We start from the raw sequence: 115,343 nt of genomic DNA on the forward strand, positions 1-115,343 counted from the left end.
TAACAGAAACATCAATAACGTTAAAATACAAATTATTTAATTTCACCCAACGGGTTTATTATAGTAAATTAGTTTCCCTAAAATCTGTGGCTTGATATTCTTAAAGAAATCAATTTCCTGCTGTTCGCCCGCAAAGCTATCCTGCAATACTTTGGCTTTTATACTTCCCAGCATTTCATTTAGGAACAAAGTCATTTGGTATGCCTCTTCTCCCGTTTGCATCATTTGAGAAGATAGTTTATCTTCCTGATGCTGAATTTGCGATAATATTTTGCTCAACACGATTTCCATAGCATAGTCTTTTAAAAGTTATCACTATTTGTTTCGGCGTTACACCTATTGTTAGTATGTCAAAATTTGGGAATAATATTGAAACCAATATCACAGTTTCCCCCCAGTGGGGGAATTTTTACGAAGATTTTTCTAATAGAAGGAACAAAATAAAGGGTAAAGCCAATGTACTTCACCCTTTATTTTTTATATTTGCAGTATTGATTTACAAGGTAATTGAATGAAATCAAGTGCAGTAAGCACCATTACTAAATCGTTACCGATAGAGTTTCCCTCTCTTGTAAACTACTCTTTATGAACCGCTTTAGGTTAAAGTAATCTTTTTATGTAAAAAAACATAACGCTTTGCTTTGCGCTTCGTCGCCACAATTGTATCCATTTCCGCGGAAACCAGTGCTTCGTGACAAGCAAAATATGTTCGATACTAATTTCTCGCTTGTCGTCATGATCCAAAAGAAGCGTTAGCGGCAAGTATCGCTGCGTTTGGACCCATTCCACCTCCCCTATTTACATACGATTTTCAAGCAGTCTGCCTCCGCAGCGTTCATAGCTAACTTAATCGTTTGGTTATACAATCCTCACATTAACAAAACATAAGATGAGTAGATTTGCCAGATATTAGACGAACTAAACGGCATTTTTTCCTATCACTAGCAAAATCTCACCGATAATCATTGTCCGTAGAAATGACACACAAATAATGAAAGCATTTTTAACATTTTTATGCCTATTAGGCTTCCTCGCACCCTCATCGGTAGCGATTGCAAATACCACACTGGCGCGCTCCGATTCTTCCGCAGCGGAGCCTAAAAATAGATCCATTGAATTTCTTAAAGGCGAGCTCGCCAAGGCCCGCAGCAACTACATAATGGTGGTTGCCCACAGAGGGTACTGGCACCATGCTCCCGAAAATTCGATGGCCGCAATAAAAAATGCAGTCGAGATCGGCGTAGATATGGTTGAAGTGGACGCTAGGCGTACCAAAGACGGGGTAATGATCCTCATGCACGACAAAACCCTCGAGCGTACCACAAACGGCACGGGAACAGTGGCAGACCATACCTGGGAAGAGCTACAAAAGCTTAAACTAAAAACACATGAGGGAGTGCTAACCGAGCACACTATCCCGACTTTAGAGCAGGTAATGAACTACGCTAAGGGTAGAGTACTGGTGAACATCGATAAAGCGTGGGAAGCCTTTGAAGAAATAGGGCAAGTCCTACGCAAAACGGGCACCCTAGAGATCGCTGTGCCGAAAGCCGGAATAAACGCCCAGCAGATGCGTCCATGGATGCAGCATATCCAAGGGTCCCAGTTCATGGCCGTGATAGATTTAGATAAAGCGAAGGATCCACGTAAAAAGATCGACGACTATATTAGCGCCTACCAGCCGCCACTCATGGAGCTCTCCTTTCAGACCGAAAACTCTTCTATATTAGGGCAGTATGGTGATCTACAAGCCAAGGACGTCAAGATATGGATGACGCCCTGCGCGCCGCAGTGGGCAGCGGGACATGACGATAGCCGTGCCATCGGTGGCGACCTAGAAGGCGGGTGGGGATGGTTACTGGATCACGGAGCGACAATACTACTGACCAATGAACCTAAAGCACTCATTGCGTACCTAGAGACAAAAGGACGCCGCAATCCGTAGGGCATTTAATAATAGTTGATTTTTTCCGGTGACAGTTTATCTATTTCGTGCTGAAAATAAAGATCTTATAACACTGTATAAAATCTATATTATTTCAGGATTAGTCTTGTATTGCGATCGACAAAATCTACTTCATCAAGTATTAACCTCACGCCAATCCTTGCCGGTTCATACCAAAACGATCTCTGCCCCTAGGATAATGTAAAGCGTTTCAAAAGCTTTACCCTGGACTCTTTGCAGTACCAGTCGGTATATATCAGGTCTATATTAACACTGCTCGTTTTCCCGAAGTCAAAACTAAGGTATTCCTCAATCTTTTGGACGTAGCGCGCCGGTTTGCTGATTCGCTCGCGAAAACGTGCATTAGTTACATGCGCGGTTTTCGTAGGATATCGCTTATCAATGTCTTGCATCAACGATGAGCTCCTGAAATTCGTACGCAACGTTTCGCGTAATCGATTTAGATTCTCATTCAACATAAACCCCTGAACCATTACCGCCTCGCTTGTAACTGTCACACCCTTACTGTGTATGGCTAGATCGCTTATTCCAACGATGCTTTTGGAAATAATATCGATATATCTATCCAGTTGGACCTGCCTTAACTCAAAGTTATCATGACAAGAAATAAGTGCCAGAGCGGTGATATGCATATCCGAACGCGGTTGGTAATATTGCGCATCGTCGATGCTGCGAAGCTCGCTGGTGAACTTTTCTATTTTACACTTAACGGCTTCATCAGGCACGATGACTAAAGACAATCCCCGCCTATTATCGACAGGTTGATCGATATAGGTATCGATAGCATTATCCCCTATTTTTATGTCTTCTATCGAGTTTTCATAAAACCCGCGATATAGCCTCACTAATTCCTCGTTAGTATCTGTTTGTTCCATTCGGCTTTAAAATTAACGAATTAGATTGATCCACGTCTAAACGATGAACGCCTGGGTAAAAGTGTGTTCGTGTTTATTATAAATTTGTACGATTTATACCCTTACGGCGAAATCGAAATTTGTGCCACAGTAAAAATGTTTCCATGACCTACTCCCATGCGAGCGGGCGGTTCATTTAGTTTTGTGAATTTGCATATCAACAGAAAAAATGATACACCCGGATATCTTCACACACTGGTCCAATTATATCTTTTAGGCGATAGCGGAATAATTTCGCGAGACTCCATAGCGATTAATTCTTTCATCCCACCAGCCTCACTGGCACTTGGATTCAAGTTGTGGGCTGTCTCGTCATCCTTCTTTAACGTCCGAAATTTTGATGGACCTAAGGAAAAAGTTACTCAATACATAAAACCGAATAACCATAAAGGAATTTTTGCACCAAAGCCTGTTTCGATATCGTCAGCGGCTATGAGATACGACATTTCCTCACGAACCTGCTTCGCTGTTTTGTTTTTCCCGCCCACTTCTATTGTGACCCCTTCCACTAAAAAATCGCCCGTAGCGGGTTCCTGAACATCAAACCCCGTATTCAGCAGTTGCCCCAAAAGAAACGTTTCTCGTAAATTACCTTTATCGGGCACGGGATGGATAGCATAAGAAAGATTAGTGTTTTCCAAGAATATTTTATCAGGCTTTTGAAGTCTTGAAACTCCTTTGCCCGCAACAGACAATACATTCAACAATCTAGCGTCCCGTAGTTGATAAATATATTCTAATATGCGATCACGTGATATATCCAACTTGCTTGATAATGCAGAAATATTCGGTTTAAAGGGAACAGACTCCGCAACAACTGCTAAAAGTTTCTTCACCTTAGCGGCCGTACCCGCGTTATAGGAAGCGACATATGCAAGGTCTGTATCTACCACGGCATCAATAATTTGCTCCAATTTAGGCAGGTATTCATTTTCGCCCTCCGTAAAAATAGGTAAATAGCCTCTTTTCAAATACTTAGCAAATTCCGGTAATGGTCGAATCGTTGAGGCGATGTCTCCACTAATTTCACGGTGACGATCTTGAATGTCGTCGAAAGAGATAGACGAAAAACTCGCTATTCCCGCAAAAATCAGATATTCCCGAAACGATAACCCAGGTAATGAATAACTGATGACTCGTCTACTTAAATCGGCCTGACCTCGATAGATATCTAACGCAGATGAAGCTGAAAAAATTACTTTTAGCTGGGGTATTCCGTCATATATGTTCTTGAGTTCTCTTGACCAATTTGGATATTTATGTACTTCATCGATAAATATCACCTCCCCTCCTTGTTGATACCAATCCATCGCCGTATCCAACAAACTGTGGTTATAAAACCAGGTATGATCAGCCGTGACGTATAATGCTTTACCGAATTGATTCCCTAAGTCGTATTTTAGATGTTGCAATAACAACGTCGTTTTGCCTGCTCCTCGGGGTCCCTTTATACCGATCATTCGCTGATCCCAATTAATTTGATCATGCAAACTTCTCCGAAAATTATTGGCAATATTTCTTAAGAGAATATCTTGAAAATTTAATATTACTTCCATTTTGCAGTGTTAACACTACAAATATACTGATATTTTGCGGTTTTAAAACTGCAAAACAAACTGTAAAATGAAGTATTCAAACAACAATATTATTTCGGTCCCCAAAATCGATAAAAACTGGATTAACAACGATCAAAATGTTTATCCCTATTTCATCTTTAAGATTATATCATTTTAACTAACAAATGGGCTAGTACGCAAATAGATATTATATGATGCTATAAAGAATATTTGTTTGCCACTACTTTATTCCACATGTCTTGTATATATCCCCAACCGTAATCACTTTGTAATCATAGATACCTCACATTGTAGAATGCCGACTATTGTATATGGCAAGTTGTAAAGCGAACTTTATAAACCAGCGCGTAAAACCCTTTCATCGTTTTATTGGGGATGGTATTTAAGCGTGGTCTAGCTTAAACTTTGCAAAGGATACCAAAAATTACATGCGGCATTAAAGGATATTTTAGAGTGATTTTAGTTTTATCCTCAAAAGCAAATTGAGATGATCGACTATTCACAAAACACTAAAAATGATTTATATATCAATCGTTTTTAGTGTTTTAGTATGAAATATCAAACAATCCATAAAATGAAGAAGCAAATGGGTAACAGGCAATTCAAACCTTACCATAATCAGAATTAACGTCTTGCAGCTTGGTGAAGGGTAGTGGTTAAGTTTCTACAGTTCGATAGAGATTTTTACTTTTCCACCAAGTCCTTTCTCTACGATGTCAAACAATGTCTTTAGTGTCAGATTGCTTCCGTTGTTTTCTATCCTCGAAATGTACTCGCGTTTTCGGTCCACAAGTTCACCCAATTCGCTCTGGGTTAATTTCTTATCTTCTCTTGCTTTGCGCAACATTAGTCCGATTTTAAAACTTTCAAAATCCCTGTCAAGCTCATCACGTCTTTCAGTTCCTTTTTGTCCATAGACAGTATTTTTAACCTCTTTCCAGCTTTTAGTTTCCATTTTTCTTGTTTTTTTGTTCGTAGTATTCTGCCATTAGGCGCAATCCTTTTTCAATTTCGTTTTTTGGGGTTTTCTGTGTCTTTTTCTGAAATCCGTTCAGCAGTATCACAAGTTTATCGTTGTCGAAGAAACAGAATACACGCCAGATATTTGAGCCCAATTGGATCCGTGCTTCGTAAAGCCCATCAGTTCCCACGAGAAATTTCAGATAGTTGGATGGCACACGTTCAAGAGTTTCAATAGCCTCAATGATCTTGAAGATTTTGTCCTGAACCTTGTTGGGTTGTTCAAGCAGGAATTTCTCAAAGTAATCCTTAAAAGCTATAACCTCTCTTACTTTCATAAACAAAGGTAACTTATAAGTTACTATAATACAAATTATTTTTCCTGTTCGATGGAAAATGCATTATGCGTTTGGGTATTGGCAAATAACGAGGGAATAATGATAGAAAGTTAATTCCTCGCGACAAAACGTTTAGAAAAACAAGTCGTCTTTACACCATAGATACATAATAAGCCCAAATCTCTAGGCTAGATAATGAAATCAAAAAAAGGGTATGTATCAATGATTTATGATACAGACCCAGCCCAACTGGTAATGACAAAAGCCGATGTATTGAGCGGTTTAAACAAGATTTACGTTTGTACTCATTACAATTATCAGGGTAAAATAATTGATTATATCCCTTTTGGGATAGCTGTGCATCAGCCAGAACCAGTTTTTAAGGAAATTGAAGGCTGGGATGAAGATATCACCACTATTAGCGAGATTAAAGATATTCCAACCAAATTACAAGAATATATCCGTTTCTTGGAAGCTGAAGTAGGAGTGCCCATCAAATATTTGTCCTTTGGACCAGACAGAAAGCAAACGTTAGGCCTTGATCAGAGTGTGGAAGAGTTGTCACTTAGGTAATTCACCAATTTACATATTAGTCCCTAATTACCTAAAGGGAGTGTAAAACAAACTCAATGAAAGACACAGCTCACTACTTAAAGCAGTGGGCTGTGTTGTTATTTCGTTAGCAATAATTATTTTCCGTTTCTATGATTAAACTTCTTATTATATCGGCAGTCGATTTCCCGCTATATTCGTTAATAGATTGACCCGCCCAAATATTTAAAAACTCCGTATTTTGATTGATTTTTGCAATTTTTCTTAATTCAAAGGTCAATTTATTTTGATATGGAAATGGCAAAATAAACTCACTTGTTTCCATTATATCAATGAAAGTATTTTTTATCCCTCTCGCAAATCTTCCCGAAAAACTCTTTGTTAATACAATATCTGTTTCTTTAACTTTTCGCAATCGTTCTTTTTGAAACGCCTCCAAAGCACTTTCTGCTGAGCCTAACAATAAACTGCCAATTTGAAACCCACTTGCTCCCAAAGTTTTTGACGCAACCAATGTTTTTGCATTGAAAATCCCTCCTGCATAAATAAGCGGTACATTTACAGTTTCGCTCACTTGTGCCAACAGAGACAGACCACCAATTTTAGGAATATCTTCTGATCCGAAACTTCCTCGATGACCACCTGCTTCAAGTCCCTGCACACAAATAACATCAATTCCTGATTGCTCTAAAATAAGCGCCTCATTGACTGACGTACAAGTACCAATCAATAATGTTCCATTACTTTTAAGTCTGTCTATACTTTGTTTATCAAGATTGCCAAAAGTGAAACTTAGAATTTTGCAGTTTTCAGAAATGATAGCGTCTATCTGCTGGTGATAACTATTGATTTTCAGATCATCAATACTTGGGATTTCTATCTCCAAATTATTCTGTTTGGCCAAGCGTTCAACAAAAAATTTAGCTTTATCATATTTTCCTTTAAGAGCTTCTGTAATTTCGGGAATGCTGTGAGCAAAAAAATTTACAGCAAAAGGTTTATTTGTAAGATGTTTGGCAGCGCGGATTACTTCTATACATTTTTCAGTATTCAGGTCTGCCAAAGCCAAAGAGCCTAAGCAATTCGCATTTGAAGTTACTGCAACCATTTCGGGGGTTGTTACTCCAAACATTGGAGCTTGTATAATAGGATAATCAATTTTTAATATTCGGGTCAAATCATTCTGCCAATTCATAACTATTCTACTTTATATGATACAATAAAATTACAAAAAAAAGCCAGCGCAAAAACTGCATTGACTTTCATTAATTGCTTTATTGGTTTCAGAGGTGAGCTACAAAAGACTGTTCCAGTCCTTTAAATTTATGCGATACCTTTTGCATATCCTTACCAACTTTTTCGTTGAGTATCTTGGCGTAAATTTGCGTAGTGGCAATATTCTTATGTCCCAACATCTTGCTCAAATTTTCAAAGAGAATACCCTCCCTTAAAAACAGGCGAGCAAAGATATGACGTGCCAAATGGACGGATAAAACTAAACTTATGTGAGATAAGAAACAACATGAAAAATCACACAAAAAAAATATAAAACGGCCGTAAATTCTTTATTACAACCGTTTTACCTATTTTCAATCTTTGATGTTTAGTTACTAAAAATTTATTTTAAAAAAATGTGGCAAGCGCGCCGATCGCTATTTTAAGGAATATACCCTGTTCTTTCGCATCCCTTATCAGATCACTCATTTGTGGGTAACCCTGTGCGGTTGCGATTACTTTATGTCCTTTTTTTGCCAAATCAAATGCGGCGATTTTCCCAAAACCGCTGGCTGCTCCTGTAATTAATATCGTTTTACTCATTTCATTTTGTTTAAATAGTATAAAACAAATTTGGGCTATTTAACGATAAATTAGGTTGCTGTAAAGTCCAATTTTATATTGTTCAGAAGCTCATCTCTCAAAACACGTATTTCCAAAGGGCATACGCAATTTTGGTATTCACCTATTTTTTAGAGGTATCTCGTTCTTCCACGTAGGAATTCGGTCTCTTACATTGCTGGTATCCGCCTTATGAAGTACGTATTTTATTTGTGATCATATATTTATTAGTTCTGCGGGTACAGATCCTTAATCTTTTTATGGTTTATTGTCATGATGTTTTGGAGCGTATATTTAAGCCATTGGAATGGATTCACATCATGCTTCTTGCAGATAACAAAGAACGAAGAGATTATGGCCGCTCGCTGCGCCGCTTTATCCCGATCATTCGCTGATCCCATTTAATTTGGTCATGCAAATTTCTCTGAAAATTATTGGCAATATTTCTTAAGAGAATATCTTGGAAATTTAATATTACTTCCGTTTTCAGTTTTAACACTACAAAATAAACTATAAAATACAGTATTGAAACAACACTTTGTCCGTTTGAAGGTAAAATAAGGTCAAAGCCAAGTTGAATATCAAAAATACAGTACAACATTTTTAACGAACTTTCGGTCAAGACAATTAGCACCTGGTTATGAAAATACCTTAAATAAAAAGGACCGTATCACAGCGGGAACGATACGGTCCATTTATTTTAGAAATAATTCCAACCGATAATCCGGTCGTTCAAATGATTTGGATTCCAGTTTTCGGTTAAGGTGCAATTCGATACATCCGAGCGGGTATCAGCCGCTCGGTAATCTCACGACTGGAAATACCTACATCGAGGGCCTCACCCATATAATCTTCAAAATATAAAATGCGAATGGGATGAAACCCTTTCTTTAAAGCAATTATAGTGTTTTTCAATTTGTAGTTTCACTTTTCTAGAAGCGGTAATAAATTGGTTCTTTATAGTGTGAATGGACACCCCCATTCGCTCAGCGATCTCCTGATATGTATATTCAAATAGTTTATGCATCTGGTAGATTTCACGTTGCTTTTCGGGTAAAGAATCGATTGCTAAAGTTAAGGTTCGTTGTAAATCGTTCAGTTCAACTTGACGTTGCGTATCATCGGAATAGTCATACCATCCCTGTTTAAGGTGAACATCATAACGCATCCGCACCATATTGCGTCGGAAATTCTGAAGAATCAGCCTTTTAGAAAGCGTAAATAAAAAAGGATAAATTCCGTGGGCACCGTCTAATTTATCTTTATATTCAAAGAGCTTTATAAACGACTCCTGCACGATGTCTTCAGCTTCCTCTTCATTTTTTGTAATCCCAACCACATAACGATATAAAGAAACATGATAACGGTCGAAGAGAAGACGGAAAATGAAGGCGTCACCTGTTTTAAACGCCTCAAATTCTCTATCCGTAATATCCCTTTTTGAAAATTTCATTATCTCTTTTTCGCCGACACAAAAAACGATATTTAAGATAACTTAGGTATTAAACTTACTTTAAGTTACTGTGAATTTAACATCACATCGGGAAAACGTTAACTTCCGTTACACTCGCTTTTCCAATTCATTTAACCAGCAATAGAGCGATCGGAATACTTGACGACTCTATTCAGGAATTGCGCCGCGTGGCACATCATATGGTGCCCGCTTCGTTATTAAGAAACGGTATCAAAGATTCTTTGTCCGATTTCTGCGCAGCTATTTCCAGCGTTCAATTCCATTTTATTGACAATCTGACGCGCCTACACGGCAAACTGGAGATCATGGTTTACCGCTGTCTACATGAATAAGTGAACAACGCCCTTAAGCATTCGAAAATATATCTATATATTAGATAGAAATCATTTAATCAATAATTATGAAACGATTTTCTTGCATTGTTTAAGTTTCTTTTGTGTGATGGCTGCCGCACTTGTACTTTATATAATACCCTTTGACAACAGCGTTAAACTAAAAACATAAAAGATGGAACTAAATTATTTAAAGGACTTTTTTGATATTTTTTTCGCAGATTTGATAATAAGTTTTGTGACGATATTATTGTTTTTTATGCAAAAAAAACAAATCAACTCTATTGTCGGATACAGAACGTCAAATTCGATGAAAAATCAGAGAAACTGGGATTTTGCCCAAAAATTCTATTTCAGATATTGGCTGCTGGCAATTCCACTCGTAATTTTGTTCCAAATAACATTGCTTTTCATATTTCAGATAGACAATACAGGACTCATTGAAACATTGTCTATGGTTCTGTTCTTTACCTATTCAATAATTTTAATTTTTATCACGGAAAGAAAATTAAAAAAGCTTACGCCTTAAAATCGAACTATATCAGTAAAAATTCATTAAGTAAAAATCCTCTAAAAGTGCAAAGAAAACTAACGTGGAACTGCCCAAAACAGAACCATTCACGAATCACGGTCGTAAATTTACGAGCTGGAAAAAAACGTTACATTAGATACCATATTCAAACGCGGTCAGCATCTGGGGATTTTAGAAACGTTGAACAAACTTCTCATGGAAGAATTCAACAACACGCCGTACAAATCACTATAAATAAAAATCCTCTAGGCTAAAAAATTCCGCCTCGATCTACGCATAATCTAAAGAAGCTTCCAACGGAAACCGATTTGATATTGATTCAATTTTAAATCATGTGTATCACCGATTTCATCGAATTTCTTCAGGCTGCGATAACGGAAATAAAAATTACCGATATCTAGCCCTAGACCATAACCAAACCGCCCGCTATCTTTGAAAGCCTCGGCTCCATCATTAAGCCTGAAATCACCGTCGTTTAATATCTTGTTGTACTCAGGCCCGCCCACAATCGCAAAATTCGGTGTTATCTTCAATTTCGCATAGAGCGGTAAGTTGAAAAATTGCACCGACTTATTGCCTTTATTCAGCCCATTGGAAATTGATTTACCTTCATCATTGGCTCTAATACGAGTAACATTGAACGATGGCTCCCCCTGGAGCGCAAAATGATCGGTAAGATGATAGGTAAGAAACGCTCCGACCTGCAGGCCAACTTTACCCGCAGAACGGAAATACGTGCCATCAGGCTTTGAAAGATTAACACCCCCACTAATACCAATATCTATTTGAGCGAACGATGGCAGAACAGTGAAAAACAGCACGGCGCTCACCGCCAAAGACTTTAAGAACTTATTCAAATTATATTGTTTCACGTTAAATATATTATGTGAGCAATTTAGCAAATTACATCGTAAAAATTGACCTATTTACTCAAAATGCCAGTACGTCAATGCAAAATCATAAGTTTAAAGATGCACGATAATTCCCTATTCCCATGGGGAATTTATAAAATCTGAAAATTCAGCATGCACTATTCAAACTAATTCGTTAATTTCACGTATCGAATCAATTGGAATTAACGCTGTAGCGCACACCCGCTATTTAACGTTCAAACTATATCGTTAACGAATTTAAATCATGAACCGGCCCTATCTACATGCCCTTTCCCGAATTATTCTGGTGATAAGCGTAATTCTTACTGCTATTTCATGTGAGAAAGACGAAAAAGAATTCTATCCAGAACTCGTTTTTCCATTAGATACCTACTATGTCTCTCAGGGGACCGATTTGCGCGTATATATCCAACAGGGCAACGGCGCTTATGAGTTGAATGCAGCCGATGCAAACATCTTAGCCTTTGACAAGGACGAACAGTCCTGGCCGGCAGGCGCAATAACCATCAGCGGACTGAAAAAAGGGAGTACGACACTCACCGTAAATGACATACGAAACAAGAAAAACGTAACGCTCAATATTCATGTGGTCGATCCGTACCTTATCACGCAAATTGGAAGCCCTACCCCCCTATTTAAATGGAAAGAAGGGGTTATCCAAAACCAGGATAAAGCCAACGAGATACGAAACGATATAAATAAATATAAGGTTTTTGAGCCTCAAAATATCCTAGTTTTTAAAACCGGCACCTCTTCCGAATATATGCTATTCCAAGACACCGAACATATTGATCGCTCGCAAGTGATTAGCGAAGGATCATTTGAGTTTTCAGCTACCTTAGCCACAGAGCCCATGCTTATATTAACCGACAAGCATACCAAAAAGCAAGAAAAGCTACCGTTATATTTCTACCAGCAAAATACACCTAAGCTGCTTTTAAATTTTTTAAATCTCGCTAACCGAGCCAATAGCGAGCTCACGGCCGCTAGTGGTGAAGGCGTCCAATTGAACACCTCTCCCGTCGAATCTTTAGAAGGTAAATTCTTTTATTTTAAGGACATCTCCGCTCAGATAAAGGCTAAACACCCAGAGGCCGAAATAGCTCAAGTATATCAAGATGTTAAAATCATGGAGCACTTTCATGATTATGGCATCGAGATAGGTTCGGGAATCCTTGCGCCTTAATGTGGTAAACTAAACGGGGTAGGTAATGGAGTAAGAAGACATCATGCCTTTTCGAGGTGACCAAAGAAGACCCGGTAAATAAAAGGACAAGGCTTTAGAGCGGTCCGTAAAGCCTTGTCCCTATCATCAAATGCTGAACACCCGGATTTAACCCCAAAAAAACAATCTATCTTTGTGATTTTCACTACCTTTATGAATTATCCTCTCGTAAGCAAAATGATCTAATTTTACTCGGGATTATCTGCCGTTGATGTTCTGGCTAAGGTTACCTCATCCGGAGCGTCCCCTAAGAATTTATCCAAGGCGAACAAGGATTCATCGGTTGCCCTATCACCACCCGCAATCTTCAGTTTATCAATTAACTCGAGGGCGAGTTTTTCTTCCTCGATTTGTTCCTTCACAAACCATTGTGCAAAGTTCCAGGTTGCCCAATCCTTTTCATCCATAGATTGGTTCACCAAACCATAAATGGCATTGGTGTTATCAATTTCATGTTGTAAAACTAAGTTGAAACATTCAGTCATATTCTTGGGTAGTTGCTTCGGAGCTTCTACAGCCTCCACCATAGGGGTTCCTCCTCTTTCTAGGATGTACATCATAATTTTGATCATATGATTACGTTCTTCTTGTGCATGTCGGAACAAGAAATTAGAAACGCCCCCATACCCTTGTGAATCAGCCCATATTCCTAGCGCTAAATAAATCTGAGAAGCTTGATTCTCTTTTGTCATTTGCTTAATCAGCGATGCCTGCATCGTCTTTGAAAGTCTGTTCGTATTCATCGTTACCATTTTTTCTTAGAAAACAGTATAAATCAGGCTTTGTTTCGACAAAATAAACTCTTAGGACTGTAATCATGATTTTACGCGACACCACTGTCTGTTTTTATGCCTATTAGAAACCTAAAAAGTGTGCTCTTTGTAATCCTTTTAGATCCAATCGATTGAACTACATAAAAACAAAAATTATTCAAAAATACTTTTGCGTTATTTGAGAATTTGGTTCATATAATATTCCTTAATGGCATAGGGAAGGTTTACAACTTCCTCAAGCGTTGCTTCCAGTGGAATTTTCTTACCCGATTCGAGAATAATTTCCTTATCATCGGGCCTAAAAACAGCAGGCCTTACTTTACCATCTCCGTTGTAATCTCCCGGTACTGGAAGGTCGCCCTTTTTGCCTAGAGATACCGCAGTACTCCGTCCGTATATGAACCATTCTCCTGTAGACGGTCTCCATACTGCCATTTCCGCTTTACCGTCTCCGTTATAGTCTCCCGGAACTGGAACATCACCAAGCTTTCCGAACGGAATGTTACCGACCTCCGCTATATACCACGTTTGGTTCGACCATCGCCACACAGCCTTTTCGATAGCGCCATCGCCATCATAGTCCGCGAGAACGGGTGTGGATTCCGCCCAGCCATGTTTTAATGGTTTCTTTTCGCCTTTTATCCGCCACAGCGCAGTCTCTGGTGTCCATACAGCAAGTTCAGCTACGCCGTCCCCATCATAATCTCCAGGCACAGGGATATCCCCTGGCTCACCGAAGAATTCAGATCTACCATCAGCCATCACGAACATTCCCTTATTGATGTTATATGCCGCTGGAACGGTTATAGCTCCACCTTCGTAATATGAAGGTACAGCGACACCTCCGGCATTCCACTGGGAGAATTTGAGCTTCCCGTCTGCGCCGAACCAGTTGCCGCTTTTAAAAACCATGGCATCCGATTTTCCATCTAAATCAAAATCATATTGCCGGCTTGCGGCTGCTTCACGGAACAAACTGACTTCAAAATTCGAATCATCGTCGAGTTCTTCATAGTCATGATAGGGGGAAAAGCTACGTACCTCAATTTTATCCTTTTCTACATCAAGACTCATTAACCGCATCATACCGTTACCCCCCATTGGTCTACTTTGGTAATCCGCAAGGAAGCTTTTTACGGTACTTCCATTATAGGTATCCTGACGGAATCCTTCCCCATTATCTCCAACATGACCGCCGGCCATCATAAAAAAATTCTTATAGGTTTTCAGCTTGCTGTACAAACGATCAGCCTGCTTGGAAAAGGGCGCAGCTCCCCCGAGATTCGTACCTGCTACAGGATTTAGAAAAAGGGTATAATGGGTAACAACGATTGCTTTACGCGTGGGATACTGCTGCAGTAACCCTTCGGCCCACTCATTCATCTCTTCCTGCTGTTCATCGAAGGAATCGTACTCTATATAAATTACAATGAAATCTAACCCCGCTGCCGAGAACAGGTCATAATGCGAATCATTATCACTTCCAAAATGCCCTCCATAATAACTACGACTACGAAAACGGTCAATACCAAAATACTGATTAAAATATTTAGTGGTTCCGGATTTCGCAAACTGAGACGGTATCTGATCATGATTGCCCACCGCCAACCCGTACGGAATTCCTTCGGGAAGTCCCGCAAGAGGCTCTTCTAGCCTATGCATAACCTTTGCCGCATTACGCCACTGCTCGGGCGCCGCATCACCATTGTCGGTGATATCGCCTAAGTGGATCACGTAGGCTATGTTTTCTGCGCTTTGGTTCTTTATAATCCAGTCAACCTGCGCGGCAAAAAGTTCATTATTCCCTCCTTGGGATTCTTTCGTATTATACTGCGTATCGGGTATAATTGCAATCGAAAACTTCTTGGCAGACTGCCCTTGTTTTAATGAAACGAGGTCCGTAGTCGTACTATCCGGTTTCTGGAATCCTACTAGTGGACTTAGTTCATAGTTAGCTGTCATTTCTTCCTGCAGCAATAACCTTGTGTGCACTAAACTCGAGGAATGACGCATTAAATACGCTGACTCACTCCATTTTTGATTCGAGCAAATCACGAGAACAGGGGACAATAGCGCCGCTCCGAAAAACAGTACTGTCAGGCTCTTATGTTTTAAAAAATCCATATATCAGTTCGCTTAATACCCCGCATTTTGATCCAACAATGTGTTAACGCCAATCTCTGCAAACGGAATAGGAAAAAGTAATTTATCCTCGTTCACTTTATACGATTCGGCCGAGAGATAGTCATGGATCTCTCTTAAGCTTTCGCCATGCTTGTTAAGAACTTCGACTGCTTGCCCACTTCTTAGTAAATCAAACCAGCGATGATTTTCAAATGCAAGCTCTACCCGGCGCTCTTTTAGTATCAATTCCTTGGCAATCTGCTTTGAACTCGCTGTTAAATCCGCTGAATTTGGTAGCGCGCGGCGACGAACACGATTGAGATTCTCGAGTGCTTCTCCAGTTTTTCCTTGTTCATTTTGCACCTCCGCTAAAAGAAGAAGTGCCCCAGCGTAACGGTAGACCGGCCAGTTATCATCCGTATTATTGGGACTGGTATGTGGGTTAAGATATTTTTTAATAAATGGTACACCAACTTTACCCGCAGGTGCAGTATAACCCGTCACCTTCCGCTGTGCTTCCAGCGTAAAATAACTACTTACATCATACGTTCCCTCGGCTATACCGATCGATGCTTCAAGCCGAGTATCTCCCGGCTCATATGCTTCGATCATTCCCTGTGTTGGCGTATTCCATCCCCCACCGGTATTAGATGTGTTGTTTGCCTGCACACCGAAAGTAATCAGTGCAGTATTATAAATTCTCGGCAAGAAGACATAGATGAAATTACTCTGCATACCCGATTCCAGCCCTTCCATAAACTGTACTTCGAGAATAGATTCCTTGGAGTTTTTATTCTTCGTTGAGAACACATCACCATAATTAGCCAATAATTCGTACCCCATACCGCTTAAGCTTTTCAGTAACGCTTCGGCCTTGGCATATTCCTTACGCGTGGCATACACTTCCCCTAATAGCATGGTAGCAGATCCTTTTGTTGCATATCCATCTTGCGGAAACTCCGTGGGTTGCGCAAGAACCTCTACAGCCTTGCTCGCATCTTCAATTATCTGAGCATAAACGGCATCAACTTCAGCTCTTGGTTGGAATGCACCGCTTTCGTCACTCACCTCGTGAATATATAGCGGAACTTTACCGAAATATCGGACCAATTTAAAATAATAAAATGCCCGAAGGAATCTTGCTTGCCCTTCAATACGAGCCGTCACCTCAGTAGCAAGTCCTGCCGTTTCAAGCCTATCTAGGATAACATTAGATCTCGAGATACCTTGATAAGCATTATAGTAAATCTCCGCCGAATAGTCGTTTGACGAATTATTAGTAAAGTCAGCGATATCCTGACGCATATAGATCGCTGTCCCCTGATTTCCGGGGTTATATTCATAATGGGTATTGTCAGAGCGCATCTCTGAGGTATAAAAATCTACACCAACCTTTCGAAGCGGATTGTAAGCTGCGTGCAACGCCTGCATAAAATCCGCCTCCGTTTTAAAGAACGTCGTACCTGAGACCTGGTCTGCAGGAGATAGCTCCAAAAAGTTGTCACAGCTGCTGAAAGCTAACATGCTAGAAGCAATAACACAAACAGCCAGTTTATTATATTTCTTTATTTTTTTTATGAATGTCATACCTAGTTAAGAGTTAAATTGAAGCCTATTGAATAAATACGAGGGATTGGATATGCGTTCTCATCAATTCCGATACTTGCGCCCTCTAATCCGTTTAGACTGATTTCCGGGTTCATTCCGGAGTAGGACATAATATAAGCCACGTTTTGTACCGACGCATAGGCGCGAATATTTTTAATAAAAAGACTCGTGGTTTTAAAGCGGTAGCCAAGCGTTATATTTTTAAGTGCCAAATAAGATCCATCTTCCACCCACTGCGAGTTTACGTTACGCCCCCAAGAGGTAGTACCTGAAAGTGTCCGTGGGTATTTTCCCGAGCCAGGGTTTTCCGGAGAGCGCCAACGGTCTTCAGCCTCCGCTAGTATTGCTCTTGCTCCATCCATATTAGTCAGGTATGCCCATTTCGCTGGTAGAATAAGCTTCCCTCCATACGAACCTGTCGTGGAAAAGCTGAAATCTAAATTCTTAAACTTAAACTGGTTGTGGAACCCAAACATAAAATCGGGGTTCGGATCACCGATAAACGTACGATCATTTTCGTCAATGATACCATCATCATTCATATCACGCATCTTTATCGTTCCTACGTCGATCTTATTGTATTTAGCTGCCGACTCCAAGTCTGCCTGGTCCTTAATAAGTCCTTCGTTGATGAACCCAAAGAACATACCCATTGGATAACCCTCTTGATTTCGGTAGTAATCGGAGGAGATATTATTAAAACGTCTAAAGTACCCCGGACTCACTAAATGCTCAATACGATTACGGTCAAAAGACATATTAAATTGAGCATCCCAGTGGAGCTGGCCAAACTGCTGACGAGTGCCTAAGGAAAACTCATGCCCCCAGAATTTTACCTCCCCAACATTTGAGGTGATACTGGTAAATCCCGAAGCCCTATCAATCGGGCGAGCCTGAATAAGCCCGTCAGATATCTTATTATAATAATCGTAGGTAAAGGTTAATTTATCATCAAATAAACTTAAGTCTAACCCAAGGTCCAACTGCTTGGTTTTCTCCCAAGCAAGGTGGGTATTGCCGAGCGTAGATACCGTGCTGCCCTGAACAAGTCCACCACCAATCACGTAATTATACTCGCCTATCTGTGGGATATGCGTATAGTTACCAATATTATTGTTACCGGTATGTCCATAACTCGCACGAAGTTTAAACATACTTAGGTAGCTCGAAGCAGACTGCAGGAAAGGCTCCTCACTAACCACCCATCCTAGCGATGCGGCGGGAAATGTACCATAGCGTTCTTGCTCACCAAAGCGCGATGAACCGTCCCGCCTTACCGATGCACCAAATAGGTAACGCCCCTTGTAGCTGTAGTTCAACCTAGCCAAAACAGATTGCAGCGCGTAACTTGCGGCATTGCTCGACCCACCGGTGATGTTCGCAGCGACATTTAAATACGGGATATCATCGCTGGCGAAATTCTGCCCCGACACCGTGTTTGAAGTCTGACGAAAAGCTTGTGCTGAATAGCCAACTAACGCGTCAATATGGTGATCGCCAAAGTATTTATCGTAGTTCACATTTAACTCTCCCGTGTAGCTATAGTTCTCTACTGCGCGACTCGTTCCAGATGATATATTATTGGTATTTAAAAAAGAAGGCGCAAAGTACTGCCGAGATTCTTTTCCCATATCGATCCCCGCGAGTCCATTTAATGTTAACCCATCGACAAACTCATAATTTGCAGATGCGTTGCCTAAGATTCTCGTTGTTTTGTAATCATCAACGGTAAGGTCATAACGCGCTAGCGGGTTGATGTAGTTCACCATCCCAGGGGAGCTTACAAAACGCGTGTATTCGCCATTTTTATCAAATGGATCAAACATAGGGCTGGCTTCTGATGCCTTTTGTACGATTCCCTGAATTCCGTCATCGAGTCTATTATTATGATCAAGTCTATAGCTTGGTGCTAGATTCATTCCTATCTTTAGCTTATCGCCAACCAGGTTGAAAGTTTGGTTCATACGAAGCGAGAACAACTTCGTTCCGCTATTTACAACAACACCATCCTGCTGCTGGTATCCGCCCATAACCATCGTGGATGACTTCTCTCGCGCCGAACTAATCGATATATCGTAATTTTGCTGTGGAGCAGTGCGCGTTAAAACATTAAACCAATCTGTTCCAGCACCATATTGTTCCGGGTTTTGATACTCCTCGGGTATTTCTCCTTTGAAATTCTCATATTTGATCATATCTTCAAACCGCCCCTTCATAAACCTCGCATACTGACGCGCAGTCATCATTTTGGGTACGCCACGCGATGGAATACGCTGTATCCCATAATTCGCATTAAACTCAACCTGCGTTCCCTGGCCAGCTTTCGCTTTTTTAGTCGTGATAAGAATCACACCATTTGAAGCACGGGATCCATACAAAGCCGTCGCAGAAGCGTCTTTAAGAATAGAAAAAGACTCTATTTCATTGGGGTTGATATTATTAATGCTTCCCGTTACTGGCATACCATCAACAACAAATAGAGGGGAGTTTCCAGAACTCAGCGATGCCGCCCCGCGGATACGCCACGACATTCCTCGCCCGGGTTGCCCGGAGGTTTGGTTAATCTGCACACCGGGAGCTCTGCCTTGTAATTGCTGCGCGAATTGAGTAACGGGCAAATCTTCCAATAAACTGGCATCAATCTGATTGATAGCGCCAGTCACTTCTAATCTTTTCTGCTTACCATAAGATACGGTGATCTCCTCTAAAAGTCCCGAACTTGCTAGCGCTGCATCGGCGTTGGCTTGCCCCCCATCAGCAAGCTCTACATTTATATTTTTACTATGATAACCCACGTAACTGATTAGGAGTACTTTCGTTCCTGGAGTTGTTGTTAGCATATACGCGCCATCGACATCCGTCTGCGCGGAGGTTTGCGTGCCGACAACGTTAACACTAGCGCCAACAAGCGGTTCTCCATCTTGGCCATAGATTTTTCCTGAAATCGTCCCTGGTCGCTGCTGCCGCTCCAAATACAGCGCATTTCCATCAATCTTGTAGTCTAACTTTAGAGATCCTTGAAGCAAAGTAAGTAGCTGTTCTCCGCTCAGTTGTGCCTCAGCGAGTTGTACCATGCGACCCGTTAAGATGTCTTTTGGATTATACATAAAGTTAAGAGAAGACTGTTCTTGCACCTGCTGTAATAGCGATTCCAGTGTAAGAACTTTAGAAGATAACCTTACGTCCAGCTCATTCAAGTTTTGCGCTTTAGACTTATTAGCGTATAATGTGCCTACCATAACATAGACAAAGCAACTTATCGCAAATGAAATTTTCATAACGTGAAGTGTATGATGATACGGTTTCGAATTTTTTAACATATATTGTATTCGTTTTTTAAGTAAGTGTGAGAATTTATTGAGAAAACAATCTGCCGGGGCTTTACCACGAGCTCCGGTTTTGATTATCGTAATTAATAGTCGGTGTTATTCGATAAAGACCTCCTTCCCTTCCACTCGATAGTTAAACTCATTTATCTTTTGCAGACCGTTGAGCACACCCTTCAGCGTTGGCCTTTCGAATGTCGCCGTGAAATATTCCGGAGATGTTTTCATATCAACCATGTGAATATCAACCCCATACCAAATCTCTAGTTTAGATATTATCTGTTCCCAATTTTCGTCGGAAAACCGTAAAATATTGTCCTTCCATGCACTGATAGCGTCCGTCCTCGCATTACGAACATTCGATTCGTTGCTTTTCATGTTAAATACAAGCTCGTGTCCCTTGTCGATAATTTGTAGTCCTGTTGAATCTCCCGAAGGCGTGAAGCCTACGCTACCGGTGTTAACAGAAAGATGATAGAGGCTATCCTTACCAATAAGTTGAATATTAAATGAAGTCCCTAGTACCTTGTTGTCTCCCTGGGCTGTTTGAACAGTAAAGGGCTTATCCCGATTTGGTGTCACAACAAAAAAAGCCTCGCCTTTTTCCAGACGTACAAGCCGTTGTTTGCCATTACCATATGGTTCTTGGTAACGGAGCACGGTATTTCCATGCAAATATATTTCGGTGCTATCCGGCAGTATCGCCTTTTTTCGTTCACCGACTGCTGTCTCAATGGTTCGAAAATCACTCGCCTGCCTCTTTTGGTTTGCTAACTGCTGGGAATTTAAAGTTGGATCCTTAACATATTGCCACAACCCAAAACTTGCTATGAGCAAAACAGATGCAGCGGCGAGATACGCGCCCCAGCGGGGCAAGTGTACCTTAGCGACGGCCAAGTTTTGATCATCATTACCCATATCCTGCTGTAACTTATTGAGAATTTCTTTCTCAGCGGTGTCATAATCTTCCTCAGATAATTTCGAATTTTTATCCTTTTCTTCCAACCAGTGATCGATCATCTCATTTATACGATGATTACCAGTACCGGTTAGATAATCATCAAGTAACTTGCTCAACGGCTTTTTACGTTCGGGGTTCTCCTTGTCCATATAATAGTACGAGGAGAAAAACGACAAAGCGTACTAGATCAGATCGATTAACAAATTGTTACGTTATTGTTTAAAAAATATAACCGCTTAATTATCAGACAATTATTTCATAATATATTTTGTTAAAATACTGGTATTCAACATATTAAGGTGTTATTTCTCACGTAATATCCTTAAACACGAATACCAGTCAGTGCAATAGATATACGGAATTATTGTCCGTATTTACAGCTCATTTAAGCAATGATCTCAACCTTGCCAGGATCCGTCTCATCTGCCTTTTTATAACTGCCTTATGCAAAGTTAAGTCGGTAAACTATTCCAAATTATCTTCACGATTCGATTCTCCGTCCGCTGCCAGCAGTTGTTTCAGGCGTATCCAACGTTTTATGGCACAAGCCGATCTGCCGATGCGTCTTATCAGTACACTTATATTCAATATTTTACAAAACGACAGCCCTGTTGTGCTGGTCATGGACAGGACAAACTGGAAATTTGGACAGCAAAATATCAATATACGTATGTTGGGTATCAGTTATAAGTCTGCTGCTATTCCGATCATGTTTAAGATGCTGGACAAGCGAGGTAACTCGAATTCGCAGGAACGAATTACATTGGTTCAGAATTTCATCGATTGGTTTGGACAGGATTGCATCGACTGTATATTGGCTGACCGAGAATTTATCGGAGAGAAATGGTTAGGCTTTCTAAATGAACATAGCATCCGGAATCCTATCAGGATCCGGAATAACTTTAAGGTGTTCTTGCCCAGAAAACAAAAAGAAATAACGGTATGGCACTTATTTAACAACCTTAAGAGCAAGGAATTCAGACATTACCAGCACATTGTAGAAATGCACGGTCAATTATGTTACTTATCGGCTACTAAAACTGTGATCGATGGGAAAATTGAATTTTTAATACTGGTATCGTTCAATAAATCACAGCAGGCACTGGAATATTATAGGCGAGGCTGGAATATCGAAACTTTGTTTCGATTCATGAAGTCTAGTGTGGATTTAATATAGAAGACACCCATGTTACGAACTTGGACCGCCTTGAAAAGCTATTTATGCTTACGATGATAGCATGCCCGTGGTGCTACCAAGTTGGTGATTACATCCATACCCAGGTGCGACCCATTAAAATAAAGAAGCATGGAAGAAAAGCCGTCTCAATTATCAAATACGGGCTCGATTATATCGTAGAATGTTTATTCTATGGAATCAACAAGCTAAATATCAACTTAATACAATTTTTTGTCATGTATTTAGAAAAGTAACTAATAATTTTATAATACTTTTTCAAAACAGACGCTACTATCAACATCCGCGTACTGCCCGTAATTCGGTATAATTTCAAAGTTATTTTTCTTATAAAGGCTGATCGCCTCAACCATTTTGTCTCCCGTTTCCAATATACATTTCGTATATCCTAGTTCTTTCGCCCACTGTTGTAATTCTGTTAAAATACTGCCAGCAATTCCTTTTCCTCGTTTATTCACCGGCACAAACATTCTTTTTATTTCCATTATCGTATGCCCATATTCCTTCATCGCGGCACACCCCACAACTTCGTTACCTTCATAAGCTAGAACGACATTTCGGATACGGTCAATTTTATTGTATTGGACAAAAAAGTCATTAGCATCTCCATTTTTAATGGCGAGATCTTTGTCAAGCTCGACTACTAATTTTTGAAAGTCTGAATTGTCTGAATTTGTTCGTTCTATAAACTGCATTTTTTCTATTTCGCTACGTTTTCAGATTTTTTCGCACTTATGATATCAAGCTGGGCTATATTTAGCGCCATCGGGTAGCTAATCACAGCTCGTGCCACTCATGCATTGTAAGTTGGAACATAAAATCTTCTTATAAAGGTAAAAAACGGATAGATGAAACGCAATAATCTCGTTGGCTTTTGTCGCTATTTTGGTGTTGAAAACAACGTTGCTAATTCCTTTTTTTAAGAATCTCCCTTTAGATCTTTAGCGATGACAACACCCTCGGGGTCAGTTAAAAAGTCAGCAGGAATAGAAGTTATACCATATTTTAGATACACCTCACCTCATAAACGGCTAAATTTTTATCTTGCAGAATACTTTTCTACCAATAGCGACGGAATATAATCGAAAGGCAGCCGGAAAATTTAGGTATTGTGAAAGTGTCGTGCTCTGAAATAGCTTAACATGCTTTAATGTCAAACTATTTCAGAGTAAGACAAATTTATAATGGAGTTAGCTCGTCAAGAATCAGCCGGATTTCACATAATGGAGAGCTATAGATCCAGATTTAAATTTTATGGTATCGACCAGTTTGAGATTAAGTTTTTCATGCAGGCTTCCAGTATCCAGCAAATGCCTGCCATTGCCTACAATAACAGGATGGATAACAAGAAAAAACTCATCGATAAGGCCGACGGCAATCATTTCGGGGAGCAGGCTGATGCTGTCCATCAGAATGGTTTTGCCGGCTTGTTGCTTCAACTTCAGAAGTTCTCCCGTAGGATCGCTACGGACGATACGAACGTTTTCGTCGACAACGTCCAACGATCGGGAAATGACAACGCTATCAATAACGCTAAGCTTTTCAGCAAATCGATTTTCTGCAGAGCTGCCAGATTGATCCCTAGCAACTTCGCGCCAGTATGGAAATATAAGCTGGTACATGATGCGACCGAAGAAAAGCAGGTCAACATCGTCCATCATGGCGGTAAAGTAATCTAAAACCGCTTCATCAGGACTGAAAGCAGTGTGGTCACAGTAACCGTCAAGGCTCATGTTGATACAAAATCTTACTGTTCTCATCGTATACGCATAGCTGTTATCAGTGCAATAGTACGAGAATCGCTTTTAATCGCGCTTCGCCTAAGACAAGAAAAGTATTACATATTCCGGATACCTGCCTTTTGCGGCAGTCTTGAATATATCGACAACTGGAACTCGATCCATCAACAGCAGGCATTGCCATATTCTGTAAGCGCAATAACGTCAAGCACCATTATATTGTGCCCGCTTGAAAAGATGGTGAAGATATTCCGCAACGAGCCAGATCTACTTCAATTATGTGTGGACCTTTCTCAAGAAATGATCAGAAAAGAAACAGGAGCATTACGAGATACTCACCCTTCGGTCTCCAGAAGAACGATATCTCCACTTGTTGGACTCCAAAAAGAATTGGTTACAGGAAATTATAGACCAATCTTGCCAAATTTCTGCATGTGACTAGAGAGGCGTTAAGCCGGGCGAGAAATCAGGTCTCCTTAAAGTGATATTGTCTCCTGTATGCATACACCGGAACTGTGAGGTCAGCATGCCCGGAATATGCATTTCCAAAATAGCAATCGTTACTGAGGCTATCCCAGTATTCTTCCATAAAGTTCTGAGATATTTCTTCTAGATGGCTATTTAAACGAGTTAGGTTACTTGACTAATGGGGCAATGGATTAAATTCAGGTCTCTTGATAGTTTAATTATTTAGGTATAAATAATACGGATATTCATACATTTTTAAACATTGCAGATTTAGTAGTTTAAAAAAATCTGTTTTTTTGTATTATGAATACCGAAAATCAGACAAAAATAAACCTTTTGCTCCAATCCCAGCCACAGGGGGTGGTCTTTACCAGCTCATGGATGGTAAAGAACGGATACAGCCTGGATTTACAGAAACAATACAAAAAGAGCAATTGGTTTAAGTCTATCGGCACCGGAGCGATGGAGGACTGGTGATCGTTTGACGATAGAAGGCGCGGTTTATTCTCTGCAAAAACAGCTCGGACTGCGTGTACATATCGGAGGCAAATCTGCTCTTGGTATTCATGGGAAAGCTCATTACCTTGGTATGCATCAGCAAAAGATGGCTTTGTTCAGTCCACTAAGAGAAGCTTTACCAAAGTGGTTTGTAAATTACGACGGTTGGATTGACAAATTTACCTTCATTCAGACGGACTTTTTACCTGCGGATATAGGTATCGTAGAGGTCAACCAGAACGAGCTTATAACCAAAGCTTCCTCTCCCGCAAGATCAATAATGGAATGCCTTTATCTCACAACGAAGGGACAGTCTCTTATCGAATGTTATGAACTCATGGAAGGATTGAACAATCTACGCCCTCAAAATGTACAGGAATTACTAGGTAAATGTAATTCTGTGAGAGTGGAGCGTCTATTTCTATACATGGCTGATAAAGCTAATCACAGTTGGTTCAAGTACCTGCAACTAGACAAAATAGATATGGTCAAAGGAAAAAGAAGTATAGCGAAGAATGGAGTGTTCAATGCAAAATATCTAATAACAGTACCCAAGGAACTAGAGAAAGATGAACAAGGAATATAAGGAACAAGTTAGGCTACTATTGGATGTATTGCCATTTGTAGCCGAAGAACCGCAATTGGCACTACATGGTGGCACGGCTATCAACCTATTTGTCCGAAATATGCCGAGATTGAGATCATTGCTTAAATGAGCTGTAAATACGGTCAATGATTCCGTATATTTATCGCACTGACTGATATCCGTGTTTAAGGACATTTCGTGAGAAATAATACCGTAATACACTAAACATCAATCTTTTAACCAAATTTATTGTGAAATAATCACCTGATAATTAAGCGGTTATATTTTTTGTCATGTACTAAAAAACTAGTATTATGGGAGGGAAGTACCACGAGTATAATTGGCGGCCCACTAGCCTAACATGCTGATTATATACAAAGCTAGACTAGCTTCGATGACCGGACGAATTTTTTTCTTTGCCGTCACTAACTGATTTTTAACCGTTTGCTCGGCGATACCAAGTTCACGTGCTATCTCCGAAATAGAATGATCGAATTTGTGAAAGCGTATATATATATCGCGCTGTTTGACGGGGAGCTTCCTGATTTCAGCCTCCCACTGCTCCTTAAGTTCTTTGACTAAAAGATCATCTTCCAACGATGTTGAGAGTTCCTCGAGCGCGTATTTGTATAGGTCCTGCTTTTCAAGTACCAACATGGCCGAACGCATGCGATATATAACTTCATGCTTTGTCATTTTGTATAGATAAGCACCTATACTCGTATGAATTTCTAGAGACTCCCTTTTGTTCCACACTTTAGCATATACCTCTTGGACAATATCTTTCGCTTCCTGTTCGTCCTTTGTTTTGGAAATAGCGAGATCAAAAAGTGGGCGCCACGTATGATGATAAAGTAAATCAAACGATTTATGATCGCCGCTTTTAACATTTACAAAAAGTTGGAAAAGCTCTTTACTATCCATTGCACGATAAACATTATTTCCTCAAAGGTATCATTCGGATATCAAGATAAGATTATCAATGGGTTAAGTGGATGTTAAGTGGAATAACATTTCGTATTGGTGGGTCAGCTTAGATTCTACTGCTGAATCAAATAGTTATTTCCAATTCGAAGACAACATGGCACACCAACAAATACAGCAACCGATTCAGTGCCAAAACTATAACATCCCAAAGATCAATAAAAACCTCTAAGCACGAGCCTTACATTGAACAAAACATGCTAAACAAGGATCTTATTTATTCAACATGCTGTTGAAAATTTATTATCATATTTGATGTACCCCTTTTTAAAAAAGCACCTTACAGACCTTTATTATTAATGATTTTCTTTCCATCAACCCATCATCTTTATTTAAAAGAAACTCATCATTTTACCAATGAGTCAATTAGACGAAAACACGCCTACTATCCCTGCGGCAATGTATACATCCGCCGCTCGCTTGGTCATCATAGTTATACGCAGCCTACGGCAGTATCTTTAGCAATAATCGCTGATAAACAATTTGCGCTTTGGCTTGTTTAGTAGCTACAAAAGATCTAGAAATTTTAAAAATAACACTATGGCTACTACAAAGAAAACAGCGCCTAAAAAGGATGCTGCAAAGAATCTCGGCGAACTATTTGAAGACAGCTTAAAGGACGCTCTATGGGCAGAAAATGCACTCACAAAAGCGTTACCAAAAATGGCTAAAAATGCCACGTCGAAAAAACTAAAAAACGCACTCAACGACCACTTAGCGGAAACTAAAAATCACGCTAAAATATTAAACAAGGTATTCAAGGCTATAGGCAAAAAAGCAGATACCGAGAAATGTGATGCTATGGCTGGTATCGTACTAGAAGGAGAAGGCATCGTGAAAGAAACCAAGCCTGGCGCAGTACGTGATGCTGGTATTATAGCGGCCTGCCAAAAAGCGGAGCATTATGAAATTGCTTCCTACGGCACGATGATTTCATTCGCCAAACTACTTAAACACACGGAAGCGAAAGACCTACTCAAAAGCATACTCAAAGATGAAAAAAATGCCGACAAACTCCTCTCTAAGCTTGCCATGTCAGAAATAAACCTCAAGGCAAAGTAGGAGCGCCGAGTTGGCGAAAGGTTTCATTCACCGCAGCGCTCGGAGAAAAAGGGTCAAGTTCTTTCGTCATATCCTTTCATCTGAGTCGCGTACGCATAAACAACGGGCAACTGCAGTTGGGGAGTACCCGCCACTTTTAATTCTGCTACAAAGAGGATCAACTGCACTTTATCAAACACCATAAAGAATTTTAATGAACGTCTTTTTAAACAAGCCCCTGCCGCCAGCAGCGCGCCAATTACTTCAAGATCCCGCAGTAAATTTAACGCTCGCCCATACGACCGAACTCTCGCGAGCGGAATGGATAGCGTACTGCCAGAAGGCAGAGGTAGTAATGAGCGTCGGAAAAAACAAGTTCGATAAAGACTTCTTCGAGCAGTGTCCGAATGTGAAAGCAATTTGTCTTTTCTCTGTGGGATACGATCAAGTGGATATCAAAGAGGCAACCAAGCGAAAAGTAGTGGTATCCAACACGCCAGACGTGCTAACAAATGCGACATCAGACACCGCGTTTCTACTGATGATGATGGTTTCCAGGCTGACAGGCTACAACTTAGAGAAGGTAAAGTCTACAGCCCCCAAGCCGCCATATGATCCTATGGCGAATTTAGGACAGGAGCTCTACGGCAAAACGCTAGGCATATTCGGTCTTGGTCGGATCGGCATGGAGATGGCAAAAAAATGTATCGCGATGTTCGGTATGAACGTAATATACCACAACCGTCATAGCAATCCGCAGGCGGAACACGATTTAAATGCCACATATGTCCCTATGGATGATCTACTCAAAAAATCCGACGTTCTCAGCTTACACGCTAACTACACCCCAGAAAACCATCAACTGTTCGATAATTCTCTGTTTGCAAAAATGAAAACCAGCGCAATTTTTATCAATACCGCCAGAGGTGGATTTGTGAACGAAGCGGATCTATACCAAGCTATCCAAAGCGGTATCATTTGGGGTGCCGGTCTGGATGTAACTGACCCCGAACCGATGAGTCCGTCGTCCGAACTGCTTTCGCTTCCCACGGTGTGCGTCCTTCCACACATCGGTTCTACCACAGTAGAAGCGCGCACAGCGATGGCCGAACTTGTAGCTAACAACGTTTTAGATTTCACGCGTGGCAACAAACTCAGAACAGCTGTTAATCAGGAAGTTTATGAATGATAAATTTCATCAATCTAACTGCATCTTGACAAACTATATCAAATTATTTTCGTAACTTTAATCGTTAGGCCCACAGTATATTAAACCCCTTGAACAGGCCAATCTCAATTTAGGAAGTTCCTCGCCGTCGACAAAACTTTGCAGATCGCACATAGTAAACTTCCTTTCCTCCTACAAAAAAACTATGCTATCAAAATCGGCCGTTGAATGTGTCTGACACTTGTAGAACCCATCCGTCAACACCAGGCTCCCATCAGTACAAATAATTACATCATGAGCAAGAACGAAAAATCGAATAAGAACGAGAAAAAGGAAAAAAGTACGAAACCAAAAACACACTCTTCTTATCAGCAGTCTAAAGATACCGTTTCAAAAGACGCCGTTGAACATCTAATCAACAAGAAAAAGAAATAATCAGAGTAAATTCGTGTAAAAAATTAAAACGTTAAATAAGGGTGCTCAGATATAATATACTGTAGCACCCTTATCGTATTACCTCCCGCTGCTCGGCAAATCCGAATTTATGCATTCAACCCCGCTTTGGCACACCTGTGCACATGAGCCCTCGTGCCGCGTTTTTACAGTCCTACTTTAGAAAACTTTTCTACACGATACACATGAAACTAAAGGTTGATGATATCGACATAGGTAAGCCCAGCGTAACAGCAGAATACAAAGTGCTGAAGGACAAAGTCACCGTTTACCACATTATTTTCTTGGCGGCAAAAATTAGGACCCAGATTATTTTTCAATTTGAAAATTGACGCACATCAGCGCCACAAGGATACATCGCTTAAGAAAAAAACATGCCCCCAAAATCTATTTCACTTTATAAAGTAGCGGATTTTGGTCATCGTTATCGAGAAGGTCGCCCTCTTTCAATGTCTTTAAATACTCTTCGGGCAATATATTCGCTTGCCCGTTAAAGGAATTACCGTCCGGCATAAAAGCACAGGTCATGGCTCGACGGAAACCTGAAGTCATATTCGCATGAGCTCCATGAATCGTCAGCCCATTATGAAATGAGCAGCTGCCGGCCTTCATGACGGCGGGAACAGACTTCGCTTGTTTGAACTGTGGGTATTGATCGAATATCTCGCCCATGTTTTTTCCGATACTCGTCGTCTCGAACGTCGTCTGTTTATGTGAGCCCGGAATAAAGAACATACATCCGTTCTCTAAAGTTACGTCATCCAAGGCGATCCAGATTGATAATGCTCGGCGGTCGGAAAAGGACCAAAAAGGAGTATCTAGGTGCCACGACGTTGGGTTTGCCCAGGGCCTCTTAATTAACGCCTGGTCATGCCACACGCGAATTCCATCAGCGCCCGATAACTCCGTGGCCAACTTCCCGATTCGCGGATCTAACATCAGCTTCTTAACGCCTTCATTAGTTTGCCATAAATTCAACAGTTGATCAAATACGTTCTTAAAATAATCCGCGTCTGTATTGATTCCATCATCATCACCAATTTGGACTGCTTTGTCCGGCATCTTCTGCCCGTTTCGTTCTCTTAAGGCCTCTTCTACACGCTCGCGCCAATGGTTTAATTCCGTGCTGTCTAAAAAATCTTCAATAATAATATATCCATTTTCTCTATAAGACTCGATTTGAGATTTGCTTAATTCAGAATTCATACTTTTATATTTTGGTTACCCAAAGATATCCACCGACACCTTCACTTAAAATGGGTAAACTAATTTATGTTTGCACTTTTTGATATTTTTCGCTACTTTTAAGTAAAAAATGAACTACCATAAATATCTCCATGTAAGTGAATTGGATAAACAATGGGGATTATACATTAATACCATCGGCCACTGTAAAGTAAGCCCTCATCAGTCTTATCCTTTGACAAAAGAGCACCCAAAAACCCATTCTTTTAACTGGGACAACGGCCGCATCCTTGACGACTATTATATCGTTTTTATCTCCAAAGGCGGTGGCACATTCCAATCGGCAGCTACCCAGCCGGTGGAAGTAAATGAAGGGATATGTTTCTTCTTATACCCAGGTATATGGCACCGTTATCGGCCCAATGCAAATTCAGGATGGGAGGAATATTGGATTGGATTTAACGGCACTTACCCCGATCAATTGATGAACTCCGCCTTCTTTGAGGTGGAGCGGCCTTTTATTAACGTTGGACTAAATTTCGACATACTGGGCCTCTTCCATAACTTAATAGAGAAAGTACAACAATCATCGCCCGGCTACCGGCAGGTCATAACGGGGATTGCGCTTCAAATGTTAGGAATATTGCATGGTACCTCCATGAGCAAAGAACAAGAAGATGACCCTATCCTACAACGTATTAACAAAGCGAAGTTCCTCCTACAAGAGACCCTCGAGCACCCGATTGACATGGAAACATTAGCCGAAAAGCTGCCGATGGGCTATTCGTCTTTTAGAAAGTATTTTAAGCAAGCAACAGGTGTATCGCCCAATCAATACCATCTTGATCTTCGGTTAAAAAAAGCAGTAAACCTGCTCGCTTCCTCAACACTCAATGTATCAGAAGTAGCCGACCAAACGGGATTTGACTCGCTATATTACTTCTCGAGATTGTTTAAGAAAAAAACCGGTAAATCACCCAGCAAGTACCGCCAGGATTTGGCTAGCAGTACCGGGCATAGCGACTCTTCAGCAAATCTTTCATATAACAGTTGACCTCGAACTGGTCCACAGCAGGCTTTTGGCTAAACGGTTCGCGCTGCATATAAGGAGCCGGACCAAACTCCGTTGTGAAAGGTAAGATGGCAGTACCACGCCCGGCATTCACCTGCACAATCCTGTCCCACCAAGCAAGAAAACTATCTAGCGCATATTCCCATTCGGGAGCTCTGGGGTCTGGCACCTGTGGCCCTTGCTCATAACCAACACGCGCATGCACATGTCTGGTGCGCGTAATCGCTTCACTTAAAATATCCGAAAAATTCTCCAGTAAACTCTCTGTTACACATACCCAGTGCGAGAAATCGGCGGCGATTAGCGGCTTCGCACGAGCGGCGAAAACCATATCGATCATTTGCGGGCAGTACCCGATTCGTCCACGGTGCGTTTCATGGGTGATGGTGATACCGCTTTTTTCGGAGAACTCCTGCGCAATATCGATAAGCTGCAAGTTTTGCTCGAGTGAAAAATAATCTTTGCCCGTATGAGAGTTTATTAAAATTGGGTTCGCTTCTGCGCAAAGCCCTAAATTTTTGACAAACGAAGTTTTAAATTCGTCAAAAGTATGCCCATAAGCCTGGTGCTGATGCGCAACAAAGACCATCTCGTTCTTGTCAAGAAACTCCAGCATTTCCTTTTTCTCTTGGGCAACCTCGGGCAGCCACGTATCGATCCCGTCATAGCCGGCAAGACGCACCTTTTCTAAAAATATATCTTGCCGGACATGTTCGTGCCCCCAGCGTGGCAACAGAAACTTAATTTTCATTTTGTTAATTTATAACCGTGTTCGTGTGTGGTGATCACTTCTGCCTTTCGCATGGCAAAGCGACATCACTTTGTCTTGTATACCTGTAATACGACAGGCCCCATCAACCCAGTGTTGCGTAAAGGAGCCTCTTTATTTGGCCCGGCAACAGTCCATGTCTTTCGCTGATCTTCGGGAAGCCCAGCATCATAAACTAGACGATTGAACCACGTATTAGTAACCGCAATAGAAATGGTATTTTTACCCACTTTAACCATATCGGTAATATTTACGCTGTACGGAGCGGCCCACACTTTGAAAGGTTTTTGATCATTTACGCTCACTGCCGCCACCATATCAACTTCACCGAGCTCCAAAATATATTCCTGATCGGGATCAATTTTATCAATCTCCACCGTATGCATATAGGTCGCCGTACCCGAAAAAGCTTTGCCTTCCTCGGAAATATCGAGGTCCTTCCAGGCTCGCAGCTCGATTAATTCTAACTGCTCGGGAGCTCCCCATCCAGCAGGGAAACTAAGGGTCCAATTGCCAGAAAAAGGCACTGTTGAAACCAATTCTTTTTCTTTAAACTTCCCAGATGTTTCCGCGGATTGATCATTTCGAAATACGACAAAAACTGAACCTGCACGCGCTAAATCAATCTTCACTTGCGTACGATCACCGCTGCGCTCGCTCTGAGCGGGCATGGTTTGTCCAGTTACAGGATCCCAAAGCTCCACATGACCACTGTTTCTAAAATCTAGCGTTCCCGAGACCCCTTGTCCCCGGGGGGCGCTCACAAAATACCAATCAGCGCCTTCAATTTGCCGGTGTGACCAAAGCGCATCACCGCCAGTCACGTCTGGACTTATTTTTAACGCGGCCAGCGCCTCATCTAGCGGCATACCAGCAAGCACATATCCCTCACCAACCCGGTTGATACCTTTAGCGTCTCCTTCTTTCCAGATATTTTTTACTGCCTCTTCAAACCGCTTCTTGCTAGCTTTGCCACCACCAAGCGTGGCAAGCCCTTGTGGTGGATTACCGACCACAGTTGCGCCCTGCTGAATTAGCGATCGTATCTTTTCTAAAGTCTCCGGCAACATGCGTGGCGCATCGGGCAGCCACAGGACGCGATACTGGATTCCTTCTGGCGTGACCAAAAGCCCATCCTTTACGCTTAGGCGATTTAGGAGGACATCGGGGTTACAGTAATCGTATTTAAAACCGTGCGGAAATGGAGCCTTCTGATCAGGCTTATGATTGATCTCATCGCCAAGATACCATAGCACATCCGATACCGGTTTTCCACGCTCAAGCAGGTAGCTACACCGTGCCAGGTAATCTTGAAAATCAGGAACATATCCCCACCACGTTTGCCCGCGCAGAAAGGGCGTTCCAATGTTTGCTCCAAAGGACGACCCAGGAGGCAGAAAAGGGGTTTGCGGATTATGTGTATAGGTATGAAATACAAAATGCGAGACGCCCTCGATACTGTTTATATTAGCGGCCTCTTTGAGGTCCTCGAGGTGTTCATCCCAGCTCAAGCTCATATCGGTAAATGACTCCGCTGCAACGCGCGGTTTACCGTACATTCTTGCGGCAGACGCTGTGGGTTTTATCGGCTTGAAATTTAGCGAACCGACATACCCATCCGACATGGGTAGCCAAAACTCACACATTGGAATATCTGCAAACTTAAAATATTCTAAGATATCGGCAGGAAAGACATCGCCGGGGGCCGTTTCATAGGTGATATACAGATCGTTATCATGCGATAGCTCCGCCATGCGTCCATAAAAATTATTCGTCACCAGGTCGCTAATCGTCCGTCGCCAGTCATACAGAAATCCGGCGGTCGTTTTATGATCTTCCATCACATATCCAAACATTGCTGGAAGCCACTTGCGAAGTTTGTAGCTCGCCACCCGGTTAAACTCCGCTTCCATATCGGACGTCCAGGTCTGCGTGTGGCATTCCCAACTGTCGATCAGCATACCGTTTAGTAGTCCATCAGCCAACGGTCCATTTTGACCGACCAGCCTTCCTATATATCCGGCAAAGTGCGCATTGGCTCCTAACTTAGAAAGTTTGTTCGCCTCCCAGCCCGTTCCCTCAGGAGGAGCAGGACTGTTGCGTGCGCCGGTATTCACATGCCCAATACGCAGTATAGTCCAGTTTCCCTTAGGCGCCGTCCACTTTAAGTTTCCTTGATCATCCATACTGCTCGAAATATCGAGCACCTGCTCAGGCGAGACAAATGCCGCGTCAGATTGATCGGGAGACTGCCCCACGCGCTCAATACTCCGCAACGTCCATCCGGCCTCCGACTCCCAACTGTTTTTACGCGCCGCAGAGAAAAGGCGTAGCGAGGAAAGCTTCATATCGTATTTATTAACAATCGAAATCCGGTATTTATTCACGCCCTCCACTTCTGAACAAGCAAGCGTAATAGGTCGATCGTCTTGCCAATTAGATTGCGGCATATCCGTTTTAAGGATATCTTTTACCTGTCCATCGGGCAAAACGGCCTGTATGCTAACGCTTACTCCTGGCTCATAACACTGTCCATGATTGAAGCTATTGATACTTGGAAACTCCACAGAACGAAGCATGACTGGATCTTCGAAAGTAACTTCAACCCAATGGGGCTGCTCGGGCGTGGTAGGCGAGAACTGAATGGGTGTGCTTGCCTTACCGGCTAAATACGAGTCCCATCGAAAATCCGTATTACTTTCGATCTTCTTAGGAACTAGCGGCTCGCCCGTATCATCAAGTGGTGTAGGAAAAGCGAGAACGGCGATGTCTTTATAATCGCGGTCCACGCCCTTACTGCTTTCAGCAAGCGGTAAAACTTGATTGATAGCGCCGCCCTGCGTGAGGTCCGTTCTGCTCATCGTCAGGTGACGCATCGCATTAGCGGGTTCAATCCAGGGGCCACCTGAGGTTGCCCAACCCGCCGTATTATTCATCACAAACCGCAGCCCCAGACGCTCACACTCCTTTGCGGTATGGCGCACCGCCTCGTCCCAGTGCGGGCTAAGGCTTGTAATCTGAGGTTCCACGCCGGGCCACGGCCCACCAAACTGCCCATGGAAAAGATGGATACCTGAATATCCCGCCTTTGCGATCGCTTCCAAATCTCTAGTGATGCCGTCTTCGGAGACGTTACCACCAATATAATGAAACCAGGTCTCCGGACGATGAACTTTCGAGGGTTTTAAAAACGAATCCTCATCATGCGCCCCAAAGGGTTTATTAATCTCCTCAAGGGATGGTAAAAAAGGTGCTTTGGCAACCTGCGCCACCAACGAGTTCACCGATATAAAGCCTAATAGTACCGCAAAATAATGAGGTAATAATCGTTTTTTAAGTGCCATCTTTTATTGTTTAAACATTTTTTTTAATATCAATTTCCTCGCCTCGGTCTTGAATATAGTCCCTATTATCTAGTAATCTGGATTCTGCTCCAAGCTGTTTAAGCTTTTCTCAATCTCCGCACGCGGGATCGGAAGCCTGTAATGTTGAGTTCTGAAGTCCCGTTCGGCCGATAGTACACTCACCGTATAGGCTTTCTTGCCTCCGGTCTGTTTGACGATAGTCATTTTCAATAGATCAGCATTTTCTGTCTCCTGGGCAATCATCCAGCGCCGCACATCAAAGAACCGATGCTCCTCGAACGCCAGCTCGACCATCCGTTCATTGTGTATTCTTGCTCGAAGCTTTTCGCCTGAATCGGTTACTGGGGGCATCTTAACGCTTAATCGGCTCCTTACCAGATTTAGGTATTCGCGTGCGATATCTTCATTCCCTAATTCGAACTGGGCTTCTGCATAATTTAACAAAATCTCTGCGTATCGAAAATATATCCACGGATTAGTCGGCCGCTCGGTGTTGCCTGTCGGAGGGATATCTTCATTGAGAAACTTCTTCAGCGCGTACCCCGTGAGCGAGGCGTTCCAAGGCTGAATCTTACTTTCTGGAGAGTCTAGTCCACCTTTAAACGTTTCCGTCTGCCGGCCCATCCACATAGACTCATCGTGAAGAATCGTGGCATAAAAACGGGGATCGCGTCCCGAATACGGATCGCTTTGATCATATCCCGATTGCGGATTAACCACTAGCGTACCGCCGGGCTGCGCCGTATATGGACGAAGACCCGTAGCCTTCATCTCATAAGCGTTGACGAGGTTTTGAGTCGGCCCTTGATAGTTACCCCCATCATCGCCATTCCGCCCATTCTTCCAGTTATAGTCCGTAGCGGTAGATTGCGTAAAATAGCGTGCCCATATTATTTCATCGTTTGCCTCTAGAAATAGCTCCTGATAATCCGGGTGAAGGGCGTATGCGCCTAACAGCTCACCTGCAGCATCAGCCGCCCTTTGCCACTTCGCGCGGTCATTAGAAGGGTTATTCAGCTTGCTTGCTGCATATAGTAGAACGCGAGATTTAAGGGCCCGGCAAGCATCGGCCGATGCCCGTCCCAGTCCGGCTCCCGATTGCTTCGCGGGTAAAAGCGCAATCGCTTCATCTAATTCTTTCACAATAAATTCTACACAATCGGCATACGAATCACGAGACAACGTATAGTCTTCATTCAGCTCATATACTTTTGTGATAAGGGGAACACCTCCATAGCGCCATATTAAATTGGCAAAAACGAATGCCCGTAGAAACTTCATCTCCCCGACCATCGCACCTTTAGCATCGCCATCAACCGGGGTTTGCTCAATTTTCGAGAAAAACACATTCATATTTCGAATTTGGCGGAACCCGAGCGACCAATAATTAACCCGGCCCGAGAGCATCGATATATTGTCAGCGCTCACTTCACCTTTCTGCAAAACAAACATATTGCCATGGTTATGTAAATCATACGATTCATCGCTTGCCGCAGCAAAGACATCATCTTCATAACCATGCAGGATGGCATTATAGTTAGCATTGACATATAATTGCACTAACGCTGGATCTGTCCAGGTATCATCCTCCGAGAGCTTGTCCAATGGCTTTAAATCCAAAGTATCACAGGAGGCAAGCGTTGCGAGAATTAGTAAACTATAGATAATTTTTTTCATCTTGATTAAGATTAAACGTAAAGTTAAAAGGTCAAATTCACTCCAAAATTCAACACCCGTTGCGGCGGATAGTACCAAAAATCATGCGTCTCGGGATCAAACCCCATGTCTTTCATACTATCGTAAATCATAAACAGGTTGCTCCCACTGACATTCACGCGGAGCGCCTTGGCTCCAATTGATTCACAGATGTTCAGCGGCAGGTTATAACCGATTTCCAAATTCTTCACCCGTAAAAATCCGGCATCTTTTAGCCAATGCGTAGAAGCGTAAGAGGCGTTTGTACTGGTTGTCCATAACGCCGTACTACCACGCGGCATCTGGGCATCCACGTTCTGTGGCGACCAGCTGTCTTTAGCGCGCCAATCAAGGAAATTACCGAACGTATGGCTCATTACCGGGAACCAGCCACCAAAGTATTGTTTCGCATTCTCCTGCCCTTGTAATAGTATAGAAAGCTCAAATCCTTTATACCCCACGCTCGCATTCAAACCAAAGGAGATTTCTGGCATATTGGTTTGATTAACCCTTATCCTGTCTAGTGAGTTGAGCTCTCCGTCATTGTTTACGTCCTCATAAATCAAATCCCCTGGCCGTGTACCGGGCAAACTCGGTGTTGCATCAACCTGCGCTTGATCTCTAAACACACCAAGCGACTTGTATAGTAATGCCGCGCCGTACGGCCGGCCCGTAGCATACTGGTAGGGTTCGGCAGCAGGCTGCTCATCGGCAAACACCACTTTATTGCGGCTAAAAGAGACGTTACCCGACAGCCGGTATGTTAGTGCATTTATATTATTGGTATGAGAAAGTATCAGTTCAAAGCCCTTATTGTCGACAATTCCAATATTTTCATCGGGCAAAGTTAATCCGGTATATTCGGGTACCGTAGCATTCCGCTTGGTAAGAATATCAGAACGTCGCGATTTGAAATAGTCAAATTCAACACCCAATAAACCGTTCCAGAAATCCGCGTCAAGACCAACATTCCACGTTTTGGCTGTTTCCCAAGTGATGTATGGGTTTGGCACATTGGTTTGGACAAGTCCAGAAACATCATTGTTACCGATCACATAGTTGCTCCCATATCCATAGGTCATCATATACTGAAACGGATCGATAGCGTCGTTACCCATCTTCCCGTACGAGCCTCTTATCTTTAAATTGTCTAAAAAGGACCAATCGCTCATAAACGATTCCTCCGATATTCGCCATCCTAGGGAGACCCCCGGGAAAAATCCAAACCGCTCACCCTTCGGAAATTTTGAAGAACCATCTGCCCTAAAGGTAACTTCCGCCAGGTACTTCTCGGCATAATTGTAATTTATCCTCGAGAACACATTTTGGCGTGCGTCCTGACCTGAAAAGCCGCCATTGGACTGCTTTGTCTTATCGCTGCTCCCCATATTTATTTCGGGCAAGCTGATCGATAAAAAGTCACTTCTACCCGCTTGGAGCGTCGAGTTTTTAATTTGTGTTTGCTCGTACCCCACCATCACGCCTAAATTATGCTGGCCAAATTGCCGCAGATAATTAATTTTAGACGTTACATAGGTCTGGGTAACCGCATAACTAGTCTGATTCAATCTCGCTAATAATGGGCTCATACCAGAGAGTTCTTTGGAATATTCGTCCCCCTGGGTACCACTATGATAAACATAACTCGGGGTCTCGAACACCTTCGTATAAACACCTCCAAAATCATAGCTACCGCTACCATCGATTGATAACCCCTCTACTCCGGGTACATCCCATTTAAAAAACAGAGTACTTTGCGCTGTTCTCGTATCTTCTTGCTGATATCCCGCATTATCGTTCACCCAGTTATGTACGTTTTCACTTCCCCGGAGTGGCTGCATGTAATCCGTCCCAGGCCAAAACGGTTGCCAATTGGGCTGGTACAAATAGATGTGGCTGTTCAGCTCGTTGTTACTTCGGAAAGGATAATGCCGATCGTCGATACGTCCTGACACATTTAAACCAACACTAAGATTGTCGGTGACTTCCACGTCCACATTGGAACGTAAGTTATATGAACTGAATTTGGTCGTACCGTCATTATATTGCCCGGACTGCGAAAGCTGCCCGAAGGAAAAGTAATATTTGGAACGATCGCCCCCACCCGAAACCGATACATTTCCGCGATGCTGCGGCGCTCCCGATCGCACTAAATACGAATACCAGTCCGTATCGGGGTAATCCGGGTCACTACCATCTTTATATTTTTGCAATTCCTGCTCGGAGTGTAGCGGTTCGCGTCCTTCGTCAACCTCGATGTTATTTGATATTTGCGCAAAGGTATAGGCATCCGCCATTTTAGGATTCCTGGTCGGTTGACTGAAGCCTTGATTAAACGAAAAATCTATAGTCGGCTTTCCAGACTTACCTCGTTTGGTTGTGATGAGTATCACGCCGTTCGCAGCACGCGACCCGTAGATCGCCGCCGAGGCGTCTTTCAGCACAGATATCGTTTCAATATCATTCGGGTTTATTTGCCCTATCCCGCCGCGCTCTATCCCATCGACGATAACTAGCGGGCTTGTTGCGCCGGTTGTTCCTCGCCCTCTAATCATAATCGAAGGGTCATCCCTGCCTGGTTCTCCGCTGCGACTATTGATAGTCACCCCTGGCAAACGTCCTGCGAGCGACTGGGCAACGTTTGCCGCGGGGCTTTTAACCACCTCGTCCCCCTTTACCGAAACCACGGAACCCGTTAAAGTTGCCTTTTTCTGCGTTCCATAACCAACCACGACGACTTCATCGAGCCCTTGCAGATCCGCCATCAACGTTATCTCAAAAGTGTCCTTATCCCCCACTTCAATCTCTTGTGCAATGAAGCCCGTATAGGAAACCCGTATAACGGCGCTTTCCTCAACTTCTAGCGAAAAATGTCCATCGGCGCCCGTCATGATCGCGCTCTGCGTACCTTGTTCTAAAATAGTTGCCCCTACAATCGGAGCTCCCTGTTCGTCTATCACCACGCCAGTGATCACACGTTTGGTTTGAAAATTAATATCGTTTAGCTTGGAGGAGATACTATAATCAGTAGCCTTAGCAGAAAGTGTAATCCCTGCGTAGAAGACCAGCATGACACTTAGCATTGTCATATTTAACGTCTTGACTTTCCTGTACCTCCCGAGCACAGGGAAAATTCGACGGTTTCCTTTTTTCATAATTTGTGATTAGTTTAAATGGTCCAATAAGTTTCCTAATAATTGGCGGATCAAACCGATTAGTCGGAAAAAACATCAAGTGAAGAAATCAGTAAAAAAAAATACCCATATATTTAGTTAGCATTATTACTCGCGTTAAAAAGTAGGCGGTACCCTATTAGGCATTATCTTGGTATTAGACACCGCGATTCTTACGTTAATCAAAAGTACATCTGATCTGATCCACTTAAAATGCAGATAATGATATTTCATTTGAACTTTTTGATATCACGAGTGATCACCACTTTATAGTTCGAAGGGAGGCGTACACCCAAGCAAAGGTGACGCAGATGTTATTTGGCTACCCAGAAGTAGCAATAAAATCATTCCGCCAGCGCCAGCTCTCATCGTCTGTTTTGCTAAATAACCAACAGAAAAATCCTCCCACGAAACCACAATTTATCCAGCGTGAACTCCAATGGGTCTAGATCATAGATTTCCTTCACATTAAATCGGATCAGCTCTAGGAAATTAACATCTCATCTCTTACAATGACGAAGACGCTAGATTCGGAGAAGCGCGGTATCCTAACCACTCAAACGTACTTAAATCAGCCGCTGAAATTATTCCCAAGGGACAAAAAAGAAGTCTACTTGCCACATGAGCACATTTTCGTCGTTCCTCGATGAATACAAGCGTGTTTTTTAGTGTCTACTCTCGGGTAATAAGTTCCCAAAAAAACAATTACCTTTGTCTTACTGTTTGTTAAAGAACAGCATTAAAACAATACATGGCAGTACCAAAAATTTACGACACGGAGGTAAGACGCGAAACAGCAATCCTTGTTTCGGTAATCACTCCAGAAAATACAGAAACTAAAGCAAAAGAGTACCTCGAGGAACTCAAATTCTTGGTGGAAACCGCAGGAGGAGTCACTAAGGGAGTTTTTACGCAGAAACTCGCTTACCCAGACCGCACGACGTTCATCGGTAGTGGTAAACTGGAAGAGATAAAACAACACGTCATTGCTGAGGATATCGACATTGTGGTTTTTGACGACGAACTCTCCCCTTCCCAGCTACGGAATGTGGAGAACGAGTTACAGGTTAAGATACTCGACAGATCTAACCTGATCCTTGATATCTTCGCTAAGCACGCCAAGACAGCTCAGGCAAAAACACAGGTTGAGCTCGCTCAATTGCAATATTTGCTTCCTCGTTTAACACGCATGTGGACTCACCTTGAGCGTCAGCGCGGTGGTATCGGTATGCGCGGACCAGGGGAAAGTCAGATAGAGTCCGATAGGCGGATGATTTTAAACAAGATCTCTGTCCTAAAAGAACGCTTAAGAACAATTGATAGACAAAACGAAACGCAGCGTAAAAACCGCGGAGAACTCATCCGTACAGCGCTCGTTGGTTATACGAATGTGGGTAAGTCAACGATCATGAACCTGATTTCTAAATCAGATGTCCTAATCGAGAACAAGCTCTTCGCGACGCTCGATACAACCGTGCGCAAGGTCGTAATTGACAACCTACCGTTCCTCATGTCAGATACCGTTGGGTTCATCAGAAAGCTTCCTCACCACTTGGTGGAATGTTTCAAATCCACCCTTGATGAAGTTCGTGAAGCCGACATTCTGATCCATGTGGTTGATATTTCGCACCCCAATTTTGAAGATCATATTCACGCAGTAAACGAAACACTAAAGGAGCTTGGCGCCTTAGACAAACCTATAGTAACCGTGTTTAATAAGATTGATGCCTATAAGCCACCTGTCTCGGAAGATGAAAACGGGGAAGAGATCAAAGTCACGCTAGCGGATTTTAGAAGCTCTTGGATGGCAAAAAATGCGGATCCAGCAATATTTATCTCTGCCACCGACAAAGTGAATGTGGAAGAATTCCGCGAAAAGCTGTACGAGATCGTAAAAGAACGGCACATTCAGCGTTATCCCTACAATAATCTGTTGTATTAGCAACGTACGTATACTGTGCGCTCGAAAAAGCTCAACAAGAAAACCGCACAATTTTCCGCTGCGTCTTTCAGGAGTATAACGCACTAGCAATTTAGAGACGGATTCCCATTGGGTTAAATTAGAATAGATTAAGGTGAAGGAAATAGCCTACTGACGAATAGAGCCGTTGATAGGGTTGACTTGGCGGTCTCCGCGCAAGAACGCATGCGCACATTATCCGGACTATCTTCGATTAACGACGATTTCTATCTTTTACGGTGAGGGGTCAAAATAAACATCGCAAAAATTGCGGCGAATAATCCATTTATTTACCGCACAAAAGTTTAGTGAGTGGTCAAGTAAATCATTCCATTGCCATGGGACATTCCACACGCGCTATTCGAATGGACTTAAGAAATTTTATCCCATGAAATTCCGGGACTCTTTTGGTTAAGGTAGTCTGTTAGCATTTGATTCTTCGGTAGGCTGAGGTTCGGATCCTCCTGAAATATCGCAATAACACGGTTTCGCGCCTCATTCAAGACGGCCTGATCGGTCGCCAGATTGGCTATTTTCATCTCTAAAATCCCCGACTGCTGGGTGCCCGAAAGATCTCCCGGCCCACGCAGTTGCAGGTCCACTTCGGAGATCTCAAAACCGTCCGAGGTGCGCACCATAGTATCAAGGCGGGTTCTTCCTTCTTTTGACAACTTGTTTCCCGACATCAAAACGCAGTAGGACTGCTCTGCGCCACGGCCTACCCTGCCGCGCAACTGGTGAAGCTGCGAGAGACCGAAACGTTCCGAATTTTCTATCACCATCACCGAAGCATTAGGCACGTTCACCCCTACCTCAATAACGGTCGTTGCCACCATAATCTGCGTCTGTCCTTTCACAAAGCGCTGCATCTCGAAATCCTTTTCCTTGACGGTCATCTTCCCGTGAACAATGCTTATTTGGTAGGTAGGCATCGGGAATTCACGCTGCAAATTTTCAAGCCCCGCCTCCAGGTAGAGTAAATCGAGCTTCTCGCTCTCTTTGATCAGCGGAAAAACGACGTATATCTGCCGTCCCTTAGCAATCTCCTGCCGCATGAAACCAAAAACACGTAAACGCTGGTTTTCAAAAAAATGTACCGTCTTAATAGGCTTACGCCCGGCGGGAAGCTCATCGATAACCGAGATATCAAGATCACCATACATCGTCATCGCCAGCGTCCTGGGGATTGGAGTAGCCGTCATCACCAGCATATGCGGAGGAACGACATTCTTTCGCCACAGCTTTGCCCGCTGCTCCACACCGAAGCGGTGCTGCTCATCGATCACCACAAAGCCTATATTTTTGAACTTTACTTTGTCTTCGATCAGCGCATGGGTACCAATTAAAATGTCCAAGCTTCCTTCCTCGAGCTCCTGATGGATAACGCGCCGCTTCCTGGTGGGGGTTGACCCCGTAAGCAAGCTAACCCGCGCGATGCCCTCGCCCAGCAAAGCAGTAATTCCCGCATAATGCTGCTGAGCCAGAATTTCTGTTGGCGCCATCATGCATGCCTGATAACCGTTATCGATAGCGATCAACATGCTTAATAGAGCGACTACGGTTTTACCCGAGCCTACGTCCCCCTGCACAAGGCGGTTCATTTGCGCGCCGGTATTCGTATCACTTCTAATTTCTTTGACCACGCGCTTTTGGGCCCCTGTGAGCGGGAAAGGCAATCGTTCATTAAAAAAGGTATTGAACCGCTCGCCTACCGCGCGAAAACGGTGCCCCTTGTATTTTAGGGTGTTTAGCTGCTTATTGCGAAGAAGTCGCAATTGAATAAAGAACAGCTCTTCAAACTTTAGCCGCCGCACGGCTGCGTTTAACTCCTCGCTATTTTGCGGAAAATGGATAGCAAGCAGCGCTTTGGGGTAACTCAAAAGTTTATGCTCGGTAATTATCGCAGCCGGCAGCGCATCGCCAAGCGCGCGGTATACCGTCTCCAGAGCCGTCTGCTGCAACTTTTGGATCCCTTTGCTATCCAGATTAAATTTTTTAAGCTTCTCGGTCGAGGAGTACACAGGCTGCATCGTCTGGTTGCCGACTTTCTTTTCGCCCGAATTCAAAAGCTCCATCTCGGGATGGGTGACCGATAGCTGCCCATTAAACTCGTTAGGCTTTCCGTACATCACATACACCGCTCCGACCTGCAGGTTCTTTTTGAGCCAGGTTAAGCTCTGAAACCAGACCAGCTCAATGCTGCCGGTCTCATCACGAAACTGCCCTACAAGGCGCTTTGCTCGTTTCTCTCCTTTCTCCTGCAGACCGGTAAGGCGCCCCAAAACCTGAGCGCCGATCATGGCCGTGTGAATCGTATTTATTTTGTGGAACTCCGTGCGGTCGATATAACGAAACGGATAGTACTGCAATAGATCGCCAATAGTAAAAATCCGCAGCTCCTTTTTGAGCACATCGGCCTTCTGGGGGCCTACGCCCCGAAGATATTCTATTGGTGTTATTACAGATAATTCAGCCATTTTTCTCTTTCGCTGACTAAAATAACAAATTTATAAGAAGTAGTGTAAAACCAGTTCTTCGTTTGCGTGGATTGGATGTAAACTACGACTAGTCGTAAGTACCATACTTCTTTTGCACATTTGGCTTATCAGGATAAGACGTAAACACCCTCGTAAGGGGCTTTCAAGTAAACGAGTGGAGCGAAGTTAAGACGTCTACCAACTCGAAGGAAGGATTTGCTATGACGCTAGAAGCCCAACCCATCAGCTTGGCTGTGGGGGGGAGTCGTCCACTAGCGCCTCTGTGCCCTACTGTTCGTGTTTTTCTTCCCTGCGCTCATTAGCGGACTTATCTTCTGCCGATCCGGCCTTCCAGTAGGAAAATGCATAATATTGTTTTGGCCCCCAGCCTAGTGCTTGCTTGAAATAGCTGCGTATCGCTTTGACCGAACTATATTCGCACGCTATGTAAGCAAAGCTCTCCTTGTCCGCTGGAAGGGCAAGCTCTCGAACTGTCTGAGCCAGCTTGCTGCCTACCTGAGGGTTCGCGTTAATCAGCCACGTAATTTCAAAGCCCGGATGCACCAGCTCGGGGTGAATATCATCTTGGCTAGGCACTTCAACTATACATCGTCCTTTGGCATCCCGTGGCAAGCTCTCCAGGATACAGCAAATAACCGGAATACCTGTTGCATCGCCTACAAGCAAGAGCCAGCCCGTACCCTCTGGGTAATGTACTGTTGAACGTATCTTCATAGCGATCCCCAGTTCATCGCCCACCCTCGCGCTACGTGCCCAGGCCGAAGCCGGGCCGCCTTCACCATGGTCAACAAAATCGATGATCACCTCCCCCGACGCCGCGTCCATGCCACGGTGCGTATAGGTGCGCACGATAGGCTTTATATTTTCGCCGGGCATCACCCATTCCCCTTTTTCCCCGTCAAAAATGGCAAATTCCACCTTCTTTTGCCCGGCAGGGGGGACAAAAATCTTGTTATTCGCTCCGGGACTACACTGCTCAAAGCCACTAGGCTCATCACTAGTAAGTTTCACGCGGATATAATGCGGAGTAATGCGGCTCGTGCTGCTCACCCTAAATACATGTTTTGATATCGTTGGCTTTTCCATCTTGGGGTATTATATAAGTTCTAAAATATCGTCCACCATCAGCTCTACCGAGATCAGTCCACCGCCGGAAATAAACCACACGTTGGGATCAAGGTAAAAAACCTTTCCGTTTCTATAAGCGGCAGTCTGCATGACGAGCTTGTTCTCGACCTCCTGCTTGTTGGCCACGCGGCCCAGCACCGCGGCATTCCTGTCGACAATAAAAAGGTAATCAGGATTCGCCTCGGCGATAAACTCCCCGGAGATGCGCTGTCCGTGAACCGACTCGTCATCAAAATCCAGCACCGGCTTGATGCCCAGCACGTCGTGAATAAACCCAAACCGCGACCCTTTACCAAAGGCGCTGAACTTCCCATTGTTATAGATGACAAACATGGCCTTATTTTCATCGCTAGCGTAGCGCGAACGGGCCTGGCTAATTTTTGTTTGGAGTGCTGCAAGCTTTCCCAACGCCAGTTCCTTTTTCCCGTAGATCCGCCCGATGAGCTCCACATTGCGTTGAAACGAAGGCAGGTAGTCCTTCGTGTCTGCGCCGATATATACGGTCGGCGCGATCTCACGTAGCTCCTCATAGAAACGCTCCTGGCGCACAGAAATAAATATAAGCTGCGGCTTTAAAGCCGCTATCGCCTCAAAATCGGGCTCAATGACCGAGCCCACGTCACCAATAGCCGCATCATCGCGCATATCCCCCAAATAATCAGGAAGAAACTTCTTGGGGATACCTAATGGCTTGACGCCTAGCGCGATCATCGTTTCGATGGCACCAATATCAAGGGCCACGGTGCGCTCGGGGTTCAATGGTACGCTAAGCTCGCCAAACTTATGCTGCACGGTAATCAATTCGCTCTCGGCATGAGCGCTGCTATCGCCCTTCGAATTCGAGCTCCCGCTACAGCCCACAAGGCTCATACTAACTACCGCGAGAATCGCTAAGCGGATCGTGAAATAAGTGGATATATTTATTTTCATCTTTTTATTTTTCTTTTTCCAGCAAGTACCCGCTAAAGGCATTACAGATTAAAATAATTACAAATCTTCTTCCCGTTGCGCTCCAAGATATCAAAAGGAATACCGAATATTTCCTGGAGCACCTGCGCATCGATTACTTTGCCTGCGGTATCATCATAGCGAATAACACCATCTTTGAGCGCTATTATACGGTCAGAATACTGCGCCGCGAAATTTATTTCATGTATCACGATCACCACCGTTTTACCTAGCTCATCCACCAAACGCCGCAGCGTCTTCATCACATGCACCGCATGCTTCATGTCCAGGTTATTGAGCGGCTCATCAAGCAGAATATAATCTGTATCCTGGGCGATAATCATCGATATGAAAGCGCGCTGCCGCTGCCCGCCGCTAAGCTCATCAATATAAGCATGCTGCAAGTCCTCGAGCTCAGAAAAAGCGATCGCCTCGCCCACTTTTTCCCAGTCCGCAGCATTCATCCTACCCTTGCTGTAGGGAAAGCGGCCAAAAGATACCAAATCGCGCACCGTAAGCTTCAGCTCCAGGTGGTTGGACTGCTTTAAAATTGATAGCTTTCTTGCCAGCTCACTGCTTTTATAACGTGTGATATCCTTTTCGTAAAAGCTCACCCCACCGCCGTCCTGCTTGAGAAGGCGCGCCATAATCGACAGCAGTGTGCTCTTGCCTGCGCCATTAGGGCCAATCAGCGAAGTGATCTGACGCTCGGCAATGCTTCCGTGGATCCCATCAAGCACCACCTTCGCGCCATAACGCTTGCTTAAATCCGCAAACTTTAAGTGATCTTCTTTCTGCTTATCCATAATAAGTACATAAAATATACGCCGCCAATAAAATTAATAATAATACTCACCGTGGTGGAAAAATCAAGGACATGTTCCACCAGAAACTGTCCGAAAACTAAACACAGACAGGCTACCACGCTACAGATAACGAGCATATAGGCATGCCTTCTGGTGCGAAAAAGTTCGTACGTTAAGTTGCAGACTAAGATACCTAAAAAGATAATCGGCCCGACAAGTGCCGTGGAGACCGAGACCATCAGCGCAACGGCAAGCAGGAAATTGCGTACCATCTTATCATAGTTCACTCCTAAGTTTATCGCGTGTTCCCGCCCCAAAGCCATTACATCCAGGGCACGGCGATGTACGCTTATATAGGCCACCGAAACAGCCATCGTCGCTGCTGCGATCGCCAGCAGCTTGGTATTCATCTTGGCAAATGAAACGAACATGAAGTTCTGCACAACCGAAAACTCATTGGGGTCCAGTAGCACGTGTAAGAACTGGCTGGTGGTCATAAAAAGTGTACCCAACACCATTCCTACAAGCAGCAGGAAATACATGTTACGCTTCCTGCCGGTAAACATCAATAAATATATCGCCAGCGAGAAGCCGAGCATCAAGATTACCGCATACAGGAAGTTTTCCTGCTGTCCGATAACCTGGAACGCCCTATCGCCATATATAAATACGATCAGCGTCTGGAAAAGAACGAATACCGCCTCATAGCCCATCACCGATGGGGTGAGGATCCTGTTTCCGGTGATCGTCTGAAACACAATCGAGGAATAGGCGACACTCACGCCCACCACCAGCATGCTGGCCAGTCGGATGCTCCGCTTATCGATTGCATAGCTACTAGAAAGATCTACATCGTACAGCATAAACAACCCTGTAGCCACCGCCAGCAGCATCAAAAGCATTATAAATTTTGGTAATGGCTTCATCCGCGCGTTTGTTTTTTAAAGATCAACACTAAAAAGATGATGCCCCCAATTATCCCTACAGTCATACCGATAGGCACTTCGTAGGGGTATACCAGCACCCGTCCGATCAGGTCGCAAATGAGCAAAAAAACTGCACCCACATACGCGATAATCGGCAGATTCTTACGCAAGTTATCGCCAAACAGGATGACCACCATATTGGGAATAATTAACCCCAGAAACGGAATTGCGCCGACGGTAATCACCGAGGAGCTTACCACGATAGATACGGTAAAAAGGCCGATACACACCACACCATTGTACGATATACCCAAGTTGCGCGCGAAACTCTCACCCATTCCGGCAATCGTGATGCGCTGGGCAAAAATAGAGATCAACAGCACCGCGGGCAGAATGATATATATCCCCTCATATTGCCCCTGCATGACCGAGGAGAAATCCCCAAGGAGCCACTCCTGCGTATTTTGTACGATACCGTTTTTATACGCGAAGAAGGTTGAAATAGCGCTCAGGATACCGCTGAACATTAACCCCACGAGCGGAATAAAAATCGAGCTGCGAAGTTTGATCTTGCTGATAAACAAGATAAAAACAAAGGAAGTGACAAACGTGAATAGCACCGCGAGCACCATGCGCACCGAGAGCGAAGATTGCGGTAGTACCATTAGCGCCACCAGAATACCCATCTTGGCCGCTTCTAGTGCGCCAGAAGTTGTAGGCGAGACGAACCGGTTTTGAGAAAGCTGCTGCAACACGAACCCCGCAATACTCATACCCGCACCAATAAGTATCAAGGCGACCGTGCGCGGCACCCTGCTGATCACAAACACAAGCAGCTGCTCGCTATCTGTCAATAACTCCCCCGCGCGAATATCTTTAACGCCTGTAAACAGGGACATCCACGACAGCAATAATATACCGATTATGGCACTGCACCACAATAGGTATCTATTTTTTAAGAAGTTCAATATCGCTAATTCTATCTAATTACAACAAGCCCAGCCCACTATAGCAGCGGGCCGGAATTCGTTAAAATTACACATTTTCATTTACTAAGCTGTCCGGCACGCCAAATTTTGCACCTGCGGCAATCGCCTTCCCGGCACAGACTTAGTTTATTTTGGTGATCGTATCTCCGTTCTTATCGATCACAACCGGCTGCCCCTCTACGGGACGTCCACCGCCCGTTTTATTCACCACAAAAGCCTCACCCGTGGCAGGGTTTACCTTTACGTTGTTAGGTTTAGACCCTGTTGCCACGTCCGCCAGCACATGGTAGCCCGTGCCGTCAATAACGGTCGTCGTTCCGGTGCCCCTGTTTGCCGAGTAGATCCGGTTTTTTTGCGGGTCAAAGGCAATACCGATAGCACCATCACCCGTAGCGATACTTTTTATCAGCTTACCTTCTTTATCGAGCACTGTTACCGTACCGGATTTCTGGTTGGTAACAAAGAGGCGATCTTTGCCGTCACTAATAATATTCACGGGGGACTCCCCGCCGGAAGGAAACGATTTTTCTATCTTTTTATTCTTTAGGTCCACCACAGCAATCGAGTTATTACCCATCACCGTAACATATAGCTTGTCCGTACCGTTAAGAAAAGCCATGCCCGTAACCGTCTTACCTAAGTTTCCAATAGCCGCTACATACGTATTGGTTTTTCCGTCGATTACCCAAATATTACTCGGATCACCTACGTCCGTAATATACACCAAATTGTTCTGCTCATCGACAAGAACCTCTCTTGTATGCGACTTATCTGCTCCATTGGTAATTGTAGCAAGCAGCTTACCCGTATTTAAGTCCACAGCGCTAACTGAATTCGTACGTGTATTAGTGGTATAGGCAATACCCGTTTTATTGTTTATGCCTATTCCAAATGGTGGATTTTCCTTCAGGCTGATGCTGTCAACGCGGGACAGATCAGCGGGATCAATCTTATAGATCGCGCCTCCCGGAGCTTTCCGAGAGCCCGCTCCAGTGACATAGATATATCCATCTTTCGCGTTTATAGCGGCCTCATAGATTCCTGTACCCGCAGGGGCCGAGCGCGCTGCTTGTTGTCCCATCGCCGATATCGAAAGGCCTAAAAATGCAGATGCCATCAGCATCGATTTGCCCGAAAAGGCCTTATTTCGTGTTAACCTGTTTAATCTCATAGTTGTATTTTTGTGTTGTTTTAATTTTTCTTTGCCAATAGGTATAGAAGTTTCGGAAAGCTTGTTGCCAGTAAAGCGCGCCATGCTTGCCGTGAAAGTCGATATCCAGGTGCAACTTACCTTTAAAATGCCGCGAGAGCCAGCCGTGGTAATGAGTCAACTCAGCTGCCATATCGAGCCCGTCGAACCCTTGCTGCTTACGTCGTTCGAGCTGTCCGGTATACAGATAAATTTCTTGCTTGCCGCGCGTAGAAGTTTTGCTTGCGTGTACCCCGGATGTATATTGATAAAGCTGTTCGCTATCCATCCATATCGAAGGGGACAGAATGCCTGCCACGCCGAACACCTCGGGGTATTCGAGCGCGCCGTATAGGCTCAAAAGACCTCCCAGCGAGCTGCCAACGATCGCCGTCGTTTGCTCCCCGGCACGGGTGCGGTAGCAGGAATCCACGTGCGGCTTGAGTACTTCGACAATATCTTTTAAGTACTGCCAGCCTTTGGCATCTTGGCCGCTGACCATCATCTCCTTTTCGCGCTGCTGATAGCTCTGCGCGTGGTCAATGGCTACAATAATACTCGGGATCTGCGAAGCGTCAACCGTCTCATCCACCATCCACTCAATCGGTCCTGCCCGGCCCACAGAGGTCGCCTCATCAAAAAGATGCTGTCCATCATGCATATAAATAACCGGGTAATGGCCCCCGCTGGTCTGGTATTCTTTTGGCAGGTATATCCATACGCGGCGCGCAACAGCAAGACTAGGAAAATAAAATTCCTCATCCAGAATATGCACCTGTGCGCTGGCAGTCGAATCAGGAAACAACTCGCGCCAGCTTTCAATGCTCATCTGCACAGAAGTATCGACATCAACATGCACGCTATGCGGCGCGCCGAGGCGTCCACCAGCTTGGCAAGCTAGCCTTCCAAAATCGCCGCGACTCAGCTTCAGCTCAAGCTCCCCGGCCGGCACATCCGAAAGAACAAAGCTACAGCGCTCTCCTTTAGGCGGAATAACGCCGATACAGATATGCTCAGAACGCCAGTTGTTGAAGCTTCCTGCTAAATAAAGCGGCTCGCCCACGAAGTGCTCACTGCTATTTACAATATCAATATTTACCTGAAAAACTGCTTTGGACATATTTGCAACCTCACTAACGCTATTGTTCAACAGCGCTAATTTAGATAGATTCTAAATAAATAACAAGCTTTATTTAATCTAATTATAATTTAAGCTATCTTTGTAGCAAAATAAGACATGATTTAATGGTACGCAAACCGGCTTTTTTATCTTTCTACCTACTTTTACTGTGCACATCGCTAGCTACTGCTCAGCAAGGGACCTGGGTCACCGTGCATATTGAGAATAACAGCACAGGCGAACCAGTAGGTTCCGCCACAGTGCAACTTGGTGAAACTACACGCAGTACCGCGAGTGACGGATCAGCAACATTTGAATCGATCCCTGCCGGACTGCACACCATTAAAGTATCCGCCGTAGGCTTCGTGGAATATACCGACAGCCTAACTAAATATGCCCGCGAAAACCTCCTACTCTCGATCCCGCTTTCGGCACGTGCCGAGCAAATAGAAAGCGTTACGGTCACCGGCAGCTCAGCGAATCAGAAAATAAAACAAGCACCAATTCGTAGCGTCTTTATCGACACGCGCGCCGTATCCAACCAGGCGGTCTCGCTGACCGAACTGATGAACCGGAGCACCGGGATTCGCGTACGTCAGAACGGCGGGATAGGGAGCCGTCCGGAAATATCGGTCAACGGTTTTCAAGGTAAGGCCATAAAATATTTTAAGGACGGAATTCCGATCGATTATCTTGGTGACGGCTATAACTTATCGGCGCTTCCTGTGGAGATGTTCGATCATATGGAGATATACAAAGGGGTGCTTCCTGTTTCCTTAGGTGCCGACGCACTCGGTGGTGCACTAAATTTCGTGAGCGCAAATAAAAACATCAATGCTTTCCAAGGATACTACGAAATAGGCTCCTTCTCCACCCACCGCCTTGGTGTACGAGCAAGCCGGGTGAGCAAAGACCAGAGATGGGGATACGGAGGTGAATTGTACGTTAACTACGCAAAGAATGATTACCAGGCGCTGGTCAGCGTTACCGACCCCCAGACCCGAAACACCTACCCCGAGCGGGTAAACCTTTTTAACAATGCTTATAAACACCTGTTAGCAGAAGCCTACCTAAGCATTAAAAACAGAACCTGGACCGATGAGCTTAAATTCACGCTCACGGGGTTTGGTCTGCTTAAAGAACAGCAACACCCGGCACTAATGACAACGCCGTACGGCGCGCTGCATTCCAAGCAGCATACCATCGCTCCTTCAGTACGTTACAAGCTCAACCTTCTCGATGAAAAACTGCGTATCGACCACTTCAGCTCTTTTAACGTGCTGAAAAGCCAGCGCATTGACACACTAAAAGGCAGCTACGACTGGTTTGGAAACTTCACCCCGCGCGCTACGGTAGGCGAAAGCCGTCTGCCATCGGACTCTCGCGTGGACGAGCGCCAGTGGGTGAATCGCACGAATATAAGTTACCTGCTGAGCCCTTCGAGTAAACTTGAATTTAATCACGTAGCAACCCACGCGAAGCGCAAGGGAGAAGATCCGCTGGGACCGACTCTGCAAGGAACAGACATCGATGTGCTCTCGCTAGCATCCAGCTACAACAAGCAGGTATTCGGCCTATCCTGGGAACAGGCCCTTTTTGGGGATAAACTCGAAAATCAGCTGATGGGGAAATATTACGTATTTAGCTCCTCGGGCTACCAAAACACTTGGTTCTCGACCGATGTCACCGAAAATGACAAGCGATCGGTATCTGGAAACTACTGGGGCATCACCGAAGCCTTAAAATATAATCTCTCGCCCTCAACATTCATTCGTGGGTCGGTCGAATACGCCTACCGCCTGCCCGAGCGCGATGAACTATTTGGTAACAGCGTATTCGTCGTGCCTAATTTCGAGCTTACCCCAGAAAAAAGCTGGAACGTCAATCTCGGGCTCAGCACCAAGTCGGCGCCGAAACTAACAGCAGAAGTGAACGCTTTTTACCGAAACACCGAAGGGCTGATCTTATTGGTTCCCATACAGGCGCCAAATGCGCAGTATCAAAATCAAGAAAATGTGAGGGGCTATGGGCTAGACCTCGATCTTGTGTATCGACTCACGCCAAACTACACAGTAAATGCAAACGCTACCTGGCAAGACCTGCGCCTATTTGGTATTTCCAGCGCGATCGATGCGTGGAAGAACGATGCGCGCCTGAGAAACACGCCCTATTTCTTTGCTAATGCTGGAGCCTCCGGAAAGTATGGCAACGTATTTGCTCAAAACGATAAGCTAAATATATTCGCGAATTATAATTTCACGCGCGAATTCTACCTGGAAACGATCGATAAAGATCTAGAACCCGGAGGATTCCTCGGATTATCAGGAAGTGCGGACCTGAATTCAAGTTTAGTGATTCCCAACCAGCATCTGCTGAGCGCGGGCGCCACGTATAACTTCTCGGGCGAGCACCTCACGTTGGGGGCCGAATGTAAAAACTTATTAAACAAAGATATATACGATTATTACCGTGTGCCACGGCCAGGAAGAAGTTTTCACCTGAAGCTAAGCTACAAACTGTAAATAAATTAAAAACACAAACATAACGATATGAAAGTTAATAAATTAACTGCAACAATTATGGTCGCAGTCGGCCTATTTGCAAGCTGCGTGGAAAACGATAATCCGGTCAACCCGATCGACCCTGATCCGGCCGCTTCGGATAAGTACGTACTAATTACGATGAGTGAACGATCGCTCGAGAAACCAGGATATGCTAGTGCCTTTAATGAGCTTCCCTCGGGAGATGTTGTAAACAACGCTAGTGGTAGCCTCCAGGGGCTTGGTTTTGGCGGCTGGCGTCCCCAAAACAATAGATTATTCAAAATGTTTAATACCTCCGCTGCAGAACTGGGAATAGAGGAGTTGAAAGTAGATGCGGAAGGAACAGTAGCACCCGCAGCTTTTATCAAGACCGATCAAAACACCAACGGGTCAGGAAACTTTGTGATTGCTAGCGAAACGCAAGGATTCTACTTCGATGGCGCAAATCCATTAGACATCCAAACATTTGACCCCACCACCATGTCGCGCACCGGCGAAATAAAACTTGAAGATGCCGTAAACGAACGTGGTGTAGACAACCCGGAAATACTTTTCCGGTCCGTAGGACAGAAATTCCTTGTCGTAAAAGAAGGAAAGCTATATGCTAATATCAGCTACGCAAAGACAGACGGTTCGCAAAAAGGCTTTTGGGATGACTACTTCCCTGAGGTGTATCTCGCTGTAATCGACCTTGAATCGCTTGAATATGAAAGAACAATCAAAATTGAAGACACCGGTTCAATCGCATATATCAACGATAACAATATGTACGACTTTGATGATAACGGTGACCTTTACATTGTAACCCAAGGAATTAGCGCGGTAGGTGGTAAATCGAAGATCGTCCGGATTAAAGCCGGAGAAGATGATATCGATTCCTCTTGGAGTTTAAACATGGACGATATCACAGAGGGCGGAAAATTTGTTTCTGTATTCGCAAAAGAAGGCAAAATCATTACGGTCGTACCTAACACTGTTCTAACAGGCGGTCCTAGCGGAAACATCAACGATGCAGACGTATGGGACTTCTATCAGTTTGATATTGAAAGCAAAGAAAAAACCAAAATTGAAGGCGTGCCCTCGGTAACAAACCCGGGCGCCGCATTCTGCGCGATCGAAATTGACGGTAAAGTACTTTTACGTGTTACGACCAAAGATGGATCAACGAACGGTTACTACGAGCTGGAAGGAACAACTGCAAAACCATTATTTAACGTGACAGCAGGTGGATCCGTATCCGGGCTTTATAAAGTTAGCCAAGAATAAAATAGTCGGAGAAGACACCATTTATCCGTCTCTTTAAGAATCGTCTTCACAATACAATTAAACCGAGCGGCAATGAGTAAGGTAATACAACGCCGCTCGGTTTTACATATCTCACCAAAGCAAATGGCTACGACGATAGTTTAAAAAACTAACAGCGGAACTACGCGCTCGTCCCTAATCGCGCCGGAAATCATCTTATTCTGGTTGCAAACTCTTGCGTCGATATTCTCACCTTTTTTTGCGAAGCTAGGAGGTCCATCTCTTCATCGCGGTAGCCTACGGCAAGAAGCACAACACTTTTGAGGTTTTTCTCTCTCAATCCCAATAATTTGTCAAATTTTTCTGGGTCAAAACCTTCTAACGGCGCAGCATCGATTTTTAAATTTGCCGCCGCAATCAAGCCCGTACCCAATCCAATATAAGCTTGTTTGCTTGACCAGTTAAAATTCTCCTGGTCATTCCGAGCTAAAAGAAAGTCGCAAACCTTAGTTTTAAGATCCACTAAATCCGTTACTGGAATCCCCCTTTCATTGGCTAACAGCTGGATATAGTTTTCTATCGTTTCCTCGCGAATAACATCAAAGGCCGCAAATACAAAAAGGTGCGAAGAATCCGCGATCTGCGAATTAAAGGATCCTATCCCTAACTGCTTTTTTAATGCCTGATTTTCTATAACAAAAAGGCGGTAGGTTTGCATACCAATCGATGATGCGGAAAGATTGATGGCCTCAATCAATGTTTGCAAGTCCTCTTCCGATACACTTTTATTGCTGAACTTCTTAGTTGCATAGCGCCATTTTAGATCGTTTATCAACTCCATGGTGTTTTATATTTTAATAAGTTATGATGCAAAACTACATTAAGCATATTACTTTTTGTACCTTTGTGTCAAAAAGTAACAATAACATTCGAGTAACCAACTTACATAGCATGGAAAACATAAAAACACCATTAGAAGAGTGCGGTCATACCATACTGGCCATTCACGACGTGATGGATCTGCTGAATGGCAAATGGAAAGTCTCCATAATAGCGTGTTTGTGCTTCCGCACGATGCGCTACTCCGAATTATTAAAGGAAGTCCGTGGGGTTTCCGGTAAAATGCTAAGTAGAGATCTAAAGGAACTCGAATCTAACCACCTGATAAAAAGAACGGTACAGGATACGCAGCCTGTAACCGTGGAGTACGCGATAACCGAATACGGTTATACGCTAAAGAAATTGACCTCAACGATCGCAGAATGGGGGCTGGAGCACAGAAAAAAAATCATCAATAGTTAGCTTCATTACCAAGATCATACGGTACCCCGGCGTCGGCACGATTAATGATATGTATTTAACCTATGACTAACAGAAATTATGAAGTGGAACCTGTGTATTTATATATTTGTAACTAGTTTAATATTAATATCAAGTGTTTTTTTATCCTGTGGCGCACAAACGAAAGACTCATTAACGGATACATCTAAGCATATCAAAGAGAAGCAACGGATTCCTCCGCGGCTTACATTTGGAATGGCAAAATCTATCGATTATATCAAGAAAATTGTGGCGTGTGACAGTAACCGATATGAAAAAATAGAAGATTATAATGCGAAATACGGTTTTGAGAAAAGATCTTTCTTTCACCCAAGAGACTCCGTATTATTAACAATCCAGGTTGATTATCCTGCTATTCTTTTTCATAAACAGAACTTCAAGTCAAGTATCGCCTCGAACCAGATGAACGAACGATGGCTGGGGAATGGCGGTTATTTTGGGTATCTCTATCAAGACTCGACTTATCTTAAAGTTTTATCTGGAAACTATACTTATGTAAATGAATTTTACGATATCACATATGATAAGGAGGCGAGACAAATCCGAGAAAGAAACAATGTTGGAGAGGCAAATGAATATAAATTATTGAGTGAACGTGAATTGAAAAAACTCGGTACAGAGATGACCTTTAAGAAGGTGTATTTTCGGTATGAAGGTCTAACAAATGAAGCATATCCGACGAAAAATCTTAGGGCTCTCCAAAAAAAGGTAATCGAAAAATACTTATGGCCCATTACTGATTCAATGGATATGGAAAAAGATAACATTAACATGATTTATAAATACGTGGTGGATTCCAATGGTCAGGTACAAGGCATGTTTACAGAAATATATGACTCGACGACCAAAATCGATCTCGATGCTGTATCGTTTAAACGATTTATAGACGCTTTGCACAGTGAAATTATTGATGTAAAAAAACTCTTCATTCCTGCTGAAAAAAATGGAATTCCGGTTAAATCTCTTTATGTTCAAAATATTGCCCCCAGTAGCAACTTGTAAAATAAATTTCACAACAGGCAATTCAGAATTAGCGGTCAGCAAGTGTACAAGGTAATTAAGAGGGCTTAAACCAGTCTACGAAAGAGTCTAGATTGCTGGTATGTACTATTCAATTTCTATACCTCTGAGGAACATTGCTACAGACTTAAAATCTATAAATTTCTGCTTCCACGAAAATCAAAGAGCAAGCTTCGGAAAACATCGATTTTTATTCGAATTCATTTTCCAAAATTCAAGCATTAGAGATTTTAGAAAAAAATAATGCGGGACTTCCGCTAAAAGGCTTAAGGCCACATCCACCAAAAAATTGCAACGTTTGCAAGAAGTTGGCTTGTACTTTCAACCTAATAGGTAAAGATCAGACAGATATCATCTCATACGATCGACCTTTTTAAGGTTTTTCGAAATTAAACCTTTCACGAGAACTAATTTTAAGCCCATAAATGAGTTAGCAATCCTTCATTTTGCACTCAATTCGAATGGTTTGATATTTAATTTTCTTGTTTTCCTCACGTTCAGCCATCTTAATGCACGTCAGCTACGAAATAACACCTCTTGCAGGTATCATGCTATACTATTCCCTTTTTACTGTTTGAAAAACTAATACAATACGGTAAAAGTTGCTAACAGAAATCGCGCTTTTCTAAATTAACGCAATCGTTTGTGTTTTACTTATAGTTGAAACTGCCACACATAAGGTAAATAAAGTAGCGATTCACGAAAGACGCACGCGTCTCCCATTTGCGGTTGCAAAATCGTTTGCATATTTTCCCTTAAATTTTGCAATCACTCGTTTCACTAAACGATATCAACTAAACTACGACATGAACCGTTTCAATTATCAAAACCCTCCATAAAACAGGGGATGTTCACGCATTCAGCAAATCCTCACGCAAACGCCCATATTGGGACAAAGAATGCCAACAACAGCAAACCTAATCACTAACAACTAACAATCAGAATAGAATTTATCTTCGTATTTGCGTAGACCATTTTATTCCAACAGACTAAGTATGAAAAAGAACGCATTTATAATTGCGGCGAGGCCCCTAAACATGCTGGGACTTTGCCTACTGCTCAGCGCGCAACATGCGGCAGCCGACGTCCCCATGCCCTTAACGGATATTGTGCCAGTAACCGTGCAGCAAAACATCACGGGTACCATCACTGACCAAAATGGAGAGTCCATCACCGGTGCAACAATCGCTATTCAAGGCACCTCGACAGCCACGTCCTCGGACGTATCGGGAAATTTCAGTATCAAAGCATCGCCAGGAGACATTTTAGCCGTAAGCTTCCTCGGATTTATGCCTCAGCAGATCACCCTTGGCAATCAAAAAGTAATCGATATCACCTTGCAAAGTGATGAAAGCGCGATCGAAGAAGTCGTAGTTGTGGGATACGGAACACAGCGCAAAGGGAGCATCACTGGAGCCATCACCACCGTAAAAGCCGATGATTTAAAAGATATTCCTACATCGAACCTTTCGAACACTCTTGCCGGTAGAGCGCCGGGCGTAAATGTGACGAACACCTCGGGAATGTCGGGGGCCTCCTCGAGCGTACGTATGCGTGGTAGTTTTGCGGAGCCGCTCTACGTGATCGATGGAATCGTGCGCGACAAAGCAGCATTTGATGCCCTGGAAGCCAACGAAGTCGATCAAATGAGCTTCCTGAAAGATGCCGCCGCCGCGGCCGTATATGGAACGCGCGCGGGGAACGGTGTTGTGGTAGTAACAACCAGGAAAGGTATCGCACAAGCGCCCGTTTTTAATGTGCAGAGCAACTATACTTTCAACGCACCCACTCAAACGCTTCTTGCTGATCTCACGACAGCAACGGACGAACTGGTTTACCAAAACCGTGTCGCTGAATTTCAAGGCCTGCCCCTCCCCAATAGTGAAGACGAGTTTGCCTACTTTGAAAACAGAAACTATAATGCCAACGACGTCATCTGGAAGAACCCCTTTAGCCACCGCCAGTCGGTAAGCGTAAATGGAGGGGGCGATAATATCACTTATTATGCCTTGGTGAGCTACCGCGGGGAGAGCGGATCCTATGAGTCACTAGACCATGAAAAGTTTAATATCCGCTCGAACGTATCGGCGAAAATATCAGAAGCATTCAGCATCGATCTAAACATATCGGCCAACCAGCAGAACTCCAACCGTTTTTTCTGGCCTTTTAGTACTTCGGCAGATGATGATGATTTCGATGTTTCAGATTTCTACCGCGTGACTTTCAACTGGCCGAAAATGTATCCTTTCTATACCGACGCTTCAGGCAACCCGACAAGCGAGATCACACCCTATCCGGTCCAGACGCCGATGGGAACCTGGCAGGCATGGAACGTGATTGATCAGGTGAACGGTGACCGCTATATCGACCGTAAAGTTCGTCAGGTGAATCCTATCCTCTCGCTAAATCTCAAGCTTGATAAACTCATTCCGGGTCTATCTACAAAACTTGTCGGTAGCTACATTGCCCAAGATTACCTGCGTAAACGTTACATGAGCTTCCAGAAGAATTACACGTTCCAGTCGCTCGACCCCGAAGGAAACCGTTTCGTGCCTGCGCCTCCCGACGAGGATAAGGTCAACATCTTTACCTTCGGGCAGTCCCAGCCCTTCATGGACTACAACACCCAGCGAAATTGGGAGTACCAGCTGAACTGGTTTTTGAACTATTCGAAAACATTCGGCAAGCATAACATTGACGCCACCTTCGTACTTGAGCAGTGGAAAAATGGGCTGACCGATATTACTTCCCGCGGAGAAAATCCCATCACGGGACTCGATCAGTTTTTCGTTTACCCTACCGACCGTAACTTCCGTGAAACAAATGGTTTTGAAGAGGTCGACGCCCGGCAAGCGATCGTAGGCCGCGCGAACTACAACTACGCCGACAAATATATCGCGGAGTTTTCCTTTCGTTATGACGGAACTGTTTTGTTCCCCGAGGAGAAACGTTGGGGATTTTTCCCTTCGGTGTCTGCCGCATGGCGCATTTCCGAGGAAGATTTCTTTTCCGATCTAAAGAGTACGGTGAGCGACTTAAAAATCCGCGCTTCATACGGCACAACCGGTAACTTCCTCGACGAACTGGCCGATCCTATTGGCGCGTTCACCTACGCCGAAAAGTACGGTACCACCGATGGTTTTATCTTTGGTGACCGTTACTACAACGGATTAGAATACGGAGATACACCAAATCCTTTTGTTACTTGGACCACCTCGAAAAGTTACAATGCCGGTCTAGACTTTGCCTTTCTGAATGGGAAACTCTCCGGAGCACTCGACATTTTCAAGCGTGATGAAACAGATATCTTGGCTAGCCGTACCATTACCCTTCCAGACACCTACGGACGGACACTCGCCAAAGAAAACTATGCAGCACGTAGCTACCGCGGAGGCGAACTTAGCTTAAACTGGTCCGACCAGATTGGTCAGGTATCCTACGGCGTGGCAGCAAACATCGGTTACGCAGTCGACCGCTGGGACATTTACGACGAAGAGCCCGCATGGAGTCCGGAAGGTAATCAGCATTTCCGCTCCCGTGTGGGGCAGCCACACAACCGCCTAACCGGCTTGATAGCGAACGACCTCGTTCGTACCCAAGAACAACTCGACGAGCTGACCGCAGCAGGTTTTACCACCTACGGGCGTGATCCCTACCTAGGGATGATACTCTACAAAGATATCCGGGGCGCGGACTACGCCGATGGACCTGATGGCAAGATTGATGAAAATGATGAAGATTTGCTTTCGGTGGATAACTCACCGCGATACAATTATGGCCTTGCATTAAATGCAAGTTGGAAAGGCATTTCAGTGTCCGCGCTTTTGCAAGGTGTATTAAATTATGACCGGATGATAAGCAACCTCGAAGGAGGTGGAATGCGCCAGCATGGTAGCACCTTCCGTCCTTACTACCCTATTTGGGCCGACGATGTGTGGACAAAAGACAATCCCGATGCGAAATATCCCGCTGTGGTCGGTAAAAATTGGGCCGAATCAGGAAGCATGCCTTCATCCTTCTGGATCCGTAACGGTGGCTATATGCGCCTGCGCGATCTGAACATATCCTACGCCCTACCGAGTGCATGGACCGAGCAGATCAAACTCAAAAATGTTAACGTTTTCTTTAACGGATCGAATCTCTTCGTGCTCTCGCCAATGACCGAATTTCACGATCCCGAACAGCTAAACTATGACTCCTATCCAGTCATGAAAACATTCACTCTAGGCTTAGACGTTAAATTTTAAAAAAAGCAAGTCATGAAAAAATCAATATATATTCTATTAGCTTCGCTCCTTGCACTGCAAGCATGCAAGTCGGAGCTGGAAATCGACGACCTGCAGTCGCTCGACGAAGAGCAGGTATGGAACGATCCGAATCTGGTAAACGCATACCTAGCAAACCTTTATGCTATTTTCGAGAACTGGGATTCTGGGGCCGATGAGTTCAGCGAGCAATTAGTCAACCTAACTTTCACAAGCAACTTTGTCACAATCGCGAACCAAAACTTCAAATCCTGGGATTATATCCAGATTCGCAAAATTAACACAGCGATTGAGAAAGTAGCTACGAGCACCGCTCTGAGCGATCAGGAGAAAAACAACGTTACCGGACAAGCCTTATTTATGCGTGCATACGCCTACTTCGATATGGTTAAACACCACGGGGGCGTCCCTTATATCACCGCGACCCAAGACCTGGAGTCCGATGAGCTCTCCGTCCCACGGAATAGTACAAAAGAAAGCTTCGAGATGATCGTAAAAGATCTTGACCAAGCAATCTCTTTATTACCAAAGACCATCGATAAAAGCTCGGACGACTATGGACGTATTGACGGGAACTTCGCCACAGCGTTCAAAGCCAAAGTACTTTTATACAAAGCATCCCCGCAATTTAACCCGTCCAACCCTTATGGTAATGCCTACTGGACAGAGGCCAATATGGCAAACAAAGCAGCCTATGAGCAGCTCAAAGCAGAGGGATACGCGTTAACACCAGACTACGCAAACATTACACTCAATGAAAAAGGGCCTGAAGTAGTATTTGCGGTAATCAACTCCTACCCGAATAAAGTAGCCGATTGGGACAACGGAATACGTCCTGGATCAGAGAGTCGCGGTGCCGCAAATGCGGTTCCAAACTGGGATTTCCTTAAAGCTTTTCCGATGAAAGACGGGAGGCTTTATAACGATCCTAAAAGTGTCTACCATAAAAGTGAGGAAGCTTTTTTGCAAAACTACTGGAAAGATCGGGACCCGCGGTTTGAAAAATCCGTCGTCTGGAACGGTAAGCTATATGAGGTATCGGGGAAAGCAGGCAAACGTCAATACACCGCTTTAGGCCTTGCCGACGCATTAGACGATTTTGGTATTAATCCCAAAGCCAGTGTTAGCTCAACGAACCTATCACGTTATAGCGGGTTTTTTATCCTTAAAAACAGTAAACTATCTCTTAAACAAACCGAAGTACAAACGCAGTACGACGTCGACTTTGTGCTTATGCGATTTGCCGAGGTGATGCTAAATTATGCTGAAACAGCGAACGAAACCGGTGACGGGGCGACAGCGATCGACATGCTAAAACAAATCCGTGAACGGGCCGGAATAGAACCGGGAGCGGATGGCCTTTACGGTATCGACGCTTCCAGCCGGACGGCAATTCGCGAGGCGATCCTTGCCGAGCGGAATATCGAATTTTGCTTTGAGGGGCATCGTTTTTGGGATTTGCGCCGGCTGCGTAAATTAGAGCTTCTGGACGGCAGCACCAAACATGGAGTTGAATCTATCGCTATTAATGCTAATGGAACGGACATGAGCTTATCCTCGGCCAAATCATTAGCCGACGATTATAAGCTAGTCGAGGATCAGTTCCGTTATAGTATTCTTCAAGTACCAAACACGGGCGAGAAAATAAGCCGGGTACCGGAAACCTATTATTTCTTCCCTATTCAACAATCGGTACTCGATAAGAGTCCGTCTGTAAAACAAAACAATAATTGGGGAGGCGACTTTAATCCGGCAATGGACTAATTAGTCATTTTTTAACAAGCATATGGCCCACCTTTCGCAAAAAGTACAATGGCGAGGGGTGGGTTTATTGTATAAATGACGCTGAGTAGCGGTATAAAAGACGATCAGAAAGGGTTATTGCGAATAGTTAAAAACATTGTGCATACATAAACGTACAGTAGGTTACACAAACGAACTTCATTCATTGTTATTAATAAGCAGCGTATTTATTGGATTGACCTGCAGACCGGTTGCAATTTGTATCCCGGCAATGATACGCTGAACCTCAAAATCAGCATCAAATAGACTCTTCACAATCGCGTTAAGTTCTAGATTGACTATACCACTTGGTCATAAGCTTGCGCTCCAAATTCCTTCATTAACCAGGTTTTACCGACCTGCCTGGCCCCTCTGATAATAAGTGGTTTTCGGTTTCTTGCCTTCTTCCAAGACTGCAAATATGATTAGGCTAGTCGCTCCATGTTACAAATACACGTACATACTTCTGGAACACCCAACACTTTTACGTACGAACTTATGGTTAAATAAACACTTTTATGTACGATCTTTTTGCGAAACTCACAATTATCTGCACGAACTTACCTAGCAACATGTATTAACTCGCCATAAATTACTGCGACAATATCCACTTAACCATCTCTTCTACATCACTTTGCTCAAGCCCTGGGTGTGCAGCCATCGCGACCTCTCCCCAATTGCCGCTACCGCCACCCCTAATCTTTTTCACGAGTAGATCCGTTGCATCCTTATCATTCCTGTAGCGTTCAGCAACAGCTTGATAGGTTGGGCCAACAGATTTCGTATCTAATGAATGACATGACTTACAGTCCGAGGCAGCAATTAAGCTCTCGCCCTTTGGCATTGTTCCTTGTTGGTGGCCCATAGTAGTTCCCGCCGCGCCGTTTGCATCAGGAACCTTTGCGCCGCCATTTTGCCCTGCAGCTTCCGAATATTCAACCCAAGAAAGACCCGAGTCTTTATTCTTACTAAACCAGCCACTACCATACTCCAAAACATAGATCTTGCCATCTGGACCAACCTCCATGTCAATCGGAGAATTAAATTTTATATGGGGAATAAAAGGCTCCATCTTATTGAAATCTCCATTGGGGAACATAGATACGGCCTTTACCCAGCCCCGGATCCAGTCGTATATGATGAGTTTGCCATCGTAATACTCGGGATACCGTGTTTCACTCGGAAAAAGTTTGCTGTCATAGACCGGTCCGGTCATCGCGTTACGGCCACCAGAACCTACTTGCGGGAAATCAGGCGATGCGCCATAAGGATACCAGATAAAGGCCGGTGTTGCTGCCGGAAGCTCCGTTAGGCCTGTGTTATTTGGTGAATTGTTGACCGGTCTTGCTGCATCGTACGGCTCGCCACTTTTACCCGTTTGGTAATCATAGGGATAATAGGCGTAGTTGTTTGCAACAAAGAATGGCCAGCCAAAGAACCCCGCTTCACGCGCTTGATTTACCTCATCATACCCTTTAGGGCCACGGTTCTCACCGTCTTCGTTCGCATCAGGACCTACATCTCCCCAATACAAATACCCTGTCTTCTTGTCGATAGAAATACGGTATGGATTCCTGCTTCCCATCACGTAGATCTCCGGTCTTGTGTTTTCTTGCCCAGCAGCAAAAAGGTTCCCTTGAGGAATATCGTATGAACCGTCCTGGTTAATTTTTATACGTAGAACCTTTCCACGCAGGTCATTCGTGTTACCTGCGCTACGCGAAGCATCATACTGTTCGTGACCTTTACGTAAATCGCGCGGTGAATACCCTTTATTCACAAACGCCTCGCCCGGCTCATCAAACGGGGTGGAGTTATCTCCGGTAGAAAGGAACAGCGTGTTGTCCTTCCCGAAGGCAAGGGATCCACCCGTATGGCAGCAAATATCACGCTGCGAATAAAATTCAAGGATCACCTTCTCGGAAGACAGGTCTAACTTGTTATTCTCAAAAACAAAGCGCGAAAGTCTATTCACTGAAGTGTCTTTTGGGCTATAGAAGGTATATATGTAATTATTCTCTGCAAAATTCGGATCCACCGTCAGCCCCATGAAGCCCTCCTCGGCGTTTACATTTGGCTCCTGGGTTTCGTGGTAGACATCCAAGAAACCTACCTGCGTGACAGTGCGAGCCTGTTTATTAAACAGCATCAACTCACCACGCCGTTGAGCAACTAAAATATCCAAATTCGGAAGAATTGTCATTTCGGTAGGCTCATAAAATTCGCCTTCAGCAACAGTCACTTTCTGGAATCCTTCGGAGGCAGGAACCCGCAATGTGGTGGCTTTGCTGTAATCCAGTTCAAGATTATCCCCAATAGCGTACTCGATACCTGCTGCTAGATGCGCAAGGAACGTCTCATCGGAATAATTCGATCCCTGACCACCGATGCTCGTATAGAATGACCTCCCGCCATCGTAAGGGTGATACCACGAAATAGGCGTCTGATTCACCGAAGCCTTGAAAACCTCTTCCCCCACACTGAGTAGCACGTTGACTTGGTCGTTAAAATCCGTAAATGTATGCCAGTCGTCCGCAATAACCCACCCTTGTGGCACTACTTCGCTTGCAGAGTGCTTTGTATCATTAACGATGATTGTCCCCTCTTTTACTTCCGAAGAATCCGCCGCATAAGTTCCCCCCACAAGGCGACCATACCAGCGCCAGTCTATTTCCGTGCTAGCGGCTGAGTGTATACCGACGAAACCTCCCCCGGCATTAATGTACCGCTGAAAGTCCGCCTCCTGATAATTATCTAAGGCATCACCCACCGTATTTAAAAAGATGACCGCCGCATAATTTTGCAATGAATCCTCCATAAACAAATCGGCACTTGAGGTTGTATCTACCAAGAAATCATTCTGCCGCCCTAATTTTTGAAGCGACGCAAATGCTGCAGCTCTATCGCTAGCAAATGTGCTGTCATTGCTATATACTAAAACGCGCGGCGTGCCGGAACGTTTATTTTGACAAGAAATAACGACCGCAACAAGAAGAAGCAGCGCAAAAAAGGTGGACAGACTCGGTTTATTCATTTTAAATGTATTTTAAAAATAGGTTTAGAAGCTAAATTTGCGAATATATTTTCAATACTGCGGCATCTGGCGCAAAAATATTACATTCTACGTGCCAACCCGCATATCTTCCTACGGCAGCTTCGGCAAGAAATGCGGTCGCCAAACAAGGACATGTTGGTACCCTGTTCGCTTCGTTCGCCGCATTTCAAGAACAACGGTTTTTAAAACAACAAAACAAAATCGAGCGACAAGCCGTTCTACAACTAAATGAAAAGGCCTACAATATTGAAATGGATGACAAAGCGCCAGTACTGGTCATTTCGGTGGTTCTTTCTGTACCCCCTAGCGATCATCCTCTTGGGACGATTAATAATTTGGGGAGTTCTGCTTTTTGGATAGATCAAAAAAACTATCAATGAGCTGAATGGCGTATTCCATTTGGTATTGTAAACAATTTTCAACAAATTGTAACCGGAATTTACTATATGCTGATAATCCGATTTTAATTCCGAAAACGACACTTTTCCAAGTAAAAACACGCGAAACAGTTCCGAATTCGCACCCTTATTAGATAGTATAATGAGGAAATAAACCATCATATTGAATTATTTCAATATACCCGAATGTTATGAAAGAATTAATTACAGTGGGAATCATCGACAAAGATGAACAAGTACGGATCGCTATTAAACGCTTAATAGGTGAGTACAACTCCACGAATCAAAAGTTGACAATAGAAATTCTCTTTGACCGGCCATCATTGAGCACCTCAAAAATCCGGCAGTCACCAGCGCCTGATATCCTAATTCTGGATGTCGACGACCAGGACTTAAGAGCCCTCGAGCCAATAAAAAGAGTGTACCCTGAAATTGATCTGGTAATCCTCACCAATAACGATGAGATCAAAATGGTCCGTCGCTGTTTCCGTAACGGCGCAGTAAGTTACCTCTCCAAACAAAGCTGTCTGTCCGTCCTGGTAAATACGATTATAAATACTCCTCACGGCGCGTCCTATATCAGTCCAAAAATCTCTAGGGCACTAATAAATCAATTACGGGATTCTTATAAATACGAAACCATGCTCACCGCAAGGGAGTTACAGATCGCTAACGGCATCGTTGAGGGGATGAGCTACAAGATGATAGCGCACCGCCATGAGCTATCCTTAGACACGGTGCGCACTTACGTAAAGCGCGTATACCGCAAACTAAAAATTAACAGCAAAGGTGAGTTAATTGCTCAATTAGCAGTTTAACAGGACAATCGATTACATAAACATGTGACATGCAATATTTCATTATACCTATCCTTTAGAAGACCTTTGAAAAGATATGAACGATTTGGAAAGCCGTTACCTGCGGACATTCTTACTAATCTCCCAGTGCGTATGCTTTTTTATTTCGGAAGCGTTATGCCAGCAGCGCTATGACGTTTCATATTACTTCCAACGGGATACCATCGCCGTAACGGGGGGGCAAACATTTTCCAACAAAATAATCATCACCAACAACGCCGCCGAAAAAATCACCTTGCTTCCCTCCGCAGACAATACGGCATCGCTGAGCGGCATGATTCGTCTTCCCAAAGAAATTATACTTGAGACAGGCCAAACAAAATCCTTGCCTTTAAAGTATATGACAAATCCTCAAACCGTAACTTCGGATAACCAGCGCTTTACGATAGCCCTAAGTGCCACAGACTCCCTGTTGCGTGTGCAGCCCCCAGAATCCTTCTACATAAAGCTTCAAAATGAGCACTCAATAATTATAGAACCTACTCGAAAGGAGTATTATCTGGATCCTGCAACAGGGCAGCTGCAACTCTTATTGCGCGCGCAAAACACAGGGCTGGTGCCCCAAACAATTTTACCTAGCTTTTCGGGCTTCCCTACGGGTTTTAAAATAATAGGAGAGTCATTACCGATAACATTAAACGCGGGCGAACAGTCCCTGCTTACCTATACGGCAAGCATGCCGGGGGCACGCGTATCGGGCGATTTCGATCTACGCATCCAGGCGCTGGACCCAGCAGGCAAAGTACTGGCCGGGACCAGCGTTCGCATCATGAGCCCGGGAAGCGTCAAGCGCTTCGGCTCGCCGGTGGACTTTCAAAACCTACCGTACAGCAACGCTATCGCTTTGCGGTATATTGATATGGGCACATATTCCTCCATCTACCAGCTGCAAGGATACGGTGAGATCGATGTTCATGAAGGAGCGACACTCGACTACAGAATGACCTTAGATTACTACAAGGATCAGGACGGGTTGAATATGTACGATTCATATCTTGATTATCAAACTACAAAATGGGGCGTCAAGCTGGGCAACATATACGAAAATTTAGACCAATCGATAAACGGCCGCGGTATTAAAGCGAATTACAATTTTGGCTCCGAGAGCTCGCTGAGCATATACGCTGTCCAAAACAAGTACATGCTTTTTAGTCAGATGTTTGACTTCCTAGATGGCGGGGAAACCTTTGGCGCCAAATACGCCATTGGACCCCAATACAACGAGAAAGCAAGTATCACTTATTTGCACCGAAATGATGCGTTTCGTGCGGTAAATAGCGACTTGGCGAGCGCTAAAAAACGATTAACTTTCGGCCAAAAGCACGACCTCTTGCTCGAAGGGGGCTATAGTCAAGAAAGATCGCGCGATAACACCAATCACGCGGCCTCAGTCGGCATAAATTACAATCATACTTTTGGGCCATACACCCTCTCCAGCACGAACTACTATAGCTCGCCGTACTATTCCGGACTTAAGCGCGGACTTACCCAAAGCGACACGCGCATCAGTATGCTACTCCAGAACAATAACCGCCTGTCTGCTCGAGTGAGCTATATGGACAATAATCCGTCCTATCAGAACGGTTACGCAAACGTCTACTTTAACAACGCCAACCGCATCCAGATCTACGAATTAGGATATCTTGTAAATACGGATCAAATCCAATTGGAATTCAGACCCTATTACATGGCGCAACGCGCGAAGTATCAAAACTGGCTTACGCAAAGCCTACTGCCTGAACTTGCCCACTCCGCCTCGGCACGACTAGCCGCGAACATTAACTTCACTTCCGGCGAGCACCGCTTCTCGATGCTTACGGACTATGGCTACACTTTTCTAACGATATCGAGCGCGGAAAACACAAATTTTCACTCCTTAAAGTTCACCGGCAATTATAATTACCGCAAAATAGGCTTCAACAGCTACGTCCAACTAAAGCCCTATTTTCTGAGTGACTTGTTCGCTGTAGGTCGCGCCGCGAATTATCGTGTGTATACCCTAGGTCCCAACACCCGCTTTGAGGCATTTGGTGGTCGGTTACAAACGCAGGCCGCAGCGATGTACAGCTACTACGATTTTTCGGGATCCAACAACTTCTCGTTAAATGCGGACATGCAGTGGCAGCTAACAAAAGGATGGGAGCTGACTGCCCAGGTTTACTACACGTTTATCAAAGGACGAAACTTTTATGGCGCGTACCAGACGTCGCAGCCCTACGCGCCCGCCTCCCCCAATTACAGATTCGACAATCGGCAAATTCGCATAGGCATCGAAAAGAATTTTGGCCGACAAGGCCGCACGAAAGGACACAAGTTGCAACTCGAGCTCTTTGAAGATACGAACAACAACCTAGTAAAGGACCTTAACGAAGCGGAAACCGCGGGCGTACTGGTCAGGCTCGGCGATCAAGCCGCCACTACAGATAATAAGGGTAGGGTGAAATTCCTGGATGTGACGCCGGGATCGCATGTCGTTCAGATCGAAAATAATCGGGACTGGGTCGCCCAGGGGCCTATTAACGTTGTTGTCACGAAAAACAAAAAACTAGAAGTGCCATTGATAATCACAAATAAGGTGAAAGGCTCCTTCAAAGTGGCCGCCAAGAAATACATGAAATCCGCACCGCAGCTTGGCGGTATACGTATCAATGCTGTCGATACCCAAGGCCGTGCGTATCACACCCTCAGCGACGGACACGGAAACTTTACTTTCTACCTACCGCAGGGAAAATACAAATTCTCTGTTTCAAGTGACGGCATGCCCTTTTCGATTCAAAACCCGCAGTGCGAGGTGATAGTAGGCGAGGCAGAAGACACCCTCATACCGGAGTTTATCTACCTAGACGAGCGCCGTAAGGTGGGAATCAAACATTTTTAGGGCGCTACGATACCAAAAATAATATCCGCAGCATAAGTTCCCGGTGGCTTACCAAAAAGATGCTGTGTCTGGCTAGCCGGAATGCTAAAGCGTAGATTGATATCGCGGTCGATAACTGGATTGGCATTACCTATAAGCTGCTGGGCACTAGTGGACAGCGTAACTGTTGTCATTCCCACTTGATTGGCTGTCGGACCAATACGTAAAACACTCAGCGGAATACTATTTATGCCAGAAGTAAATGCACTCGAGTTCGCCCGCACCGTCAAACTATACGGCGTTGTTTTACTTATACGCAACTGTCCTGCAACATCGCGAATAACACCGTTTTTATAATCATTAACATCATCGAAATCTACACTCACCGTTTGCTGAACAGCAACAATTTCCGCGAGATCCTCGACTATCACTTCCAGCGTGCCACCCCCAATAGCCTGCACGGTACCGGAGGGGTATGCTGAGGACAATTTGTTCCAAGTATAAGTGAGCGGAACAGAATAGGTACCCGCCTGCAAAAAATGTGCATTCAACTGCGCAGCGTTAATACTGTACGTGTTAGTCAATGATTGTATATTGGTAGTGACGCCAATTCCTGTTGCGCCGGTCAGCGCTTGGTTACTTGCAGATAGCGACACCGGTGTTGCAGAAGGTACGTTGGCCAAACCTACCGTAACCGCTGAGACAGGCGATAGGGGTGCTTCATGGTAAGGAAGAGTTGTATTAAAATTAAACTGCGCAGTACCCACCCGTACGCTTGGTATATAGGGAACGGTGGTCGATAACGTAGTAACCCTATTCGCTGAAACACCGCCCACAGCGCGATAACTATTTAGATTGTTCACCGGAATTCTGATCGCACCGATGGCGGATTGCAAACTAATAAAGCCCGGAACATTAATATTAAAATCTTGACTTCCAGGTATTATCGCTCCCAAATTGATACCAGCTAACGAAAATGTTATATTCGAAGTGTATACACCTGCTACCCACGGGAAGCCGACAACCGGAATCCGGGCCCTGGCCGAGATGTCACCCGACAAAAGCGATGCAACTGCCGCATATAGTGTTGCAGGAGCTGTCGAGAGAGGCTGCTCTGTCCCTCCACCGAGAACCGAAACCGAACCAATGCGGAGAAGGCTAATGTTTGCCCGGTTTAGCGGAACGGTCAAACCAGTGGAAGCATTACTAAAATTCGCCGTATTCGCATTTACCCTAAAACTCGGTACCAGCCCTAGTACACTTACAAAGCGACCGGCCGAAAAATCTTGATTGTACGCCGTACCGCTTTGAATATTTGCCTGCGGTATCTGAATAGTAATTTGCGCCCTTAGCGGACCGCCCCATACACATAAACCAATTAAAAGGGCTACGAACTTAATATGTAATTTCTTTTTCGGCAACTTTTAGGTCATATTGGCTTCCTGCGTCCAAAATTGCCACAGCAAGGTATCTGCCACTCTGTAGATTCTCGGGTAGTGAAAAGCGCACCCACTGTTGCGCCTGAGGCATCATCGCTACCGCAATCGATTTAATAGAAATCTCCTCACCGGTCTGGATATTCGTAAGCTCGAAGCGTACATAAGCATCTTTATTGATCTGCCCGGCGTTCTTAATCTTCACGTCCATCTGTCGCACCTTTTTTTCATTAACCTTTAGAAGTCCTCGATCCTCAAATGCTATAAACTCGAGGTCCCCAGCCGATAAACCCTCGGGCGTATGATACACCTGCACGCCTATTTCCAACAGTACATTCACATTAAGCCCGGGTTTAGCACGTTCTTTCTGCGTTTTGGTCTGCGTAAAAAACACCATGCTATGGGTCTGTTCTTGTGGTGCTGGATCACTGGGTATTTTCATAGTAAGGTTCACGCGTTTACTCTCTCCGGGAGCGAGCTGAACAGCATTCTCCGAAAGTTTCAACCAGGATAAATTGGACGAACTTTTGTTATCCGGTTCATAATATACTTTTACACCTAAGGAATCCCGATCCCAGTCTTGCATACGCGCAACGAAACTAAATTCGCTACTCGAGGTATTACGAAACATAATGTCCTGGCTTACTGTTTGCCCTGGCGCGCCGTCAAAGAATATACGCGAAGGGGAAACAGCGATACCCTGGCCGAAAGTCAGCGTACCGCAGATGCTCAATAAAACAACTATAAAGTAACGAATCACTGTTCAAGATACGGATAATCGAAAGTCTTTTACAACTGTGTAGCCGTATAGGTAACGGTTGTAGAAAAATTACTCCCCTCGAGCCCTAAAAGCGTCGTTGCATCGGGAATCTCGTAGTTTATTTGATAAATTGCCTCCGCGGATGCCGCAGCCCCATTCAGCAAAGGAGCGGGCGTTGTGCTTAACGGCACATTATCCTCCGGCGTACCCCCATTATTTGTGACGGATTCTTCATCGACAGAAACGTTTACTATATCTAAAGCGGGACCAACAGGTGCAAAATCCTGAACGGCTTGGACCGTTAGATTGTACGCCTGGTTACTTACCACGGTAAAATGGTTCGGCTTTGTGACCGTTTGTACTTCGGTATAGTCTTCCGCGTCCAAATAGTTAAAATCAACTGTCGGATCTGCCCCTAAAGTAATAGAAATCGCATCGGTAAGATTAATGTTAACGGTAACAGGAGTTGTAGTGGCTGATACTTGTGCATATGCGTGCTGCCCAAAGCAAACCATCATGACCGCAAATAGAGCTATTAAAAGGTTTTTTTTCATGGCATAAATATTTTAGTGTACAGAAAAACAACACAAACGTACCCCAAATAGTTTGAAAATAAAAGAATTTAAGGTCACATAAAGATGTTATGAAATTTACGAAATTACAGACTATGCATTAATCTTCCATCGGTACAACGGTGGATTCGAAATAGCTTTTATAGACGGCCTTAATATTTTCAATTTCCGTCACATCGGGGCGTATTAAACCAGATGTTGGACTGTCCAAGTCAAAAATCACGCAAATAATGATGTAGCTCATCAACGCAAATATGATGGCGGAAATATGCACCCTTGTCTGCATCATTCCGCGCATGAAACCAAAAAGAAAACCGATGAAAAGCGAAAACAGCAGCAGAATAAATAAAACTAATCGCGGCGCGCTGTGGTGATAGGAATGAAGAAGCCGGTAGTACGAACTCTCGAGCTGTTCGAGGTCTCGCATCAGCTCTTTTGCCTGGACGATGTTGATACGCTTTTCGTCCACATGCTTCAATAGCTGCTGATCAAAATGAGCTCCTAAGCCCTCCATTTTTTTAATTTCAATGTAAACGCCCTTTTTAGTGTCTGGTATGTGGGTCATTTGCCTGGCTAGCAGCGTAGAGATATGATGATAAAGGTTGCTCTGCAGCTCCTTTTCGTATAGCTTGCTCTTACGCAAGGTAAACGACAATTTATCCGCCATGTCATGAATGTAGTCAGATCGTACACGCGCGTTATTACCCGCTTGAACCAGCATAAATGAAATTAGCAAGGCAAAAAATCCGACCAGCGCTCCTTCCAGCCCTAGCGGTTTCCATTCTGGCATTTTGGGCGCTAAATATACGCCCACTTTCCGCCCCGCAATTAAACTGGTCGCTAGCAGCAGGGGGTAGATAATGATAAAAAATATTTCTTCCATATGATTTCTTCAAAGGCGCAAGGGCCCGAACGCCATATAATGAGCCGCCGGAATTGGAAAAATTTCCCCAAAAACAAATCGACCCGATCGCCCCCGGGATAGACCGCTCTATGCAGGTTTAAAAGCCGTATGCCAAGCCTGCGTTGACTACCCCTTTGTAACCAAAGCCTAAGTTCACCGATAAACTGAATCTGTCGCCAAAAGTTGCACCAATTGCATCTACTTGATAAGCAAAGCTGTTGGTTTCATCTTCGTTTATATCGTGGTCTTCATTGTCGGCCGAAACACTGGAATGGGCCATACCCGCACCAATACCGGAGTGTAGGCGGAACCGAGAACGATTAATATAATTATACTTCAATTCAGCTAACAGTCCGTAGGAATCTGTCGAAACACTTCCATCGGCCTTTCCATTCACAAACACATCTCTACTAGCGTGCTCATAAATGACCGTACCACCAACTTCCAGCTTTGGGGTAACGTAGGTTCTATATCCCGCGAAAATAACTCCGGAATAACTGGCGTTAGCCGTAGTTACCGTCCCCCCAGATATAGCGGTAACAATGATATCGGCAAGTTCATTCCCGATATCGTCGGCAGAAGCTACACCATAGCCAACATAAATATGGCTCTTCTGTTGAGCAGCGCCCTGCTGGATAAAAGCAATGCAGCAAAGAGCCAGCGTCAAAACGATTTTTATCGTGTTTTTCATAGTTTATTATTTATAAGATTAAGTAAATGTCATTGTTCCCCCCCAAGCTGTTCCCGTGCAGAAAACGATGCACCTTAAATATTAACAGCCTGTTTGTCGTGTGATTGAGTATAACTTCATCGCTACTGAATTAATCAATCATGAGGAATTACTGCTTTTACAATTAAATGTTTAGTTAGTTATAAAAAACTCTACTGAAGGCTAAACAAGTTCATTATAAAATTGTTTGCACGTTATTATCACAAAAACCGCTGATCGTATAAAACAGATTTATTCATACATTAGTCAGCTAATAACAACTGCTATTCGTTTAAAAAAACAGCAAAGGAATTTCCATTATGTTACAATACAACTGTCCCATTAGATTCAAAAACATCGATCCAAAATACTGATTGGTCAGCTCGTTTCCGTGACTTAGCAAACGGACTTGAGAAAAATAGGTGGGTAGCGACCGAATCTAATGACCAATGTTCTGAAAACGGACCATCGAAATTTTTATGGCAAACAACATAGTTAGTTTATCAATTCCCAAAACAACGGTCATGAACACCGTTAATCTCGCATGCGGTAAACCCGGCCTGCTTTTTTTTAAAGCTAAACCGAATCACCGCAGCTGTACTATCTAATCAAAAAGGGCTAGCAAGTCCTGTTTGTCCAACGTCTTGAGCAGGTTGCTCTCTTCCAGAATAACATCTTCCACAATTTTTTTCTTCTTGTTTTGCAAGGCTAGAATTTTCTCTTCCACACTATCTCGACAAACGACTTTATAGGCATTCACGTGTTTCTGCTGCCCTATTCGGTAGCATCGATCGATCGCTTGAGCCTCAGCAGCCGGGTTCCACCATGGATCGAGGATATATACATAATTTGCAGCGGTAAGGTTTAACCCCGTACCACCAGCCTTTAAGCTTATCAAAAACACCCTGCAACCTTCGTCCTGTTGAAACTGATCTACCGCACGCGCTCGTGCGCTAGAATTCAGCTCACCATCCAGATACGAAAATGGCACATTCATGGATGTTAAGCGCTCTCGCACAAGCTTGAGCATCGAGGTGAAAAATGAAAAAATAAGCACCTTATGTTCGGGGACTACGTCGGTAATAATCTCATCGACAAAATCAAGCTTCACGGCGTCTTCAGGTAATCCCACATCCTTCAATAGAGCGGGAGAAGCGCACAGTTGTCGCAATTTGGTGAGCGCTTCGATAGCGATGAACTTCGTCCTCGAGGAATTCTCGCCCTCGAAATTTCCCTGTATTTCATTTTTGAAAATTTTCCTGTACTTATCGTATATTTTTCGCTGCTTGGGCAGCATATCCATATACAATACGGTCTCTGTCTTCTCGGGTAACTCAATAGCAACCTGTTTCTTTGTGCGTCGCAATATGAAAGGCTCCACAATTCGCTGCAAAGCGTGCAATGGTTGCCCCTGTAGGGCTGCTTTTTGATACAATCGATTGAATGTCGTATAATCCTTAAACAGGCCTGGATTGACTATACTCAATTGGGCGTATAGATCGCTCACACCATTTTCAATCGGTGTACCCGTCATTGCTATCTTATGGTCAGCAGTTATTTTGACAATCCCTTTATAGCGCTTGGATTTATGATTTTTAACGTTCTGAGACTCATCCAAAATTAGGTAAGCAAAAGGTGTCTTCTCCAGCAATGACATTTCTCCTAAAAACATGGCATACGTCGTTAAAACCACCGTTCCTGGTTCAAAATTCGTAATCACAGCCCGATCAGTACCGTGGTACACCACGACACGGCGGCTCGCAGCGAACTTGTTGTATTCATTTTGCCAGTTGAAAATAAGTGAAGTGGGAATAACTATAAGGCTCGGTTTTGCTGCGGGTTTATGCGTATAATAATGCTCCAGCAGGGTGATCACTTGCAGTGTCTTTCCAAGCCCCATATCGTCCGCTAGAATACCACCCCAACCCTGCGCTTGCATGCCTCGCATCCACCGCACCCCTTCAACTTGGTAGGAACGTAGTGTCGCGGTAACCGTGCTTGGAGTATTAACGGGATCGATCTGTTCCATTTGTTTAAAAGCAGGCCAATGTCCTATTAGATCATTTGAAACAAGACCGGGATCTATTTGCTTTAAAAGCTTCTGCGCCGCGAAATATTGCACAGGCGTTAAAACGACATATTTATGCTCTAAGGCTGCAGCCATAAATAAACTTCTAAATAAAAGTTTTTCTTCCGCCCGTAGATAAACACACTCACCCTCAGTAGACTCCAACACAGGCGCCCTATCCATCCCTTGATCAAAAAACTCAGACACGGCTATCGATTTATCTGCGAAATTAGTGGTCATCGAGAAACAAAACAGACTTTCAGTAACCTTAATATCGACAAGCTCCCAACGCAGCGCTTTAGGCAGAATACTGCTGCCGGCTGCAATATTTATGAGGTTTACGGCGATGCCCTGTTTTTCGAACGTTTCAACCAATACATTGAGCCAACTTGTTAGCATGATCTGCGTTAGTGGAATAATCCAAACACCCGTATGCTCCTGCTTATTCAGGCTTTCGTGATAATCCCGGATAAGCCCATCTACTTGTGCCTCGAGAATAGATGTGCGTTCCATATAGACAACCATATCGTCCAGGTAGCGAAACAAAGGACCGCTATCAGGCGCTAAATTACATTTGGGAAACCCTTCATAGTGAACTTCAGGCATAATTACAATGCTCTGCTCCTCTTGGCGAATCTCCACGGTGACACGTGGCAAGGTGGGTGCTAACTTTTGCACGCGGCTATTTTTAGCCAGCGCATGAACATGAACCCGATGCCGCCCCGATACTTGGGTGAGTACCTGAACTAGAAATTCCCGAAGATCTTGTGGCCGAATGGTAAGTAGGTAGTTGACCACTCGCATGTTATGGATCATCCGCTCCAGATCGACATCGTCTATAAATAACATATCTCCACCGGGCAACTGCATAAAAAACGATTGATTTTCGGTGTAGAATTGCGGCGCTTGAACCTCGGCACCTTTATACAGTAAAAGAAACTTCAACTGCCAGCAATCTTTTCCCTCGTGCAAATGGGCTTTGACCCGTAAATTTTCTCCAGCCAAATAAAGATCCCCCTCGACCTCCCAGCCCCCCCTTTTAAGTCTTGCGTCTGCAGGGCTATACGCCGGCCTGTAATCATATTTTAAGCGAACGCGCAGCACCTTATCGGGGCAGCGTAGCATCTTTCGCCAAAAGCGCAGCATGATTTGTTGCTTCTTAATTTGCGAAATATCATCATCTGCATGCAGATCAACAATTTCGTTGCCTAGCGGGTATTTATCATCGTACAGGGCAACCATTTGCCGGCACAGACCTTCCCAATAACGATCTGCCGGATCCAGAAACTTGTCCCCCGGGTTTTTGTCAAACAGGTAACTCGTCATGTTGGTTGTTACAGACCCCGGAATCGATGTGAAGGGCAAAACATACGGCACTCCCCCGATAAAAGAACCCAACGGCACGACATAGGAAACTTTCTCGACCTCACCGACACCTAGGCGCAAATCACTATACCATGAACACACATAGCTCCAGCGATCGGGAAATTCGTCTTCGCTACTCGCTAAATTAAAGACTAACCCATAATCCTTATGCGCCGTCAAGCGCAACGAGACCCGATCAGAATCGCGATCGATCCTCGCTGAAAGCATATCCTTAAACGCCTTAGGCAATCCATGTATATTTTTATCGTATAATCCTTTAAAGAAAAAGTTCCTTTCTCTGGGCAGGTTCCAATAAAGCACTTTTGCCGCATGCTCACAGATCCCCGGACCACCCCATCCGCAGTCGCAGCCAACCCCCAGACCGCCAGGTTTGGGCCGAATTAAAATTTGCGTGTGCTCACTGGGCGAAGAGCCCACTAAACGAAATTCGTCTAAACTATAAAATGAATCAAAATACCCATATAACATGGATTTCGTAACATCAATATCCCCTTTGTAGAGCGTCAAGATATAAGGTCGATTCATCTGAAACGGTGTATTGTCCATCCAGGGGACCATCACAAAATTTGTTGTGTTGACTTCCGACTGCTGTTCAATGTTTTTGTTTTTCATAAGTATGTAGGGTTATTTTTGCGACCTTATTTGCTTTTAAACGCTGTCATATCTTCCCATAACTGGTCAATTCTCGCCAACATTTCCTTTTCAAAAAATGCATATATCGCCCATGCACGTTCCCCTATATCGTGGGAGGAAATTTTGCACACATTAGCCTGCCACCAAATCCGAGAAGGATTCAACAGCAACTCGACCTGTTCGGGGTCTTTCCAAGAGGCTAAGAATTGATTCAATTTCTGATTAATGACACCAGACCAACCGATAACTGAAGCCAAGGGCACGTTCTTCGGCAAATACCCCGTTATGAAGCGTATATAGCTCCGAACCCCCATCTCCAGTAAATAGCTAAGAAGGCAAGTGGCTGTTTCCATATCTTTGTCTTGATGCCTTTGCACCACTTGGGCCATCTGCCGCATTCTGTGTTCCACTTCAACCCACATTGCGATGGTCTTTGTGTACTCCGCTTCCCCATCCAATTGCCCCGAAGCGGGTTCCATCCGAAAGCGAGATTTGCGGCGCAGCACCAATCCTTTCGTCCAAAACTCATTAAAAAAGCGATCAGCATTTGCTAGTCCCTGTTCTAGATCCGAGACGCTAAGAAAAACGATCGCGGCTTTTGCCGTACCGCTATAAAGCATTCGAAAATTAAAGGGACCGGGATTATTCACTACCGCTACCAAAAATAGTTGAACACGCCCCTTTGCTTCGGTCTTACCGTGCGAAGCAAACAGGCTAGGTCCCGAATGACTACTAACGTGATAATTCAGCATGGTGAGCTGCTCGGGATTATGATTCTTTCGAATACGTTCAACCAGCTCCCAAGCATCTTTTCTATTGTCTTGGGTCCATGGGAAATCTCCAAATTCCTCGGCTATATTCCAGGCGTCCTCTCCAACGAGCTGCGCTTTTGCATTTGCAACCGCCTGTTTATCGGTAACTGATTGGCTCTGGGTCTGCTCCAACCCTGCGCGTAAAATAGACGCATAAGAGTCTAAACCTTGAAGGAAGCCTTGCACCATCTCATCGATAATATCCGCCACCTTGCGACACACTCGGAAAGCCTCATCAAAGCAATCTACAGCCAGCTCGGTATGTTCGGATTTATGAGCAACTTTGTAAAGTTGATCTAAACGGCGAATCAATGCTAAATCAGGATTATCGGGCAAGACCAGTGCAGCGAGCTCGGGCAGGATGGCGGCCGCACTTTTCAACAGCCGCTCAATACGGTGGGTATTTCCGCCTTGTATTCCAGCGACGACCAGAAACCCTTTTAAACGCACTTCCAAGAATTGATGTAGCATAAATAATGCTTTTGAAAAATCCTGCGTGGCAGCGAAGTTATCAGCTGCAATCATAAAATCAGTTGAACAAGCTTTGCTGCGTGCGTAATGTTCGGTCCCCTTGTCCAACAAGTTTAAAATTATTTTGGGTTTAAAAACCGCATGTCTGGTTTCTGCACGTGTAAAAACTTGATGGCTATCTTGCGCGCAATACAGGTGATAGAGACTGCCCCTTTTAAGGTGATTAAACCATTCGCCGGTAAACTGGACATCAAAGGGAATCGCTGGAATATCCGACATACAACGCGTCACTATGGTAAATATCGAATTAGGTGTTACACCCTTAGCCGGATTGACAACCAGTAGTAGCCGCAATTGGGTACTTCCGGAATCCAGACTCGGAACCAAAAAAGCATATTCCAAGTCTACTCTCGTAGTAAGCCGTTCGATCAAAATATTTTGTTCCTGGATCATTATAATTGGATTTTAAATGTAAATGTATTCAAAAACGGTACAAACGTATAGAATTTCATTCCAATTATGAAATATGTATTCATTACTTCTATACAATTAGCATATTTATTGATATAATCTGGAGTAGAATGACACCATTAGGAGAATACTTAGCAAAGCGGTCGGTAAACAAATCGATGGTAGCTCGAAAAACAGGACTCACCAAGGCTAGAATTAATGAACTCACGCTCAACGACTCCGCAAAGCTCCGTGCCCAAGAGTTGTATTTGATCGCGAAAGCTATCGGTGCTGATCCCTGCGAAGTGTTGAATAAGCTTTACAGTCATCTGAGCCTTCAAAGCACGGCGTGAACGAAAATCACTACTGAAACGAAAGCTGTTACTTGACTTTTCACTTTGTCAGTACGGTAATCATGTCAATACGGTTTTATATAAAGAAAATGATCGAAATCCCGAAAGAAATCTACTTTCCTATAGCGGTTTATATATACAATCTCTCAATTGATTAGTTACAAACTACGATAAACTTTCATTTGTACCGAACTAATTATACTTGTATCCTACCAGAGTCCTTTGTATTTAACAAGACTGTGGCACTAGTCATCAGCCATCGACCAGTACCAGGGGGAATTAGATATAAAATAGGCCAATCACCGAGCGGTAACGGCTCATACTTCACAAACTATATCGAAGGGGTTCGAGGGAAAATTGCAAAACTATACATACACAGGTAATGCCACTCGCACGAAGACGCTAATAAAAGCGCCACGAGACGTTCTTGCATGGAGTATCTTTTAACCGACAAACGCGGCACTGAATCAAAACGAAAAACTAGGAGACCTCGACACCGAGCGACTCGGTAGCCAGAGAGGGCTTAGCAAACACGCACTATTTGCTGCCAGTACTTACAGAGTCTGATATATGAACACCGGTTTACCGTCCTCACAGCGCACGTCTTGCGGTTCAGGTATCGCCATGCAATCGGAGATAATATTATATTTCGCATTGAATTCATCTTCACCCCGCGTATAGCGCTCGATTAAGGCTAAAAATTCTTCGGTATCGATCGTCGAGGGGTATGCAATATAAGACATCGCTCCACCGCAGGCTTTGTTCCCGAGTGCTGCAATAGACCATTGCGCAGGATCCGTACAGGGGCCCCCTTGTACCATTGCTTCAATCTGCTGTTTCAATTTATCGAGAGCCTCCCGATCTGCATTTTGATTTCTCTCACCCGTTTTCTCACATGCAAAAAAAGATAAAGCGAGAAGGCTAAATACAATAAAAATACTTTTCATCACGTTTAAAATTTGGTGTCACCTAATAAACGTGTGAAAAGAACATTTTGATACAATGCCGTGCTCACCAAAAACTAATCACCCTTCTTCCAGGCGATGACCGAGATCTCTACGTTTACATTTTTGGGCAAAGTCTTCACTGCAACGCATTCTCGTGCCGGTTGATTTTCGGTAAAATATTGTGCGTAAACCTCATTTATGGTTCCAAAGTCACCCATATCACTGATGAATATACTTGCTTTGACAACATCGTTAAACGTATAGCCCGCTGTTTCTAAAATCGCTTTTACATTAGTGAGCACCTGATGGGTTTCATCGGCAACGCTAGAGCTCACCAGCTCCATAGTTTCGGGAATAAGTGGGATTTGACCGGAAACATACAGCGTATCACCCGCTTTAATTGCCTGGTTGTAGGGACCAATCGCTGCAGGTGCAGAGTCCGTATTAAGAATTTGTTTGTGTGACATAGTAAGTTACTTAGAAAAGAATATTTTGTAAATGATCGCCAGAAGAAATAAAGTTATTGCCGCAATATTCATCACGCGCATTGCTTTGCGATTAAATTTTGAAGACTTCGATAGCTCCGGTCTATTTCCCGCTGGTTCCATGTAGGCTAATTTACGGCGCAATTTCTGAAAAATCAAGGAATATTACGCCCGTAAAGCGTTAAGTTGAGCACGACAGCCTTTTTCCAAAATAACGGACACTTTTACCACTCGGGAGCACTCAAATATGATTTTTCACGCGAGATTTAAGCCCATTTCTACCCTAGCCCAATATATTATGCTACATTTGTGATGAATTATTATTTCGGAATAATAATTGTTATAGTCTCTTTCAAAACTACTCTAAGCAATATATGACGCGTTTTAACGTTACCCTTTGTTCCGTGCTATTACTATTGACTTCCATTACGCTTGAAGTAGCTAATGCACAAGTTAACAGCCTACCATATTCGTATCAATACACGCAGAAATTTAACGATATTTTGTATTCGCCGGACACCAGGATACATACAGCATCCAAGCCCCTGCTTTTCAAAGGCGAACTACTAAGCAGGTTCGATTCTTTGCAGAACACAAACGCCGTAGATTCCAAAAACTGGTTTATGCGGAAGATCTTTAATGAGCACCTGATTGAAGTGAACAAAGAAGATCACACCTTTTATTTGGATTTCCTTCCAGACTTCATGCTTGGAAAAGAATTAATCGGCGACGATAAAAGAACGACCTGGCTAAATACCAGGGGCTTTCAGGGAGGAGTCACAATCGGGGATAAGTTCACCTTTCATGCGAGCTTTTTTGAAAACCAGGGTGTCTACCCCAAACATATCGACGATTATGTCGACAGAAATGGCGTGATGCCCGGCCAGGGGACCGTGAAATTTGGAGACGACTACAAAAAAGACTGGATGTATGCTACAGCAAGCCTGACTTACGCATTCAGTGATAAATTTCAAACCACCCTTGCTTACGATAAAAACTTCATTGGTGACGGCTACAGGTCCTTGTTGCTGTCCGATTTTTCCGGCAACTATTCTAACTTAAAGTTTACCGGTGAGGTTGGGAAATTCCAGTATACGTCCATCTGGGCATATATGAATGACCCCAGAAATCCGCGGATAGCACCTGAAGACACAGAGCGTCGCTCTGGTGACGGCGTAAAATATGGGTCTTTTCAATACATCGACTACAACGCAACAAACCGTCTATCGGTCGGATTGCTTGCGTCATTTGTTTGGGCCGCAAAAAATGACTATCAAGAAAACCTCGAACCAGAAATTCCTTACTTAGATTATTTCAACCCGATCGATTATCCCGGTGGACCGATGTCCAACCCTAACGGAGTTCGTAATAACGTAAAGACTTCTTACGCCTCTTTAGGGCTTAATGCTAAATATAAGGTACTGCGTAACCTTACTGCTTACGGACAGTTGATGTTAGATGATTTCACAGCAAGCGAGCTATTTACCGGAAAAGGCCATGTGAACAACAAGCTAGGAGCGCAGATTGGTGCTCGTGGCTACGATATCTTTGCGGTAAAAAACTTAAATTTCCTTGCTGAATATAACGTCGTACGCCCTTACACCTATCAGCAATTTGAGTCGCGTAACAACTATAGCAACCATGGAGAACCATTAGCGCACCCACGAGGAGCGAACTTTAGAGAGCTCGTTGGTATAGCCAATTACAGTTGGAATAGATTTGATTTCACTTTACAGGGACTATACAGCCAATATGGAACGGACCCAGTTAACGGCCCGAATATGGGTGGTGATATCTTTCAGTCCTACAGCAACGTATACAGCATGTACGACAACAAGATCGCTCAAGGAGTTAAAAATGATTTATATTATGTAGACGCGCGGGCTGCTTACGTATTAAACCCGAAGTACAACCTCCGTTTCGAGGTCGGTTATACCCAACGCTACAACCGCACGGAAGATCTTCCGACACAAAAATCCGGCGTAATAAACATTGGACTTCGCTCGAGCTTCCGTAATTTCTACGGAGACTTTTAAGCATGGTTTTTAAAACACATGCTCGCCAGTACCCGGCAAAGGCTTTACGCCAACCGGGCACTAACTGTAGCCATTCCGCCCCTCAGGCCCTATTTCCGGCAGCGCATATTTCTTTACCCCGTCACGGTCACAAAGATAACGAGCACGCGCTTCTAGATCGTAAAACCTTGCCCATATTAGCCGTGCTGCACGATCGGTAACCACCACCGCGTTTCGAGTACCTTGATAATCAATCTGTCGCACGATTCGTATCGCTTCAATTTTATTTCTCTGAAATTTTTATTCGGCGAGTTCAGCCTTTCTTATCCCACAGCAACATAACGGTTATGCAAACGGTAATTCTCAAACATCATATCGCTTGAAGATTTTTAATACTTAAAGTTCCGTGTTTTCTCAGCGGTTTATCACCCCCAATCCGTAATAATCGGTAAAACAATATTCAATAAGAATGCAACGACTTTTCAAAAGCGCGCTGGGCAACGTGTGCATTTATATAGTCGAGCCTTAAAAAAATATTAACATACTATTAATCAGATGTTTATTTCACTATTTTCTTGTTTTTATCTACCAAATTTTGTACTTTTAGGGTATAAACCTTGCAAATTGAACCGTATGCTAGCGAAGAAAAAGACATCAAATCAATCCAGTTTCTTCTTCTCCTTGGAAGATACCTTGAACCCTAGACACCCGCTTTATATTTTGGCTAACCGTGTTGACTGGAAGCTCTTTGAGACTGCATTCAGCCCCTTGTATTGTTTGGATAATGGACGTCCTGCCAAACCGATCCGATTGATGGTGGGTTTATTGATTCTGAAGCATATTCGCAATGTTTCCGATGAGAGTGTGGTCGAACAATGGTCTGAGAACCTGTATTACCAATATTTTTGTGGCTTTCAAGAGTTTGTTGCCTCAGCGCCCTGCGAGGCTTCAGAATTGGTTCATTTTCGCAAGCGAATTGGGGAATCAGGGATTGAACTGATTTTCAAAGAAAGCATCCGAATCAATGGCGATGACAGCAATGACGATGACGTTAATGCGGATACAACTGTTCAGGAAAAAAACATTACGTTTCCAACGGATGCCAAGCTGCATAAAAAGATCATCAAAAAAACCTTAAAAATCGTCCACGATGAACAATTGCCCATCCGTCAAAGTTACACTCGAACGCTAAAAAAGCTGGGCGTCGATCAACGCTTTCGCAACCATCCCAAGAACAAATCGAAAGCAAAAAAAGCGGATCGGAAAGTAAAAACAATCGCAGGCAGATTGGTTCGGGAATTGGAACGTAATTTACCACAAGATTCCATACACCAAAAAACCATTTTATTTTTCAAGCAGGTGCTTGCCCAGACCCGTAGCAGTAAAAATAAAATATACGCACGTGGCAGGATTTTCTGCCGCTTCTCTAACTCGCTGATTTTATTATTGTTATCAAGTAAACTATCAAGAGAGGTAACCGAATAGGTCTCATTTTATCTATCCTACTTTGTAGGCTATTGAGTTCTCTTGATACTTTTCTAATCAGTCAATGTACTTTGTTATAGTCGCCAAACCAATTCCATAAACAGCCAAAGCGAGAACAGCCACAGCCAAGAGCGGTGGGGTTTCGCAGGCCACAAATGAGCATGGGGGAATCAAGTCGGTTACCAACTCTCTTCTACACTTTGGTTATGCTTAAATGATGCAATCGTGATGCTATTATAGTGCAATTGGTGCAATTATGGTGCAACTCACAAAAGTTCATAAAAAGAACCCGCTCCTTTGACCTCTGACGACTTAAACACGGCTTTATCAACTAATTCTGTCAAATCCCTTGTCGCTGTCATTCTTGCAACTTTAAATAGTTCTTGATACTCTTTATTCGTAATCTTCCCTTTCTCTTTCACATACTCAACGGCTTTTAACTGTCGTTCGTTTAAGCCAAGTTTCGTTAGCTGTTCTACTGTCAACTTATTTTTGAAAAGGGTTACCGAAAAACCTCCCTCTTGCTCGAGAAGTTCAGGTTCGGGTAGTTCAGCTTGTTTACAAGTGTCAATTATTTTTATCGTTCCGCTTCCCCACGAATCAATCAAACCTCCTTTGAAACAAACATCTGCAATAATCGGATTGCGTGGATTTGACCGATGCGGTCTTTTCAAAGCCTCTGAACTAATACCTGCTGGCAATGTTCCATCATTCCACACATTAATATTATCGTCATACACACGGATTTGTGTCATTGCACCCATATAATTACGGTGTATCAAAGCGTTCAATAACATTTCTCTGATTGCAGGTGTAGGATATTCGCCTATTTCAATACGATACAAACCCTCAAAATGAATTTTCTGTGTGAGATATTTATGATTGAGTTGATTCGTAACTTCTCGCAAAAGTATGCAGTCCGCATTTACGGCGGCCGCTTTAAAATAGAGGATACCGTTACGCCTAATGGTACCCCCTTTATGCTCATGAATGTCCCCTATTACCTAGGCACTAAGTTGCCTGAATATATTTCTTGGTTTCACAAAAACTATTAGCCGTTCATAGATCGCGACGTGCTTAAACGCCTGTTCGTTGCAATTTGCCTGAATTTTCGATGAGCGACAAGCGATCATGGCAGAATTATAACTTTCGCCTAAGCCTAAGAGAGTAATGCCAATATACTTTAAAAAGAAATTCACAAACCTAAAAACATCGTCTTGCTTAAGATTGAAAATTTTGATAACTTAACATCCAGTTAACACGCCATTTATAAATTTGCCAAAGACTTTAAACTTACATTTCCCGAGCGAATTATGGACAACATAGATGAAGTTCAGCTGTTGAATGCTATCAAATCAGGTGATCACGCTGCTTTTAAAAAAATAATCGATCTTTATGCTGATGACCTATTCATTTACGTAGAGCGTCGAATAAATTCGCGTGAAGATACCCAGGAAATTATTCAAGACATCTTTTGCTCGCTTTGGAAAAACTGTAAAACCCTAACGGTCAAAGAGAACCTTGGACCCTATCTCTACAAAGCTGCGAAGTACGAAATCATCGACTGGATACGATCAACGACCCGCGCACAATCAAAACTAAAAGACCTCTCGCTTTACCTCCCTCCATTAAAACAGAGCACTATCGAGGAACAATATATGGCCGACGAGCTCGGCACACATATCCAGAATGAAGTAAACAAGATGCCCAAAACCATGCAAGAAATATACAAAATGAGCCGCGTGGACAACATGCCCGTTAAAGATATTGCCAATCACCTTGCGCTCTCGGAGCAAACGGTAAAGAACAATATAAGCTTGGCAATCAGCAGATTGAAACTAAAACTTAAGGTCTCTTAATTTATTTGACATTTTTTCGGTACCTCCAGCATAACTATACGGTTATAGGAGTGTATGACGGATGAGGACAAAATCAACTACCTGAGCGAATTGCTCGCCAAATATCAGCGTGGTGAGCATACCCCGCAAGAGGGTAAAGCAATCGAAAAATGGCTTGACAAACTCGGCGCTCACCGTGTTATTAAGACAACCGTTAATCCCCCAGAGAATCTCGCAAGCACGATCTACGAGAACATTCTTTCCCAAGAATTCAAGAAGAACACTAAAACATCGCTAAAAAAGGGACGAATCATTTGGGCCACCTCTATTGCTGCATCGCTCCTTCTAGCTTTTATATTTTGGATTCAACCATCGATTCATCATGAGCCAGAACAAGCAGCAGAAGTTCCTGTCAACTATCATAACGGCGACGTACTGCCGGGGAAACCTTACGCCACACTCGTATACCCCCAAGGCCACGAAGTAGAGCTCACCAGCCCTGACCTGCGCAGCTACGCAAAAAACGAGAACCAAACATTGAAAATAAACACGCCTGTAGCATCCACCTATAACGTTCTTCTGGAAGACGGTACCCAGGTGTGGTTAAATGCGGCCAGCACGATCACCTATCCCGAAAAATTCGCGACCAATGAACGGCGCGTGATACTGAAGGGAGAAGCTTATTTTAAAGTTGCTCACGATAAAAAGAGACCATTCTTAATCGAAGCAAACAACGCGACAATTGAAGTACTGGGAACCACATTTAACGTTAACGCCTACCAGAGCACCGTGCTAACAACGCTCGTGGAGGGATCCGTAAAAATTAAATCCGGAGAAAAAAATAATATAATCAAACCGGGTGAACAGGCACTTTGCTATGATACGCAGATACAAATATCGCCTGCGGATGAGCAGAAAAATCTAGCCTGGCAACGTGGTGAGTTTTATTTCGACGGCAACAACATCACCGAGATATGCGCGCAAATTAGCCGCTGGTATGACGTTAAATTTATCGGGACAGAGCAGCTCTCCTCAAACTCGTCATTCAAAGGGAGCATAGCCAGAGACCAAAACCTTTCGAAGATACTCAACATACTCGCTATTGCGACCGACGTAAACTTTGAAATTAAGATGGGGACAGTTATCGCACATGCAGACAAATAAAAAATAATCAGGATGGAATAAAAAAGAATAAAACCTTACCCGATTATCAAGAATGGGGGATGTTGGAGCATCCCCCTGATAAAGAGGTATAAAAACCAGCGTGTAACTAATAATTAATGACCCTTTAACATTTGCAAATTTATGAATTATTTTCCTCGTATTCCCCAGCAGGGAATCAAGAGTGCCCTTTGTAGGCAATTCGACTTAAAGTTCTTAATCATTATGAAACTTGTAATCTTGTTGAGCTTGGTATTTTCTTTCGGCGCACATGCATCCGGAAGTGCGCAAAACATCTCAATCAGCATGAAAGACGTAGCGCTAGAAACGGTACTCGAAGAAGTATCGGCAAAAAGCAATCTACGCTTATTTTACGATCACAACGTCATCAAAAACCTCCGCGTTGCGGAGCTTAATATGACCAATATGCCGGTGCGCGCGATTCTGAAAAAGGCTATTGGTCGTCAAAACTTGACTTTCCAAATCGTAGACCAAACGATCGTGCTGAAAGAGCGGCAACAAACGGACATCGAGATTTCAGGGGTAGTTAGTGATGCTAACGGTCCGCTTGAAGGGGTAACCGTTAGTGTAGAGCAAAGTCCTAGCTTGTGGACCCGAACAGATGCCGACGGACACTATGCACTGCGGGTTCCTACGGATTCAAAACTAACATTCCGCTATATGGGCTACGCCGAACAGACCTTTGAGATTAGTACGCAGCGTGTGATCAACGTGCTTTTAGAGGTCGAATCCTCACTGGTCGATGAGGTCGTTGTGGTCGGTTATGGTATACAGAAAAAGGCCAATTTGACTGGGGCAGTAGACCAAATAGATAGCAAGCGTATCGATGCATTCAAAGCAACCAACTTAGGTGAAGCGCTCGCCGGTCAGGTACCCAACCTAAACATCGGAATAAGCGACGGTAAACCCGGCCGTGGAGCATCTTTCAATATACGCGGGAATACCTCAATCAATGGAGGGTCACCTTTGATTCTACTAGACGGTGTACCAATCTCTTCTTTCGAACTCAATAACATATCCCCCCAGAGTATCGATAATATTTCTATTCTTAAAGATGCCTCCTCGGCAGCGATATACGGCGCGCGAGCGGCATATGGCGTGATTCTAGTAACCACCAAAGAGGGTATCGATGGAAAGCCGCAAATAAACTATAACAATAATTTTAAGTGGGGCAAAGCGACCAAAGTTCCAAAAGTATACCAAGGATTAGACTATTTAGAAATCCAAGAGCGCGAGTTCAACGGAAATATCGGGCAAACCTACTACACCGATGCCCAGGTGCAATACCCGTACGATGTTGCGGCCGACCCTTCACTGCCACTCTACGACCTGAAGAATATCGGTGGAAAAGCAACGCTACTTCTGGGTGGTCCGGTAAACAATTATTACGAGGACTGGTTCCGCACCTATACGCCGGAACAAAACCACAATTTAAGCATCCGTGGAGGATCAGACAAATACAAGTACTTTCTGGCTGGGGATTTCAACCATGAAGAAGGAAATCTGAAATTTAAGCCTGAAAAAATAAATCGATTTAATTTCCGCTCGAACAACAGCTATCAAGTCTCTGACAACGTTACGATCTTTAGCAAGTCTTCGGCAACGATGCGGCGAGATGACATACCAAATACGTACCTGTATGGCTTTAGCTCCAACCCGTGGCGCTTTATAGACAACACAAACCCACTAATGCCCGAAACCATCGAAGTGGATGGTGAAATAATTCCTACAGACATCGGATTCTATCGTCAATTTATCGAAAAACAATCCGAATATAAAACCAACACCAGTAGCTTTTTAAATACCTTCGGGACCGATATTAAGCTTTTAGAGGAGTCCTTAACCTTACATGGTGATGTTTCCTACATGTACTACCATTGGTACAGAAACCGCTGGTGGGACAACACCGGACCATATCTATCACACTCTTTTAACAATAGAAACACCATCCTATCGCATTACTCTGATGCTGGACCGGCTAAAATATACAAGAGCAATACCGAATCGGAAACATTTAATGTTAACGCCTATGCGAACTATAAAAAGTCGTTGGGTAAACACAATTTGGATATCACCTCAGGGTTCACCTTTGAAAATTATACCAATCACTACGAGACAGTCACACACCAAGACCCTATTTTAGGGCTGGAGGAACACTCCTTAAATTTAGCAACGGGGATCTTCGAGGCTAGCGATGATGATGACAAGTATGCGAACCGAAGCATATTCCTACGCACAGGTTACAATTTCGATGAAAAATACCTTATCGAATTGAACGGAATGCATAACCTTACCTCTAAATTTAGTAAAACCTCAAGAGGAGCTTTCTTCGGCTCCATTTCCGCAGGATGGAAAATATCTGAAGAGGCATTTTTCGAACCTCTAAAAGACGTCATTAACTCATTGAAAGTTCGCGGGTCGTACGGCGCGCTGGGAAACCAGAATATTGGCTCATTCGACTACCTCTCGATCTTAAGCATGACCCGCTCACCATATTTACTCGATGGGGAGCAATATACATACACGGGTGTGCCTAGTCCAAAATCGGAAAACTTCACCTGGGAAACTTCCAAAACAGCAGACATAGGACTAGACGCCTCCTTGATGAACAACAGATTATCAGTGGTCTTCGATTACTACCAACGGAACACCGATAATATGCTAGCACCGTATCACTCTTTACCATCCGTATTTGGCGCTACAGTGCCCAAAGAAAACATCGCTTCACTCAGGAACCGGGGGTGGGAGTTATCGCTAGGATGGCAGGATCAGATTAACGGTGCCCACCCTTTCCAATACGGTGTTCGTTTTAATATCGCCGATTACACATCGGTAATAACAGACTACTATAACCCGACAAATTACTTAGGTGATTATTATAAAGGCCAACAGTTAGGTGAAATATGGGGCCTAAACACACTGGGTTTTTTCCAAACGGACGAAGAAGCTCAAAGTAGCCCACTGCTAACAACAAGCAGCTACCGTCAGTTCGCTAGTGCCGGCACGATAAAATTTGAAGATAGTAATGGCGATGGCGAAATTAGCAAAGGCGACTGGACAATAGGCGACCACGGTGACTACCGCATCATCGGTAACACCACCCCTCGCTATCAATATGGGCTAAACTTAAATTTCAGCTACCACGGATTTGACCTCAATGCCTTCTTTAAGGGCGTTGGAAAGCGAGACATCTACCCTTCGGCAGAAACGGCCAACTTCTGGAGTTCGTACAACAGAAAATACCAAGTACTCCTACAGCACGTGGTTGAAGATCGGTGGACCCCGGAAAATCCAGATGCCTATTTCCCAAAACCACAAGGTTATATAGCATTAGGCCAAAATGATTTGGGTGTGCCGCAAACCAGGTATCTGCAAAGTGCAAGCTACCTTCGGTTAAGTAACCTCATAATAGGCTACAGCCTCCCACATACATTCTTAAAAAATGCGTTAAGCAGCGCCCGCATATACGTAGCGGGAACAAACCTGTTTGAATGGACAAAGCTGCACGACACCTTAGACCCCGAAGGACTTGAAAAGGATCCCGATGCTAGCCAGGGAAGCGTGGGTATGGGTACGGCCTACCCGATTCAACGTACGTTTGCATTTGGAATTGAAATTGGATTTTAAACTTATGACACCAAAAACCATGAAAAAATTAGGTATATTATTCTTCGGCATCTTGATTCTAAGTTCCTGCGAATCGCAGTTTGATCAATTTCCCGAAACACAAGTCGCTGAATCTCCTTCTTTATTTAAGAACGCCGCAAGCTTAAAGACGTTCACCGACGGATTTTATAATAATCTTGATCACAACAGCATCAAGGATGACAAGTACTCGGATAACATGGAACACATCACAACACCTCCAGCTATGCGATCATCCAACTACACCTTGCCGACAGCCCTTGGAAGTGGCGGCTGGAGCTGGGGAGAACTGCGCAACCTTAACTATTTTATACAAAACGTAAACGAGCATACCGAAGACACCCAACTAAAACAGCAAAATTTAGCAATCGCAAAGTTTTTTAGAGCTTGGTTCTATTTTAAGAAGGTGCGTACGTTCGGCGATGTGCCATGGTATTCAAGACCTCTAACAACAACCGACGAAGAAGAGCTCTACAAACCACGTGACCCGCGCGTAGTAGTAATGGATAGCGTAATGCAAGACCTCGATTATGCGGTTACTTATTTAGGTGAATCGACCAGTAAAAACAAAATCACGCGATGGACGGCACTCGCGCTCCAATCGAGAATCGCACTTTTCGAGGGTACTTACCGCCTCTACCACAAAGAAGCCCAGCTGGCTGATGCAGAAAAATTCATTACCAAAGCCCGTGATGCAGCGAAAGAATTAATGGATTCGAAAAAATACAGCATCTTTACAACCGGTAATAAAGCAACCGATTATGCCGCGATGTTCCAAGAAGCCGAAGCGCCTACGAGCGAAGTCATTCTCGCCCGATCCTCGACGCAAAACTTCATCTATTATACTCCCGAATTTACTTCTACTTCCAATGGAAACTACGGAGCCACCTTTTCACTAATAAGCGACTACCCAATGTTATCGGGCAGTTCCTATTATCAAGACAATGGTGGTGATATTGAAGATAAGACATATTTCCACGAGTTCCAGAACCGCGATTACAGATTGTCACAGTCTGTCGTTTTCCCAGGATATATAAGGATTGGAACAACCGAAAAAGCCGTGAACGATTTCGCTGAAAACAGAACTGGTTATCAAGTAACCAAACGCGTGGGGCCACCAATTGAAGACCAAGGTAGCGATAGCAGAGATGTTATATTAATACGTTATGCGGAAGTATTACTGAATTATGCGGAGGCACAAGCGATCCTAGGAAACCTGACCCAAGTTGATCTCGATGCAACAGTCAACGTTCTGCGAGACAGAGCTGGCGTCAAACAAAAGTTGACCTTCCCGCTACAAACCGATCAGCTGCAGTTATCACGTTATAAAAGAACCACCGACCCTGCTGTACTAGAAGTCTGCCGTGAACGAAGAATCGAACTCGCCTTCGAGGGGCTACGCCGAGACGATCTTATCCGTTGGAACGAAGGACATCTTTTCCGCACGGAATATCACGGCATATACATTCCTGGTTTCAACAAGCTAATCGATCTTGACCACGACGGATCGCCTGATCTTTATGTCATCAAGAGCACGGAAAACGCGCCTACAGACCGTGTTTCGGGTGTGCAATACTTCAAACTATCGCCCGTAAATGCACTTTCAAATGGGGAATCAGGAAGATTAGTGCCCTATAAAAACACGAAACTACCTTTCCAGCCTTGGGAATACATCAACCCAATTCCGCTGGAAGAGCTAACTTTAAATCAAAATCTTACACAAAACCCCGGCTGGGAAAACTTATAATATAATGATTAAAATAATAATTTCATCGGCTATACTCCTGCTCACGTGGGCACTAAAAACGAATGCCCAAGGTACGCTCGAAAACGGTCATTACGTCGCTTGTGGAGATAGCAAAGTGCTGATCATCGATCCTGAAAAATCGACCGGTCCTATGGCAGCAGTCATCTGGGAGTGGGACGCACAAGTTGCGGCCGATATCCCAGTAGAATATAAGAAACTTCTCTTGTCGCTGGATGAGTGCAAACCTGTGTTAAACAACAGTAAAATCTTAGTTTGTTCTTCTTCGGGCGCGACGCTTCTGATCGACGTTAAAACTAAAGCGGTCGAATTTTACGCGAAAACGCCAATGGCGCATTCCGCAGCCCTTTTACCTGGCGGCAGAATCGCCGTTGCCAACTCCACGCACAAGAATGGAAACTCGCTTGAACTCTACGAGATCGGCAAATCTGAAATGCGCCTTTATTCCGACACACTATATTCGGGACATGGCGCCCTTTGGGATGAGCCAAGCAAACGTCTTTATGTGCTAGGCTACAACCGCCTGAAAGCCTACACGCTTGAAAACTGGGACACGGAAACCCCAAGCCTTAGGCTTGAGAACACCTGGCTTTTGCCAAATGCGGGGGGCCATGATCTCAGTTACGGTAAAGACCGTACACTACTGGTGACGGTGCATCATAGCACCTATAATTTTGATATCGCAACGGAGCAGTTTACGGAATTTGCACCACTCCAAGGTAAAGAAAATATAAAGTCTCTGAATTACAATACCCAAGAAAATGATTATATCTATACCATAGCAGAAGAAAGTTGGTGGACGGAAAACATCTATCATACCCAGTCGGATAAAACGATATCCCTTCCGGGCCTACGCTTATACAAAGTACGAATCGCCCACTAATCCATGTTTATTACGGAGAAATTTGATAACTCGAATTCTCCGTAATTTATCTTCCCCGCAGCCGGTTTTCAGCCCATGAGACTCTATAACCCCGATAGGGCATTTTCCTGGTCATGTCTTGTCCTTACCGGCAACGCTCAACGACCACAAAACGACACCTTCTTATTTCGCCCAAAACATAATTCCGGCACTATTCTAAAAAATATTGCCCGTGGGAAATCCATTTATCTCGTAACCTCGTATATACGTATAACAATACTTTATAAACGATATAAATATTTAGGTTATGAAAGAAACAACCTCTACACAAGAAAACTTTTTTGAAGGAAATAACCAACAAGAAAGCAAGCGATTAGACAGAAGACGGTTTCTGAAGGTCGCTGGAGCCGGTGCTGCAGGAATTGCGACATTAGGAATAATTAGTTGCAGCAAAGATGATGATCACAGTGGTCCCGACATGGGCGGCGAAGGCCTATATTTCGGCAGTGGCGATATTGCTATATTGAATTACGCTTATGCCTTAGAACAATTGGAAGCTGCTTTTTATATAGAACTCGCAAATAAGCCTTATGGCGGAATTACAAATTGGGAAAAAACCTTATTCACGGACATCCGCGATCACGAGATCGCTCACCGCGAATTTTTTAAGGCTGCCTTAGGAGAAAGTGCGATCGCGAATCTGGAATTTAACTTCTCGGGAATTGATTTTTCTAACCGAGACAGCGTGCTGATGACAGCAAAAACTTTTGAAGACCTCGGTGTTTCAGCCTATAATGGCGCAGGATGGTTAATTAAAAATGAAGCATATTTACTGCTAGCGGGCAAAATCGTTTCGGTGGAAGCAAGACATGCTGCCTTGGTGCGGGATCTCATTGATAATGGGACTTTTGCCAATTCGGAGGTTGTGGATGATGCGGGTCTAGACGTTGCAAACAGCCCGAGCATGGTCTTAGAAGCTGCATCCCCGTTCATTAAGTCGAAAATTGACGTTCGGGATTTACCAACCTATTAATCACTTTAAACTTTTATCACCATGAATTTATTTAACATATTTGATACGATAACCCAAGTTGACCCGGAGTTTAACGAGCGTGTCAGTCCACGCCGCGAGGCAATACGAAACATGATGTCTTTCGGTAAAAAGGTTTCTATAGCTGCTATGCCTTTTGTATTGAGCGATCTTTTCAAACAAGCATACGGACAAACACCAACAGATGTCAATGGGGTCTTAAATTACGCATTGACACTCGAATACCTTGAAGCAGAATACTATACCATGGGCGCGGCAGCATCCAACCTCGTTCCATCAGGAAAACCGATGGGCGCTATCACAACCATACGTGATCACGAGGTAGCGCACGTTGCCTTTTTAAAACAGGTATTAGGAGACAAAGCTGTTTCTAAACCGACCTTCGACTTCACCGCTGGTGGTGCATTCGCTCCCGTGTTTAGTGACTATGACACCTTTTTGGCATTAGCGCAGGCATTCGAGGATACCGGTGTGCGCGCATACAAAGGTCAAGCTGCATTATTGAAAGGTAATCAAGTCGTATTGACTGCAGCCCTTCAGATTCACTCGGTGGAAGCTCGGCATGCGTCCCATATTCGTCAGATGCGCAGGGCCCGAGGTGGCGCTGCAGCCGAACAAAAACCGTGGATAACCGGCGCAAATGATTCTGGTATTGGCGCCGCTGTAGACCCCGTTTATGCCGGTGAAGATACAAAAGAACAAGCCGGAGTCGATATCACGACACTGCCCGGTATTGAAGGAAAACTATCAATGGCGACAGCAACACAGTCGTTTGATGAGCCACTATCTGCGCCAGCGGTGTTAGATATTGCAAAACTTTTCATAAAGTAGAGGGACATCAAATGTCTAGTAACCTTGGCCCGTGTCGAAAGATGCGGGCTTTTTTCGTGATCAATATTGCTCGATAAATAAAGGATTTGCGTTGTGCTAGACGCGTGGGAGATCCTTTTTAAAGGTGCCCAGCAGAAAAATTAAATGTTACCGATAACAAACATATCAGAGAGCGTCGGTGTCGTGCTTCCCCCTGCCTTTTCTAAGGTAATAGCAAATGCCTGTGCGCCGGAAATTCGCTGCATTTCCAGTAAGGAGTTATCCGATATGGACAAAGGGAGAACACCTGCATCCACAGGCTTTCCGTCGATAATCGCCCATAGCTGATACTGCTTATCAGACGGTACGGTCGGCAAATTTTCTGCCGCCAGCAATACCTCTGATGTTTGTACATCCCAAAAGACGAGCGCCTTAAGTTCTGGATATTTTTCTACACCTTGAAGAGTAACCATTTTAACCGATGGACGTTGTAACATTGCCCACCGCTGATTCGCCTCGGCTAATGTCTTCTCGCTTTCCTGGTTGACTGCATTCGCTTGTTGAAGATCCGCTATATTCTGTTGCCGATTTTTAAACAACATGATGTTTATCGCTAAACTGCCGACTAAAAGTACGGATGCTGCGATCCAAAGCGGTTGTAATTTGCGGGATTGCGGTCGAATAGTTTTGATTTTGTCAGTAGGATCTGTCGTTGCAAAGGCAGGGTCTGTTACCTGCTGGGTGACAGGCGATTCGGCTTGGGAGGCAGAAATACGATCCCAAATCGCCGACTCTAACGATTCAGACGGCATTGTGGCCTGCTGGGAGGCCAAGTTTTCCAACGACAGTTCCATATCGCGAATAGCTTGCTCCACTTCCGGATTTTTTTGACGCACACATTCTAGGATGCTAACCTCCTCTTCGGTGGCAAGCCCCAAAACATATGATTCAATAATCCCGGACGATATGTATTCTTTAATATCCAAAGCTACTGCTGTTCATTTAATATTTCTCGCAAATGAAGTAAGGCCGATCGTACACGTGTCTTCACCGTACCGAGAGGAATGTTGAGATTATCTGCAATTTCCTGTTGCGAATAACCTTGATAATACGCCATTTCAATGAGCTCCCGCCATTCCGGCTTTAGCCTTTCTAATACATTTTTCAAACCAATATAGTCTGTTTTCTCGTTCTGTTCTGTCTGAACAAAATTATGATTTTCGAGTTTATTTATGCCATCGGGAAGAGATTGGTTTTTTTGCTCATTTTGAACACCCTTTGACTTAATATAATCAATAGCGGCATGACGAGCGATGTTTATCATCCACGTATAAAGTCTCCCCTTTTTATCGTCAAATAGGTCTGCGTGATTCCATATTTTTACGAAGACGTTTTGGATGACTTCATCGGCATAATTTTTATGTAACACTACACGAATAACGACACCATATAACGCGCCAGCATAATTATCATATAGATAATTAAAACCACGTCGGTCCCTCTTTTTGAGTAGAGCGATTAAGGTATCTTCTGCTATGTGGTGAATTGGGCTCAATCAGTTGTCGTTATGCTCCCAAAAGTAACATAATAAACCGTAGAATAAGTTGAATATGAAATTTTTCGGTTAACTTATTTTTTATTTTCTTGGTTTTACTCTTCATGTTTACAGGTTTCACCAAAAGGTTAAAAATCAACGAACACCAACCCGCGTATGCTGGAGAGAAAATGAATCGATCGATCAAGACGAAAACGAAGGCATCATCACCCGGTCAACAACATGTATAACGCCGTTGGATTGATCGACATCCCCTATGGTTATCTTGGCCTCATTTCCCTTGCTATCGCGTAAAAATAGATCTTTATCCTTGGCCCATACAATAAGCTTTCCCCCGTGAACACTTTTAAGTTCCGCCTTGCCATTTCCCGCAGCAATTAATGCCCAAATATCTTGCACCGTATAATAGCCCGCTACAACGTGATACGTTAACACATCGGTCAGCATTTTCTTGTTTTCTGGTTTTAACAAATTATCAACCGTACCACCTGGCAAGCCCTCGAAGGCGGCGTTTGTGGGTGCGAATACGGTGAATAGTCCCGCACTCGACAAAGTTTCGACAAGTCCCGCAGCCTTTACCGCGGCAATTAGTGTTGTATGATCTTTGGAATTAATCGCGTTCTCAACGATATTCTTCGATGGGTACATCGTTGCTTCCCCCACAATCGCAGTCTTTTCTTTAATCTGTGCGTAGCTGCTACGGCTGGTTAAAAGCAGCGCGCCTAGCAGCACTGCTCCATAAATTGATGCCTTTTTCATTTCTATTGTTTGTGTTTTCAATATCTACGACCGTTTTAATATAACGGATTGCTCAACCGTAACTTTTTAATAATTATTTAGCTATTCGGGGCTCAAACTCTAAAGAAATAGAATTCATACAATAGCGTTTACCCGTTGGTGCCGGACCGTCGTCAAAAACGTGTCCCAGGTGCGAAGCGCAGCGACCACAGCGTACCTCAACACGGTATATACCATGACTAAAATCCTCTTTGTAGATAAGTCCGTCGGCTCTGAGTGGTTCAAAGAAGGAAGGCCATCCACACGTGCTCGAAAACTTAGACGTGGATAAAAAAAGGGCGTTTCCACAGACAGCACAATAATAGGTTCCTTTAACATCAAACGTGTTATATTTCCCAGTAAAGGCCCGTTCGGTCTCCCCCAGCCGTGCTACGTGAAATAAATCGGAAGGAAGAATTTCTTGCCATTCCTCATTACTGATCGCCAGGGTAGCAGTATCCGTGCGGCTGTAATAAGGATTCCGCTTGTTGCCCTGACCATAACTTAAATAGATCGATCCCGCGATAAAAAATACGCATAGAAGTGTTCTTTTTGCTTTCATCCTCTTGTCTATAACTATAATACTATTTACGCGAACCGTTAAGCTTTGGATTTATCGCGGTGTTAAAAAGAGACTCTGAAAGGTCGAAAGTTCTCAACGGGAATATCATCTCCCAAAGAAAACCAATACAATTTTAATTCTTAAATTGTACCAGATTAACCCATCGGATCTTTAACTGAAAAATATTCGCGATGTATAAACTGATATTAATATTAATGCGCCATGTATTCGCTAATTGATGACGAGAGCTTTCGAGCCGTATTTAACAAATACTACGATAGAATATATTCTGGCTTTTTGAAAAAGACGGAATCGCATGAGCTTGCCCAAGATTTGACACAGCAGACGTTCATCAAATTTTGGCGTTATCGTGATAGCTATAATCCGGAATTATCCGCCGAAATCCAGCTCTTTCGGAAAGGTAAATTGGTATTTATCGACTGGCTTCGTAAAGAATCAAAAGACCGGCAAATGATCAACACGCTCAAGCAACAAAATCGAATTCCTTTGACTGAACTATCAAGCGACCTCAAAGACTCCCTTAATAAAGCTATCGATCAACTCTCCCCTATGCGAAAGGAAGTCTTTCGCTTAGCCTACATTGACGGATATAGCCATAAAGAAATTGCCAAGAAACTAAACGTATCGGTACGTACCGTGGAAACGCATGTTTATAAATCGCTCCAGCAGCTGCGCAAAGTATTAGCCTTGATATACATCTTTTTTCATCTGTAGAAAAAAAAATTTTATACCACGTACGTAGTTTCGGTTTATTGAACGTATATACTATCAAGACTACCCAAGATATAAACCGTGAAAGAGGAAATTTTAAAGAAGTTTTTATCCAATAAATGCTCCTACAAGGAGTGTGAATCTATCGTGCGCCATTTGCTGACGCATGAGCAGGACCTGGATAAAATCCACATCTTCGAAAATATCCCGCACGAGGAACTAACCACCACGCCACCTGAAACAAAGCAGGCCATCCTAAACTCAATCCTATCGCGCAAGCGAACACTGGTCACTCTCCAACAGTTGCTCGTGGCCGCAGCTATCTTGATTGCAGCCGCTTTCCCTTTTTACAAAATTGGATCTTTCGATACACTAACCTTCGAGGAAAACAATTTGCGAATCAGCCTTAAAAATGAAGGTATCACCAGCTACTGGCATCAGCTACCGGATAGTAGTCGTATAAAACTTGAACCGCAGTCTAAGGTCGTTTATTATTCGAATTTTCGTTCTAATCGATCGGTACAGCAAATCTACGGAAAGGCGACATACTACGTCCACCCCGATAAAGAGCATCCCTTCCGGGTAAACAAACACGGACTCCAAACCAAAGCGCTCGGAACAATATTTAGCGTCGCCGATTATGACAAAAACAATCTGGTTATCACGCTTCTTGAAGGCAAGATCCTCGTGAGCAACAAGGCTGACCAACGCGTGTTCCTGAATAGCCAAGCAACGCTCGTGATTAACAAAGACAATTTTCAATACCGCCTTGTAAATCCGCCAAAAACAAACTTTACAAACGCTTGGGAAAAAGAAAAGGAACACAGCAAATCGAACTTCCCGGCGAGCACTATTGCATGGTCAAATAAGGTTGTAAACTTTAAGAGCGTGAGTAACGCAGACCTGTTTAATATTATGGAGCGCCTGTACGCGGTAACCATCGATGCGACCAATCCAAATATCATAAATGGCACCTTCACAGGCGATCTCAAGCAGAATGAAAATATCGAAAACTTACTTGCGATTTTCTGCCAAATAAATGGCTGCGAATTTAATATAGAAGAGAATATAATTACAATAAAATAAGCAATACACCAATAACCATTTATAATTAAATCTTAATTGTTATGAGAAGTAATCTAATCTACCCATTGCTAATTTATGGCCTATTGTTTCTTTTTCAACAAGCCGCTGCACAGTCCGGCCCCCAGGCTACGGGGAAGGTAATAAGCAACGACGGGGTGGCAATCCCAGGAGCAACCATCGATGTGCTAAACACCAGCACGCAAAAAAAACAGACGTACAGCTCGGACGAAGACGGGCTATTTAGTCTGACAGGGCTATCGACCGAATCGGTTTACAACATTTATGTACATCACGTGGGCTTCCAGCCCGATTCCATTCTGAACTTCGTTGCCAAAAATGGGCAAACCAACACCATTTTAGTGCGCCTAGCCATCGACGACACGCAGCTCGATGAAGTCGTCGTGATCGGTTACGGTACCGCCCAAAAGAAAGATCTAACGGGCGCCATATCGTCGGTGGACGGGAAAGATATTGCCGCGCGAAAAACGACACAACTATCCCAAGCACTACAGGGATCTGTTCCCGGCGTCATGGTTACGCGCAACAACGGTGCCCCTGGAGCATCTGCAACCGTGCGCGTGCGGGGCATCACTACCATCACCGACGCTGGAGTCAATCCCCTAATTATTCTAGATGGGGTTCCTATCAGCAGCATTGATCACGTAAACCCGAACGATATTGAAAATGTCACCGTGCTTAAAGACGCCGCGTCGGCCTCCATCTATGGCGCGCGCGCGGCGGCAGGTGTTATCTTAATTACCTCCAAGCGCGGTAAAGAAGGCCAGCTCGCGCTGGAATATAACACCGATATTGGCTTTGAAGCGCCGACTGAATTGCCCGAATATGTGGGCGCCCAGCGTTACTTGCAGCTGGTGAATGAGCTCCGCTGGAATGATAATAACAACAATGACAATAAATACCCAATCTATAGTCAAGAGGTAGTCGACAATTACCTCAGCCTAAATCAAGAGAATGCCAATCAATACCCCATCACCGATTGGCAAGAGCTCCTGTTAGACAAACGCGCACCGCGCCAAAGCCACCAACTGGCAGTCACCGGATCGGGTAAGCACCTGCAGACACGATTCTCGCTCGGCTACGACGACACCGACGCGCTATATGTGGGAAGAAACTATGAACGGCTAACTTCCCGGATAAACAACAACGTCAAAGTAACCGACTATCTCTCAGCTGTAATCGACTTTAACTTCAAACGCACTACGGACAACCGTCCATCGATCGACCCCATGTATAGACTCGGAATCACTGCCCCTATTTACGCGGGGCTTTGGGATGACGGGCGAATTGCTGCCGGAAAAGATGGCGACAATATATACGGAATGCTCAACCAGGGAGGACAGACCAAATACCAGTATAACCAGCTGGGCGGTAAATTCGGAATTGACCTTGAGCCTATAAGTGGACTTACGCTGACCGGGGTCATCGCGCCGGTCTTTAATTTCGATAAAACAAAGGCCTTTAAAACCAAGGTACCCTACACCGCCTGGGATAACCCGGACGTGCCAGCCGGTTACCTGAATGGCTACAACGCTACTAAGCTCTCGGAAACGCGGGTGGAAAGCTACCAGTACACAACACAATTTTTAGCCAACTACCAAAAAAGTTTGGGTAAGCATAACCTCAATCTCCTTGGTGGCTATGAGTTCTTTTATTACTTCAATGAAGACATCTCGGCCTCTCGCGACCAATACCTATTGAGTCGTTATCCTTATCTCGATCTGGGTCCCCTGGAGTTTAGAGATAACAGCGGTAGCGCCTACGAAAATGCCTACCGCTCCTATTTCGGCAGGGCGATGTACAACTACGCCAACAAATATTTCCTGCAAGCGAACATCCGGTTCGACGGGTCATCGCGCTTCGCAAAGGAATACCGGTGGGGCACATTCCCCTCGATATCAGCAGGTTGGTCGCTCTCGGAGGAAAACTTCCTTAAAGACGTCTCTTGGCTCGACTTTCTGAAGCTACGCGCATCCTACGGAACACTGGGCAACGAGCGAATCGGTAACTACCCCTACCAGTCGCTCATCCAGTTCTCCAACACCGCACTTTTCTATCAGGGAACCGAAGCCGTGTCGGCCCAGTCTGCCGCCCAGTGGCAATATGCTATTCGCGATATCACATGGGAAAAGACACAATCGTATGACCTAGGGGTTGATTTCACTGGTCTAAACAGCCGTCTGAATGCCACCTTCGATGTGTACGAAAAAACAACGAGCGATATGCTGCTGGCCCTGCAGATACCTACCTACATTGGCTTCGACAACCCTAATCAAAACACAGGAAAGATGAATACCAAAGGATGGGAACTCATCCTGGGCTGGAAAGATAAAGTCGGTAAAGTAGACTACGGCATTTCTTTTAACATCTCGAACTTCAAATCGGTCATGGGCGACCTAGGGGGAACGGAGTTTTTGGGTGATCAAATTAAAAGGGAAGGAAGCGAATTTAACGAGTGGTACGGGTACCGCTCAGATGGCCTTTTCCAAACCCAGGAAGAAGTGGCCGCCTCGCCTGTGCTGAACGCTAACGTCAAGCCAGGTGACGTCAAATATATCGACATCAGTGGCCCGAGCGGAACGCCCGACGGCATCATATCGCCAGAGTATGACCGCGTGCACCTAGGCGGATCGCTCCCGCAGTACCTCTATGGAGGACAGCTAAACGTGGGGTATGCGGGACTGTCGTTAAATCTCGTCGTTCAAGGCGTAGGCAAACAGAACACCAGGCAGACCTCCGACATGCTTCAGCCCTACCGCGAGAATTGGGGTAATTTCTTATCCGTACTCGATGGCAACGCATGGAGCCACTACGCATCGCAAGAGGAAAATGAAAAAGCGAAATACCCGCGCTATTCAAACACCTCGGCCACAAATAACTATGCCATGTCAGACTTCTGGATGATAAACGGTAAATATTTCCGCTTGAAATCAGTGGGCGTACACTACGAAATCCCGTCGACCGTACTGCGTAAAATACACCTTAAAGGTTTAGGCGTATCGTTTACTGCAAACGACTTATTTACGATTAACAAATTCCCTAAAGGATGGGATCCCGAGATGACCTCGCTCACCTATCCGATAACGGCGACTTACTTATTTGGAATTAATGCTAAATTTTAATCAAGACCGTCATGAAAAGTAAATTTCTATATATATGCATGAGCTTGACCCTGCTTTCTTGTCAAAAGCTCGACCTTAACCCACTATCCCAAGGCTCAGGTGAAACGTGGAACGGCACCGCCGAAGAACTCATCATGTCCTTAAACGATCTTTATCGTTCAGACCTCTGGATAAAAGACCTCGACGACTGGACAGACGACTGGATGTTCCGCGATGGGTTAACCGAGATCACCAACGCGACACTCAACGGGCAAACTGGATTTGTAAATACCGGATGGAAAAATACATATAAAAATATCGCTCGCGCGAACACGGTGCTCCAAAACATGGAGCGCGTGGCGGGCGTACTACCTGAAGCACAAGTAGCAAGCTACACGGCAGAAGCCCGTTTTGTGCGCGCCTCGATGTATTCCTACTTGCTATCGCATTACCGAAACGTGGTATACGTGGACCGCATCCTCACGATCGAAGAAGCCGAAGCGCTCGACCAGATTCCCCCGCAGGAGCTCCTCACAAAAATTTACGAGGATTACGATTTTGCTATCGCCAACCTCAAAGATTCCTACAGCTCCAATGAGCTCAAGCGCGCCACTAAAGGGGCCGCCTTAGCCCTTAAAGCGCGCATCGCTCTTTATATGGGCGATTACGCCACGGCAAAAACTGCCGCCCAGGCGTGCATCGATCTCGGGATCTATACCTTGCACCCGGATTACGGCGATCTTTTCCTATCCAAGACCAAGCAGTCCCCCGAATCGATATTCTTATTGCCCCGCTCCATCTCACTCGGGGTCGTACTGGGCGATAGGCAAAATTATATCCCCCGCAACAATGGAGGCTGGGCAGCAAAAAACCCTTCATGGGATCTGCTATACGCGTACTACTGTAACGATGGACTTCCTGTGGATGAGTCGGATCGCTTTGATCCTACAAATCCGTTCGCCAACCGGGATCCGCGCTGTGTAAAAACGATCGTTCCATTCGATGAGCCTCATTTAGATTTCGTCTTCACACCGCACCCTTTAGCGCTCAAAACAACCAAAATATCAACCGGTCAGCAGGTCGCCAATAACGATAATCGGGCTGTCGCGCAGTACGCTTCGTTTAACGGCTTATTATGGAACAAGGGAGTCGATAACGACTGGCTTTTAAACTCCTGGCGAATAGAACCTGACAACATTATCATCCGCTACGCCGATATACTTTTGATATACGCGGAAGCTAAAATTGAACTCAACGAAATTGATGAATCGGTACTTCACGCAATAAATCAGGTGCGCGCGCGGGCCTATAAAGTTGACGTAGCCTCGCCAGACTACCCTAAAGTGAACGAGACCGCGCAAGAACCGCTACGTAAAATACTGCGGGCTGAGCGGCGAATGGAATTTGCGCTGGAGGGTCTTCGTTACATGGATATTATCCGCTGGAAAACAGCAGAGAAGGCATTAAATACTCCGAATTACGGTCTACTCGATCCAGCAGACCTAATCGCCAAAGTAGTTAACACTGGAAAATGGTTTCTTCCCGAAGCGCCCCCAGTGGATGAGGATGGGCTGCCAGACTTTAGTGCTTTCTTTTCTCAAGGGTTAATCAAGCAGATTGCCATTCGTAAGTTCGACGCATCAAAACAATATATCTGGCCGATTCCATCGACAGAGGTATTAACAAGTGGTTTAAAACAAAATCCGAATTATTAATATGCCAGTAAAAACTAAAATTCAGTGCTTAATCATCGCCGCGTCCGTTACCGTTGCTAGCGGCGCCATCGCACAAACGAGCTTCAGTGGAATATACCCCAGCCTGGCGATGTACAATAACGAAGGGGAGTGCGGGACCGGAGCCTTAGTCCCGTGGAAAAACAAGCTCTACGTGATTACCTATGGGCCGCACCTGCCGGTCGGATCTTCCGACAAGCTCTATATATTGAACAAAGACATGACATCGAGCGTTTACCCCAAGAGCGTTGGCGGCACTCCGGCAAATCGTATGATTCATAAAGAATCAGGCAACATGTTTATCGGTCCCTATATTGTCGATGAAAAAGGAAACATCCGGGTCGTGGATCCCAAAATTATGCCAGGTCGGCTGACGGGAATGGCACGCCACCTTAGCGAACCGGCGACTAAGGTATATTACGCGACCATGGAGGAAGGCCTCTACGAATACGACATCACAAGCAAAACCGTAACAGAGCTCTATACGGATGTCAACTTAAAATCTAAAAGCTATCTCGCTAAACTTCCCAACTACAGCACCACACAAAATTTTGCAGACCTGATGGGCGCACATGGAAAAGGGGTATACAGTGGGCAAGGGGTATTAGTGTACTCCAACAACGGCGAGTCCGGGGAATTAGCGTTAAAAAAATACGATATCCCCGCGGGATCGCTCTCCGAATGGGACGGAAAGACATGGAAACTTGTGCGTCGCAACCAATTTGTTGAAATATCCGGTCCCAGCGGCATTCAAGGAGGCTCGAGTAACAGTGCCGACCCGATATGGGCAACCGGATGGGATCATAAATCAGTGCTCCTGGGTGTGCGCGATCAACAGCAGGGCTGGTCGTTCTTCCGGCTTCCCAAGAGTAGCCGCAGTTATGACGGGGCACACGGCTGGAACACCGAATGGCCACGCATACGGAGCATAGATGATGGCTCGAGCGAGCTGTTAATGACCATGCACGGAATGTTCTGGAAGTTTCCTATGGCATTTACCGCACACAATAGTCGCGGTATACGCCCGCGCTCTGCGTATCTAAAAGTTATCGGGGACTTCGCCCGTTGGAACGACATGCTGGTATTTGGATGCGACGATTCCGCTCAAAAAGAATTCCTCAACAAGCGTAAAATTAAAGGTAATCTTCAGGGGGCGGGGCAATCCCACTCCAACTTGTGGTTTCTCGCCCCAAGCGCGCTCGATAAGCTGGGCCCTACAACAGCCGAAGGGGCCGTATGGATTAACGAAGAGGTATCCAGCGTACTTACCTCCGAACCATTCCTTCTTGCGGGCTGGCACGAGCGCAATTTATGGCTCAAAAATCATGGCAGTAGGGCTACCACATTCACGCTCGAGATCGATAAACAAGGGACGGCGACTTGGAGCGACTATAAAACGGTAACCGTGCAGCCAGGCGCCTCGTTGCATCATAGTATTCCTTCTTCGCTTAAAGGCGAATGGATACGTGTCACAGCCGATAAACCGGGCGTGTACACCGCCCAATTTTCCTATCGCGGGGATCGGCTCACAAGCGACGATGTGTCTATGTTTTCTTCCATCGCTACCACCGCCAATACAGACTATCTGGGTGGATTTCTATATGCGCTACCCGCCAATCAACGTAAGCTTGCTTTACAAGCAGGAAACATCACAAATGGTCACTTCCAGCCTAGTGGGTATTATGAGCTCGACGAAAACATGGAGCTAAAGATGGCCCAGAACAAAGAAGCGCAACAAGCCATAGAAAAGAATTTTACGATACCAGAAAAGCTCGTCCAGGTTGACGCAAACTCCGTGCTGGTCGTGGATGACGACGGCCGCAGGTGGCGTTTTCCAAAAGGCGACAAAAAGCTCGACGCGCTCACAAATGACGGCTTGACCAGGCTTGCCCGAGAAGTGGTAACAGAGCGCGATTTAATGAATTTACACGGAACCTTCTATGAGCTGCCTGCCGAAAATGCAGATGGATTCGCGAAGGTGCGGCCTATCGCCTCGCATAATCTTGCCGTGCACGACTTCGCCTCTTTCCGTGGGCTTTTTATCATCTCCGGAATTACCCCGACGGGCAACTCTGAGCACATCATCCGCTCCAAAGACGGTAAAGCGGCGATCTGGGCAGGGGCAATTGACGACCTGTGGAAACTAGGGAAGATTACCGGCTATGGTGGTCCGTGGGACAACACCGCGGTGAAAGCTGATGAACATAGCGACGCATATCTTTTTGGATTTTACGACAACAGAACGCTGGAAATAAAACATAACGCGAGCGCAGCTGTTAACGTTACCATACAGCTTGATCCCACCGGCAGTGGTGAATGGATGAACTATAAAACGCTAAAAGTAGCTAGCCGTAAATCAGTAAATTTTATGTTTCCTAAAGACATCGAAGCGCGCTGGATCCGCTTTCTGAGCGACACGGATTGCAACGTAACAACCTTACTTCGTTATGATTAAAATAGTACTAATGGCACTATGTATTGCCTGGAGCGTCCTCTCACTCCGGGCACAATCTTGGTCTGCGCTTAACATCCAGACCAAGCCGGCATTTACGTTTACCGTTAATGATACTTTAAGTTTTCCGGTCTACGTGGTGAGTACGCCCCAAGACAGTGCCCTATATTTTGCGACAAACCTAACAACAAACGTCTGCAACGATCAGATTTGTCTGCCCATCGAAATCAACTTATTTTGGGATCTGCTGGGTAATTATCACCATTTCAGTAAAGAGCAGCACGTAGCATTTACTAAGTTTGACCATCAGTACTTTGATGAAGGCGACTACCAAAAGCTCAACGCGCTTCTTTTAGATACGCTCTCCCCCTTGCGCGACTACCAGGTAGAAGATCTGCTGGACAAGGACGCTCAAAAATACTCAGCAGAAGTGGATGCAGTAACCCGACCAACGTCCTTGCTCTTTTCAAACGTATCCGTTCCGGGCGCCCTATATACGGGCTATACCTTATGGCACATCGTAAATGGCCCGATTAAAGACGCACTGCACAAATACCTGCAGGAGCAGTACCGTGCGCGAAAATGGCAGCTCTATTTCGCAGATTCCACTGTCCCAGCCTATCAGGAATATTTTCTTAAAAACTTATCCCCCAGCGAAAGTAAAGCGTATAATACGCAGGTGGTCGCCTTACTATTCGCCGAAGACGATTTCATCCCGCATTATGCCATCGACATACTACAGCAGGGGGATCTCCTGTCTAATCCAGCAAACTATAACACGATCTTAATGCAGATCGATCGCTTAAAACCACATGTAACAACAGAAATTATAAGTGCTATCTCCTCGCCAAATGAGCAAACGCGAGAGTTACTCACACGCTTTAGTAAAAGCCAAAAAGCAAACCCCAGACAAAAAGAATTAATCAAAAAACTTTTAGACTATGAAAAATAATAGAAGAGACTTTTTAAAAGCGGTTGGAATCGGTTCAGGAGCGCTATTAGTCGATCCTGTAATTGCAAAAACATTAACAGAAAAGGACCTTAAAACCGGTCCCACAGATGCCACGAACGCTGTATTCGCTACGCGAAATATGGAAACAGACTACTTGGTCGCTGGTGGTGGGATGGCTGGCTTTTGCAGCGCTTTGGCTGCGGCAAGAAATGGACTGAAAGTCGTCCTGATTCAAAACCGCTCACGGCTCGGAGGGAATGCTAGTTCCGAAATCAGGATGCACATCTGTGGTGCCTCAGCGCTGAGCCAAGTGTGGCGCGAGACGGGACTGCTCGAAGAAGTCATGCTCACCGAAGCCTACACCAATCCCCAGCGCTGCTGGGAAATGTTAGACTTTGTCATGTACGACAAGGTTGTATCCAACCCCAATATCACGCTGCTGTTCGACACGATGCTTTATAGCGTGAAGTCCGATGGAGGCAAAATACAAGAAGTACAAAGCTATTGTTCGGCGACCGAAGAGATCTACAACGTAAAAGCAAAATACTACGCCGATTGTACCGGCGATGGCACTCTGGCAGCCTTAGCGGGCGCAGAATTTATGCGCGGACGTGAGGCCAAATCAGAATTCAACGAACCCCTAGGGCTTGACACACGCGACGATATCACCATGGGGAACAGCCTACTGTTCCAGTCTCAACCGCACGACAAACCAATGCCGTTCAAGGCACCAGAATGGGCGCGGAAATACGAGTTCTCGGATTTCAAATTTCGTAAGATACACTCCTGGGAATACGGATACTGGTGGATCGAGCTGGGCGGACTCGAAAACATTGTGCACGACGGACAGAAAATTAGACACGACTTGATGGCCGTTGTTTTTGGCGTTTGGGACTATATCAAAAACTCGGGTAACCACCCCGAGTCGGCAAACTGGGCCCTCTCCTGGTTTGGCGCGATCCAAGGAAAGCGTGAAAGTCGCCGGATAACCGGAGACTATGTGTTGACGCAAAACGATGTCCTCAAACAAGAAAACTTCGAAGATCGCGTGGCATACGGTGGCTGGCCACTCGATGATCATCTTCCGGCAGGAATGGATGACACCTCGCTGAGTCCATTTCGTTCCATACCGCTTAAAGGACCGTACTCCATCCCTCTGCGCAGCCTGTATAGCAAGACCCACGAAAACCTAGTGATGGCAGGCAGGAATATCTCGGTCACCCATGCTGCTCTTTCGACTACGCGCGTGATGGCGACCTGTGCAACGCTCGGCCAAGCGATCGGCACAGCTGTTGCCTACTGCGTAAAGCAGGGCCTCACCCCACGCAGCCTTGCGGCAAACAAAAGCAAACTCCAAGAGTATCAACAACTACTGCTACGACAGGATCAAGCGATTCTTAATATTAAAAATGAGGACAAAAATGATCTCGCTCGACAAGCAAAAGTAACCGCTTCCTCGGCCCTCGATGGACACGAGGCGACAAGTGTGATCGACGGATACAACCGCGATGTGCAGGATAACACTAGCCATCAGTGGCGCGCAAGCCTCGCCTCAGGTGAACAGCACCTCGATTTACAGTGGAACAGCCCACAATCGATCTCTGCGGTAGAGTTTACTTTCGACACAGGATTAAACAGGCATTTACGTCTTTCCGGCGAGAACACAACAATGAAACGGCAGCGCCGCGGTCCCCAGCCAGAAACCCTCAAGGATTATACGCTAGAGCTCTACAACGGGAACACGCTGGTCAATAAAATTGAGATCACCGACAACTTCCTACGAAAAGTGACCCACAATTTTGAAACCTTAAAAGCTGATAAAGTACGACTAGTGGCTAAAAAAACGCACGAGGACGAAAACGTGCGGGTTTTTGAAATTAGATGTTACGCATAGAATAAAAGCCGTCAAAAATAGTTACCTTAATGGGGAGTTTTTAGAGATCCTTCAAACTTCCCATTTTATAAACTGAAAACCTGAACATTATATTATGATCGATTTAAACGGAATTAACGCCCTTACATTGATTTTTACGGCCTTACTCGTTTTCGCTATTGCTTACCGTTTCTACGGGATATTCATCGCCAATAAGGTGCTACGCCTGAATTCAAAAATTACGACACCGGCCGTCGAATTCGCCGACGGACAGGACTACGTAAAGACCGATAAAAAAGTACTCTTTGGGCATCATTTTGCTGCAATTGCCGCTGCAGGACCCTTGGTGGGGCCGGTGCTCGCCGCCCAGTTTGGTTATCTCCCGGGAGCCCTGTGGATTCTGATCGGGTGTGTGTTAGGCGGCGGCGTACACGATATGGTCGTGCTTTTTGCCTCGGTCCGTCATAAAGGGGTAAGCCTGGCAACCATTGCCTCGAAAGAAATCTCAAAACCTATCGGAACGATTACCGGGATAGCCGTCCTTTTCATCTTGATATTAACGCTCGCCGGCCTAGCCTTAGCGTGCATTTCAGCGATGCACGAAGCGCCGTGGTCACTATTTACCATCATCGCCACGATGCCTATAGCCATTATTATGGGGCTGATTATTCGCTATAGAAAAAATGCAGTTAATTTCGCCAGTATTCTCGGCGGCGTGCTGCTAATAGCGGCCATTATCTCGGGAGACTATCTCATGAAAATACCGGTGCTAGCCAGCATGTTTTCCTGGGACATTAACACCATTTCGATATCAATTGCCGTTTACGGCTTTCTCGCCTCCGTGCTGCCTATTTGGTTCTTACTCGTCCCTCGGGATTATTTATCTACTTACCTAAAAATAGGTACAATCTTGATGTTGACTATTGGAATTATTTTTGTCGCGCCGACCATCCAAATGCCTGCGCTGACTTCGTTTATTCACGGAGGAGGGCCAATTATCGGAGGGCCGGTACTTCCGTTTATATTTATTGTGATTGCCTGCGGTGCGATTTCGGGCTTTCATGCGATAATCGCCACGGGTACCACCCCGAAGATGCTTGGTGACGAGCGTGAAATACTGTTTGTCGGTTATGGTGCGATGCTCGTTGAAGGATTTGTCGCACTGATGGCACTTATTGCTGCGTGCACGCTGATGCCGGGAGATTACTTTGCGATAAATACGCCCGTTGAAGCATACCAAGATTTTCTCGCTGCTTACCCCGCCCTTCATGCCGTCGACCTGCAGCATTTCAGCGATCAGATAGGTCTGGACCTTCATGGACGAACTGGCGGAGCAGTATCACTCGCGGTGGGCATGGCGCACATTTTTAATAACGTCCCTTTTATGGACAATGTGATGGCCTATTGGTATAATTTCGCAATTATGTTTGAGGCCGTCTTCATCTTAACGGCAATCGACGCTGGCACGCGCGTAGGACGCTTCTTCCTGCAAGAGATGTTAGGTTCTGCGATTCCCGCATTTAAAGATAAAAACTGGTGGCCGGGAATCATTATCTGCAGCGCCATATTCACGTTAGCTTGGGGATACCTGGTATATACGGGCAGCGTGAGTAGCATATGGCCATTGTTTGGAATATCCAATCAGCTGCTCGCTGCTTGCGGACTAATTGTGTGCACGACGATGCTGATACGCATGAACAGAAAACGCTATGCGTTATGCTCGGCCATACCCGGCGTTTTTATGGCGGGAATAACTTTTTGGGCGGGATATCTTCAAATAACTGATTTATACGTCCCTAACGGACAGTATCTGCTTGCAAGCCTAGCGGGAATAGCCATGCTACTGATGGCTATTGTATTTATCGGCACCTTTATTCGCTGGTATTCGCTCTTTAAAAACAAGGAGCTCAAAGTCGATATCTACGGCGAAAAGGTGAAAGAACTTGTGGACCGCTAAGGACCAAATTCACATAGCGAAGACCGGTTTATCACGTATTTTAGCTGCCGCGTGTACTTATTAATTGCCTCCGGCGCACGCGGCATACTTAAGGGCGAAATCCTCGTGCTCGGGAAATACCGTTCAAGACGTTACGCTGTAGCTACACGTGATTTTCTAATCGCCGGTTTCGGCATTTCTTTAGGCCGCTCATTAAA

The 115,343-nt window shown here is 44.4% G+C and carries 88 protein-coding genes and 4 pseudogenes (1 of these 92 running past the window's edge); 41 read left to right on the forward strand and 51 right to left on the reverse strand.

What is annotated here, in order from left to right; all coding sequences use genetic code 11:
* Positions 1–42 precede the first annotated feature (42 nt).
* The gene (locus FM107_RS01430) at positions 43–291 is read right to left on the reverse strand and encodes an RteC domain-containing protein (protein ID WP_256959276.1); all 249 of its coding nucleotides are present in this window, start codon (positions 289–291) and stop codon (positions 43–45) included.
* A 700-nt stretch (positions 292–991) separates the two neighbouring features.
* Between FM107_RS01430 and FM107_RS01435 the strand changes: the two genes are divergently transcribed.
* On the forward strand, positions 992–1,945 hold the full coding sequence (locus FM107_RS01435) for a glycerophosphodiester phosphodiesterase family protein (RefSeq protein ID WP_086946740.1): 954 nt from the start codon (positions 992–994) through the stop codon (positions 1,943–1,945).
* 191 nt (positions 1,946–2,136) lie between these two features.
* On the opposite strand, the gene FM107_RS01440 is transcribed toward FM107_RS01435, so the two are convergent.
* The 4 genes from FM107_RS01440 to FM107_RS01455 all read right to left on the reverse strand — a co-directional run bounded on the left by FM107_RS01440 (position 2,137) and on the right by FM107_RS01455 (position 5,755).
* Entirely contained in the window at positions 2,137–2,841 is a 705-nt protein-coding gene (locus tag FM107_RS01440; RefSeq protein WP_086946741.1) for a 2'-5' RNA ligase family protein, read from the reverse strand.
* 401 nt (positions 2,842–3,242) lie between these two features.
* A complete protein-coding gene (locus tag FM107_RS01445; RefSeq protein ID WP_086946742.1) occupies positions 3,243–4,436 on the reverse strand; it encodes an ATP-binding protein in 1,194 nt (397 codons plus the stop codon).
* Between the two features lie 685 nt (positions 4,437–5,121).
* Positions 5,122–5,412: a helix-turn-helix domain-containing protein gene (locus FM107_RS01450; RefSeq protein ID WP_086946743.1), complete on the reverse strand. Its 291-nt coding sequence runs from the start codon at positions 5,410–5,412 to the stop codon at positions 5,122–5,124.
* Entirely contained in the window at positions 5,402–5,755 is a 354-nt protein-coding gene (locus FM107_RS01455) for a type II toxin-antitoxin system RelE/ParE family toxin (protein ID WP_086946744.1), read from the reverse strand. The genes FM107_RS01450 and FM107_RS01455 overlap by 11 nt, the downstream gene beginning before the upstream one ends.
* A gap of 195 nt (positions 5,756–5,950) precedes the next feature.
* Here FM107_RS01455 and FM107_RS01460 point away from each other — a divergent pair, with 195 nt between their 5' ends.
* Positions 5,951–6,328 carry an adenylosuccinate synthetase gene (locus FM107_RS01460; RefSeq protein ID WP_086946745.1) on the forward strand — a complete coding sequence of 126 codons (378 nt, stop codon included), beginning with the start codon at positions 5,951–5,953 and terminating at the stop codon, positions 6,326–6,328.
* 106 nt (positions 6,329–6,434) lie between these two features.
* On the opposite strand, the gene FM107_RS01465 is transcribed toward FM107_RS01460, so the two are convergent.
* The 5 genes and pseudogenes from FM107_RS01465 to FM107_RS01480 all read right to left on the reverse strand — a co-directional run bounded on the left by FM107_RS01465 (position 6,435) and on the right by FM107_RS01480 (position 9,596).
* Entirely contained in the window at positions 6,435–7,502 is a 1,068-nt protein-coding gene (locus FM107_RS01465; protein ID WP_086946746.1) for a nitronate monooxygenase family protein, read from the reverse strand.
* A gap of 88 nt (positions 7,503–7,590) precedes the next feature.
* On the reverse strand, positions 7,591–7,845 hold the full coding sequence (locus FM107_RS01470) for a tyrosine-type recombinase/integrase (protein WP_256959278.1): 255 nt from the start codon (positions 7,843–7,845) through the stop codon (positions 7,591–7,593).
* An 85-nt stretch (positions 7,846–7,930) separates the two neighbouring features.
* Positions 7,931–8,125 carry an SDR family NAD(P)-dependent oxidoreductase gene (locus tag FM107_RS01475; protein ID WP_218778892.1) on the reverse strand — a complete coding sequence of 65 codons (195 nt, stop codon included), beginning with the start codon at positions 8,123–8,125 and terminating at the stop codon, positions 7,931–7,933.
* Between the two features lie 245 nt (positions 8,126–8,370).
* Positions 8,371–8,517, reverse strand: a pseudogene (locus FM107_RS19280) (transposase domain-containing protein); the annotation flags it as partial.
* 479 nt (positions 8,518–8,996) lie between these two features.
* The gene (locus tag FM107_RS01480; protein ID WP_086946747.1) at positions 8,997–9,596 is read right to left on the reverse strand and encodes an RNA polymerase sigma factor; all 600 of its coding nucleotides are present in this window, start codon (positions 9,594–9,596) and stop codon (positions 8,997–8,999) included.
* A gap of 612 nt (positions 9,597–10,208) precedes the next feature.
* On the opposite strand from FM107_RS01480, the gene FM107_RS20130 reads away from it, so the two are divergent.
* Positions 10,209–10,478, forward strand: a complete 270-nt coding sequence (locus tag FM107_RS20130) for an SdpI family protein (protein WP_086947181.1) — start codon at positions 10,209–10,211, stop codon at positions 10,476–10,478.
* Positions 10,479–10,762: 284 nt separating this feature from the next.
* Here the strand turns inward: FM107_RS20130 and FM107_RS01490 are convergent, their stop codons facing one another.
* Positions 10,763–11,353 (reverse strand): outer membrane beta-barrel protein, encoded by a 591-nt coding sequence (locus FM107_RS01490; protein ID WP_179204369.1) that lies wholly within the window; start codon positions 11,351–11,353, stop codon positions 10,763–10,765.
* A gap of 265 nt (positions 11,354–11,618) precedes the next feature.
* Here FM107_RS01490 and FM107_RS01495 point away from each other — a divergent pair, with 265 nt between their 5' ends.
* Positions 11,619–12,560: a hypothetical protein gene (locus FM107_RS01495; protein ID WP_086946749.1), complete on the forward strand. Its 942-nt coding sequence runs from the start codon at positions 11,619–11,621 to the stop codon at positions 12,558–12,560.
* Between the two features lie 227 nt (positions 12,561–12,787).
* Here FM107_RS01495 and FM107_RS01500 read toward each other — a convergent pair whose 3' ends face one another.
* From FM107_RS01500 to FM107_RS01520, 5 genes are all read right to left on the reverse strand, one after another.
* Positions 12,788–13,342: a ferritin gene (locus FM107_RS01500; RefSeq protein WP_086947182.1), complete on the reverse strand. Its 555-nt coding sequence runs from the start codon at positions 13,340–13,342 to the stop codon at positions 12,788–12,790.
* A gap of 204 nt (positions 13,343–13,546) precedes the next feature.
* Positions 13,547–15,496 carry a metallophosphoesterase gene (locus FM107_RS01505; RefSeq protein ID WP_086946750.1) on the reverse strand — a complete coding sequence of 650 codons (1,950 nt, stop codon included), beginning with the start codon at positions 15,494–15,496 and terminating at the stop codon, positions 13,547–13,549.
* A 12-nt stretch (positions 15,497–15,508) separates the two neighbouring features.
* Complete coding sequence (locus tag FM107_RS01510) at positions 15,509–17,083, reverse strand: RagB/SusD family nutrient uptake outer membrane protein (RefSeq protein ID WP_218778893.1); 1,575 nt, start codon at positions 17,081–17,083, stop codon at positions 15,509–15,511.
* A 2-nt stretch (positions 17,084–17,085) separates the two neighbouring features.
* On the reverse strand, positions 17,086–20,382 hold the full coding sequence (locus FM107_RS01515; RefSeq protein ID WP_256959280.1) for a TonB-dependent receptor: 3,297 nt from the start codon (positions 20,380–20,382) through the stop codon (positions 17,086–17,088).
* Between the two features lie 147 nt (positions 20,383–20,529).
* Positions 20,530–21,540, reverse strand: coding sequence for a FecR family protein (locus FM107_RS01520; protein ID WP_086946752.1), 1,011 nt, complete (start codon positions 21,538–21,540; stop codon positions 20,530–20,532).
* 215 nt (positions 21,541–21,755) lie between these two features.
* On the opposite strand from FM107_RS01520, the gene FM107_RS01525 reads away from it, so the two are divergent.
* Entirely contained in the window at positions 21,756–22,568 is an 813-nt protein-coding gene (locus tag FM107_RS01525) for an IS4 family transposase (protein WP_179204370.1), read from the forward strand.
* A 263-nt stretch (positions 22,569–22,831) separates the two neighbouring features.
* Here FM107_RS01525 and FM107_RS01530 read toward each other — a convergent pair whose 3' ends face one another.
* A complete protein-coding gene (locus FM107_RS01530) occupies positions 22,832–23,281 on the reverse strand; it encodes a GNAT family N-acetyltransferase (RefSeq protein WP_086946754.1) in 450 nt (149 codons plus the stop codon).
* Positions 23,282–23,791: 510 nt separating this feature from the next.
* The gene (locus FM107_RS01535) at positions 23,792–24,346 is read right to left on the reverse strand and encodes a dihydrofolate reductase family protein (RefSeq protein WP_086946755.1); all 555 of its coding nucleotides are present in this window, start codon (positions 24,344–24,346) and stop codon (positions 23,792–23,794) included.
* A 216-nt stretch (positions 24,347–24,562) separates the two neighbouring features.
* On the opposite strand from FM107_RS01535, the gene FM107_RS19285 reads away from it, so the two are divergent.
* From FM107_RS19285 to FM107_RS19290, 4 genes and pseudogenes are all read left to right on the forward strand, one after another.
* Positions 24,563–24,763 (forward strand): hypothetical protein, encoded by a 201-nt coding sequence (locus FM107_RS19285; RefSeq protein ID WP_143559397.1) that lies wholly within the window; start codon positions 24,563–24,565, stop codon positions 24,761–24,763.
* Between the two features lie 333 nt (positions 24,764–25,096).
* A complete protein-coding gene (locus FM107_RS19850) occupies positions 25,097–25,270 on the forward strand; it encodes an AbiEi antitoxin N-terminal domain-containing protein (protein ID WP_256959281.1) in 174 nt (57 codons plus the stop codon).
* 4 nt (positions 25,271–25,274) lie between these two features.
* Complete coding sequence (locus tag FM107_RS01540) at positions 25,275–25,877, forward strand: type IV toxin-antitoxin system AbiEi family antitoxin (protein WP_256959282.1); 603 nt, start codon at positions 25,275–25,277, stop codon at positions 25,875–25,877.
* Positions 25,861–25,989: pseudogene (locus FM107_RS19290) on the forward strand (nucleotidyl transferase AbiEii/AbiGii toxin family protein); the annotation flags it as partial. The gene FM107_RS01540 and the pseudogene FM107_RS19290, both read left to right, overlap by 17 nt.
* Before the next feature lie 239 nt (positions 25,990–26,228).
* Here the strand turns inward: FM107_RS19290 and FM107_RS01545 are convergent.
* Positions 26,229–26,801 (reverse strand): RNA polymerase sigma factor, encoded by a 573-nt coding sequence (locus FM107_RS01545; protein ID WP_086946756.1) that lies wholly within the window; start codon positions 26,799–26,801, stop codon positions 26,229–26,231.
* Positions 26,802–27,401: 600 nt separating this feature from the next.
* Between FM107_RS01545 and FM107_RS01550 the strand changes: the two genes are divergently transcribed.
* The 3 genes from FM107_RS01550 to FM107_RS19455 all read left to right on the forward strand — a co-directional run bounded on the left by FM107_RS01550 (position 27,402) and on the right by FM107_RS19455 (position 29,505).
* Positions 27,402–27,923 (forward strand): ferritin-like domain-containing protein, encoded by a 522-nt coding sequence (locus tag FM107_RS01550; RefSeq protein ID WP_086946757.1) that lies wholly within the window; start codon positions 27,402–27,404, stop codon positions 27,921–27,923.
* A gap of 193 nt (positions 27,924–28,116) precedes the next feature.
* Positions 28,117–29,091 (forward strand): D-glycerate dehydrogenase, encoded by a 975-nt coding sequence (locus FM107_RS01555; RefSeq protein WP_086946758.1) that lies wholly within the window; start codon positions 28,117–28,119, stop codon positions 29,089–29,091.
* A 207-nt stretch (positions 29,092–29,298) separates the two neighbouring features.
* Positions 29,299–29,505: a hypothetical protein gene (locus tag FM107_RS19455; RefSeq protein ID WP_218778894.1), complete on the forward strand. Its 207-nt coding sequence runs from the start codon at positions 29,299–29,301 to the stop codon at positions 29,503–29,505.
* Between the two features lie 405 nt (positions 29,506–29,910).
* Here the strand turns inward: FM107_RS19455 and FM107_RS01565 are convergent, their stop codons facing one another.
* Positions 29,911–30,729 carry a phytanoyl-CoA dioxygenase family protein gene (locus FM107_RS01565; RefSeq protein ID WP_086946760.1) on the reverse strand — a complete coding sequence of 273 codons (819 nt, stop codon included), beginning with the start codon at positions 30,727–30,729 and terminating at the stop codon, positions 29,911–29,913.
* Positions 30,730–30,838: 109 nt separating this feature from the next.
* Between FM107_RS01565 and FM107_RS01570 the strand changes: the two genes are divergently transcribed.
* A complete protein-coding gene (locus tag FM107_RS01570) occupies positions 30,839–31,762 on the forward strand; it encodes an AraC family transcriptional regulator (protein ID WP_086946761.1) in 924 nt (307 codons plus the stop codon).
* Here FM107_RS01570 and FM107_RS01575 read toward each other — a convergent pair.
* The 4 genes from FM107_RS01575 to FM107_RS01590 form a co-directional block, all read right to left on the reverse strand.
* Positions 31,710–32,531: a hypothetical protein gene (locus tag FM107_RS01575; RefSeq protein WP_086946762.1), complete on the reverse strand. Its 822-nt coding sequence runs from the start codon at positions 32,529–32,531 to the stop codon at positions 31,710–31,712. The genes FM107_RS01570 and FM107_RS01575 overlap by 53 nt on opposite strands.
* A gap of 65 nt (positions 32,532–32,596) precedes the next feature.
* Positions 32,597–35,893 carry a glycosyl hydrolase gene (locus FM107_RS01580; RefSeq protein WP_086946763.1) on the reverse strand — a complete coding sequence of 1,099 codons (3,297 nt, stop codon included), beginning with the start codon at positions 35,891–35,893 and terminating at the stop codon, positions 32,597–32,599.
* A 69-nt stretch (positions 35,894–35,962) separates the two neighbouring features.
* Positions 35,963–37,591: a RagB/SusD family nutrient uptake outer membrane protein gene (locus FM107_RS01585; protein ID WP_086946764.1), complete on the reverse strand. Its 1,629-nt coding sequence runs from the start codon at positions 37,589–37,591 to the stop codon at positions 35,963–35,965.
* 23 nt (positions 37,592–37,614) lie between these two features.
* Entirely contained in the window at positions 37,615–40,764 is a 3,150-nt protein-coding gene (locus tag FM107_RS01590) for a TonB-dependent receptor (protein WP_086946765.1), read from the reverse strand.
* A 769-nt stretch (positions 40,765–41,533) separates the two neighbouring features.
* On the opposite strand from FM107_RS01590, the gene hflX reads away from it, so the two are divergent.
* Positions 41,534–42,724, forward strand: coding sequence for a GTPase HflX (gene hflX, locus FM107_RS01595; RefSeq protein ID WP_086946766.1), 1,191 nt, complete (start codon positions 41,534–41,536; stop codon positions 42,722–42,724).
* A 389-nt stretch (positions 42,725–43,113) separates the two neighbouring features.
* Here hflX and recG read toward each other — a convergent pair whose 3' ends face one another.
* From recG to FM107_RS01635, 8 genes are all read right to left on the reverse strand, one after another.
* Positions 43,114–45,219, reverse strand: a complete 2,106-nt coding sequence (recG, locus tag FM107_RS01600) for an ATP-dependent DNA helicase RecG (protein ID WP_086946767.1) — start codon at positions 45,217–45,219, stop codon at positions 43,114–43,116.
* A gap of 288 nt (positions 45,220–45,507) precedes the next feature.
* Positions 45,508–46,326, reverse strand: a complete 819-nt coding sequence (locus tag FM107_RS01605) for a siderophore-interacting protein (RefSeq protein WP_086946768.1) — start codon at positions 46,324–46,326, stop codon at positions 45,508–45,510.
* Positions 46,327–46,335: 9 nt separating this feature from the next.
* A complete protein-coding gene (locus FM107_RS01610) occupies positions 46,336–47,298 on the reverse strand; it encodes a siderophore ABC transporter substrate-binding protein (RefSeq protein ID WP_179204372.1) in 963 nt (320 codons plus the stop codon).
* Between the two features lie 41 nt (positions 47,299–47,339).
* Positions 47,340–48,122 (reverse strand): ABC transporter ATP-binding protein, encoded by a 783-nt coding sequence (locus tag FM107_RS01615; RefSeq protein ID WP_086946770.1) that lies wholly within the window; start codon positions 48,120–48,122, stop codon positions 47,340–47,342.
* Complete coding sequence (locus FM107_RS01620; protein WP_086946771.1) at positions 48,095–49,048, reverse strand: iron chelate uptake ABC transporter family permease subunit; 954 nt, start codon at positions 49,046–49,048, stop codon at positions 48,095–48,097. Before FM107_RS01620 ends, FM107_RS01615 begins: the two co-directional genes overlap by 28 nt.
* Positions 49,045–50,016, reverse strand: coding sequence for an ABC transporter permease (locus FM107_RS01625; protein WP_256959287.1), 972 nt, complete (start codon positions 50,014–50,016; stop codon positions 49,045–49,047). Before FM107_RS01625 ends, FM107_RS01620 begins: the two co-directional genes overlap by 4 nt.
* 142 nt (positions 50,017–50,158) lie before the next feature.
* Positions 50,159–51,208 carry a YncE family protein gene (locus FM107_RS01630; RefSeq protein ID WP_086946773.1) on the reverse strand — a complete coding sequence of 350 codons (1,050 nt, stop codon included), beginning with the start codon at positions 51,206–51,208 and terminating at the stop codon, positions 50,159–50,161.
* Complete coding sequence (locus FM107_RS01635) at positions 51,180–52,376, reverse strand: alpha/beta hydrolase (RefSeq protein ID WP_086946774.1); 1,197 nt, start codon at positions 52,374–52,376, stop codon at positions 51,180–51,182. The genes FM107_RS01630 and FM107_RS01635 overlap by 29 nt, the downstream gene beginning before the upstream one ends.
* A 95-nt stretch (positions 52,377–52,471) precedes the next feature.
* Between FM107_RS01635 and FM107_RS01640 the strand changes: the two genes are divergently transcribed.
* Positions 52,472–54,868 carry a TonB-dependent receptor plug domain-containing protein gene (locus FM107_RS01640; RefSeq protein WP_086946775.1) on the forward strand — a complete coding sequence of 799 codons (2,397 nt, stop codon included), beginning with the start codon at positions 52,472–52,474 and terminating at the stop codon, positions 54,866–54,868.
* A gap of 27 nt (positions 54,869–54,895) precedes the next feature.
* Entirely contained in the window at positions 54,896–56,155 is a 1,260-nt protein-coding gene (locus FM107_RS01645; RefSeq protein WP_086946776.1) for a DUF4374 domain-containing protein, read from the forward strand.
* A 190-nt stretch (positions 56,156–56,345) separates the two neighbouring features.
* Here the strand turns inward: FM107_RS01645 and FM107_RS01650 are convergent, their stop codons facing one another.
* A complete protein-coding gene (locus FM107_RS01650; RefSeq protein ID WP_086946777.1) occupies positions 56,346–56,975 on the reverse strand; it encodes an NAD(P)H-dependent oxidoreductase in 630 nt (209 codons plus the stop codon).
* Between the two features lie 110 nt (positions 56,976–57,085).
* Here FM107_RS01650 and FM107_RS01655 point away from each other — a divergent pair, with 110 nt between their 5' ends.
* The 4 genes from FM107_RS01655 (at position 57,086) to FM107_RS01670 (ending at position 64,524) form a co-directional block, all read left to right on the forward strand.
* Positions 57,086–57,436 carry a helix-turn-helix domain-containing protein gene (locus FM107_RS01655; RefSeq protein WP_086947184.1) on the forward strand — a complete coding sequence of 117 codons (351 nt, stop codon included), beginning with the start codon at positions 57,086–57,088 and terminating at the stop codon, positions 57,434–57,436.
* A 234-nt stretch (positions 57,437–57,670) separates the two neighbouring features.
* Positions 57,671–58,477, forward strand: a complete 807-nt coding sequence (locus FM107_RS01660) for a hypothetical protein (protein WP_143559399.1) — start codon at positions 57,671–57,673, stop codon at positions 58,475–58,477.
* 1,013 nt (positions 58,478–59,490) lie between these two features.
* Positions 59,491–62,742 (forward strand): TonB-dependent receptor, encoded by a 3,252-nt coding sequence (locus FM107_RS01665; RefSeq protein WP_086946779.1) that lies wholly within the window; start codon positions 59,491–59,493, stop codon positions 62,740–62,742.
* 12 nt (positions 62,743–62,754) lie between these two features.
* The gene (locus tag FM107_RS01670) at positions 62,755–64,524 is read left to right on the forward strand and encodes a RagB/SusD family nutrient uptake outer membrane protein (RefSeq protein ID WP_086946780.1); all 1,770 of its coding nucleotides are present in this window, start codon (positions 62,755–62,757) and stop codon (positions 64,522–64,524) included.
* Between the two features lie 317 nt (positions 64,525–64,841).
* Here the strand turns inward: FM107_RS01670 and FM107_RS20135 are convergent, their stop codons facing one another.
* Entirely contained in the window at positions 64,842–64,961 is a 120-nt protein-coding gene (locus FM107_RS20135) for an AAA family ATPase (protein ID WP_086946781.1), read from the reverse strand.
* Positions 64,962–65,134: 173 nt separating this feature from the next.
* Positions 65,135–67,576, reverse strand: a complete 2,442-nt coding sequence (locus FM107_RS01680; protein ID WP_086946782.1) for a ThuA domain-containing protein — start codon at positions 67,574–67,576, stop codon at positions 65,135–65,137.
* Between the two features lie 610 nt (positions 67,577–68,186).
* On the opposite strand from FM107_RS01680, the gene FM107_RS01690 reads away from it, so the two are divergent.
* Entirely contained in the window at positions 68,187–68,813 is a 627-nt protein-coding gene (locus FM107_RS01690; protein ID WP_086946784.1) for a response regulator transcription factor, read from the forward strand.
* 76 nt (positions 68,814–68,889) lie between these two features.
* Positions 68,890–71,730, forward strand: a complete 2,841-nt coding sequence (locus FM107_RS01695; protein WP_086946785.1) for a hypothetical protein — start codon at positions 68,890–68,892, stop codon at positions 71,728–71,730.
* On the opposite strand, the gene FM107_RS01700 is transcribed toward FM107_RS01695, so the two are convergent.
* The 7 genes from FM107_RS01700 to FM107_RS01730 all read right to left on the reverse strand — a co-directional run bounded on the left by FM107_RS01700 (position 71,727) and on the right by FM107_RS01730 (position 81,913).
* A complete protein-coding gene (locus tag FM107_RS01700) occupies positions 71,727–73,130 on the reverse strand; it encodes a hypothetical protein (RefSeq protein WP_086946786.1) in 1,404 nt (467 codons plus the stop codon). The genes FM107_RS01695 and FM107_RS01700 overlap by 4 nt on opposite strands.
* On the reverse strand, positions 73,105–73,878 hold the full coding sequence (locus FM107_RS01705) for a hypothetical protein (protein WP_143559400.1): 774 nt from the start codon (positions 73,876–73,878) through the stop codon (positions 73,105–73,107). The genes FM107_RS01700 and FM107_RS01705 overlap by 26 nt, the downstream gene beginning before the upstream one ends.
* Before the next feature lie 56 nt (positions 73,879–73,934).
* Entirely contained in the window at positions 73,935–74,459 is a 525-nt protein-coding gene (locus FM107_RS01710; protein WP_086946788.1) for a hypothetical protein, read from the reverse strand.
* Between the two features lie 118 nt (positions 74,460–74,577).
* Positions 74,578–75,360: a hypothetical protein gene (locus tag FM107_RS01715; RefSeq protein WP_086946789.1), complete on the reverse strand. Its 783-nt coding sequence runs from the start codon at positions 75,358–75,360 to the stop codon at positions 74,578–74,580.
* A gap of 118 nt (positions 75,361–75,478) precedes the next feature.
* Positions 75,479–76,072 carry an outer membrane beta-barrel protein gene (locus FM107_RS01720; protein ID WP_086946790.1) on the reverse strand — a complete coding sequence of 198 codons (594 nt, stop codon included), beginning with the start codon at positions 76,070–76,072 and terminating at the stop codon, positions 75,479–75,481.
* Positions 76,073–76,694: 622 nt separating this feature from the next.
* Complete coding sequence (locus FM107_RS01725; protein ID WP_086946791.1) at positions 76,695–80,156, reverse strand: DEAD/DEAH box helicase; 3,462 nt, start codon at positions 80,154–80,156, stop codon at positions 76,695–76,697.
* A gap of 26 nt (positions 80,157–80,182) precedes the next feature.
* On the reverse strand, positions 80,183–81,913 hold the full coding sequence (locus FM107_RS01730; RefSeq protein ID WP_086946792.1) for a HEPN domain-containing protein: 1,731 nt from the start codon (positions 81,911–81,913) through the stop codon (positions 80,183–80,185).
* Between the two features lie 128 nt (positions 81,914–82,041).
* Between FM107_RS01730 and FM107_RS01735 the strand changes: the two genes are divergently transcribed.
* A complete protein-coding gene (locus tag FM107_RS01735) occupies positions 82,042–82,263 on the forward strand; it encodes a helix-turn-helix transcriptional regulator (protein WP_086946793.1) in 222 nt (73 codons plus the stop codon).
* A gap of 554 nt (positions 82,264–82,817) precedes the next feature.
* Here FM107_RS01735 and FM107_RS01740 read toward each other — a convergent pair.
* Positions 82,818–83,210 carry a hypothetical protein gene (locus tag FM107_RS01740; protein ID WP_086946794.1) on the reverse strand — a complete coding sequence of 131 codons (393 nt, stop codon included), beginning with the start codon at positions 83,208–83,210 and terminating at the stop codon, positions 82,818–82,820.
* Between the two features lie 74 nt (positions 83,211–83,284).
* On the reverse strand, positions 83,285–83,677 hold the full coding sequence (locus FM107_RS01745; protein ID WP_086946795.1) for a RidA family protein: 393 nt from the start codon (positions 83,675–83,677) through the stop codon (positions 83,285–83,287).
* A gap of 392 nt (positions 83,678–84,069) precedes the next feature.
* On the opposite strand from FM107_RS01745, the gene FM107_RS01750 reads away from it, so the two are divergent.
* Positions 84,070–85,731, forward strand: coding sequence for a gliding motility protein RemB (locus FM107_RS01750; protein WP_086946796.1), 1,662 nt, complete (start codon positions 84,070–84,072; stop codon positions 85,729–85,731).
* A gap of 60 nt (positions 85,732–85,791) precedes the next feature.
* On the opposite strand, the pseudogene FM107_RS01755 reads toward FM107_RS01750, so the two are convergent.
* Positions 85,792–85,995: pseudogene (locus tag FM107_RS01755) on the reverse strand (pectate lyase); the annotation flags it as partial.
* A 348-nt stretch (positions 85,996–86,343) separates the two neighbouring features.
* Between FM107_RS01755 and FM107_RS01760 the strand changes: the two are divergent.
* Positions 86,344–87,111: pseudogene (locus tag FM107_RS01760) on the forward strand (IS5 family transposase); the annotation flags it as partial.
* 350 nt (positions 87,112–87,461) lie between these two features.
* Here FM107_RS01760 and FM107_RS01765 read toward each other — a convergent pair.
* A complete protein-coding gene (locus FM107_RS01765; RefSeq protein WP_218778896.1) occupies positions 87,462–87,959 on the reverse strand; it encodes an ATP-binding protein in 498 nt (165 codons plus the stop codon).
* 90 nt (positions 87,960–88,049) lie between these two features.
* Between FM107_RS01765 and FM107_RS19650 the strand changes: the two genes are divergently transcribed.
* The 8 genes from FM107_RS19650 to FM107_RS01800 all read left to right on the forward strand — a co-directional run bounded on the left by FM107_RS19650 (position 88,050) and on the right by FM107_RS01800 (position 98,369).
* The gene (locus tag FM107_RS19650; RefSeq protein ID WP_218778898.1) at positions 88,050–88,250 is read left to right on the forward strand and encodes a hypothetical protein; all 201 of its coding nucleotides are present in this window, start codon (positions 88,050–88,052) and stop codon (positions 88,248–88,250) included.
* 258 nt (positions 88,251–88,508) lie between these two features.
* On the forward strand, positions 88,509–89,054 hold the full coding sequence (locus FM107_RS01770; protein ID WP_086946799.1) for an RNA polymerase sigma factor: 546 nt from the start codon (positions 88,509–88,511) through the stop codon (positions 89,052–89,054).
* Between the two features lie 54 nt (positions 89,055–89,108).
* On the forward strand, positions 89,109–90,197 hold the full coding sequence (locus tag FM107_RS01775; RefSeq protein WP_086946800.1) for a FecR family protein: 1,089 nt from the start codon (positions 89,109–89,111) through the stop codon (positions 90,195–90,197).
* Between the two features lie 222 nt (positions 90,198–90,419).
* Entirely contained in the window at positions 90,420–93,842 is a 3,423-nt protein-coding gene (locus tag FM107_RS01780) for a TonB-dependent receptor (protein ID WP_179204374.1), read from the forward strand.
* A 19-nt stretch (positions 93,843–93,861) separates the two neighbouring features.
* The gene (locus tag FM107_RS01785) at positions 93,862–95,607 is read left to right on the forward strand and encodes a RagB/SusD family nutrient uptake outer membrane protein (RefSeq protein WP_179204375.1); all 1,746 of its coding nucleotides are present in this window, start codon (positions 93,862–93,864) and stop codon (positions 95,605–95,607) included.
* Between the two features lie 4 nt (positions 95,608–95,611).
* Complete coding sequence (locus FM107_RS01790; protein WP_086946803.1) at positions 95,612–96,508, forward strand: DUF6528 family protein; 897 nt, start codon at positions 95,612–95,614, stop codon at positions 96,506–96,508.
* A 286-nt stretch (positions 96,509–96,794) separates the two neighbouring features.
* A complete protein-coding gene (locus tag FM107_RS01795) occupies positions 96,795–97,520 on the forward strand; it encodes a ferritin-like domain-containing protein (RefSeq protein ID WP_086946804.1) in 726 nt (241 codons plus the stop codon).
* Positions 97,521–97,541: 21 nt separating this feature from the next.
* Positions 97,542–98,369, forward strand: coding sequence for a ferritin-like domain-containing protein (locus FM107_RS01800; protein ID WP_086946805.1), 828 nt, complete (start codon positions 97,542–97,544; stop codon positions 98,367–98,369).
* Between the two features lie 140 nt (positions 98,370–98,509).
* Here FM107_RS01800 and FM107_RS01805 read toward each other — a convergent pair whose 3' ends face one another.
* The 4 genes from FM107_RS01805 to msrB form a co-directional block, all read right to left on the reverse strand.
* A complete protein-coding gene (locus FM107_RS01805) occupies positions 98,510–99,334 on the reverse strand; it encodes an anti-sigma factor domain-containing protein (protein WP_086946806.1) in 825 nt (274 codons plus the stop codon).
* 2 nt (positions 99,335–99,336) lie between these two features.
* Entirely contained in the window at positions 99,337–99,903 is a 567-nt protein-coding gene (locus tag FM107_RS01810; RefSeq protein ID WP_086946807.1) for an RNA polymerase sigma factor, read from the reverse strand.
* 183 nt (positions 99,904–100,086) lie between these two features.
* Positions 100,087–100,662, reverse strand: a complete 576-nt coding sequence (locus FM107_RS01815) for a fasciclin domain-containing protein (RefSeq protein WP_086946808.1) — start codon at positions 100,660–100,662, stop codon at positions 100,087–100,089.
* A 73-nt stretch (positions 100,663–100,735) separates the two neighbouring features.
* Positions 100,736–101,242, reverse strand: coding sequence for a peptide-methionine (R)-S-oxide reductase MsrB (gene msrB, locus FM107_RS01820; protein WP_086946809.1), 507 nt, complete (start codon positions 101,240–101,242; stop codon positions 100,736–100,738).
* A 222-nt stretch (positions 101,243–101,464) separates the two neighbouring features.
* On the opposite strand from msrB, the gene FM107_RS01825 reads away from it, so the two are divergent.
* The 8 genes from FM107_RS01825 to FM107_RS01860 all read left to right on the forward strand — a co-directional run bounded on the left by FM107_RS01825 (position 101,465) and on the right by FM107_RS01860 (position 115,146).
* Complete coding sequence (locus FM107_RS01825; protein ID WP_086946810.1) at positions 101,465–101,977, forward strand: RNA polymerase sigma factor; 513 nt, start codon at positions 101,465–101,467, stop codon at positions 101,975–101,977.
* A gap of 78 nt (positions 101,978–102,055) precedes the next feature.
* Positions 102,056–103,060, forward strand: a complete 1,005-nt coding sequence (locus tag FM107_RS01830; protein ID WP_086946811.1) for a FecR family protein — start codon at positions 102,056–102,058, stop codon at positions 103,058–103,060.
* A 41-nt stretch (positions 103,061–103,101) separates the two neighbouring features.
* Positions 103,102–106,200: a TonB-dependent receptor gene (locus tag FM107_RS01835; protein WP_086946812.1), complete on the forward strand. Its 3,099-nt coding sequence runs from the start codon at positions 103,102–103,104 to the stop codon at positions 106,198–106,200.
* 11 nt (positions 106,201–106,211) lie between these two features.
* Complete coding sequence (locus FM107_RS01840; RefSeq protein ID WP_086946813.1) at positions 106,212–107,894, forward strand: RagB/SusD family nutrient uptake outer membrane protein; 1,683 nt, start codon at positions 106,212–106,214, stop codon at positions 107,892–107,894.
* Position 107,895: 1 nt separating this feature from the next.
* Complete coding sequence (locus FM107_RS01845; protein ID WP_086946814.1) at positions 107,896–110,367, forward strand: hypothetical protein; 2,472 nt, start codon at positions 107,896–107,898, stop codon at positions 110,365–110,367.
* The gene (locus FM107_RS01850) at positions 110,360–111,316 is read left to right on the forward strand and encodes a hypothetical protein (protein WP_086946815.1); all 957 of its coding nucleotides are present in this window, start codon (positions 110,360–110,362) and stop codon (positions 111,314–111,316) included. The genes FM107_RS01845 and FM107_RS01850 overlap by 8 nt, the downstream gene beginning before the upstream one ends.
* Positions 111,306–113,210, forward strand: a complete 1,905-nt coding sequence (locus tag FM107_RS01855; protein ID WP_086946816.1) for an FAD-dependent oxidoreductase — start codon at positions 111,306–111,308, stop codon at positions 113,208–113,210. Before FM107_RS01850 ends, FM107_RS01855 begins: the two co-directional genes overlap by 11 nt.
* Before the next feature lie 94 nt (positions 113,211–113,304).
* Positions 113,305–115,146: a carbon starvation protein A gene (locus FM107_RS01860; RefSeq protein ID WP_179204376.1), complete on the forward strand. Its 1,842-nt coding sequence runs from the start codon at positions 113,305–113,307 to the stop codon at positions 115,144–115,146.
* Between the two features lie 131 nt (positions 115,147–115,277).
* On the opposite strand, the gene FM107_RS01865 is transcribed toward FM107_RS01860, so the two are convergent.
* A protein-coding gene (locus FM107_RS01865; RefSeq protein WP_086947186.1) for a PepSY domain-containing protein crosses the window boundary here: on the reverse strand, positions 115,278–115,343 show its final stretch. 1,623 nt of this gene lie beyond the right edge of the window; 66 of the gene's 1,689 nt are visible here — the last part of the coding sequence; its start codon lies beyond the right edge, outside the window; its stop codon occupies positions 115,278–115,280.

It is taken from the genome of Sphingobacterium sp. JB170 (assembly GCF_900163865.1).
Lineage (GTDB): Bacteria > Bacteroidota > Bacteroidia > Sphingobacteriales > Sphingobacteriaceae > Sphingobacterium.

What these genes read in the sequence shown, in the direction of transcription:
- FM107_RS01430 (WP_256959276.1), bottom strand. Translation starts at nt 291, where the DNA reads ATGGAAATCGTGTTGAGCAAAATATTATCGCAAATTCAGCATCAGGAA.
- FM107_RS01435 (WP_086946740.1), top strand. Translation starts at nt 992, where the DNA reads ATGAAAGCATTTTTAACATTTTTATGCCTATTAGGCTTCCTCGCACCC.
- FM107_RS01440 (WP_086946741.1), bottom strand. Translation starts at nt 2,841, where the DNA reads ATGGAACAAACAGATACTAACGAGGAATTAGTGAGGCTATATCGCGGG.
- FM107_RS01445 (WP_086946742.1), bottom strand. Translation starts at nt 4,436, where the DNA reads ATGGAAGTAATATTAAATTTTCAAGATATTCTCTTAAGAAATATTGCC.
- FM107_RS01450 (WP_086946743.1), bottom strand. Translation starts at nt 5,412, where the DNA reads ATGGAAACTAAAAGCTGGAAAGAGGTTAAAAATACTGTCTATGGACAA.
- FM107_RS01455 (WP_086946744.1), bottom strand. Translation starts at nt 5,755, where the DNA reads ATGAAAGTAAGAGAGGTTATAGCTTTTAAGGATTACTTTGAGAAATTC.
- FM107_RS01460 (WP_086946745.1), top strand. Translation starts at nt 5,951, where the DNA reads ATGAAATCAAAAAAAGGGTATGTATCAATGATTTATGATACAGACCCA.
- FM107_RS01465 (WP_086946746.1), bottom strand. Translation starts at nt 7,502, where the DNA reads ATGAATTGGCAGAATGATTTGACCCGAATATTAAAAATTGATTATCCT.
- FM107_RS01475 (WP_218778892.1), bottom strand. Translation starts at nt 8,125, where the DNA reads ATGAGTAAAACGATATTAATTACAGGAGCAGCCAGCGGTTTTGGGAAA.
- FM107_RS01480 (WP_086946747.1), bottom strand. Translation starts at nt 9,596, where the DNA reads ATGAAATTTTCAAAAAGGGATATTACGGATAGAGAATTTGAGGCGTTT.
- FM107_RS20130 (WP_086947181.1), top strand. Translation starts at nt 10,209, where the DNA reads ATGCAAAAAAAACAAATCAACTCTATTGTCGGATACAGAACGTCAAAT.
- FM107_RS01495 (WP_086946749.1), top strand. Translation starts at nt 11,619, where the DNA reads ATGAACCGGCCCTATCTACATGCCCTTTCCCGAATTATTCTGGTGATA.
- FM107_RS01500 (WP_086947182.1), bottom strand. Translation starts at nt 13,342, where the DNA reads ATGAATACGAACAGACTTTCAAAGACGATGCAGGCATCGCTGATTAAG.
- FM107_RS01505 (WP_086946750.1), bottom strand. Translation starts at nt 15,496, where the DNA reads ATGGATTTTTTAAAACATAAGAGCCTGACAGTACTGTTTTTCGGAGCG.
- FM107_RS01510 (WP_218778893.1), bottom strand. Translation starts at nt 17,083, where the DNA reads ATGACATTCATAAAAAAAATAAAGAAATATAATAAACTGGCTGTTTGT.
- FM107_RS01515 (WP_256959280.1), bottom strand. Translation starts at nt 20,382, where the DNA reads ATGAAAATTTCATTTGCGATAAGTTGCTTTGTCTATGTTATGGTAGGC.
- FM107_RS01520 (WP_086946752.1), bottom strand. Translation starts at nt 21,540, where the DNA reads ATGGACAAGGAGAACCCCGAACGTAAAAAGCCGTTGAGCAAGTTACTT.
- FM107_RS01530 (WP_086946754.1), bottom strand. Translation starts at nt 23,281, where the DNA reads ATGCAGTTTATAGAACGAACAAATTCAGACAATTCAGACTTTCAAAAA.
- FM107_RS01535 (WP_086946755.1), bottom strand. Translation starts at nt 24,346, where the DNA reads ATGAGAACAGTAAGATTTTGTATCAACATGAGCCTTGACGGTTACTGT.
- FM107_RS19285 (WP_143559397.1), top strand. Translation starts at nt 24,563, where the DNA reads ATGGTGAAGATATTCCGCAACGAGCCAGATCTACTTCAATTATGTGTG.
- FM107_RS19850 (WP_256959281.1), top strand. Translation starts at nt 25,097, where the DNA reads ATGAATACCGAAAATCAGACAAAAATAAACCTTTTGCTCCAATCCCAG.
- FM107_RS01545 (WP_086946756.1), bottom strand. Translation starts at nt 26,801, where the DNA reads ATGGATAGTAAAGAGCTTTTCCAACTTTTTGTAAATGTTAAAAGCGGC.
- FM107_RS01550 (WP_086946757.1), top strand. Translation starts at nt 27,402, where the DNA reads ATGGCTACTACAAAGAAAACAGCGCCTAAAAAGGATGCTGCAAAGAAT.
- FM107_RS01555 (WP_086946758.1), top strand. Translation starts at nt 28,117, where the DNA reads ATGAACGTCTTTTTAAACAAGCCCCTGCCGCCAGCAGCGCGCCAATTA.
- FM107_RS19455 (WP_218778894.1), top strand. Translation starts at nt 29,299, where the DNA reads ATGTGTCTGACACTTGTAGAACCCATCCGTCAACACCAGGCTCCCATC.
- FM107_RS01565 (WP_086946760.1), bottom strand. Translation starts at nt 30,729, where the DNA reads ATGAATTCTGAATTAAGCAAATCTCAAATCGAGTCTTATAGAGAAAAT.
- FM107_RS01570 (WP_086946761.1), top strand. Translation starts at nt 30,839, where the DNA reads ATGAACTACCATAAATATCTCCATGTAAGTGAATTGGATAAACAATGG.
- FM107_RS01575 (WP_086946762.1), bottom strand. Translation starts at nt 32,531, where the DNA reads ATGAAAATTAAGTTTCTGTTGCCACGCTGGGGGCACGAACATGTCCGG.
- FM107_RS01580 (WP_086946763.1), bottom strand. Translation starts at nt 35,893, where the DNA reads ATGGCACTTAAAAAACGATTATTACCTCATTATTTTGCGGTACTATTA.
- FM107_RS01585 (WP_086946764.1), bottom strand. Translation starts at nt 37,591, where the DNA reads ATGAAAAAAATTATCTATAGTTTACTAATTCTCGCAACGCTTGCCTCC.
- FM107_RS01590 (WP_086946765.1), bottom strand. Translation starts at nt 40,764, where the DNA reads ATGAAAAAAGGAAACCGTCGAATTTTCCCTGTGCTCGGGAGGTACAGG.
- hflX (WP_086946766.1), top strand. Translation starts at nt 41,534, where the DNA reads ATGGCAGTACCAAAAATTTACGACACGGAGGTAAGACGCGAAACAGCA.
- recG (WP_086946767.1), bottom strand. Translation starts at nt 45,219, where the DNA reads ATGGCTGAATTATCTGTAATAACACCAATAGAATATCTTCGGGGCGTA.
- FM107_RS01605 (WP_086946768.1), bottom strand. Translation starts at nt 46,326, where the DNA reads ATGGAAAAGCCAACGATATCAAAACATGTATTTAGGGTGAGCAGCACG.
- FM107_RS01610 (WP_179204372.1), bottom strand. Translation starts at nt 47,298, where the DNA reads ATGAAAATAAATATATCCACTTATTTCACGATCCGCTTAGCGATTCTC.
- FM107_RS01615 (WP_086946770.1), bottom strand. Translation starts at nt 48,122, where the DNA reads ATGGATAAGCAGAAAGAAGATCACTTAAAGTTTGCGGATTTAAGCAAG.
- FM107_RS01620 (WP_086946771.1), bottom strand. Translation starts at nt 49,048, where the DNA reads ATGAAGCCATTACCAAAATTTATAATGCTTTTGATGCTGCTGGCGGTG.
- FM107_RS01630 (WP_086946773.1), bottom strand. Translation starts at nt 51,208, where the DNA reads ATGAGATTAAACAGGTTAACACGAAATAAGGCCTTTTCGGGCAAATCG.
- FM107_RS01640 (WP_086946775.1), top strand. Translation starts at nt 52,472, where the DNA reads ATGGTACGCAAACCGGCTTTTTTATCTTTCTACCTACTTTTACTGTGC.
- FM107_RS01645 (WP_086946776.1), top strand. Translation starts at nt 54,896, where the DNA reads ATGAAAGTTAATAAATTAACTGCAACAATTATGGTCGCAGTCGGCCTA.
- FM107_RS01650 (WP_086946777.1), bottom strand. Translation starts at nt 56,975, where the DNA reads ATGGAGTTGATAAACGATCTAAAATGGCGCTATGCAACTAAGAAGTTC.
- FM107_RS01655 (WP_086947184.1), top strand. Translation starts at nt 57,086, where the DNA reads ATGGAAAACATAAAAACACCATTAGAAGAGTGCGGTCATACCATACTG.
- FM107_RS01660 (WP_143559399.1), top strand. Translation starts at nt 57,671, where the DNA reads ATGGCAAAATCTATCGATTATATCAAGAAAATTGTGGCGTGTGACAGT.
- FM107_RS01665 (WP_086946779.1), top strand. Translation starts at nt 59,491, where the DNA reads ATGAAAAAGAACGCATTTATAATTGCGGCGAGGCCCCTAAACATGCTG.
- FM107_RS01670 (WP_086946780.1), top strand. Translation starts at nt 62,755, where the DNA reads ATGAAAAAATCAATATATATTCTATTAGCTTCGCTCCTTGCACTGCAA.
- FM107_RS01680 (WP_086946782.1), bottom strand. Translation starts at nt 67,576, where the DNA reads ATGAATAAACCGAGTCTGTCCACCTTTTTTGCGCTGCTTCTTCTTGTT.
- FM107_RS01690 (WP_086946784.1), top strand. Translation starts at nt 68,187, where the DNA reads ATGAAAGAATTAATTACAGTGGGAATCATCGACAAAGATGAACAAGTA.
- FM107_RS01695 (WP_086946785.1), top strand. Translation starts at nt 68,890, where the DNA reads ATGAACGATTTGGAAAGCCGTTACCTGCGGACATTCTTACTAATCTCC.
- FM107_RS01710 (WP_086946788.1), bottom strand. Translation starts at nt 74,459, where the DNA reads ATGAAAAAAAACCTTTTAATAGCTCTATTTGCGGTCATGATGGTTTGC.
- FM107_RS01715 (WP_086946789.1), bottom strand. Translation starts at nt 75,360, where the DNA reads ATGGAAGAAATATTTTTTATCATTATCTACCCCCTGCTGCTAGCGACC.
- FM107_RS01720 (WP_086946790.1), bottom strand. Translation starts at nt 76,072, where the DNA reads ATGAAAAACACGATAAAAATCGTTTTGACGCTGGCTCTTTGCTGCATT.
- FM107_RS01725 (WP_086946791.1), bottom strand. Translation starts at nt 80,156, where the DNA reads ATGAAAAACAAAAACATTGAACAGCAGTCGGAAGTCAACACAACAAAT.
- FM107_RS01730 (WP_086946792.1), bottom strand. Translation starts at nt 81,913, where the DNA reads ATGATCCAGGAACAAAATATTTTGATCGAACGGCTTACTACGAGAGTA.
- FM107_RS01735 (WP_086946793.1), top strand. Translation starts at nt 82,042, where the DNA reads ATGACACCATTAGGAGAATACTTAGCAAAGCGGTCGGTAAACAAATCG.
- FM107_RS01740 (WP_086946794.1), bottom strand. Translation starts at nt 83,210, where the DNA reads ATGAAAAGTATTTTTATTGTATTTAGCCTTCTCGCTTTATCTTTTTTT.
- FM107_RS01745 (WP_086946795.1), bottom strand. Translation starts at nt 83,677, where the DNA reads ATGTCACACAAACAAATTCTTAATACGGACTCTGCACCTGCAGCGATT.
- FM107_RS01750 (WP_086946796.1), top strand. Translation starts at nt 84,070, where the DNA reads ATGACGCGTTTTAACGTTACCCTTTGTTCCGTGCTATTACTATTGACT.
- FM107_RS01765 (WP_218778896.1), bottom strand. Translation starts at nt 87,959, where the DNA reads ATGGGTGCAATGACACAAATCCGTGTGTATGACGATAATATTAATGTG.
- FM107_RS19650 (WP_218778898.1), top strand. Translation starts at nt 88,050, where the DNA reads ATGAATTTTCTGTGTGAGATATTTATGATTGAGTTGATTCGTAACTTC.
- FM107_RS01770 (WP_086946799.1), top strand. Translation starts at nt 88,509, where the DNA reads ATGGACAACATAGATGAAGTTCAGCTGTTGAATGCTATCAAATCAGGT.
- FM107_RS01775 (WP_086946800.1), top strand. Translation starts at nt 89,109, where the DNA reads ATGACGGATGAGGACAAAATCAACTACCTGAGCGAATTGCTCGCCAAA.
- FM107_RS01780 (WP_179204374.1), top strand. Translation starts at nt 90,420, where the DNA reads ATGAAACTTGTAATCTTGTTGAGCTTGGTATTTTCTTTCGGCGCACAT.
- FM107_RS01785 (WP_179204375.1), top strand. Translation starts at nt 93,862, where the DNA reads ATGAAAAAATTAGGTATATTATTCTTCGGCATCTTGATTCTAAGTTCC.
- FM107_RS01790 (WP_086946803.1), top strand. Translation starts at nt 95,612, where the DNA reads ATGATTAAAATAATAATTTCATCGGCTATACTCCTGCTCACGTGGGCA.
- FM107_RS01795 (WP_086946804.1), top strand. Translation starts at nt 96,795, where the DNA reads ATGAAAGAAACAACCTCTACACAAGAAAACTTTTTTGAAGGAAATAAC.
- FM107_RS01800 (WP_086946805.1), top strand. Translation starts at nt 97,542, where the DNA reads ATGAATTTATTTAACATATTTGATACGATAACCCAAGTTGACCCGGAG.
- FM107_RS01815 (WP_086946808.1), bottom strand. Translation starts at nt 100,662, where the DNA reads ATGAAAAAGGCATCAATTTATGGAGCAGTGCTGCTAGGCGCGCTGCTT.
- msrB (WP_086946809.1), bottom strand. Translation starts at nt 101,242, where the DNA reads ATGAAAGCAAAAAGAACACTTCTATGCGTATTTTTTATCGCGGGATCG.
- FM107_RS01825 (WP_086946810.1), top strand. Translation starts at nt 101,465, where the DNA reads ATGTATTCGCTAATTGATGACGAGAGCTTTCGAGCCGTATTTAACAAA.
- FM107_RS01835 (WP_086946812.1), top strand. Translation starts at nt 103,102, where the DNA reads ATGAGAAGTAATCTAATCTACCCATTGCTAATTTATGGCCTATTGTTT.
- FM107_RS01840 (WP_086946813.1), top strand. Translation starts at nt 106,212, where the DNA reads ATGAAAAGTAAATTTCTATATATATGCATGAGCTTGACCCTGCTTTCT.
- FM107_RS01845 (WP_086946814.1), top strand. Translation starts at nt 107,896, where the DNA reads ATGCCAGTAAAAACTAAAATTCAGTGCTTAATCATCGCCGCGTCCGTT.
- FM107_RS01850 (WP_086946815.1), top strand. Translation starts at nt 110,360, where the DNA reads ATGATTAAAATAGTACTAATGGCACTATGTATTGCCTGGAGCGTCCTC.
- FM107_RS01855 (WP_086946816.1), top strand. Translation starts at nt 111,306, where the DNA reads ATGAAAAATAATAGAAGAGACTTTTTAAAAGCGGTTGGAATCGGTTCA.
- FM107_RS01860 (WP_179204376.1), top strand. Translation starts at nt 113,305, where the DNA reads ATGATCGATTTAAACGGAATTAACGCCCTTACATTGATTTTTACGGCC.